This window comes from uncultured Bradyrhizobium sp., assembly GCF_936928535.1.
GTDB lineage: Bacteria > Pseudomonadota > Alphaproteobacteria > Rhizobiales > Xanthobacteraceae > Bradyrhizobium.
On record NZ_CAKZHY010000095.1, the window covers coordinates 114,041 to 225,183 of the forward strand.

The following is a 111,143-nucleotide window of genomic DNA, read 5'->3' on the forward strand; positions in this document are numbered from 1 at the left end:
GATGATTTCCGCCTATGTGATTTGCGGCGGGCTGACGGCCTTCGCCGCGATCCTGTTCGCGATGTACACCCGCTCGATCTCGCCGGCCGTGCACGGCTCGTTCTACGAGCTCTATGCCATCGCCGCGGCCGTGCTCGGCGGCTGCTCCTTGCGCGGCGGCGAAGGCTCGATCGTCGGCGTCGTGCTCGGCACCGTGCTGCTGCAGGTGCTGCAGAACCTGGTCAACCTGCTGGGAATCCCGAGTTCGCTGAATTTCGCGGTGATGGGCGCAGTGATCCTGATCGGCGTGCTCGCCGACCAGTATCTCGTCCAGCGCCGGCTACGCGTGAGCGCAGCCAAGGGCCGGACGCAGACCAGCCTCGCTGCTGCCCCGCTCGAGGGGTGAAGGCGGGCGTCAGAAGCCGCACTCCGCATAGCCCTTCCGCGCCAGGCGGAAGTGCGAGCCGTCGCCGACGAAATCAACGTCGAGACACTGGTTTCCCCGACGAAACGCGCCCAGCCCCTCGCAATGCAGATATTCGAGGTTGATACGCCATCGCTTCTCCGACGGCAGATAGGTCGCGAAATCGTGTTGGGCCCGCGCGGGGCCCCTGCATATCCCGGCAATATATTGCCGGACTTCGCTCGGAAGGACGCCGATGTGCTCTGAATTCAAGGGATCGTCATGACCAAGGCCTCCAGATCGCGCGTCGGCTGGAAGCGCCGCACAAACCGTCAAGCTCAATCCCAGCAGGAATGCTCTGATCCACATTGTCTCTGCCTTGTCGTGCTCGGGTAACGCCGCACTATGGCGCCGGAGAGTTTACGGGCAGCTCGCCACATGTTGCCTTGCGGCTGATCAAGGCGCGCGCACGTTGAGACGGGATATCGGTCCGCGCCTTGAGCAAAAACCGAAACAACCCCATGCATAGTAGCCGCAGGCAAGGAGATCAGAATTAATTTCCGAAAAACAGAACATTGTTGGACCCGTCGGGCAAAACAAACGCATAATGACATCATCCGAACTTTGAGCCCAGTCCCTCCAGGCCGACAAAGCCAAGCTAGGTTGTGCGCTCACTAAGCAGCTTGCCGACTGATGTTCGCTCAACCCCTTACAGCCGCGGACGTCTCGCGAGGTCGCTTGCGGGCCACGAACAGACCTGGGCCTATTCCCAGAAAGCCCTCAATTAATGGCCAGTAAATACCAAGCGGGCGAACGATCGAAGACAGCGGGAATTTAACAATCAATACCCGCTATGGTTGACGGCTAAAAGCAGATTGTAGCCATCGAAATGGAAGCGTCGGTGTTTTCATTCTTTGTAAGGACACTTCTTGCGAGCCCCGTCACTTACATGGGTTTCATCGTGGCTATCGTGGTTCCGCTAGCGCTTGAATGGAAGCCTAACAAGTTCCTGTGGCTGCTTGCGCTGCTTCTGAACTTCCCTTCCCTGCAAGTTCTCTATCTAGCAAGCGCTCATTATGGAAGCTGGGTGGACGGAAACCTCGACCACCGAGTCGATGCGCCACCTATGGCGGTCGTTGATACCCTTTTGATCTTCCTCTGGGGTACCGGCGGGGCCGGTTTCGGATCGGTGCTTTGGCTAATAGTACCGAAACGAATTTTTGGATCTGCTATCCAAGAAGCGAGGGCCATTTTCTCACGCAGCTTTTGGAAGGCGAGGCAACCGGATTGATCGTCCGGTTCGGGTCCGAAGAACTCAGGTTGAACAAATCTGGTCTGCTCTGCCACGATGAGCTGACCTCCGTCAGACGCGCTGCAACTTCGCAGATGGGCCCACAAGCTGACAGCCCTATGCTTCTTTGCCGGGAACCGCGGACCTTAGGCTGGGTAGCTCGCTAACGCTCCGGCCACATCCATTGCCGCACACCAGCCAAATACAATTGCCGGACCCAGCATTGTACCAGGCCCCGGATAGGTCCCGCGAAAAATTGAAACGGCATCGTTGCCTGCCGCATAGAGCCCGCTCAACACCTCGCCGTCACTCCGAAGCACACGTCCACGCACATCGGTCCGCAATCCGGCGCTGCTTGCGAGGTCGGATGGCCAGACCGCAACGGCATAGAAGGGGCCCCGTCCGATGCTGCGCAGACACGGGTTCGGCTTGTTCGCCGGATCGCCATTAAAGCGATTGAGGACGCTTGCGCCTCGGCCGAACTCTTCGTCGACGCCGGTCTCTGCGTAACGATTGTAGCGCTCGATCGTGGCATGAAGCTCGCCCGGCTCGCTGCTGATCTTTCGCGCCAACTCCTCGACTGAATCGGCGACGATCAAGTAGCCGGCGTCGCAAAATCTTTTAAGGTTACGTGTGCCGGGGTGGATGAGACCGAGCCCATATTCGGCGATGAAGCGTCGATCGCAAACGAGAAACGATGGCACCCTGGAGGCCTTGCCATTCGCGTGAAGCATGGCTGCAACGAAGTCGTGGTAGGAGTCGGCCTCGTTGACGAAACGGCGGCCGGAGCGGTCGACAGCAAGGAGCCCCGGCTTCGCCCGGTCAAGGATGATGTGCGGGAAGACGGAGACATATCCGTCGGGCTGCCGCATGACCGAACTCGGCATCCACAGCGCAGAGCTCTCCAGATCAAAGACGATCTCGCCACCAGCACCTTCGGCGGCGGAAAGTCCATCTCCGGAATTGGATTCAGGCGCCAGCGAGAAGCGCCGCGCCGAGGGCGGAAGCAGTCGTTCGCGAAGTTCAGCACTCCAGCCGATGCCGCCAGTCGCCAGTACGATACCTTTGCGGGCACGTATAGAGAGCGTGCGACCAGGAACGTTGATGATCAGGCCGATCACCCGCCCATCTTCGACGACCAGTTGTCGGAGGGCAGCTTCAAATCGCACATCGACGCCTGCTCGGCGCACATCGTAAAACAGTCGGGCGGCCAGCGCGTTGCCCATGACGAGGCGGGTTCCGCGCTGGAAGCGAAGGCGGTCGAGCCCGTGTCGCGCCAGCATACCGAAAGCGTGTATCAAATTCTTCCATGACCGAAACGGGTGCAGTAGCGGATCGATGTCGCCTTTTCCGATCATCATACCGCCTAGCACCATGAATTCGCGACGCGGCGGCCTCAGCCGGTCGAAGTCGGCGCCGAGCTTGCGGCCGTCGAAAGGTACTGTGGCGAGAACCCGTCCACCGGTGGCGGCACCCGGAAGCGCCTTGTAGTCAGGGTGGATAGGGGGCGCGGTGAATCGAACGCTTGACCGCGCTTCAAGGTCGTCCAGCACCAGAGGGCCCATCCGGAGATATGCATCCAAACGCGCATCGCTAACATGGTCGCCGAGCATCGCGCCTAGATAGGTTCTCGCGGCTTCGACGGTGTCCGGCCTGCCCGCGCTCCTGCTTTGGCTGCTACCGGGAATCCAGACGCTACCTGCCGAAAAGGCGGTGGTGCCACCCACCTTGTCCGTTTTTTCACAGAGTACAACCTTGAGGCCTTCGAGCGCGCCAACGAGAGCCGCGGTCATGCCTGCGGCACCCGCTCCTACCACAAGAAGGTCGGTCTCGACGTCCCACGATTGTTCGCGATGCCCCTGCGAAGCCCAGACCTTGGGAGCGCGCACCTGCGCGCTCGTATCGCCGACGTTACCGGGCACCCCGGTCGCGCCAGCGACGATCTTCACTCCACGTCCTCCGCTGTCAGGAGATAAGCGAGATCATATATGCCATCCTCATGCGAAGTGACGGTCAAAGCTGTGTGGAGCAGTTTTTGTACGTCGGAAACCACTCGGGTCAGTTCACGACGGCCGACGCCGTCGACCAGAACGACTGCGTCGAAGACGTCCTCGCCGGTCGAGGCACGGAGTTCGCTCTCGCGTGTCTTGATCCGTGTCGTCTGCGGTGCGGCCACGCCGAGATGGGCGCCGCAGACGCCGTCGAGAAGAGCTATACGATGCGCCAGACGGTCGGCAGTCGCCTCGAAACCGGCCAGAGCATCCTTACCCATAGCAAGCCTGATCGTGGCCATTGCGCCCCCCATCCCGCGTCCCGCGCTCGCAGAGAGAATGCAGGCCGAACGCGCAAAGTTGCGAAAGGTGGGTTGGACGCGATTGCTCCAATGCGTTGGGTTGTTGAGGCGTGCCCGGTAGTCGTCGGAGCTCAGCACTTCGAGCGTACGCGTCTCGTAAAGCGTGAACCAGCGCTGGTGGGCCAAATTCCAGTCGACGCCACGCCGACCGGCGAGAAAGCCCGGGACGCCGAGCCGCTCGGGCATATGCTGGCGCGTATGCCAGTCGCTGTATTCCGCCTCGCCGCTGGCCTCGATATCGTGCCAGATCGCCATGAAAGCTCTGCCTTTGAGCGGCATCGCGATTCCTCCTGAAAACTAGCCCTGCAAAACCGCCGCTCCGGACGGCGGGTTAACCCAGCATCTCCATCATCGCTGCGACCGCGATGCGATAGCCGTTTGCTCCCAGGCCGGCGATCACGGAGGTCGCGACCTTCGAAACCAGCGAATTGTGATAGAGGCTCTCGCGCCGATGGATGTTGGAGATGTGCAATTCGATGATTGGGCCAGAAAACATCTTCAGCGCGTCCATCAGAGCGATCGAGGTGAAGGACCAGCCGGCCGGGTTGATAATGATGCCAGCGCCTCCATCGTCGGTCGCCTCGTGAATCCAATCAATCATCTGGCTTTCGGCGTTGGTTTGGTGGAACGCGAGCGGACGATCGCCGGCTTCCTTGCGACACATCGCCTCGATTCCAGCGAGCGTGGTGCGTCCGTAAATCTCAGGCTCGCGTTTGCCGAGCCGGTTCAGGTTCGGCCCGTTGAGAACGTAGATCGCATTCTGCATGATTTTCAGCCTTTGTAGCCAAACAGCCGCGGCAACCAAAGCACGGCATCGGGGATGGTCGCGATGATGACGAGTATGATCAGAGACATGATGATGAACGGCGCCGCTTCCCGCACGATGCGCGCGAGCGGCTGCTTGGTCATGTTGGCCAGCACGAATAGCAACAGCCCATAAGGCGGCGTCAAGAGGCCGATCATGATGTTGACGACGACCACCACGCCGAAATGCACCAGATCGATACCGAGGGCTTTTGCCGTGGGGATGAAAATGGGCACGATGATCAGGAGGATCGTCGTGCCCTCGAGCAGGCAGCCGAGGACCAGCAACACGACGTTCACAGCCAGCATGAATACCGGCGGGCTCATGGCATGGCCCTGCATGAGGCGCGCCAGAGAGGCTGGAACATTCTCGATCGTGACGACGTAGTTGAAGATCATCGCTCCTGCGATCAGCATGCCGATCGAGGCCGTGGCCTTGCTGCTGGTCAGGAGGGTCTCGTAGAGCTGCCTCCAGCTCACGGCGCGGTAAAGCACGGTCGAGGCGAATAGCGCGTAGAAGGCGGCCACTGCTGCACCTTCCGTCGGCGTCATCACGCCGCCGTAGATACCGAACAGCAGGATCACCGGCAGCATCAGCGCCGGGAAAGCCCGCAATGTGATCCGTGGAACCTCTTTCAGCGGAATCGCCGGCTCAACCGGATAATTGCGCCGACGCGCGATGATCGAGTTCATCACCATGAAGGCGATGCCGAGCATGACGCCCGGCACGAAGCCGCCGAGGAACAGGTAACCAATGGAGGTGTCGGAAACGAGGGCATAAACCACCATCGGGATCGAGGGCGGAATAATGGGGCCGATGATGGCGGCGGAGGCGGTGATCGCCGCCGCATAGGCCACCGGGTAGCGGTTCTCTTTGGTCATCATGCCGATGATGATCCGGCCGATGCCGACCGCGTCGGCAATCGCCGAACCGGACATGCCGGCGAAGATCATGTTGGATACGACATTGACGTGGCCGAGGCCGCCGCGGAAGCGGCCGACCAGCACCAGACAGAACCGCAGCAGCCGGTCGGTCAGGCTACCGATGTTCATCAGGTCGGCAGCGAGGATGAACAGCGGGATCGCAAGCAGGACGTAGCTGTTGAAAAGGCCGTTGAGGATCTGCTCGGCGGCCGTGCCGAGGTCGAGACCCTTGAGCAGCAGATAGAATACCGACGAGACGATCATCGCGTGACCGATCGGCAGACCGAGAGCGCCGAGCAGCACGATGCCGATGATGCAGAGGGCGAAGGGGGAGATAATCATTCTCAGTCCCCGAGCTCCGCCGGGTTGGTCGCGGGCGACGCATCGCCCCGAAAGGCGCGCCACATCAGCCAGAGGTAGCGCACGATACAAGCGACCGCAAAGATGATGAAGACCGAATACATCCAGTTGAGCGGCACGCGCAGATAGGCCGAATGCTCGACCTTCATGAAGCTGACGTAGCTGTAGGCCGCCGGCAGTGAGATGGCGTACATCAAAACCAGCGCAAGGCCGGTGATGACGGTGAAGATCCGTCGCATGCGCTCCGAAATTTGCGAGTAGATGATGTCGAAGCGGATCTCCTCCGTCTCCTTGACCGTGAATGCCGCTCCCCACAGGACCGTCCACAGCCAGGTGGTGATGATGAGTTCCTCCGACCACCCGAGTGGATCATTGAGGACGTAGCGGAAGACGATCTGCAGGATAAACGTGCCAAACATCACCGCCAGCAAGGCCACGGCAACGTTCTCTGCGCGATGCCTGAGCCAGTGCGCGACGGCGATGAGACGGGGATGCATTGGCGCTCTTTCGGGGGTGCGTATCCGGAGCAAGCAAGCGCTACGGCAGACGACCGCCGCAAGAGGCGTCGGTCGTCCGTGTAAAGGGCTTGCCTTACGTGATTGCGTTGATGGCCTCGAGCGCACCCGTCGGCCAATCCTTGCCGTACTTGTCGATGTACTTCTTCTGGGCATAAGTCCGGAAGGCGGCCACGTCCGGCGCGTAGACCTTCTTGCCCTCCTTCTTGAAGTATTCAAGCGTCTCGACCTCCTGGGAGTCGAAGCGCTTGATGTTCTCCGCCGACATCTTATCCGCGGCCGCCTGGAATTCAGCTTGCTGCGCTGGGCTCAGGGCATCCCAGATCTTGGAGCGGATGACCATTACGTCATAGGCGATGACATGCTTTGTCAGGACGAACTGCGTCGTCACCTCGTCGAACTTCATGAGCTTCGAGGCGACGACCGGATTGTCCTGCCCATCGACGGTGCCCGTCTGAAGTGCCGTGTAGAGCTCGGCATAGGCGACCGGCGTCGGGTTGGCGCCGAGCGACTCGCCGAGAAACTGCCAGAACTCCCCTGGCGGCATCCGCAGCTTGATGCCGGCCATGTCGGCTGGCGTCTTGATTTCCTTCGTCGGCTTCAAATTGACACTGCGCGAGCCGAAATAGACCGGCGTGATGACCTGGATGCCAAGCTGATCCTTGGCCATCTTGATGAAGGTTCTCCCGATATCGCTCTTGAACGTTTTCGCCATGTGGTCGGCATCGCGAAAAAGGAACGCCGAAGTGAGCAACGACCAGGCCGGGATCTGCTTGGAGATGTCGGCGGGCGCGAGGTTGCACAGATCGAGATTGCCCCGCTGGAGCGCGACCAATTCGGCGCCCTGCTTGAACAGGGTGTTGCCCCAATACGGCTCGAACTCGAACTGGTCTTTGATCGCCGCGGCGAATTCCTTGTAGGCCTGGGCTCGCAGGTCGGTTTCGGTGAAGGCGGCGCTGAACCGCAGCTTTGTGGCGGCACGGACGGTTGTCGGGACGATGGCCGCCGCGGCGAGCATGGAGGCGCCGGCAGCCAGAACGCGACGGCGCGAATAGGGTGCTCTCATTCGTATTCCTCCCAGGACGTTCTTGTACTTTCTGTGAGCCAATTATCCCTCTTGCGATCGGCGGTTCAATGGTCAAAAATATAATCGTCATATGAAGCGGAGATCATCAGTTGATCATGCGCGGCGACCAACATCGGACGCTCGTCGAAACGGCTGGCGAAAGGGCTTACCGCCGGATCCGGGACGACATCATCGCCGGGACTCTCGAGCCTTCGCAAAGGCTCAAGCTCGACGCGCTGAAGGAGACCTACGGCGTCAGTGTCAGCACGCTACGCGAGCTCCTCAACCGACTGACTTCGGAAGGACTGATTGTTGCCGAAGGCGCGCGCGGCTTCGAGGTGGCGCCCATCTCGGTTCAGAACTTCAAGGAGGTTGCGAACCTGCGTCAGCTCTTGGAGAGCCATGCGTTGGAGGCATCGTTTGCAGGCGGCGATATGGATTGGGAAGGACGGGTTGTAGCGGCGCATCACAAGCTTTCCGTGGTGGAGGCACGCCTGCTCGCGGGCAACCGCACGGGTGCCGACGTCTGGAAGCGCTACGATTTCGAATTCCATCATGCGCTGCTATCGGCCTGCGGCTCGAAGGTGCTGCTCGATACGCATTCGGCCGTTTTCGATAAATATCTGCGTTACCTGATTATCGCCGTCGTCTTTCGCGGTGAGGTCACCGCGCGCGAGCATCGCGCGTTACTCGAATGCGCCCTCAAGCGCGACGTCCGGACCGCCAAAGACGTGCTCGTCCGGCACATCCAGGAGTGCGTCGCGTTCACATTGGCTAAAGGCCAGATAGCCCGGAACGCTACTGGCCGAACTACGATGAGAGGCAAAAGGTCAGCCCTCGCGGTCGACTGAGTTTGAGCCGGAGCCAGCGCCAATTCCGTCTGCAGGCATCATGCAATTGAAGGGGCTCGACATTGAATCTCGTTCCCCCCGCTGGTTGCACCTCAGGTAGCTGATGATCGTCCTAGTGTGAGCTTGGATCATCTGAACGTCTCGCGGCAACGAGGCGTCGACGCTGAGCGGTTCAATCCGTTTCTAACAATAACTTACGACAATTCTACTTCAAACTAGAAACATACAGGGCGATACAGATGGTGCGCCCAGCACTAGGAACAAGCCGCAAAGTCTGCAACGAGTAAGAACGACTAGGCTGCCGTGGGTCAGACTCGACAAAACTCAGAGTGACCAGAATGCGTCCGCTTTCGGGCACCGGCCATTCCGTCGGCAGCGGCTCATTGAGCCTGACTGCCCAGCCATGATTCAAATCCCTCACGAAGGGACCAAATCATCCGCGACGAACTCTCCGACGAGAAACATCGCGCTCGCAATCGAGTTGAGCGGTTCTTCAACAGGATCAAGCAATGTCGTCAGGTAGCGTCGCTCTACGACAAACTTGCCGTCAATGACCTTGCCTTCGTCCAACTCACATCGATCTAGCTATGGGGGCTCGGCGCTCACAAGCCTACGTCCTAGAACGTCACCCGGGCACCCGCGTAGAAAGCCCTTGGCCTTGCCGGGCTCAGCGAGCGCGGATCGGTAAAGGGATTTCCGCCGTTGGTGAAGTTCGGCAGAGCGCCGGTGTCGAAGAACTGCCCGTAGGTCGCGTACCTGTTGTCGAAGACGTTGTCGACCTTGCCGTAGAGCTGGACGTTCTTGGTGACCTGGTAGGAGGTGTGCAGGTTGAAGACGGTGTAGGACGGCAGCTTCGAATATTGGTTGGATTCATCGCCGACCAGATATTGGCTGGAGACGAACAGCGCATTGCCGCCGACCTTCCACTCATCGGTCACGGCATAGTCGACACCGACCTTGACGCGATGACGCGGGATCGCGGGGATCTGGTCGCCCGGCAAGACCTGGATGTTGCCCTCGGCATCGGCGAATGGACTGTTGGAGCCGAGCGTCAACGGGTCGAGGAAGCGGGCATCGATGAAGGTGTAGCTCGCCTGGAATTGAAGCGTTGGCGACTTGATGTTGACCTCGGCCTCGAGCCCCTGCCGCCGCGTCCTGCCGACATTGGTGAAATAGCCAAAGCCGGTCCTGTCAGGAACGGGGACGGCCAGGATGTCGTCATAGTTGGTGGCGCGGAAGCCGCCGAGCTTCCAGCCGAGCGTGCCGATGCTCAGCTCCCTGCTGCCGCGCAGCCCCGCTTCCACCGTCTTGGACACGACCTGCTTCAACGGCGGATCGGAGACCAGAAACGCCGCGATGAGACAGGGATTGTTCGGATCGGCGCAGCCGAGCTCGAGCGGCGTCGGCACGCGGTTGGCCTCGGAATAGCCGGCATAGGCGGTCAGCTCCGACGTGATCTTGTAGGTGCCGCCGATCACGGGATTGAACCTTGTGTAGGTGTAGTCGCCGTTGAGCGCGGCGCCGAGCTGGTCCTCCAGCGAGATGCGCGCCACATTGAAGCGGCCGCCGCCCGTGATCGCGAAGGCGTCCGTCACATTGAACGTATCCGTCGCATACAGGCCGTTATATTGATTGACCGTCCGCAGCGAGACGGGACCGGCAAGCCCGGTCGCGACCGTGCCTGATGGTCCCAGGAAGACGCCGCTGCCACTCACGACATAGTTCTCTCCGATCGACCCGATCTCGCCGAGGGCATCGTACCGTGTGGTGCTGGCGTCATAGCTCGTGCCCATCACGAAGCGGTTCTCGTGCCCGAACAATTGATCGGTGTTGGTGGCCTGCCCCGAAACGCCGAAGCTGGTCGAGCGGATCGTGCTGCGGTCGATCTCGCCGAGGATCGTGCCTGGCGCGAAGGGATTGCCGAGCTGCGTGCCGTCGAGACCATTTGCAGGCGTTGCACCGTCGCCGAAGCACAGCAGCGTCGCGTCCGCCGTGCACTCAACGACATTGGTGGGATTGCCGTCGACGATCTTCTGCTCGTACCGACGCAGATGCGCGGAGCCCTCGAGCGTCCAGGTCGGCGTCGCATCCGCCTTGGCAGTCAGGTTGAGATAGCCGACGCGGTTGGAGGTCGTTTGTGGGGTCGTGTAGGTCGCGCCCCAATAATTATTGAGCAGCTCGGCCGGCACGGTGGCGTTAGCGCCAAAATCGTTCTTGGCCACGCCCATATTGACGTGGAATTCGCTGTCGCCGGCCTTGTAGCCGACGTCGCTGTAGAAGCGCCGCACGTCCGATTGCGAGAAGTTGCGAAAACCGTTGTCGTGCAGGCCTTCGAGCGCGGCGTAGACGGCGTAGTTCTGGTCGACCTGCTTGCCCCATTGTGTCGAGCCCTGGATGCGGCCGAACGAGCCGCCCATGACGTCAACCTCGGTACCCTGATAGCTGAAGCCATCCTTCATTTGCAGATTGATCGCGCCCCCGAGCGCGTTGAGGCCGAAGGCGGGATTGTTGGTCACCAGCGTCGCCGACCGGATCGCCGCGGTCGGAATCAGGTCCCAGTTGACGGCGTCCGAAAACGCTTCGTTGATGCGCAGGCCGTTCTGGTACACGGCGAGGCCCTGCGGCGCGCCTGTAACGGGCGAGGCGATAAAGCCGCGAAACTCGACATTGGGCTGGAACGGGTTGCCGGTGACCTCGCTGATGCTGACGCCCGCGATGTTGTCGCGCAGCGCATCGGTGATGTTGAGCGAGCCGGTGCGTCTGATCTGGTTGGCGTCGACGGCGTTGATCGCCGAGGGAACCTTGTCGACCTCGAGACCTCGGCCGGTGCCGGGCGCTGTCGGATAGACGTAGATCCTGCCACTGCTCCTCGGCTTCCCGGCGTTGGCAGCGGTCCGCGCGACGGGGCGCGACGGCGCGCGACGCGCAGTCGGCTGCGGCGCCACCACTTCGACCGCGGGCAGATTCTGGACGTTCGTCTCCTCGTCTTGCGCGGCGCGCGCGGCGTTCGCGAATGCCATGCCGAACAGCAGCCCGGTCGACACCGAGGCCATCAGCAAATTTCGCGCGTGCCCCGGCTTGCCCATTCCCTCGCCCCAACAGTCACCACCGGCTGTTTTCGTTTTCGCCTGATGGTCGGGACGAGTGTAATCGGCGGCAGCTCACGCACTAGCCACAAAAGGTCGGGCAATATCCGCACCCATTTTCCCGACCAAATCGGGAATTATTCCCGATCGGGACATTTCCCGCTTGAAGCGGGCGCGATCAGGCCGCCGTCGTTGGAACCAGCGCCTCGACGGTGACGCCGCTCTCGCCGGACGCGACGTTGAGCGTGCCGCCGAGTGCCAGAATGCGCTCGCGCATACCGACAAGGCCGAAGCCGAGCTTCTGGCCAGGCTCCATGCCGCGACCGTTGTCGCTGACCCGCACACGCGCACAGAAACGACCATCGCGACCGGGCTGCTCCGCGGGCTCGATCACGACATTGATCGCAGTCGCGCCGGCATGGCGGAACGCGTTGGTGAGGGCCTCCTGCACGACGCGATAGATGGTGAGATCCGCGGTCTCACCCGTAATGCCGAGCGCGGGCGAGATCGTGGTCTCGATGGTGACATCGGGGTGCGATTCCCGCCACAGCCGCGACAGCGATTCCAGGGCCTTGCCAAGGCCAAGCTCGGCAAGGCCCACGGGGCGCAACCGCTCCAGCACGCGGCGGGTGAACTGCTGCAGCGCGTTGATCTGCTCCAGCAGCGCGCCGCCGTGCTTTCGCACGGCGTCCGCGCTCGGTGCGCGCCCGTCGGCGAGCTTTGCGAGCGCGCTGGCATGCGCGCGCAGCGAGAACAGATAGGGCCCGAACTCGTCATGCAGCTCGCGCGCGATCTCCTTGCGCTCGACGTCCTGGAGCGACACCGCGCGCTCGGCAAGGCGACGCTTGTCCTCGACCGCCTCGCCGAGCGTCGCCCCCAGATGATTGAGCCTGGTGCAGATCGCAGCGAGCTCCGGCGCGCCGCCGGGCGCAACGCGCGCATCATAATGCCCGCTCTCGAGCTCACCCATCGTCTGTGCCAGCGATTCCAGCGGCGCAAGCGCCCGGCCGACGACCGTCATCATCACCAGGAAGAGCACCAATGCGATCACTGATCCGACCTCGAGCTGTGTCACGATGGCGTCCCAGATCTCGGCGATCTCGTCGTTGGGATGCGAGGTGATCACCAGCGAGCCGGGCTTGCCATGAACCGAGACCGGCACGCTGACGGCGGTCTGCTCGGGATGAACCAGGCTGACGAACCAGGCCGGCGGGCCGGGCGTATCGTCATCCGCATCAGAACGCGGGGGTGTCAGCGGGTTACCTCCGGCATCGCGAAGCGCGATGCTGACATGGCGCAGGCGGTTCAGGTCGTGCGCGATCTGGTTCAGCCTGGCATCGGGATCCGGCGCCTCGTTGAGATCGGCAACGATCATCTCGATGAACTCGCGTGCCAGCCGGATCACGCTCTGGTCCTCGGCCTGAACGCGCGGACCCGCCTCCGCGACCTGGCGGGCGATGTTGACCGCGAGCCCGAGCGCAAGCAGCAGCGCCAGCAGGAGGTTGATGCGCCCGCGCAAGGAAAGATTTTGCCACATTGCTTTCGCCCGTGCCCCGCCAAAGGGTCGCCCGCGCCTGTCCGGTAGCGTTGACAGGGGCAAAGCGCCCGATATCTAATCGGAAGCGTACAGCAATCCCGGCCGGGTTGCATGACCGGACAGCTTTCCTCGTTTGGCACCATGCGGCGCGAACATAAAGGCCGGCGCTGTCACGGGGAACGCCTATGCGCATTCTGATCGTCGACGATCATCCCATTGTCGCCTCCGGCTGCCGCGCCGTGCTGGCCGACGAGGGCGAGATCGAGATTCTGGAAGCCGCCGACGCCGAAGACGGCGAGAGCATCTTCATCGTCGAGCGCCCCGACCTCTGCGTCATCGACATCAATCTCCCGACCGTCTCCGGCTTCGAGCTCGCGCGCCGCATCCTCGAGCGCGCGCCAGAAGCCCGCATCATCATGTTCAGCATGAACGACGACCCGGCCTTCGCTGCCCGTGCCATCGAATGCGGCGCCAAGGGCTATGTCTCCAAGACCGGCGACCCCGATGACCTCGTGGAAGCAATCCGCACCGTCGGCAGCGGCGGCACCTACCTTCCGAGCGCGATCGCGCGCAGCATCGCCTTTGCAGGACCGACGCTGGCGCAGAGCCCGCTGTCGAAGCTGAACGCGCGCGAGATGGAGATCCTGCGGCTGCTCAGCGCCGGAAAAAGCCTGTCGGAGATCGCCTGGCTGGTGCAATCGTCCTACAAGACGGTCGCCAACACCTCCTCGATCATGCGCCAGAAGCTTGGGGTGAAGACCTCGGTCGAGCTGGTGCGGCTGGCGATCGACAGCGGCGTGGCGTAGAAGCGCGCCACAAATTTCGGTCACACATCCATAGCATTCTCGATGTGGCGCGATGCCACGGAGCACCCAGGCATGACGATCCAGACTGTCTCGACGAACAGATCCTATGGCGGCGTGCAGGGCGTGTACCGCCATGCGAGCCAGGCGACCGGAACCGACATGGTGTTCTCGGTCTATGTTCCGCCGCATGCCGAGGGCGCCACGCTTCCCGTGGTCTGGTATCTCTCCGGCCTCACCTGCACCCATGCCAACGTCACTGAGAAGGGCGAATTCCGCAGAGCCTGCGCCGAGCTCGGCCTGATCTTCGTCGCGCCCGACACCTCGCCGCGCGGGCCCGACGTGCCCGGCGACGCCAACAATGCCTATGATTTCGGCCTCGGCGCCGGCTTCTATGTCGACGCCACGCAAGAGCCGTTCGCACGCAATTACCGCATGTGGAGCTACGTCACCGACGAGCTGCCCAAGGTCGTGGCGGGAAATTTTCCCGTCGATGCCAAGCGGCAATCGATCATGGGCCATTCCATGGGCGGCCACGGTGCGCTGACGGTGGCGCTGCGCAACCCGCATCGTTACCGCGCCGCCAGCGCCTTTGCCCCGATCGTGGCACCGTCTCAGGTGCCGTGGGGCACCAAGGCGCTGACTGGCTATCTCGGGCCGAACAAGGAGGCCTGGCGCAACCATGATACCGTGGCGCTGATCGAGGATGGCGCGAAATATTCCGGCTTCCTGGTCGATGTCGGCGAGGCCGATAATTTCCTGAAAGAACAGCTCAAGCCCGAGCTGCTCCAGGCCGCCTGCACCAAGGCGGGCATCCCGCTGACGCTGCGGCGCCAGCCGGGCTATGACCACAGCTATTATTTCATTTCGACCTTCATGAGCGACCATCTGCACTGGCATGCGGAGAGGTTGAAGGGGTGACAAAGCTTCCCCCGCGACTGCAGTATCGTAGGGTGGGCAAAGCGAAGCGTGCCCACGATTTCCCTCGAATCATTGATTGATCGTGGGCACGGCGCAAGTGCGCGTTTGCCCACCCTACAATTCCCGACTCGCGGAGAGAAATATCTCACGGCTTGCCGTAATTCGGCGCCAGCAAGCGGTTGCGGATCAGATAGCTCATCGTGCGTGACCAGGATTCATCGGTATTGCCGCGCATATCGGCGCTTGCCGCGGTGATCATGTGGCCGGTCTTCACGTCGCGCAGATAGATGTTGAGATTGATGATCAGGTTCGAGACCTTCTGCACCATGCCTGTAATCTCGAGGTCGGCGCCCAATTGTCCGGCAAGCTTGAGATCGCAGCCGCCGCAGGCCTGCAGATTGCTGTGATGGGCGGCATCCCTGACCGGCGCGATATCGAGCACCTGGAACTTACCTGAGTCAGTCAGTTCCTTGCGCAGCTGGTCGCTGATCAACGTAAGCCGCGCCTCTTCCGGCTTGGAGCCATAGAACTCGCCAGGCAAGCTGGTGTCGATCAGCTCGAAATCGAAGATGGCAAGCTTCGGCGGATCGGCGGCTGCCTGCGACCCCGTCAGCAGCAAAGCCGCGAAACATATCAGCGCTCGCATGATCGTGATTCCGCCTGTGGTGTCGCGACGACCAAATGCGGGGTTGCAAGCCCTGCCAAATCGGTCATGCTTGAAGAGAAACAATTCTCCACCTGCGGTCAAGCCGGGGAGAACGTTGCGGAGGAAGCATGATCCGATGGTTGCTGGGCCCGATCGGCCTGTGTCTGGCAGCGGCGCAAGCGCTCGCGGCCGACCCTGTTACGATCGGCGTCGGCTATCTCGGCGTCGCCGGCACCAGAGCGACACTATCGCTGGTCGAGCAGCCGGCCGAGAATGAAGGTGTCGCCGGCGCGAAGCTTGCGATCGAGGACAACAACACCACGGGCAAATTCCTCGGCCAGCGCTTCACGCTGGAGGAGCACCGCATCAGGGAAGGCGAGGATCCGGTCCAGGCCGCGAGCGCGCTCGCCGAGAAGAACGGTTTCATCGTCGCCGACCTCCCGGCCGATGCGCTTCTAAAAGTGGCCGATGCCTTGCGCGACCGCGGCACGCTGCTGTTCAACGCCGGTGCCATCGACGAGCGGCTGCGCGAGGCCGATTGCCGCGCCAATGTGATCCACACCGCACCGACGCGCTCGATGCTGGCGGATGCGCTCGGCCAGTATCTGGTGTGGAAGAAATGGTCGCGCTGGCTGCTGGTGGTCGGCTCCCATGACGAGGACAAGCTCTATGCCGACGCGCTCCGCCGCGCCGCGACGCGGTTCGGCGCCAAGATCGTGCAGGAGCGCACCTTCGAAGACAAGGGCGGGGCACGCCGCACCGATAGCGGCGTCACGCTGATCCAGCGGCAGATGCCGGTGTTCACGCAACAGGCGCCCGCTTATGATGTGCTGGTCGCCGCCGACGAAAGCGAAGTGTTCGCCGCCTATCTGCCCTATCGCACCTGGGATCCTCGCCCTGTCGCCGGCTCGGCGGGCCTCGTGCCGCGCAGCTGGGACGCTGCCCAGGACCAGTGGGGCGCGACACAGATGCAGAACCGCTTCATGAAGCTGAACGCGCGCCGCATGTCCGCGCTTGACATGCAGGCCTGGACGGCGGTGCGCATGATCGGTGAAGCCACCTCGCGGACCAATTCCGGCGACGTTAAGAAAGTCACCGACTTCATCAAGGGACCGAATTTCGAGATCGCCGCCTTCAAGGGCACGAGGCTGACCTTGCGCGACTGGAATCTCCAGCTGCGGCAGCCGATCCTGCTGGTCGACGGCCGCATGGTGGTGTCGGTGTCGCCGCAGGAAGGATTTCTGCACCAGGTCTCCGAGCTCGACACGCTCGGCTACGATCGCCCGGAGAGCAAATGCAAGCTGAAATGAGGACATTGATGTTGCGTGCCGGGCTTCTCGCCGGACTAATGCTGGCGGCAACGCCCGCGCATGCGTTCGTCGCCTATGTCTCGAACGAGAAGAGCAACACGGTCTCGGTGATCGACACCGACAGCTGGACCGTGACCAAGACCATCAAGGTCGGCCAACGCCCGCGCGGCATCGAGTTCACCCGCGATGGCAAATTCGTGATGGTCGCGGTCGGTGACGACGACACCATCCAGGTGATCGACGCCAAGGCTCAAGCGATCGTCGACACCCTTCCCTCCGGCCCCGACCCCGAATTGTTCACGCAGGATGCCGCCGGCAAGACGCTCTATGTCGCGAATGAGAACGACAACACGGTGACCGTGATCGATCTGGAGAAGCGCGCCCGCCTCGGCGACATCCAGGTCGGTGTCGAGCCCGAAGGCATGACCATCAGCCCTGATGGCAAGACCCTGATCAATACCTCCGAGACGACCAACATGGCGCATTTCATCGACACGTCGTCGCGCCAGATCGTCGCCAACGTCCTGGTCGATCCGCGGCCGCGCTTTGCCGAGTTCAAACATGACTCGTCCGAATTGTGGGTCTCCTCCGAGATCGGTGGCACGGTGTCGGTCATCGATCCCGGCAAGCATGAGGTGATCGGCAAGGTTACATTCGAGATTCCCGGCTTGAGGAAAGAGGCGATCCAGCCGGTCGGCATCGGCATGACCAAGGACGACAAGACCGCCTTCGTCGCGCTCGGCCCCGCCAACCGCATCGCGGTGGTCGACACCGCCACGCGCAAGGTGACGAAATATCTGCTGGTGGGACAGCGTGTCTGGCACATGGCGTTCACGCCTGACGAAAAATACCTGCTCACCACCAATGGCGTCTCCAACGATGTCTCCGTCATCGACGTTGCCGCGCAGAAGGTGATCAAGACCATTCAGGTGGGCGAACTGCCCTGGGGCATCACGATCGCGCCATGACCAGCCCCGCCCCCATCGCCGAACCACTGGAGATGCCGAAGCCTGATCCGGCAACGGTGCCGGCGCTGTCGATCGACGGCGTCAGCCATGCCTACGGCCCGCGCCGGGCGCTGATCGACGTCTCGTTCAACGTACAGCCGGCAAGCTTCACCGCCCTGCTCGGCCTCAACGGCGCCGGCAAGAGCACGCTGTTCTCGCTGATCACGCGCCTGTTCGGCATCCAGACTGGCCGCGTCGGCATTTTCGGCCATGACGTCAGCAGGAGTCCCGGCGAGGCGCTGCGCCTGCTCGGCGTGGTGTTCCAGCCGCGCACGCTCGATCTCGATTTGTCACTGACGCAGAACCTGCTCTATCACGCGGCCCTGCACGGCATCACCAGGCGCGAGGCCGCCGCGCGCAGCGCCGAGTTGCTCGCACGCATTGGTCTTTCGGATCGTGCCGGCAGCAAGGTGCGCGATCTCTCCGGCGGGCAGATGCGGCGACTGGAGATCGCCCGTGCGCTGCTGCACCGGCCGCGGCTGCTCTTGCTGGACGAGCCGACCGTCGGCCTTGACGTCAAGGCACGCGCCGACATCATCAGCCATGTCCGCCAGCTCGTGACCGAGCAAGGCATCGGCGTGCTCTGGGCCACGCATCTGTTCGACGAGATCATGCCCAATGACGATCTCGTGGTGCTGCATCAGGGCAAGGTGCTGGCGCAGGGCCCAATGGGCCGCGTCATCGCCGAGGCCGGCGCGCAGGACGTCAACACCGCCTTCATGCGCCTGACCGGCGCGCAAATCATGCCCGGAGGTGGCGCATGAGCAGCATCACCACGCGCGAGGTGCCGCGCGGCTTCTCGTTCCAGGAGTACATGACCTGCCTGACCGGCATCGTCTGGCGTGAGGGCCTGCGCTTCCTGCATCAGCGCGAGCGTTTCGTCTCGGCGCTGGTGCGGCCCTTGGTGTGGCTGTTCATCTTCGCGGCCGGCTTCCGCCAGGTGCTCGGCATCTCCATCATCCCGCCTTACGAGACCTACATCCTCTACGAGGTCTTCATCGCGCCGGGACTGGTGGCGATGATCCAGCTGTTCAACGGCATGCAGTCCTCGCTCTCCATGGTCTACGACCGCGAGATGGGCAATATGCGCACGCTGCTGGTGAGCCCGTTGCCGCGCGGCTTCCTGCTGTTCTGCAAGCTGCTCGCCGGCACCGCGGTGTCGCTGCTGCAGGTCTATGCATTCCTCATCATCGCCTGGTTCTGGGACATCACGCCGCCGCCGATCGGCTACCTCACCGTGCTGCCGGCGCTGATTTTGTCAGGGCTGATGCTGGGTTCGCTCGGCATGCTGATCTCCTCCGGCATCAAGCAGCTCGAGAATTTTGCCGGCGTGATGAACTTCGTCATCTTCCCGATGTTCTTCGCTTCCTCCGCTCTGTACCCGCTCTGGCGGGTGCAGGAGGGCAGCCCCTATCTCTACTATGTCTGTCAGGCCAATCCGTTCACCCATGCGGTCGAGCTGATCCGCTTCGCACTGTATGGGCAGATCAACTGGATCTCCCTCGCCGTGGTCGGAGCCTGCACAATCGTCTTCATGGTCGGCGCGATTTTCGCCTATGATCCCTCGCGCGGGCTGGCACGGCGCGGGCCGGCGGGAGGCGAAGGATGACGGTTCGGACACTCGCTATAGCGGCTCTTGCGTTCGCGGTCTCCGCCACCGCCGCGCGCGCCGCCGATCCGCGCTATCCCAACTGGCCGTGTGCGCAGGCCAAGGTTCCCGAGATTTCGCTGGCCGCGGTCTGGGCCGGCCCGGAGCTCGGCGACGCCGAGACCAAGTGGAAGGACGACAGCAAGATCACTGCGCTGGTCGGAAAGCTCGCGGCGCGCAAGACGCCGCTGGACGAGGCCGAGAAATCCGTGAAGGATTTCCTGGCCGGCTCCGCCGCCGACAAGAGCACCAACGCAAAGCTGCTGTTCGCAGGCCTGTTCGACACGCTGAACGCCCAGCGCTCCCAGGTCATGAGCGGGCTGGAACGCGTCAGCCATAAGCAGCGCGAGGCCGCCGACAAGATCCGCGAGGAAACCATCCAGCTCCAGGCGCTCCAGGACTCCACGCCGCGGGACGACACCAAGGTCGATACCATGAGCAACCAGCTGATCTGGGAGACCCGCATTTTCGAGGACCGCCGGAAGGTGGTGCGCTTCGTCTGCGAGGTTCCGACCACGATCGACCAGCGCCTGTTCGCGCTCGGGCGCGTCATCCAGCAGGAAATGGAATAGCGTCAGCCCTGCTGACGGCTTTCATAAAAGTTCCCGCGATATCAAGGCCATCGTTAATGTTTGCCGCGCTATCTGCCGGAACCAAATCGATCTAGGATGGCTTGTCCCTGAATCGTAAACGCCGGGAGGGCACGATGGGAACAGCAAAATTCATCCTCGCGAGCGCTGCAGCCATCACCATGCTCGCATCAAGCGCCTTTGCTGACGACATGACCGGAATGGTCACCAGCATCAACAGGCTCAACAACACGATCTCAATTCAGCAGATGCAGAAGGGCACGGTCGGCGGCAGTGCGGGCGGCGCCGGCGCGCTCCAGCAGTACAAGGCCAAGGACACCGCGATGCTGGATGCCGTCCACGCCGGCGACAGGGTCACGTACACCGCGACCGATACGGATGGCTCGAGCACGCTGACGAAGCTGCAGAAGCAGTAAGGCGGGATTTTCGCCGCAGTCCGGATGGTCGATGTAGGCCATTCTGCTTGCAGATCGTCATTGCGAGGAGCTCGCGACAAAATTGCGTAGCAATTTTGCGCTGATGCGACGAAGCAATCCAGGCTCCCTTCGCGGAGAGATTCTGGATTGCTTCGCTGCGCTCGCAATGACGTGGAGAGAGCTACTGCTCGGGCCGCGGCTCCGGCTGCGCCTCCTCCGTGGGTAGCTTCGCTTGCTCCCATCCGTCGGTCCCCTCGGGGTACCAGGCGACGTTGGTATAGCCGTAAGCCAGCGCGCGCTTGGCGGCGTTCCAGGACATCCAGCAATCGGCGAGGCAATAGATGACGAGCAGCGCGGCCTTGTCGCCGTGCGAGGCCTGCCTGAGCCCGCGTTGCAAATAATCATCCATTGAAGGCGGCAGCGCGCCGTAGCCGGTGTCGGGCAACCAGAGGCTGCCGGGAATGTTTTTCCGCGGCGTATCGCGCCAAACGGTGCCCGCGGGGAGGTTCTTCGGCTTCGGCGCGCGCGGAAGCACGTCGATGAAAGCACCGCTCTTCGACCGCCAGATCGTCTCGGCCTCCGCCGTCGAGAGCACGCGCGCGCCTTCCAGCGTCGCCGGCACCGGCGCGCGGTAATTGTCGGTGCGATAGCCCTCCGGCTCGAACGGCTCCTGCTGCCGCGCCTGATCTTGCTGCGCCGACACTTGCTGCGCCGACACTTGCACCGCCAGCATGGCGGCGACCAGCGCAGCGGCAACAGGCCATCTCATGGCGCCTTCTTGGCCGCCTCCGTGCCGAGCGGCCGATCGTTCTCGTCCAGCAGGGGCACGCCGAAGTCGATCAGGATCTTGTTGATCTCGCCCTGGTTCTCCTGGATCAGCTTGTTCAGCTGGCGCTTCCAGTTCTGGTCCGCGGCGCGCACGCCCATGCCGATGCGATAGACCAGTTTTGGCCCGGTGGTTTCCTTCACCAGCGGAGTCACGTGCAGCGAGCCGGCTTTCTTGGCGTAGTATCCCGCCATCGGCCCCCACAACACGCCCGCATCGATTTTCCCCGAGGTGAGGTCGTCGATCATCGCCTGCGCCGAATTGTCGTAGCGCGTGTCGATCATCAGCGGATAGGGCTTGGCGTCGCTCATCAGGCCTGCGATCGCCATGTTGGTCGCCGGCGGCGTGCCGGCGACGATCCCGACATGCTTGCCCTTCAGCTTCGGATCCTCGAGCGTGTCGACATCCTCGAGCCCGCTGCCTGATTTGGCGACCAGAGCATAGGTCGTGCGGTAATAGGGATTGGTGCCCTGCACGATATCGTCGCCTTGCGGAAAGCCCATGATGACGTCGCAGCGATGCGCACCCAGCGTCATGCGCACGAAGCCTGTCGCTTGCGGGAAGAACACATAGTCGAGCTTCTTCTGGAGCTTGTCGGCGAACAGCTCGGCGAGCTTGTTCTCGATGCCCTCGCCCTTCTCGTTGGAGAACGGCATGTTGCGCGGATCGGCGCAAACGCGCAGCACCTTGGGGTCGACCAGCTCGAACGAGAGATCGCCACCGTCATTAGTCTGCGCGCGGGCGACGCCGCCGATCGCACAAGATGCCGCCATCACGCACAGTAAAAACAACCAGCGACGATGTCGTCCGGCCTCCATCGCGCTTCCTCCTCATTTCATTCGAATGCTATCCATGCAACGCAGGACGCATCCTATTTGCCAAACTTGGCGCTGGCTTGTTGTGCTGCAGTGCAATGCGGTCAATCCCGAACTGAGGCGGAACAGTGTCGCATCTCACGTCAAAGATCGTAGCCTTGTCCCTGCTGGCAGCGGCGACGCTAGCACGCACTGGGGCGGCCGAATTGCCTGTGAGCGAAGTCGCGAGCGGAATCTTCGTGCACTCCGGGGCTATCGCCCTGATGACCCGCGAGAACGCGGGCGACATCGCCAATGTCGGCTTCATCATCGGCGAGGATGCGGTGGCCGTAATCGATACCGGCGGCAGCCTTCGCGAAGGCGAGGCGCTGCTGGCCGCGGTGCGCGCCCACACCAACAAGCCGATCCGCTACGTCATCAACACCCACGGCCATCCCGACCATGTCTTCGGCAACGCAGCCTTTGTGGCTGATGGAACCAGCTTCGTCGGCCACAGCAAGCTGCCACAGGCGCTGGCGACGCGCGGGCCGTACTATCTCGACAATTTTCGGCGCATCATGGGTGGCGAATTGATCGATCCCGTGAAGATCGTGCCGCCCACGGTGCTCGTGAAGGACACGATGACGCTCGACCTGGGGTCGCGCAAGCTGACCTTGCGAGCATGGCCGGCCGCGCACAGCGACAACGATCTGACCGTGTTCGACGGGACCACGAAGACGCTGTTCGCGGGCGATCTGGTGTTTCTCCGCCACATTCCGGTGATGGATGGCAGCATCCGCGGCTGGCTCGGCCTGCTGAACGAGCTGGAGGCCGTTCCCGCCGTCCGCGTCGTTCCCGGTCACGGCCCTGTGAGCGATTGGCCTGCCGCTTTGGCCGATGAACAGCGTTACCTCTCGACGCTGCTGTCGGACGTCCGTACCTCCAACAAGAAGGGCGAGCAGATCCGGACCGCGGCCGACAAGGCCGCCGCGACCGAGCGATCGCGTTGGGAACTGTTTGACGATTACAACGCTCGCAACGCAACCGCAGCATTTTCTGAAATTGAATGGGAGTAGCAGGCGCGCTACCCTTGTCTCGATAACTGCGTCGTCCGCAGAGGACCTTGATCATGATGGGATGCATACGCCGCCTGCCCCTGGTCGCCGCATTGCTCGGCATCGCCCTCGCCGCGCCTGCGAGCGCCGAAGAGGCTTACGATCCCTGGCCCGGCCTGGTGCAGGACATCTTCAGCAACCGTCCGATGAATGATGGCGCCGACGTCATCGCCATCGAGATGCCCTATCGCGCCGAGGATGCGGCGATCGTGCCGGTGACGCTGCGGAGCAAGCTCTCGCCCGCAGATAGCCGCCGCATCCGATCGATCACGCTGGTGATCGATCGCAATCCGGCACCGATGGCCGCGAAATTCGATCTCGGGCCGGATGCCAATGTCAGCGAAATCTCCACGCGCGTACGCGTCAACAATTACACTGACGTGCATGCGGTCGCCGAGCTCAGCGACGGCCAGCTCTACGTCTCCAAGACCTATGTGAAGGCGTCAGGCGGCTGCTCGGCACCAGCTGGGAAGAACGCCGAGGAGGCGCAGAACCACCTCGGCCAGATGCGCTACCGGCAATTCGCGCGCGAGGACGCGCCGGCGAGCCGCATCCGCGAGGCCCAGATCATGATCGGCCATCCCAACAATTCCGGCCTGCAGATGGATCAGGTGACCCAGCTCTATATTCCCGCCTTCTTCATCAATCAGCTGAAGCTGACGCAGGACGGCAGCCCGGTGCTGTCGATGGAAGGCGGCATCTCGATCTCGGAAGATCCCAATCTGCGCTTCACTTACGTCTCCAATGGCGCGAAGCGATTCCGCGCGGAAGCCAAAGACACGGACGGGCATGTGTTCCGGAACGAGTGGGACGTGGAGAAGTCGGGGACGTAAATCTCTCTCGCCGTCATTCCGGGGCGCGCACAGCGCGAACCCGGAATCTCGAGATTCCGGGTTCGGTCCTGCGGGCCGCCCCGGAATGACGGTGCCAAATCAAAAACACCTCACCTCGGCCTCGGCCTGCGCCCGGCGCAAATCATTCACGGCCGCATTCGCCTGCTCGGAGGTCCGGAACTGGGTGCCGAGATTGCCGCGAACCTGGGACATGCTGAGCGCGGTTTCCGCAGTGACATAGCGCTCGTAGGGAACGATCGAGGCGACCACGTCGATCGAGCAGGAGCATTGCTCGATGGCCTGCCGCGTCTCGCCATTGGCTTTCATGCAGCCATAGACATATTCCGCGCGTGCCGACGTCGGATAATCGTTGGCCTCTTCGCCCCTGGCCACGCACACGGTTGCCCCGAGCACGACCACAGCAGCGACAACAGGTCGTAGCCGTCCCGCAAAACTCATGAGCATCCTCCCGCTGGTTGCGAGGGAAGCTATGCTATGCGTATTGTCCTGAAAAGCACTCTCTAGAGGAAATGGCTCACAAGGTGATGAGAGTTTTGGCACGAATCATAGTGCCGGCGATGATGCTGGTGCTGGGCACGCCGGCCCACGCCGCCGACACCATCCGCCTTGCGGTGCAGAAGACCGGAACGTTCTCCTGGGAACTGGCAACGATCCGCGAGGCCGGTCTCGACAAGGAGGCCGATCTGTCGCTGGAGGTCACCGAGCTTGCCAGCCCCGAGGCCGGCAAGATCGCGCTGCGCGCCGGCAATGCCGACATCATGCTGTCGGATTGGCTCTGGGTGTCGCGCGAGCGCGCGCTCGGCGCCAAGCTGACCTTCTATCCCTATTCCAGCGCACTCGGCGCGGTGATGGTGCCGGCATCCTCACCAATCAAGACGCTCGCCGATCTGAAGGGCCACAAGCTCGGCGTCGGCGGCGGCCCGATCGACAAGAGCTGGCTGCTGCTGCAGGCGCGCATGAAGCAGGACGGCATCGACCTCAAGTCGGATGCGACCATCGTCTATGGCGCGCCGCCTCTGATCGCCGCCAAGGCGCTCGATGGCGAGATGGATGCGAGCCTGAATTTCTGGAATTTCTGCGCCCAGCTCGAGGCCAAGGGTTTCAGGCGCCTTGCCGGCATCGAGGAGATCTTGCCGAAACTCGGCGCCAAGGGCGCGGTCTCCGCCGTCGGTTATGTCTTCGATGAGGGCTGGGCCGCGAGCCATCGCGACGCTGTGACGCGGTTCATCGCCATGACCCGCAAGGCCAAGCAGCTGCTGGTCACCTCGGATGCAGCCTGGGACAAGATCGCCCCGCTCACCGGCACGACCGATCCGGCCATGCTCAGGACATACCGCGATCGCTATCGCGACGGCATTCCGCGCCGGAGCATCAATGACGAGGAGGCGGATGCGCGCGTGCTCTATCGCGTGCTGGCCGAGATCGGCGGCCACGATCTGGTGGGACCGGCGGCGGAGATCGATCCCGGCACCTTCTATCACGCCGTGCTCGGAGACTGAGGTGCTGCGCCTTCTGTCGATCGCCCTGTTGCTTGCGATCTGGTGGATCGCCGCGCTGTTCGTCGGCGGTGCGAAACTGCCCGCCCCGCCTGTCGTCTTCCACGTCATCCTCACGGAAGCCGCGAGCGGCGCGCTGTTCCTGCATCTCGGCGCCACGCTCGCGCGCGTCGCGCTCGCTTTCGTGCTGGCGATGTCGCTCGGCAGCGCCATCGGCTATTTGATGGGACGGGTGAAGCTCGCCGACCGGCTCGGCGATCCCTGGCTGATCCTGCTGCTCAATCTGCCGGCGCTGGTGGTGATCGTGCTGGCCTATATCTGGGCCGGGCTCACCGAGGCCGCGGCGATCGCAGCGATCGCCATCAACAAGCTGCCGACCGCGGTCGTCACCTTGCGCGAAGGCACGCGTGCTCTCGACCGTTCACTCGACGAGATGGCGGCGGTCTTTGCGATGCCGCGCTGGCGCGCATTCCGCCATGTCGTGCTGCCGCAGCTTGCACCCTATATCGCGGCCTCGGCCCGCTCCGGCCTGTCGCTGGTGTGGAAGATCGTGCTGGTCGCCGAGCTGCTGGGACGGCCGAACGGCGTCGGTTTCGAGATCGGCGTCGCCTTCCAGCTATTCGACACGCCGCGCCTGCTCGCCTATTCCCTGACTTTCGCCGCGGTCGTGCTCGTGATCGAGACGGCGCTGGTGCAGCCGTTCGAGGCCCGCGCAACGCGGTGGCGGCCCCGTGCGGCTTGAGGTCGAGATCACAGGCAAGACCTACCGGAGCGCTGCGGGCGGACCGCACGAGGTGCTGGCTCCGCTGAAATTCGCGCTGCAGTCCGGCGAAGTCGGCGTGCTGATCGGCCCCTCCGGCTGCGGCAAGAGCACGATGCTGCGCATCATCCTCGGGCTCGACCGCGAGTTCGAGGGCCATGTCGCGCGCCCACCGGAGGCGCGGATCGGCATGGTGTTCCAGGAGCCGCGGCTGTTACCGTGGCGATCGGTCGAGCAGAATGTGCGGCTTGCTGCGCCTGAAATTACCGATGCCAAGCTTTCGGAGCTATTCAGGATCCTCGAGCTGGAAGCGCACCGCAACCACTTTCCCGGCGAATTGTCGCTGGGCCTCGCCCGCCGCGTCGCGCTCGCCCGCGCCTTCGCAGTCGAACCCGATCTGCTGGTGCTCGACGAGCCCCTCGCCTCCCTCGACGATGCGCTCGCCGGCCGCCTGCGCGACGAGATCGCGACGCTGGTGGCAAGCCGTGCCGTGATGACGCTGCTCGTCACCCATAGTCTCGACGACGCCATCCGCCTCGGCGACCGCCTGTTCTTCCTGTCGTCGCGCCCCGCACGCATCGTGCAGGAGGTGCCGATCTCGATGCCGCGCGCAGAGCGCAGCGAGGTCGAGCTCGCCAGGATCAGGGCGGAGCTTGCGGCCTTGCTGCTTGAATCGAAATGAGAACTCGTGGTCAACTGCGTCGTCAGAGATTGTCCTGGGGAGGTCACCATGCGCCGTCAGCTGATTGCAATCGGCATCCTGTTGGTTGCAATGCCGGGCATGGCGCTCGCGCAGACCAAGGGCAAGGGCATCCGGCTCTGGAATTTGACCAGCGAGACGATCTCCGGCTTCCAGCTCGCCCCATCAGGAAAGACCGATTGGGGCCCGAACCAGTGCCTGAACGACAAGGACAAGGAGGTCGACCACGACGAACGGCTGCGCATCACCGGCGTCGAGCCCGGCCGTTATGATGCCAAGGTCAGCTATCCCAATTCACGCCAATGCATCGTCCGCGACATCGAGATCAAGGCCGACGCTGTGTTCTCGATCGCCGACAAGGATCTGAAGGACTGCACGAAGTAACGCGCCTCACGCCTTGTCGTGCGTGTGCGGATATTCACAGCGCCAGCGCACCGCCTGCCATTTCGGGTGATCACCGATCCATTGCGCGATATAGGGCGGTGCGGCCATCGAGCATTGCGCCGGCGAGCCGCCAAAGTTGAACACCAGATGCTGCTCCTCGCAGGTCGCAGGCGAGAGCACCGCACACACAGTCACCACCAGGTCGATCGGATTCATGCCGGGATCCTCGCGCGGAAGCGATTGAGACTAGCACAAAGGGCTACGATTCCCGCAGCTGGAAGTTTCAAACGAGCGTGAGAAACGAACGGGGAACCGCTCAACTAGAAGTTAATCCCGAACACGATCCGCGCCTGGTGGCGCTCGAAATTGACGAGGTCGAGGTTGGCCCCCGATCCGGCCGGACGGCCCCAGGCCTGCATGCTCCAGCTCAGGGTCAGCCGCGATTGCTCGGAGATCTGGAAATAGGCTGTCGGTCCGACGAACAGGGCCTGGCCTGAGAACTCGCCAAGGCCAATGCCTTCATATTGGCGGAAGTAGCGCAGCTCGCCGCCGAGCAGGATATCCGGACGCACACGCACCATGCCGGCGAAGGCGGCGCCGATGGTCGAGCTCTTCTCCGACAGTCCTGAGACCTCGAAGCGCGCCCATTCCGGCTGGTAGATCAGATTGAGCGCGCCGATCACGAAGTTCGGAATCAGCTCGCGATCGAAGGCGAGCGTGAAATCGGTGCCGTACATCCGCCCCTTGGCGCCGCTGACCTCGTCGATGCGATCGCCGTGGGTCTCGGCCGCGACTGTGAAGCCGAACGGCGCGGTCTCGCGGTCCAGCAGGCGGTAGCGCAAATCGAGCGAGAGGCCCTGGAAATTGAACTGGCGACGATCATCGATATCGGGGACGCCGGTGATGTCGTGCAGCGTCGCGGTGCCGCCGACTTCGACGCGAAAATTCGGCAGCGGGACGACTTCAATCTCGACCTGTTGGCTGAGCGCGCGGTAGGTGCCGCTGCCTTTGCCGAAACGCCCGGTGGTCTCGGTCTGCAATTCGCGCTCGCCGGGATTGCCGACGTCGCTGCCGATCATGAAGCCGAAAATGTGCTCGGTGTCGAAGCCCTCTTCGGCGCCTGCGCTTGATGGCGCGAGCGCGACCATGCACGCAACCGCAGTCCAGAATGTGGAGCCCCCAAAGCGCATGCAGAACACTACCACGGCTCCGAGGGCATCTGCCATCGAAGCCGTGGCGGGTCGTCAGTCTTACTTGCGCGCAGCGCAGGCGTACATGTTGATTTCCATGCCGACCGGCACTTCCACGATCTTCGGAGCTTTCCAGGCCATTCGGGGTCTCCCCAACTCTTGAGCGCGACATCGCGCCGGGCAAAACCTAGGGCTGCCTCAAGCACAGCGCAAGTCTGGAATCGGACTGCGGACACAGCGAAGTATCGCGTAACACACGCAAATTTCGCTCTCGGGCAAACCGCCTTCGCTCCCAGTCAAGCGCGGCCGGCCTCAGTGCAACAATCGCAGCAATGCGCGCCCTGCACGCGAATTCAGCTCTTTGGCGTCGAGCGTGCCGTCCTTGTCGGGATTTGCCGCGTTGAAACGCTGCTCCACAACGGCGAGATATTCATCGAGCGTCAGCGTACCATCATGATCGGGGTCCGCGGCGGCGAGTTCTTTCGCCGATAACCGTCCGCGCAATTCGCGTACATCGAGCGTACCGTCATGGTCCGGATCGAGCTTGGCGAACAGCGCGGCTGCGGCCTTCTTCACCTCGGCCAGGTCGAGCGTTCCATCGTTGTCGGTGTCGAACATCTTGAGCGCGCTGCCGGAGGCCGACCAGGCCGGGCCGGACACCACGGCAAATGTGAGCGCAAGCGCAACTGAGCGACGCGATATCATTTTGACCTCCCTGATCATGAGCCCCGATTCGCCGGGGATCGCGACAGCATAAGTCCGCAAGCCGGCCTCGGTTCAACTCGAATTGCCATGGTCACCCCGACGAAACCGGGGCACCGCCAAGAATTTTCTTGCGACACCAATCTTCGCGCCACGGAAATTGATGCAGCGCATTCGCGCAAGACGCGCAGGAAACGCCGGGAATTACCGCATCAAGCCTGGCATCTGGCGTCCAAGCTATCAGCAGCGCGCTTTCGACTTTCGTATTGACGGTTTTTGCTTTCCGACCGAGTGTTGCAATCGCAGCGTCAAAAGGCGCGCATATTTGGAGGAACGGATGAAACGTTTTGCGATGGCCGCGAGCCTCGTCATCTCCGCATGCTCGGTTGCGAGCGCACAGACGACCGATCAATTGGTCAAAGGCGCAACCGATACGTCGAACGTTCTCAACTACGGGATGGGCTACAATCTTCAGCGCTTCTCGACGCTGAACCAGATCAATAAAGACACCGTCAAGAATCTCGTCCCGGTCTGGAATTACTCCCTCAACGACGATCGCAGCGAGGAATCGCAGCCGCTGGTCTACCAGGGCGTGATCTATGTGACCTCTCACAATGCGACCATGGCGGTGGACGCCAAGACCGGCAAGCAGATCTGGAAATCCAAGATCGAATATCCGGCGGAGACCCCGCGCATCGTCTGCTGCGGCATCATCAACCGCGGCGGCGCCCTGTTCGACGGCAAGCTGTTCCGCACCACGCTGGATGCCAACGTCATTGCGATCGACATCAAGGACGGCAAGGAGCTGTGGCGGCAGAAGGCGGCCGACATCAAGGAAGGCTACTCGATGACGGTCGCCCCGCTGGTTGCTGACGGCGTCGTCATCACCGGCATCTCCGGTGCAGAATTCGGCACCCGCGGCTTCATCGACGGCTGGGATCCGGCAACGGGCAAGCACCTCTGGCGCACCCATTCCGTCCCCTCGCCGGACGAGCCCGGCGGCGACACCTGGAAGGGCGACACCTGGAAGCTCGGTGGCGGCTCGACCTGGATCACGGGGTCCTATGATCCCGAGCTGAACACGGTCTATTGGGGCATCGGCAATCCCGGCCCGTTCAACGCAGCCGTGCGTCCCGGCGACAATCTCTACACCTGCTCCGTGCTGGCGATGGATCCCAAGACCGGCAAGATCAAGTGGCACTACCAGTTCTCGCCGAACAACCCGTTCGACTATGACTCGGTGGCCGAGATGGTCCTCGCCGACATGAATGTCGAGGGCAAGCCGACCAAGGTGCTGATGGATGCCAACCGCAACGGCTTCTTCTACGTGCTCGACCGCACCAACGGAAAGGTGCTCGCCGCCAATCCTTACGTGAAGGTGAATTGGGCAACCGGCGTCGACCTGAAGACGGGCAAGCCGATCGAGACCGACGTCGTCAAGGACGCCCGCGACGGCAAGAAGGTCACCGTCTATCCGTCGATCCTCGGCGGCAAGAACTGGGAGCCGATGTCGTTCAATCCGCAGACGGGCCTTGCCTACGCCAACACGCTCGCCTTCGGCGGCAAGTACAAGTCGGAGCCTGTCACCTTCAAGCAGGGTGAATGGTATCTCGGCATGGACCTGACCGATCCCTGGGAATGGGGTGACGGCGCGCGCGGCCATCTGAAGGCGATCGATCCGATGACCGGCAAGGCGAAGTGGGAGGCGGCCAGCGACATCCCGCGCTTCTCCGGCGTGCTGTCGACCGCGGGCGGCGTCGTCTTCACGGGCGCGCTGACCGGCGAGTTCGAGGCCTTCGACGCCGACAGCGGCAAGAAGCTCTGGCAGTTCCAGACCGGCTCCGGCATCGAGGGACAACCGGTGACCTGGCAGCAGGACGGCGTGCAGTATGTCGCCGTCACATCCGGCTACGGCGGCGTCTACTCGCTGTTCTCCGGCGACGAACGTCTGGCCAAGGTGCCGCCCGGCGGATCGCTGTGGGTCTTTGCGGTGAAGCAGTAACGGCAAGACACGTTGAGGCACATATCTCACAAGACGGTGGCGATTCTCGCCACCGTCGCGGTGCTGACGGTCGCGCTTGCGGCGACCGTTCGTGCTGCGGACGATTCGAACGGCAATCCGCTGCAGGCGCAGATCGACCACGGCAAATCGACCTATGCCGAAAAATGCTCGCACTGCCACGGCCCCAATCTGATGAACTCCGGCACCATCACACCGGACCTGCGCGCCTTCCCTGATGACAGGACGCGTTTCGTCACCACCGTGAAGAACGGCAAGAACAACAAGATGCCGCCCTGGGGCGATATTCTGAGCGACGACGACATCGGCAACCTCTGGGCCTTCATCTCGAGCCGGAGGAAGCCATGAGGCACCGGCTTGCGGCGCTTGCGCTCCTGACGATGCTCGCTGCCATGGCGCCGGCGGCCTGGACGTCAGCTTGGGCAGCCGATCCCCTCGCCATCTGTCTCGACGAAGACCGCCCGCCGCTCTCGGCGCATCGCAAGGGCAAGCCGGACTCCGGCTTCGACGTACTGCTTGCGCAAGCGATCGCGGGTCGGATGGGGCGACCGCTGAAAATCCAATGGTTCGAGAGCAAGCTGGATGAGGATTCCAGTCCGCAGCTCGAGGCCAATGCGCTGCTGTCCGACGGACGCTGCTCACTGGTCGGCGGCTATGCGCTGACGACGGATTCGCTCGTCAAGCCCGGCATGAAGACGGCGCGCCTGCCGGATTTTTCCGGCGCCACGCGTGAGGACCACCGCCGCCGGGTCGAGCTCGGCGTGCTGGCGCCGAGCCAACCTTACGTCTATTCGCCGATGACCGTCGTGCTCGGTCCGAAGGCGCGCGAGCGCAAGATCGGCGACATCGGCGATCTCGCCGGGCTTCGCCTCGCGATCGAAAGCGGCTCTCTCGGCGATGCCATCCTGATGACCTTCGACAAGGGACGGCTGATCGACAGCATCACCCACCTCGTCCCCGGCCGCGACGACCTGCTGGGCGCGCTCAATCGTGGCGATTATGACGCGACCCTGATCGACCTTGCCCGTTACGACGCCCATCGCGCCGCGCATCCCGATACGGCCATCAGCGCCTCCGGCTATTATTATCCGATCGGCGCCAATCGCGGCTATGTCGGACTTGGCAGCGATCCTGCCTTGATCGAGGGCGTCAACAAGGCGCTGGCGGAGCTTGCCGCCGAAGGCCGGATCGCCGAATTCGGCAAGCAGGCCGGCCTGACCTATCTGCCGCCGCGCGAGCCCGCGATCCTCGGCGATGTCTGGACGAAGATCATTCAGCGGTGATCGTCATTCCGGGGCGCCCGTAGGGCGAACCCGGAATCCATCTTGCCACGAAGCACGCGGCCCGATGGATTCCGGGCCTGCGTGCTTCGCACGCATCCCGGAATGACGGAGGCGGCGGTTGCCGGCGAATGCAGCTGCTCCGACTCGCCTAGCTGCGGTGTGAACCGTATGATCAGGGCATCTCATCCGCCCCTTGGTGCCCCGTGAATTCCCCCACCGGCTCACCCTCGCCCAGCCTGCGCGACGTCCTTTCCCGCGAGGTCAAGACCCGCGAGCTGCTGCGCGCGCTGATCGTCGTCGGCTCGTTCGTAACGGCCTATTTCATCTCGGGCGAGACGGCGCTGCTGAATTTGGGACTGATCGCGGTATCGCTGCTCATTCCGGCACTGCGACTGGGCCTTCCGCCGAAAGCGATCGCCTGGCACTATCTTGCGATCCTCGTGACGTTCGCCGCACTCTTCCTTGCGGCCCCCGTCAAACCGCTGTTCGTGGTGCTGACGGCGCTGGCCGGCTTCCTTGCGGTCGCGGGGACGCGCTATGGCGAGCATTTCCGCACACTGGGAAACTGGGTCTTTATCCCGGCCGTCTACCTCGCCTGCGAGGTGCGCGAAGGCGTGAGCGCGACGGAGGCGCTGCGACATGCGGGTATCATCATCGGCTCCTCCCCGGTTGCGCTGGCGCTGGTCTGCGCCATTCAGATCTACGATCAGCGGCAGCGGGGTCATGCTGCAATATCGTTCGGGCCACCAGCAAGCGAGTGGCTCCTGCCCGCATCGGCCACTGCCTTGGCCGTCTTCGCGGCAGCGGCACTGGTCGAGATCCTGGATCTGGCCCAGGGACAGTGGGTGATGTGGTCCGCGGCGAGCGTCGTGGTCGGCGACCTCTCCGCCTCCTCCGACAAGCTCAAGCAACGTGCCATCGGCGCATTCGTCGGCGTACCCTTGGGCTTTCTTGCCGGCCTTGCATTGACGCAAAGCCGCGTCGGCTATGCACTTGCGGTCCTCGCGGCCACGCTGACGCTGATCTCCTTCGCCCGCTATATCGTCGGCTTCGGCCTGCGCTGCTTCTTCATCGCGCTGGCCGCATCCTTTGCCGGCGGCGCCAGCGGCATCGCGGAGGAGCGCGTCGCCAATGTGGTCATTGGCGGCGTATTCGGGCTCGTCGCGGTGGCCCTGACCGACATCGTCTGGCAGCGCCTGGTCCGCCCCTCGCGTCCGACCAAAGCCTAATGCCGGGAATGCATTTGGCGGCTATGATTTGCATCGATCGCGGAAGACCCGTCTCGGACATGAAAGGCTGCTCGCATGAGACCTGATGCCGTCGCCGTGGGCGCCCTGGTCATCCTGCTTTTTCCGATGGGCTATTTCCTGCTGGCATCGCCGGCATTCCTGCTGGTGAAGCTCGACATTCCGCCGGTCACGCAGCTGCTGCGCGGGATGTTCAACATCCAGTTCAGAATGATGAGCGTTGCCGGATTTATTGGGACGGCGGCCTTCCTCCCGGCGCAACCGCTGTTCGCGGTCGGCATCGGCCTGATGACGGCCTTCGCGATCTGGGGACGCCCACGTTTCATGCAGCAGATGGATGACCAGCTCAGCGCCAGAGACGCGGGCGATACGGATGCAGTGCGCCAGCTACGACGGCTGCACTGGAGCGGCATGCTGTGCAACGCAGCCCTGATCGCCGCTGTTGTCGCCAGTATTCCCTACGTGGCCATGTCGACGTAGGGATCGGGCGCCCTCAGGTTTCGTCCGCCGCGACGGCGCCCTGCTGTGCCTTGTGGATCGAGGACGGCACCACGCCGAAATACTTCCGGAACACGCGGCTGAAATGCGATGAGCTGGAGAAACCCCAGGAGAATGCGACGTCCGTGATGGTCTTGCCACCGTGGGCTTCGAGCTCCTGACGGCAGTTCTGCAGGCGCGCCTGCCAGATGTAGTCACTCACCGTGGTGCCGCGCTCGGAGAACAGCATGTGCAGATAACGCTTGGAGCAGCCGAGCTCGGCGGAAATCTGGTCGATGCATAGATCCGGATCGCGCAGATGTTCGCGGATGAAGAATTGGGCACGCACATACATCGCTTCGGGTCCGACCCGATCGAACATCGTGTCGGCTTCGCGCAGCGGCAGCAGCAAGAGGTCGATCAGCGAATCGGCAACGCCGACCGCGCTGTTGGCCGACAGCTTCGCCGCCTCGTCGAACGTGGCATGGACAAAGTCATGGGCGATCCGCCCCGTGCCCGTCTTCGCCGTCAGCTTGCAGGCCGGCATGCGCTGTGACGGGAAGCCGCGATCACGCAACAGCGCCTTCGGGACGATCACCACGTCGTGGCGTGTGAAGGCGGGACTGACGATCAGATGCGGACAGGAGACGTCATAGGCGATGATGTCGCCCGGGTTCAGCTCGATGTGGCGGCCTTCCTGTTCGAAGTAGGACACGCCGTAGGTCTGGAAGTGGATCTTGATGTACGGGTGTTCATTGGCCTTGGCGCGCGCGAGCGTGTGCGCGATCCGATGCTGGCTAACCTCGATCTGACAGAGCTTCAGCCGCGAGACCGTGGTGTAGTCGATGCGCCCTTCGAGCGAGGATGCCTCCAGGGGATCAACGTCGAAGTGACCACACAGACTCGTCAGTCCGTCGACCCAGCTCTGGATCTGTCGCTTGGGCGTCAGTCCCGTCGTCGAGAGCGTGTGAATTGTGTCGGACATTAATCCAGCCACTGGTGGTACCCGGAGATTCGACGCGAATCGCGGCCAGCGCCTGCTGGAGCCCTCAGCCATGATTGCGTGACGTTTACCTCAAATTTGGGCGGTCTTTTGAACGAGCGCCATCGTTCCGTTGCCACCCTTGACAGTTAATCCTCCGCCTTAGTTGCACCGCCGTCAAGGGGAACCTGAGCGTTGAGCATGGCGCCGCGCCGCAGGGAAGCCGCTGAATTCGCTACCGCAAAATCAAAAACTTTGCGTTCGTGCGCTGTCGAGCAAAGCGGGTTCACTCTTGGGCAAGTTTCCCGTTGACGAAGTCGTTAGGGATTGCGGCAGGAACAAAAAGAACGGGCCGCTCCTGCACGTGGACCCGTAGCTCTCATCAGGAGGAGGAAACAGCACAGCATCGTTTCTGGTCCCCAACGTGACCGCCCTGCACGAGCAGACGCCGGACGTGAAGCCCGGTGATTAAGCAATGCTTCGGAAACAATAAACGAGACCAACGGAGGAATGACTATGCGCAAGGTGCTACTGGCGACCTTTCTTGGCTCCGCGGCGGCTCTCGCCGTCGGGACCGCGTCGGCCAATGACGAGCTGAACAAAATGTCGCAGAACCCGAAAGACTGGGTGATGCCGACCGGCGACTACGCCAACAACCGCTACTCCAAGCTCAATCAGATCAACGCACAAAATGTCGGCAAGCTCCAGGTTGCCTGGACCTTCTCGACCGGCGTGCTGCGCGGCCACGAAGGCGGCCCGCTGATCATCGGCAACATGATGTACGTCCATACGCCGTTCCCGAACAAGGTCTACGCCATTGACCTTTCAAACGAGAACAAGATCGTCTGGAAGTACGAGCCGAAGCAGGATCCGAACGTCATCCCGGTGATGTGCTGCGATACCGTCAACCGCGGTCTCGCTTTCGGCGACGGCAAGATCTTCCTGCATCAGGCCGACACCACCCTCGTCGCACTCGACGCCAAGACCGGTCAGGTCGCATGGACCGCGAAGAACGGCGATCCGAGCAAGGGCGAGACCGGCACCTCGGCACCGATGGTCGTCAAGGACAAGGTGCTGATCGGCATCTCCGGCGGTGAGTTCGGCGTGCAGGCTCACATGACTGCCTACGACATCAAGACCGGCAAGGTCGCCTGGCGCGGCTATTCCGAAGGTCCCGACGATCAGATCCTGGTCGACGACAAGACCACCGCACTCGGCAAGCCGATCGGCAAGGATTCCAGCCTGAAGACCTGGCAAGGCGATCAGTGGAAGATCGGCGGCGGCGCCACCTGGGGCTGGATCTCCTACGATCCCGAGCTGAACCTGATCTACTACGGATCGGGCAACCCCTCGACCTGGAATCCGAAGCAGCGTCCCGGCGACAACAAATGGTCGATGACGATTTGGGCGCGTAACCCGGATACCGGCGTTGCCAAGTGGGTCTATCAGATGACGCCCCATGACGAATGGGACTATGACGGCGTCAACGAGATGATCCTCTCGGATCAATCGGTCAACGGCCAGGCCCGCAAGCTGCTGACGCATTTCGATCGTAACGGCCTCGGCTATACGCTCGATCGCACCACCGGTGAGCTTCTGGTCGCCGAGAAATACGATCCGAAGGTGAACTGGACCTCCGGCGTCGACATGGACAAGAACTCGCCGACCTATGGTCGTCCGAAGGTGCTCGACGCAGCTTCGACCGACAAGGCGGGCGAAGACCACAACGTGAAGGGCATCTGCCCGGCCGCGCTCGGCACCAAGGACGAGCAGCCGGCAGCCTACTCGCCGGACACGCAGCTGTTCTACGTTCCGACCAACCACGTCTGCATGGACTACGAACCGTTCAAGGTGAGCTATACCGCGGGCCAGCCCTATGTGGGTGCGACGCTCTCGATGTATCCGCCGCAGGGCGATACCAACATGGGTAACTTCATCGCCTGGGACGGCAAGACCGGCAAGATCGTGTGGTCGAACAAGGAGCAGTTCTCGGTCTGGTCGGGTGCGCTCGCCACCGCCGGCGGCGTGGTGTTCTACGGCACGCTCGAAGGCTACCTGAAGGCGGTCGATGCCAAGACCGGCAAGGAGCTCTACAAGTTCAAGACTCCGTCCGGCATCATCGGCAACGTCACGACCTATGAGAACGGCGGCAAACAGTATGTCGCAGTGCTCTCCGGCGTCGGCGGCTGGGCCGGTATCGGACTGGCAGCAGGTCTGACTGATCCGACCGCCGGTCTCGGCGCTGTCGGTGGCTACGCGGCTCTCAGCAACTACACGGCACTCGGCGGTACGCTGACCGTGTTCTCGCTGCCCAACTAGCCTCTGTTCAGTCTCGCTCCGGCGCGTGGATCAGCTCCACGCGCCGGCTCGTCTCCACCTGATGCCTTCGAGGAACATCTCTTGCGTAAAATCTGCTCTGTCATTGCTGCGATGATCTTCGTTGCGTCCGGGGGAATTGCTGTTGCGGACGGATCGGGCGATCCGACTGCCGTCAAACAGAATGAAACCGGCGAATGGCTCGATAAGGACGGCAATCCGACCTACAAGATCAACGGCGACAGCGTCGACTGGTACACCTACTCCGGATACCGCCGCTATCACTCGGATTGCCATGTCTGCCACGGACCGGATGGCATGGGCTCGACCTATGCGCCCGCACTGAAGGATTCGCTCAAGACGATGAGCTATGCCGACTTTCTCGGCATCGTCGCCTCCGGCCGCAAGAACATCTCGACCGCTTCAGAGAACGTGATGCCGGCCTTCGGCGATAATCCGAACGTCGCCTGCTACATGGACGATCTCTACGTCTACCTGCGCGCCCGCTCCAACGACGCTTGGGGCCGTGCCCGTCCGGGCAAGCACGAGGACAAGAACGACGCCTATACCAAGAATGAAGACTCGTGCATGGGCAAGAAGTGAACGTTTGCAGCCGGCCTGAGACTTACGTCTTGGCATCCTGCGAGAATTTGAGGAGTTACCGATGAAGACACGTGCCGCCGTGGCTTTCGAAGCCAAGAAGCCGCTGGAGATCGTCGAAGTCGATCTGGAAGGGCCGAAGGCCGGCGAAGTCCTGGTCGAGATCAAGGCGACGGGCATCTGCCACACCGACGCCTATACGCTCGACGGTTTCGACAGCGAAGGGATCTTCCCGTCGATCCTGGGCCACGAGGGCGCAGGTATCGTGCGCGAGATTGGCGCAGGCGTCAGCTCGGTGAAGCCGGGCGATCACGTCATTCCGCTCTACACGCCGGAATGCCGGCAGTGCAAAAGCTGCCTGAGCCAGAAGACCAATCTCTGCACCGCGATCCGCGCGACGCAAGGCAAGGGCGTGATGCCCGACGGCACCAGCCGCTTCTCCTACAAGGGCAAGCCGATTTACCACTATATGGGCTGCTCGACCTTCTCGAACTTCACGGTGCTGCCGGAGATCGCGGTGGCGAAGATCCGCGAGGATGCCCCCTTCGACAAGAGCTGCTACATCGGCTGCGGCGTCACCACCGGCGTCGGCGCCGTCGTCAACACCGCGAAGGTCACTCCCGGCTCCAACGTCGTCGTGTTTGGCCTTGGCGGTATCGGGCTGAACGTGATCCAGGGCGCCAAGATGGCTGGTGCCGACAAGATCATCGGTGTCGACATCAACGACTCCAAGGAGGAATGGGGCCGCCGGTTCGGCATGACCGACTTCGTCAACCCCAAGAAGATCACCGGCGACATCGTCCCGCATCTCGTCACCCTGACCGACGGCGGTGCCGATTACACCTTCGACTGTACCGGCAACACCACAGTGATGCGTCAGGCGCTGGAAGCCTGCCATCGCGGCTGGGGCACCTCGATCATCATTGGCGTTGCCGAAGCCGGCAAGGAGATCGCCACCCGTCCGTTCCAGCTCGTCACCGGCCGCAATTGGCGCGGCACCGCCTTCGGCGGCGCCCGCGGCCGCACCGACGTGCCGAAGATCGTCGACTGGTACATGAACGGAAAGATCCAGATCGATCCGATGATCACCCACACGCTCAAGCTCGAAGACATCAACAAGGGCTTCGAGCTGATGCATGAGGGCAAATCGATTCGTTCAGTCGTCGTGTTCTAGCTCAAGCGTCACACCCAAGGAGGATCGGCCATGACTGTTGCACTCCATCCATCGATCGATAACGGCCTCAAACAAGGTACCGGGCACTTTGCCGGCGGCACGCTCGCCTGCAAATGCAAGGACCATCAAGTCAAGGTCGGCATCAAGGGCGACGTGGCGCACAACCACGCCTGCGGCTGCACCAAGTGCTGGAAGCCGCAGGGAGCGACCTTCTCGGTCGTCGCCGTGGTGCCGCGCCAGAACGTTACCGTGCTCGAGAACGGCGACAAGCTCCAGATCGTCGACGCCTCTGCGGTGATCCAGCGGCACGCCTGCAAGGCCTGCGGCACCCACATGTACGGCCGCATCGAGAACAAGAACCATCCGTTCTATGGTCTCGATTTCATCCATCCCGAGCTGTTCCAGGAGCAGGGCTCGCAGGCGCCGCAATTCGCCGCCTTCGTGTCCTCTGTCATCGAATCCGGCGTGAAGCCCGAGCAGATGGCCGGCATCCGATCGCGGCTGAAGGAAATCGGCCTCGAGCCCTATGACTGCCTGTCACCGGCCCTCATGGATGCGATCGCGACCCACGTCGCGAAAGCCAAGGCTGCCTAACAAAGGCTGCCTAACAAAGGCCGCCTGACGAGGCTGCCGCACAAGGCCGCTTGACGATGCCCCGTCCGCTCGCTGGTTCGCCAGCGAGCTGGATGGCTGCGGCTCTCGAATAATCGCGGCCATCTTGCCGCCTTTGCACTTTGCGCATGCGAGCGCGTTCCGCTCCCTCAGTCCTGGTCTTTGAATGACTGCGCAGTGCGCCCGCTTCCGCCGTGAAGTCAGCGCGCCCTGCGATTCTCCCTCCCTCGACTGAGGACGACTGCTTCGTCCGCCCAGTCCCTCTGGCGGACGAAGCTTTTTTCCCTGCGCCTTCGATTTTGTGATCGACCGTCGCGCGACGCCTTGCCGCGCCCTGCTTTTGACAAACCCCCGATGCAATCTTTTCACGTCGAGAACAGCTGACTAAGAACACTTGGCTGTGAACACCGATCCGAGGCGATTCCTGCTACGGTCGCGTCGTCACGATGCCGCGCGAGTTCAATCAAATAAGAACAAAACGGGAGGTATCGAACACATCCGGACATCACGAGTCGCATTCCAGCTTCCTGCCGGGACCTGCCCGTGTGGGACGACGCGCCGGAATGCGATCACACGACGCGACGGACATTGCGCCGACGGAAATCGGCAATGTTGAAATCAACAAGCTTATGAAGAGCGAGGGACGATCATGATCAAGGTGAAGATCAACGGCCAGGAACAGAGCTGGGACGGCGACCCGGATCTCCCGCTACTCTGGTTCCTGCGCGACGAAGCCGGGCTGACCGGCACCAAATTCGGCTGCGGCCAGGCTCTGTGCGGTGCCTGCACCGTCATCGTCGACAAGGAGGCGGTGCGCTCCTGCATCACCTCGATCAACGATGTCGCGGGGCGCGAAATCACCACGATCGAGGGGCTGCATCCGGACGGAGATCATCCCGTCCAGAAGGCCTGGCGCCAGGTTAACGTTCCCCAATGCGGCTTCTGCCAAGCCGGCCAGATCATGCAGGCTGCTGCACTGCTGATGGACAATCCCAAGCCGTCACACGACCAGATCCGCGAGGCGATGTCCGGCAACATCTGCCGCTGCGGCTGCTATCAGCGCATCGAGAACGCCGTCCATCTCGCATCGACGGGAGTGTGACATGAATTTCATCGACAATCCCCGAAAGCTTCGTGGCTTCGAAAAGCACGTCAAGGTCGAGAGGGTCTCGCGTCGCAGCATCCTGAAGGGGCTCGGCGTCACCGGCGGCTTCGTGCTCGCCGCACCCGTGATGTCGCGCCCGGCCTTCGCCTATGAGACCGGCGCCGGCAAGATGCCGCACGGCGTCGTGGTCGATCCGCGCGTCTTCGTTGCAGTTGCGCCTGACGGCACCGTCACCATTGTCGCGCATCGCTCCGAGATGGGCACCGGCGTGCGAACCAGCCTCCCGCTGATCGTGGCCGAGGAGATGGAGGCCGACTGGTCCAAGGTCAAGGTGCAGCAGGCTCATGGCGACGAGGTCAAGTACGGCAATCAGGACACCGACGGTTCGCGCAGCACGCGGCACTATCTGATCCCGATGCGCCAGATTGGCGCCTCCGCTCGCACCATGCTGGAGCAGGCCGCGGCCAAGCGCTGGAACGTGCCGGCGACTGCAGTGAAGGCGGTCAATCACGAGGTCGTCCACAGCGCCAGCGGACGCAAGCTCGGCTTTGGCGAGCTCGCTGCCGACGCCGCCAAGGAATCGGTGCCCAGCATCGAAGGCCTCAAGCTGAAAGACCCGAAAGACTTCCGCTATCTCGGCAAAGGCCAGGTCAGCATCGTCGATCTCCACGACATCACCACCGGCAAGGCCCGCTACGGCGCAGACGTGCGCCTCCCGGGCATGAAATATGCCGTGATCGCGCGTCCGCCTGTGACCGGCGGCAAGGTCACCTCGTTCGATCCCGAGGCGGCGCTGAAAGTGCCCGGCGTCGAGAAGGTGATGAAGGTTCAGGGATGGCCGTGGCCGTCGAAGTTCCAGCCGCTCGGCGGCGTCGCGGTGATCGCGCGCAACACGGGCGCTGCGATCAAAGGCCGCGACGCGCTCAAGCTGGTCTGGGACGACGGCGCCAACGGCAAATACGACTCGGTCGCCTACCGCAAGGAGCTCGAAGAAGCCTCGCGCAAGCCGGGCCTGGTCGTGCGTCAGGAGGGCGACGCGGACGCTGTGCTGAAGACCGCCGCCAAGGTCGTCGTCGGCGAATATTACCTGCCCCACCTCGCCCATGTCAGCATGGAGCCGCCGGTGGCGGTCGCCGACGTCAAGGGCGACAAGGCGGAGATCTGGGCGCCGGTGCAGAGTCCCGGTGGCACCCGTGAGGACGTTGCCAAGACACTCGGCATTCCCGAGGGCAATGTCACCGTCAACGTGACGCTGCTCGGCGGCGGTTTCGGCCGCAAGTCGAAATGCGACTTTGCGCTCGAGGCCGCGCTGCTGTCGAAAGAGCTCGGCGTACCGGTGAAGGTGCAATGGACCCGTGAGGACGACATCCACCACGACTTCCTGCACACCGTCTCGGTGGAACGGATCGAGGCTGGCCTCGACAAGGACGGCAAGGTGGTCGCCTGGCGCCACCGCAGCGTGGCGCCGACCATCGCTTCGACCTTCGCGGCCGGTGCCAACCACGCGGCGGCGTTCGAGCTCGGCATGGGTCTCGTCGACATGCCGTTCGAGATCGCCAACATCTCCTGCGAGAACCCTGAGGCCGCGGCGTTCACCCGCATCGGCTGGTTCCGCTCGGTCTCGAACATCCCGCGCGCCTTCGCGGTGCAGTCGATGGTCGGCGAGATCGCGAATGCGACCGGGCGCGACCAGAAGGAGACGCTCCTTGCGTTGATTGGGAGTCCGCGCATCGTCAAGCCCAACGTGAAGGACCTCTGGAACTACGGCGAGCCCTATGACAGCTATCCGATCGACACCGCGCGCCTGCGCAAGGTGGTCGAGCTGGTCGCCGACAAGGGCGAATGGGGGCGGACGGTGCCAAAGGGCCACGGCCTCGGCATCGCCGTGCACCGCAGCTTCGTCAGCTATATCGCCACCATCGTCGAGGTCGCCGTGGACGAAAAGGGCAAGCTGACGGTGCCGCGGGTGGATACTGCGATCGACTGCGGCACCTATGTCAATCCAGAACGCATCGCCTCGCAGATCGAGGGCGCCGCGATCATGGGCCTGAGCCTCGCCAAATATGGCGAGATCAGCTTCAAGGACGGCAAAGTGGAGCAGAAGAATTTTGACGGCTTCCAGGTCGTCAGGATCGACGAAGCTCCCCTGGTGACGAACGTCCATATCGTGCCGCCCGCATCAGACACGCCGCCGAGCGGCGTCGGCGAGCCCGGCGTGCCTCCGTTCGCACCGGCGCTGATGAACGCGATCTTCGCCGCTACCGGCAAGCGCATCCGCGCGCTTCCGATCGGGAAGCAATTGGAGGCGTAGCGGGAACATCCGGCGGCCTCGCGCCGTTTCCATCGATCTGACAGGAGCAGATCGATGACCAACATTCCAAGGGCGCTCGCAGTCTCGCTACTGTCGAGCGCCTTTCTTTTGACCACTGCAACCGCATTCGCTCAGAGCACCACGACCACGCCGCCGACCACGGCGACGCGTCCCACAGCGCCGGACCAGAGCTCGCTCCCCAACGCCACCGCCCCGCCTGCCACAACCACCCAGACCACCGGGCAGAGCAGCACCGATCCGAAGGTTCGGGAGATGAATCAGAAGGAGAAAGACAAGGTCGATCGGCAGGGGAAGTAGGCTCGGCGTACTCGCACGATAGCTCCCGCCGTCATGGCCGGGCTTGATGAATTCGTGGCGACACGCAAAATGCGGCGGACGTTACCGTCCGCCGCATTTGCCCCCTGTCGCTCCGCGTCTCTCGATCCGCCTGCGGAGCTTATTTCTTCAGCGCGAACACCCAGATCACGCCGCCTTGCGGCACGTTGGACTCGATGCCGATATTGTTGGTCGCAAGCGCGTCCTGGATACGCTGCGCGTCGACGCCCCAGCCCGACTGGATCGCGACGTACTGCGTCCCGTCGATTTCATAGGACATCGGCATGCCCATGATGCCGGAGTTGGTCTTCTGCTCCCAGAGCAGCTCGCCGGTCTTGGCGTTGAAGGCGCGGAAGTTGCGGTCGTTGGTGCCGCCGGCGAAGACGAGATCGCCTGCGGTTGCCGTCACCGATCCGAACATCTGCGACTTCGGGAAGTTGTGCTGCCACATCTTCTTGCCGGTCGCCGGATCCCAGGCCTGGAGTTCGCCGAAATGATCGGCGCCCGGCTTGGCCTTCAGGCCGATATCCTCCGGCTTGGTGCCGAGCCAGAGCTCGCCGGGCTTGAGCGGGATTTTCTCGCCGGTGAACCCGCCGCAGAAATTCTCGTTGGCAGGGACATAGACGAGGCCGGTCCTCTGGCTGTAGGCCGCCGACGGCCAGTCCTTGCCGCCCCACAATGACGGACAGAACTCGACGCGCTTGCCCACCGCAGGCTTGTGATCGGGATCGACGATCGGCTTGCCGTTCTCGTCGATGCCCTTCCAGACGTCGGTCGAGACGAACGGCCAGCCGGCGACGTAGTTGATCTTGGTCGGCGTGCGTTCGAGCACCCAGAAGATCGCATCGCGACCGGGATGGACCAGGCTCTTGATGTTGCGGCCGTCGCGCTGGAGGTCGATCAGCATCGGCGCGTCGACCTCGTCCCAGTCCCAGGAATCGTTCTGGTGATACTGGTGATAGGTCTTGATCTTGCCGTTGCCGGGATCGAGCGCGAGCACCGACGAGGTGTAAAGGTTGTCGCCGGGATGCATCTCGCCGGGCCACGGCGCGGCGTTGCCGACGCCCCAATAGATCGTCTTGGTATCCTTGTCATAGGTCCCGGTCATCCAGGCCGAGCCGCCGCCGTTCTTCCAGTCGTCGCCCTGCCAGGTGTCATGACCGGGCTCGCCCTCGCCGGGAATGGTGAAGGTCCGCCACAGCTCCTTGCCGTCCTTGGCATCGAAGGCCGCGACATAGCCGCGCACGCCGAACTCGCCACCGGAACCGCCGACGATGACCTTGCCGTCGACGATCAGCGGCATCAGGGTCATGTACTGACCCTTCTTGTAATCCTGCACCTTGGTGTCCCACGCCACCTTGCCGGTCTTGGCGTCGAGTGCGACGACGTGATCGTCGGTTGTGGCGAGATAGAGCTTGTCCTCCCACAGGCCGACGCCGCGGCTGGTCGGATGCAGCTGGAACAGATCGTCGGGGAGTTGCCGCTTGTAGCGCCAATATTCGTCGCCGGTCTTCGCATTCAGCGCGATCACCTGCCCCATCGGCGTTGCCACGAACATCACACCGTTGTTGACGATCGGCGGCGCCTCGTGGCCTTCGACGACGCCGGTGGCGAATGTCCAGACTGGCGTGAGATCCTTCACATTCGAGGTGTTGATCTGGTCGAGCGGGCTATAGCCCTGCCCGTCATAGGTGCGGCGGTAGAGCATCCAGTTGCCGGGTTCCGGATTCTCCAGGCGCTGCTGGGTGACAGGCGCGTAATTCTCGATCGGGCCGGCGATTGCGGCGGTCGAAGCGACACACGTAAAGGCGACGAAGCCGGACAGCAGTAATTGCTTTCTGGTCATGGACGTTTCCCCTTTTCATCCGATTGAATTCTTGTTGTGAATTCTTGTCGTTCGTCCCGAAATCCGCCCCTCGGCGGATGCGGCCTCTCGTGACGCGGGCATATCCCGCCATCCATCATCCCGGCTGCGCGCCACCTACCTTTCCGATGAAGCCACCCGCAACGCTGAGCGAGCCGTCAGCGAGCGCCAGCGGCAGCGCGGCGAGCCGCCGCGGCGCCGGGCCGAACACCACCTGCGCGCCTTCACGCGGGTCGTATTCGGAGTTGTGGCACATGCATTTGAACACATCCTTCTCGCCGACATCGCTCTTGACCCAGGCGGTGACAGGACAGCCTGCATGAGCACAGATTGCCGAATAAGCGAGGATGCCGTCGACGGCTCTGGCTTTGGTTTGCTCGTCGAGTTCGGCGGGATCGAGCTTGATGATCAGGAGTTCGTTGAGCCGCGAGGCGCTGCGGACCACCGAGCTCTTGGGATCCTGCGGCCAGGCATGAACCGGCGGTCCGCCGAGCCTCAGGTCAGCTGCCTTGATCAGCTTTCCTTCGCTGTCGCCTTCGGAGAAGACAAGGAGGTCGCCCTTTTGCGGCCGCTCGTCGGAGCCGGGTGCGTCCTCGCCCGCACGCGCAACCGCGGAACAGCCGAGACAGGCAGTGGTGGCGAGCGCTCCGAGCAGCAGCGCTCGCCGCGTTTGCTCGGCGCAGGCGCATGTCTCAGCTTCGCGCGAGGATGACGATGCGATGTTGGATGATGCATTCGACATGCATGCTAGCAGGCGCTGGAACTCTGCCGAAATGAAGGCGAAGAGTTGGCGCCGCAGTGCATCAATATGGCTTTACTCGCTTTGATTGAACACGATTGCACGCATTCAAAAGCGTTTTTGCCATTTCAACGTCATGCCGCGCGATCGGCATGATGATTTTGCAGATCAGGTCGATGCTGCAGGAATTGGTGCGGCGCGTTGCTTGCAGCACGCCATGCAACCGTGAAGCGATTCAACTGCACGTTCTAAAGGCAGCTTTGCACGTTCAGGACCGCAGCACGTGTCTCGGCGATGCGATGCGGCCGGCGATGGTGGCGGACGCCATCTCGAAACTGTCGGCGATGCGACGCGCCCTGTCGATGAAGAGGCTAGCCGCCGGCGGCGGGCAGACCTCGCGCGCGGTCCGTTCGAACAGGTCGAGCCAGCGGTCGAAATGATCGCCGGAGAGGCTGAGCGGCATATGCGCCCGCATCGGCGAGCCGTGGTAGCGGCCGCTCATCAGCACGACAGAGGACCAGAAGTCTTTCAGCTTGGCGAGGTGCTCGTCCCAATTCTGCACGATCCCGAACACCGGCCCCAGCAACGCATCCTCACGCACACGTCCGTAGAAGCGGGTGACCAGTTCCCCGATCATTTCCTCGGTGATCCCGGTGCGCTCGATCGCGTCCTGGGTCAGCAGGTTCCGCCGCGCGGCCGCCGCTTCGCGCTCGGCCTTCAGTCGATCCGACATGTCGCTTGTTTTCCGTCTTCGTTGTTCCCGCGAGCCGCCCGTTCGACATTGTCGAACCAATTGCGCCGACGTCTTTGTCGTAGCGCAAATTGCGGGATTGAGCGGCGGGCGTTTCGAGCCCGCCGCCCGCGCCGAGATCAGGCGCCGTAGCTGTAAAAGCCCTGCCCGGTCTTGCGGCCGAGATGGCCGGCGTCGACCATTTCCTTGAGCAAGGGGGCCGGACGGTACTTAGGATCATTGAAGCCCTTATAAAAGACCTCCATCACCGACAGCATGGTGTCGAGCCCGACGAGGTCGGCGAGCGCCAGCGGCCCGATCGGGTGGTTGCAGCCGAGCTTCATGCCGGCGTCGATTTCTTCCGCGGTCGCGATGCCCTCCTGGAGCGCGAAGATCGCCTCGTTGATCATCGGGCACAGGATGCGGTTGACGGCGAAGCCGGGGCTGTTCTTGGCGGTGATTGCCACCTTGCCGACGCGCTGGGCGAAATCGAGCGCCTTGGCGTGGGTATCGTCGGAGGTCTGCAGGCCGCGGATGAGTTCCAGCAGCTGCATGACCGGAACAGGGTTGAAGAAGTGCATGCCGATGAAACGGTCAGGGCGATCGGTCGCCGCCGCAAGCTTGGTGATCGAGATCGACGAGGTGTTGGTTGCAACCAGCGTGCGCGGCGACAGCGTGGCGCAGAGGTCCTTCAGGATCTTGACCTTCAGCTCCTCGTTCTCGGTCGCAGCCTCGATGACGAGATCGCAATCCGACAGCTTGGCGCGATCGGTGGTGCCGGTGATGCGCTTCAGCGCCGCCTCGCGGTCATCAGCCGAGATCTTCTCCTTCTTGACCAGGCGCTCGAGGCTGCCGCCGACGGTCGAGATGCCGCGGTTCACCGCTGCATCGGAGATGTCGACCATCACGACCGACAGCCCGGCCGCGGCGCAGATCTGGGCGATGCCGTTGCCCATGGTCCCTGCTCCGATGATGCCAACGGTATTGATCATGGAATGACGTCCTTCTCGTTGAGCGGGCCCCGCCTGAGCAGGCGTGCCCGGTTTTAACCCGAATTTCGAGCCGCGGGCCGCACGAGTGCTGCACCGCATCCAGGCTCTTCCTTAACGCATCCGTGGCGAGAATAAAGCCGCCTTTCCGCTGGCAAAGGGCATGATTTGGCGGTCTCGCGGCCCGATCGGCCCGAGTTTTGCGGCTCGACTCGCGCCCCGCAATTGCCGAGGGGCTCTTAGAACTTCAGGGTGGTCCGGAGCCCGAAGACCGCGGCATTTTTGAGCGCTCTGCCGGCGAAAGGACTGGACGGGAGGGGAGCGCCTCCGCCGGGATGAACGATGTATTGAAAGTTCGGCTGGACCGTCCAGCCGTCCCTAACCTGATACTGGTAAACAGCCGTGAGCAGCCCCTCGAAGTTTCGTACCGGCCAGTCTGGAGCAATCAACGCCCGATAATCCGCATCGAGCGCCTGCGTACGCTTCGACACATGGGCATAGCCAGCGGCGATCCCGAACTTGTCGTCGGGGCGGCGATCGTCGAGACCGATGAACTCGATGCCGCTGTCGGCGTAGAGGTCGATCAGGTTGCGATCGGCCGGTGCGCCGGAAACGCGGGCAAAGACACCGATGCCGCGGTCGTCGCTGTGAGGCATGCGATAGATCTTCTGCTCGATGACAGCCCAACCGCCGATATCGCCGGAGAGCAGCAGCGGCGCGCCGCTGCTCGCGGGCGAGGCGAGCGATACCCCGTTGGACGCGAATCGCTGGTCGGCAAAAGAGCCGAGGTGACGCCAGCCGCCGAGCTTGATCTGCCCGGCCGGATTGGGATCGCCCTTCGTGTTATTCCAGGCGTACTGAATCTGGCCGAGCAGAAGCGGCGGATCGTTGACGCGGAAGTTCACGCCGTAACGGTTGCGCTCCTGGGGATCACCGGGCCCGGGCCCGGCTTGGTCGCCATCAAAGAGCCCGCCGAGTACGGAGAGCTGGTCTGTGACGTTGACGAGAAGCCTCACGCCCATCGCGGCCAGCGGCGGCGACGGGCCGCCGCTCGGCAGGTCGAGCGAGGTGATCGCCGGCCAGCCCATCGAGGCGTTGGTGAAGATGTCGGTGTATTTGGTGTTGAAGAACTCGCTGTCGGCCGCGAGCTGGCCGAGCTTCAGCGAGACTTTCTTCTCGCCCCACTGCTTTTCGAAATAGGCCTCGTACAGGCGGGTCGAAGGCAACGCCTCGATCCCGCTCACGACCAAGAAATTCTGCAGATTGTCGCGCGACAGGCCGTTGCCGTGAATCTGGAACATGTTGGCATGGAAGGTGAGCTTGTCGAGGCCCACCAGCTTTTCCAGGTCGACGTCGACAGCGAGGTTGAGGCGGCCCTCATAGATCGTTCCCTGCTTGACGCCGCCGGACGTGTTGCCAAGCACCTCGCCGATATAGGTCGCAGCGAACTTCACCCCGTATTTCTGGAGCGGGTTCGGCAACAGGCCGAGCGTCTTCTCCTCGACGGTGCTCTCGCCCGTATCGGGGTCAGCCGGCTTGTCGTCGTCCGTCTTCTTGTCTTCCTGCGCCGCGGCCTGGACCCCGGCCAGCAGATATCCACCTGCCAGCAGCGCCAACAGAAACCGCAACGCCCCGCCTGATGCTACCTGCCCCCCACTCATCGTCAGCGAGTGGGACACGTCCAAGATGCGGTTTCAAGGGCAACTTGTTCGTGGAACCACGATTCATGATAATGCTGCAACGACCGAGGCAAACAAATGTTAGGTAAGCAACGCACTCATGGACGCGATCATCTACCACAATCCCGAATGCGGCACGTCGCGCACCACGCTTGCCACGATCCGCAATGCCGGGATCGAGCCCCACGTGATCGAATGTCTGAAGACGCCGCCGTCACGGGCGCTGTTGCGGCAGCTCATCGCCCGCATGGAGATTTCCGTGCGCGAGGCCATTCGCGAGAAAGCGGCGCCCTATGCCGAACTCGGGCTCGCCAACCCTGATCTGACTGACGACCAGCTGCTCGATGCGATGATGGCGCATCCAATCCTGATCAACCGGCCGATCGTGGTGACGCCGAAAGGCGGGAGGCCTTGCCGTCCCTCCGAGCTGGTGCTGGATCTCCTTCCCACGCCGCAACATCCAGGATGAACGATTTCGCGCGATCCATCGTTGCCGCATTCACGCTGATTGGCGAAGCCGATCCCGAGCTTCTCGGTATCGTCGCGCTGTCCGTCCGCGTCAGCCTGACGGCGAGCATCGTCGCGCTGCTGATCGGCGCTCCCTTTGGGGCTTTGCTCGCCATTAGCCGCTTCCGCGGACGGCAAGTCATCATCGTGCTGACCAATGCGCTGCTTGGGCTGCCGCCAGTCGTGGTCGGGCTTGCGCTTTATCTTCTGCTGTCGCGCTCCGGCCCCCTCGGCGCGGCCGGCCTGTTGTTTACGCCGACGGCCATGGTCATTGCACAGACGCTGCTCGCGACCCCGATCGTGGTCGCGCTGGTGCACCGGCCGGCGAGCCTGTTGTGGGCCGAATATGGCGACCTCGCGCGGATCGACGGCCTCTCGACGCTGCGCAGCATCGGCCTGTTGTTCGCGCTGGGGCGGACCTCGCTGCTGACGGCCTTCCTCGCCGCGTTCGGGCGTGCGATCGCCGAGGTCGGGGCCATCATCATCGTCGGCGGCAACATCAGCGGTTTTACCCGCACGATGACGACGGCGATCGCGCTCGAGACCAGCAAAGGCGACCTGCCGCTCGCGCTCGGGCTTGGACTGATCCTGCTCGCGCTCAGCGTCGCGGTCTCGACCGTCGCCTTCCTGCTAGTGGGACGCGTTGGGGAAAAATAGCTGCTCGCCGCCGACCTTGTAGCCGGCGATCGCATCCTGCCCCTTCTGAGAGATCAGCCAGTCGATGAAGGCCTGCCCGTCCTTCGCCTTCACGTCGGGATGCTTGTCCGGATTGACCAGCATGACGCCGTATTGGTTGAACAGCCGCTTGTCGCCCTCGGTCAGGATCGCAAGCTCGCCCCGGTTCTTGAACGACAGCCAGGTGCCGCGGTCTGACAGCAAATACGCATTCGACGAGGATGCCATGTTCAGCGCGGGGCCCATGCCCTGGCCGATCTCGCGATACCAGCTGCCCTTGCCGGCAGTGGGATCGACGCCGGCCTCCTTCCACAATCTCAGCTCGGCGGAATGCGTGCCGGACTTGTCGCCGCGCGAGATGAACGGCGCTTTTGCCGCTGCGATCTTGCGCAGCGCGTCGGCGACGTCCCTGTCGCCGGCGATCTTTGCGGGATCGCTCTTCGGACCGACGATGATGAAATCATTGTACATCACGTCGAAGCGCTTCACGCCCTGCCCTTCCGACATGAACTTGTCTTCGGCCGGCCTGTCATGGACGAACACCACGTCGGCATCGCCGCGCCGCCCGATATCGAGCGCCTGGCCGGTGCCGACCGCAACGACCTTCAGCGCGATGCCCGCGGCCTTCGAGAACAGTGGCAGCAGATAGCCGAACAGGCCGGACTGCTCCGTCGACGTCGTCGAGGCCACGGTGATGCTGCGGTCCTGCGCCATTGCGCATGTCGACCAAATCAGGACCGCTGCGATGGCGGCAAGCTTCTTCATGGCGGCGTCCTCACTCCAAAGTGCTTCAAAATAGGCGGGAAGGAAGGCGCGGGAAAGCCCTATGCGATGGCCCTGTGGACGAGGTCACATTGGACAATCCGACCGCCGAGGCGGTGCCTTGTCGCATGCGGGCTCCCGAAACTGCCTAAAGAGCGCTTCACGCCCGCTTCACCTCTGTTGAACCCCGCGTGAACCGCCCCGCGAACGTGTAATGGCGCGGAATATCGCACGTTCCAGCCGATCTCTGGGATGGAAACATTTGGAGCATCCCATGACAAAGACGAACATCATTGCGGCCTTGCGGATCATGTTGTCGCTTGCGATCGCCGGTCCGGCGCAGGCCTGGCCCGGACCGTCCTCAAGTGTCGCTTGCGCATGGGACGGCGAGCCCGGCGACTGCGAAGCACTCACCCTGGCGCTCGTCCGCAAGCATGCGCCGGCGCATCAGCACGGCCGCGAACTGGAGCACGCTGTCATGCCGTTTGCGTCGTCGCATCAGCCCGATCACGACGAGGAACCGCTTGCATCGATGCATTTCGAATGAACGCCGTGGCGTGGGGGCTGTGCAGATGTTCTGCAATTGGTCCCGCCTCAATTGACAGGGGCGTGACAGAAGGGGCAGTTTTTCACATTGCTGGCGAATCAGCTGAAGCCCACGGCCCTGAGTACCTCTTGGACAACTCCCAGTGCTTTCGAGACTGATATCGTTGCTGAGCCGCATTCCTGCGGTGAAATGGGCGTTCAACCGGCTTCGGCCCATGCCGCGCAGCGGCAGCATCGATGCGGCGCAGATCGCCGTTGATGAGCAGCCCGCTGTCGTCGCGATCGCCGAGATGGCTCCGACCGCCGAAACAATCGCCGACGAGATTTCATCCCCGGAGACGTTGACTGAAGTCGCGCCCGCCGTCGTCGAAGAGATTGCAGTTCCTTCGGTTGAGGTCGCGAGCGAACCGGTTGATGCGCTTGCACTGATCAGCAGCGATGCTCCGGCGCCCCCCTCAACGCTTGTAGAGCCCGACAACGTAGAAGAGGCTCCGGTCACGTCCGTCGAAACCGAAGCAATCGATGCTGCCGAGGTCATCAGTGGCCTCCCCGCAGAATTGCCGGCGAACGCCGAACCCGCAGTCGCGGAGGGAACCCCGGTCTGTTCTGCCGAAGTCGAAGCGATCGAACCTCCTGAGCCCGTCATCAGCAGCGATCCATCATCGGAAGACGATGCGGAGGTTGCGCCTGCTGTTGCAGAGCAGGCCCCTGTCTCACCGATCGAGGTGGAGTCCGTTCCGGTCAAGGCCTCCGAGCCTGTCATTGAAGACGGACCCGCATCCGTCGCTTCGGTAGAGATCGAAGCGGTCGCCCTCGACGAAACGCCCGCTGTCGTGGCCGACACCGACTTCGCGGCGCCTGCCGTCGCCGAGGTCAGGATCGAGAGCGCGCCGGCGCCGAGCGTCGTGACGGAGATCGAGCCGGTCGTCGCAAGCGATCCCGCACCCGTCGTGGCCGAAATCGCTGAGGACGCGATCGTCGACGCAGCTGTCGTCGCCGCACAGGTTGAGGCTCCTGCGGCGGCCGCACCGAAGAAGTCTCGTCCAAAGGTCGTCGAGCCCGCCGACCGCGCCGCGTTGATCCGGCAACGTTGGGCCGAGACCGGGATCAGGATGTGGAATCCGCGGCTGCACGGCACCGGGGATGCGACGCTCAACATCCAGGGTCGCATCGGGCTGCTGCCGCCCGAGCCCGGCGAGACCATGCCGCGTTACGACAAGCTGGAATTCAAGATGCTCGGCGGACAGATCGTGTGCGAGGGCGTCATCGTCGAGGCGCCCGCGCACGCCGGTCAGCGCAGCTTTACCCGGCTCGCCGAGCCGCGCGGCGCCGATCGCAGCCGTGAGCCGGCCCGGGAACGCCAAGCCGCCCTCGCCTGATCCTTTTCCTCTGCGACGATCATCATCCTCATGCTAGGTTGACGCTGGTTAGGGGAGATCGCATGTCCGCGAGATTGTCGAGCGTGGTCCTAATCGTCGCGTTCTGTGTTTCCCAAGGCGCGCTTGCTGCATCCCACAAGCGGCTGCGCCACGTGCATTCCGCGGAGCCTGCCACCGATCCGGTGGCCCCTTACAAGGCCGTCAGACTCTCCTCTTCGCGTGGCCAGACGATCCTCGACACGCCCGGCCAGACCACCGTGCTGACGCGGCAGGTGCTCGACGACATGAACGCGAGGAGCTTGCGCGACGCCATGCGCTCGACAGCCGGCGTGACCATCGGGCGCTGAGCATCGCGCGCCATGCTCAAATCGGACAGCAACCATTATTCCTCGTATGAAGTAGAATTTTTCGAACGCCGGGCGGTTGCTGCCGCAGCGCGCAGCATCTAGCGTGCGGCTGGTCGATCCGCGCAACGCCGCGGTCGCAACGACAACAACATCAGGGAGGACAATCCATGAGAAAGCTCGCGGCCACGCTGTGCGCGCTGGCGCTCTTCGCGCCTGCCGCACAGGCGCAGACCATCAAGGATTTTCTGGCGCAGGTCATGGTGAAATGGACCGCGCCGTTCGAGCCGTTCCAACTGATCGACAACATCTACTATGTCGGCACCGACGGCATTGCCGTCTACGTCATCAAGACGTCGCAAGGCCTGATCCTGATGGACACCGCGATGCCGCAGTCGACAGGCATGATCAAGGACAACATCGCCAAGCTCGGCTTCAAGGTCGCTGACATCAAATACATCCTCAATAGTCACGCCCATCTCGATCACACCGGGGGCTTTGCCGAGATCAAGCAGGAGAGCGGGGCGCAACTGGTCGCCGGCGAGCGCGACAAGCCGTTGCTCGAAGGCGGCTATTATCCGGGCGACGAGAAGAACGCGGACCTGACCTTTCCGCCGGCCAAGGTCGATCGCGCGGTGAAGGAAGGCGACAAGGTCACGCTCGGCGACACCACGCTGACGGCGCACGCGACACCCGGCCACTCCCCGGGCTGCACCAGCTGGGAGATGACGGTGAAGGACGGCGGCCAGGACCGCCAGGTGCTGTTCTTTTGTAGCGGCACCGTGGCGCTGAACCGGCTGGTGGGACAACCGACCTATCCTGGCATCGTCGACGATTATCGCTCAACCTTCGCCAAGGCCAAGGCGATGAAGGTCGACGTGCTGCTCGGGCCGCATCCGGAAGTCTATGGCATGCAGAACAAGCGCGCGCAGCAGATCAAGAGCGAGACGCCGAACCCCTTCGTCAAGCCGGGCGAGCTTGTCACCTACGTCACGGGCCTGTCGGAGGATTTCGACAAGGCGCTCGCCAAGCAGACGGCTGCGCTGCAGGCCGCGAAGTAGGGCGGTTGGTTCACCTCTCCCTAACGGGAGAGGTGACTCGAACCCGGTACAGCAGCCGCGGCGATACGCCGCTCTCGCACCCATGGTTATCGGAACGTAGCGGCGATCGTTTCCAACGATCTGCCGCGCGAAACGGTGCCCACGTCCACCGCACATCCTTAACAGTCTCTCACCGATACACGCGGGCTGCCAATTCGACCGCGGCGCACAACCGTAACTAGGGTTCCGGAAGGGAACCAATCTAACGCGCTCTTTACCCCCGCCATGCAAGATCGCCTTCGTTTTTGAAGGTATTTGGGGCGCGTCTTGCTATGCCTGCCGTCAATTTGAGAGCCTACTTCGCCGCCGCGATGCAGCTGTTTCGGGTGTCCGACGATCCGGACCTGACGCGCGCGCAGTTCGACGCCTTCTCCAAGCAGATCCCGCTGCTCTACTTCATTCTGATCAGCAACACGATCGCGGTGGCCTATACCTACGTCAACGTCGCGCCGGACTGGTTGACGATGATCGTCCCGAGCGTGCTGACGCTGCTCGCGGCACTTCGCACGTTCTGGTGGCTGCGCCAACGTCATCTCGTGCGCAGCGATGCCGACATCCTGCGCAACCTGCGCGCCACGAACTGGTTGACGCTGCCCACGGCCGCCGGCTTCACCGCCTGGTCGTTCGCGCTCTACCCTTACGGCGATCCCTTCGCCAAGAGCCAGGTCGCGTTCTACATGGCCGTGACCGTGATCGGCTGCATCTTCTCGCTGATGCATCTGCGCTCGGCTGCGCTGATCGTGACGCTGATCGTCGACGTGCCCTATGTGTTGTTCTTCTGGGCGACCGGTGAACCGACGCTGAAGGCGATCGCGGTCAACAACCTCCTGGTCTCCGGCGCGATGGTCACGGTGCTGTTCATCTATTACCGCGACTTCGCCGATCTCGTCGCGAACCGAAAATCGCTGCTGGTGCAGCAGGCAGCGACGCAGGCGCTGTCGGACGAGAACTTCCGTCTCGCCAATCTGGATTCTCTCACCGAGCTGCCGAACCGCCGCCGCTTCTTTGCCGAACTGTCGAGCGCCTTCAACGACGCCGAGCGCAGGCATGTGAGCGTCGCGGTCGGCATCATCGACCTCGACGGCTTCAAGCCGATCAACGACAATTACGGCCATTCGGTTGGCGACCGCGTCCTGATCGAGGCCGGCCGTCGCATCCGCGAAGTCTGCCAGGGGTTTGGTCCGCAGCGGGTGGAGTTCGCGCGCCTCGGCGGCGATGAGTTCGGTCTCGTGGTCTGCGGCGACCCCGAGGACGCCGACCTCGAGCGGCTTGGCGAACGCATCTGCGAGCAGGTCAAGTTGCCCTACCAGCTCGACACCGCCCACACCGGCCTGTCATGTTCGATCGGCTTTGCGCTATACCCACGCTCGGCGTCGACGGCGGAAGCGCTGTACGAATGTGCCGACTATTCGCTCTACCACGCCAAGCGTCATCTGCGCGGCCGCACCGTGATCTTCTCGAGTGAGCACGAGGCCGAGATCCGCAGTCGCGGCGTCATCGAGACCCTGCTGCGCACGGCCGATTTCGGCACCGAGATGGACCTGATGTTCCAGCCGATCGTCGATGCCATGAGCGAGCATACCGCAGGCTTCGAGGCGCTGGCACGCTGGCAAAGCCCCCGCCTCGGCCGGGTCTCGCCGGCCGACTTCATCCCTGCCGCCGAGCGCATCGGCCTGATCCGCCCCCTGACGCAGGCGCTGCTGGTGCGCGCGCTCGCGACCGCCAGGAATTGGCCGGACCACACCCGCCTGTCGTTCAATCTCTCAGCCCACGACATCTGCTCGCCTGACGGCATCCTGCCGCTGATCGCCATCATCGAAAACAGCGGCGTGCCGCCGCGCCGGCTCGACTTCGAGATCACCGAGACCGCCGTCACCTTCGACTTCGTGCGTGCACAGCAGTCGATCGCGGCGCTGAAAGCCATGGGCTGCGGTATTTCGCTGGACGATTTCGGCACCGGCTATTCGTCGCTCAGCCACGTGCATCGTCTGCCCCTGGACAAGCTCAAGATCGACCGCAGCTTCGTCGCCGACATCAACGACAATCCGGTCAGCCACAAGATCATCAAGTCGCTCACGGGCCTGTGCGACGACATGGAGATCGCCTGCGTGGTCGAGGGTGTCGAGACCCGCGCCCAGCTCGACAGCCTGCGCCGCCTCGGCTGCGATTTCGTGCAGGGCTATTACTTCGCAAAACCCATGCCGGGCCCGGCGATCGAGGACTACCTCGCCAAGGAGCGCGAGCGCCTTGACCACGGCGCAGCCAAGGTCGTGGCCTGAGCCGGACTAGCCGCCCGGCTATCTCGAGAGGCTCGGCAGATCGAGCCCCTTGTCACGGGCGCAGTCGATCGCGATGTCGTAGCCCGCGTCCGCATGGCGCATGACGCCACTGGCCGGATCATTCCAGAGCACGCGCTCGATGCGCCTGGCGGCTTCCGGCGTGCCGTCGGCAACGATCACCATGCCAGCGTGCTGCGAATAGCCGATGCCGACGCCGCCACCATGATGCAGCGAGACCCAGGTCGCGCCGCTGGCGCAATTGAGCAGCGCGTTGAGCAGTGGCCAGTCGGACACGGCATCCGAGCCGTCCTTCATCGCCTCGGTCTCGCGGTTGGGGCTCGCCACCGAGCCGCTGTCGAGATGATCGCGGCCGATCACCACAGGCGCCTTCAGCTCGCCACGCGCCACCATCTCATTGAACGCAAGGCCAAGGCGATGACGATCGCCAAGCCCGACCCAGCAGATCCGCGCCGGCAAGCCCTGGAACTTGATGCGCGCCTTCGCCATGTCGAGCCAGTTGTGCAAATGCTTGTCGTCGGGCATCAGCTCCTTGACCTTGGCGTCTGTCTTGAAGATGTCTTCAGGGTCGCCTGACAACGCAGCCCAGCGGAACGGCCCGACGCCGCGGCAGAACAGCGGCCGGATGTAGGCGGGCACGAAGCCGGGGAAATCGAAAGCGTTCTTCAGGCCCATGTCCTGCGCCATCTGTCGGATATTGTTGCCATAGTCTAGCGTCGGAATGCCCTGCGCATGGAAATCCAGCATGGCCTGGACGTGCTCGACCATCGAGGTCTTGGAGGCGCGCTCCACCGCCTTCGGGTCCGAGGCGCGCTTGGCCTCCCAATCGGCCAGCGTCCAGCCCTTTGGCAAATAGCCGTTGATCGGATCATGCGCGCTGGTCTGGTCGGTGACGATATCAGGCTTGACGCCGCGTCGGACCAGCTCCGGGAAAATCTCGGCGGCATTGCCGAGCAGGCCGACTGAAACTGCCTTCTTCGTTGTGGCGGCGTCCGCCATGAGCGCAAGGGCTTCGTCGAGCGTGGCCGCCTGCCGATCGAGATAGCCGGTGCGCAGGCGCATCTCGATGCGGCTCGGCTGGCATTCGACCGCGAGCATCGAGGCGCCGGCCATCGTCGCGGCCAGCGGCTGCGCACCGCCCATGCCGCCGAGGCCGGCAGTGAGAATCCATTTTCCTGCGAGGCTTCCCCCGTAGTGCCGACGGCCGACCTCGACGAAGGTCTCGTAAGTGCCCTGCACGATGCCCTGGCTGCCAATGTAGATCCAGGAGCCTGCGGTCATCTGGCCGTACATCATCAGCCCCTGGCGATCGAGCTCGTTGAAATGATCGAGTGTAGCCCAGTGCGGCACGATGTTGGAGTTCGCGATCAGCACGCGCGGGGCATCGGCATGAGTGCGGAAGATGCCGACCGGCTTGCCGGATTGCACCAGCAAGGTCTGGTCGCTCTCGAGCTTACGCAACGCGTTCGTGATCCGATCAAAACTCTCCCAGTCGCGCGCGGCGCGACCGATGCCGCCATAGACCACGAGCTCGCTCGGACGCTCGGCGACATCAGGATCGAGATTGTTCATCAGCATGCGCAACGGTGCTTCCGTCAGCCAGCTTTTGGCGCTGATCTCGCTGCCACGGGGCGCGCGGATGGTGCGGTCATTGTCCAGTCGGTGGTTCATGCGGAACACCCTTAGTCAGCCTTGTTCAGTCAAGTCTTGTTCAATCAAGTCTTGTTCAATTAAGTCTTGGAAACGGATCAGATGAGAGCGTCGTGAGCGCGGCAGCCGGCAGTGCATCGGCATCGATCAGCGTCGCTGCCTTGGCAAGATCGCCGGCCATGTAGCGGTCGGCCCCAAGGGCGGGCACCTGCTCGCGCAGTTTGTCGATGACTGCGATGAGCGGCGCGCTGGTCGTGTGCGGTGCGCGCAGCGTGATGCCTTGGGCAGCGGCCAGAAGCTCGATACCGAGAATGGACGCGAGATTGTCGGCCATGTCGGACAGTCGTCGTGCGGCATGCGCGGCCATGGAGACATGGTCTTCCTGGTTGGCGCTGGTCGGCGTCGAATCGATCGAGCAGGCCGCGGCGCGCTGCTTGTTCTCGGCATAGAGCGCGGCCGCAGTCACCTCGGCGATCATGAAGCCTGAATTGATGCCGGGATCGGGCGTGAGGAATGGCGGCAGGCCAAAGTTGAGCGCGGGATCGACCAGCGTCGCGATCCGCCGCTCGCTGATCGCGCCGATCTCCGACAAGGCCAGGGCAATCGTATCGGCAGCAAAGGCCACCGGCTCGGCATGGAAATTACCGCCGGAGATGATCTCGCCGGTCTCGACCAGCACCAGCGGATTGTCTGTGACCGCATTGGCCTCGATGATCAAGGTGCGCGCGGCCTGAATGATCACGTCGAGCGCGGCGCCAGCGACCTGCGGCTGGCAGCGCAGGCAATAGGGATCCTGCACGCGCTCGTCGCCTTCGAGATGCGACAGGCGGATATCGCTGCCGTCGAGCAGCGCGGTCAGCGTTGCGGCCGCAGCGACTTGCCCGGGAAGACCGCGCAGGGCCTGGATCTCGGGACGGAACGGCGCGGTCGAGGCCATGGCGGCATCGACCGACAGGGCACCAGTGACCAACGCCGCACGGGCGAGACGAAATGCACGCAGCACGCCTGCGATGGCATAGGCCGTCGAGAACTGCGTGCCGTTGATCAGCGCGAGCCCCTCCTTGGGACCGAGCGTCAGTGGCGCGAGCCCGGCAGCGGCGAGCGCCTCCCGGCCCGATACAACCCTGCCGTCGACGATCGCCTGCCCCTCGCCGATCATCACAGCGGTCATATGCGCGAGCGGCGCGAGATCGCCTGAGGCACCGACGGAGCCTTGCTGTGGCACCATTGGGTACACGCCTCGCGCCAGCATGGCTTGCAGCTGCTCGATCAGCTCGCGGCGCACGCCGGAGGCGCCCCGTCCGAGCGAGATGATTTTCAGCGCCATCATCAGCCGCACGATCGGCTCGGGCGTCGCCGGACCGACGCCGCAGCAATGCGAGACGATGAGGTTGCGTTGGAGCAGCGCAGTCTGGTCCGGCGGGATGCGTTTCGAAGCCAGCTTCCCGAAGCCGGTATTGATACCGTAAACGGGCGCGGCGCCGAGCGCCGCCTTCGCAACGATCTCCGCAGCCGCCTCAACGCGCGGCCAGACCGATTGATCGAGCACGACAGCAGAACCCGCAAGCACGCGCCCAAGATCGTCAAAGCTCACCAGTCCAGGCTTGACGACGATCGCTGTGCCCTGCTCGGTCACTGCCCCCTCCAGACACGGCGATGCAGCGGATTGAATCCGATGCGATAGACCAGCTCCGCGGGGCGCTCGATGTCCCAGATTGCGAGGTCGCACCATTTGCCGGCCTCTAAAGTGCCGGTCTCGTCGAGCACGCCGAGCGCCCGCGCGCCTTCGCGGGTGATACCTGTGAGGCATTCGGCAACAGTCATCCGGAACAGCGTCGCGCCAATGTTCATGGCGAGCAGCAGCGAAGTCAGGGGCGAGCTGCCGGGATTGCAGTCGGTCGCGAGCGCCATGGCAACGCCGTGCTTGCGGAACAGCTCGATCGGCGGCTTTTGCGTTTCCCTGATGAAGTAGAACGCGCCCGGCAGCAGCACGGCCACCGTGCCAGCTCTTGCCATCGCGGCCGCGCCGGCCTCGTCGGTATGCTCGAGATGATCGGCCGAAAGCGCGGAGAATTGGGCGGCGAGCGCAGCGCCGCCGAGGTTCGACAGCTGGTCGGCGTGAAGCTTGACCCGTAGCCCGAGCGCCGTCGCCGCCGTGAACACCCGTGCTGTCTGCTCGGCCGAGAACGCGATGCCCTCCATGAAGGCGTCGACGGCATCGGCCAATCCAGCCTCTGCGACGGCCGGCAGCATCTCCCTGCAGACGAGATCGATGTAGCGATCCTTGTCGCCACCGGCTTCCACCGGCAGTGCATGCGCGCCGAGGAAGGAGGTTCGGATCGCAACCTTCCGCACACGGCCAAGGCTGCGGGCGGCAGAAAGCTGGCGTATCTCGGTCCCGGTATCGAGACCATAGCCGGACTTGATCTCGACCGTGGTGGCGCCCTCGCCGATCAAAGCATCTAGCCGCGGCAACGCGCTTGCGATCAGTTCCGCCTCACTCTCTTTGCGCGTCGCGGCCACGGTGGAAACGATGCCGCCGCCGGCGCGCGCGATCTCCTCATAGCTCGCGCCCTTCAGGCGCAGCTCGAATTCGTGCGCGCGGTTGCCGCCATAGACGAGATGGGTGTGGCAATCGACGAGGCCGGGCGTGATCCAGCGCCCCTCGCAATCGATCCACTGGATCGCGTCGACATCGCCGGGAAACTCTGCCGCTGCGCCGGCATAAATGATGTGGCCGCCGCGCGTGGCAATCAAACCGCGCTCGATCTCGCCGAGATCGGGACGGTCGGCCCGCATGGTCGCGAGCCGGGCGTTATGCCAGATCCGGTCGAAGCGCTCTGCCATGCCACTGTCCCTTCGCGAAGTCCCTGCGCCCTGGGATGCTTGACTTATATGTCTAGACATATAATCGTAAGCTGGTTCTGTCCAGCCGGCGTGCAATCAATCATGACCCGACTGCATTTCGCCTCCGCGCTCCTGCCCTCGGGCTGGGCCAATGACGTGCAGGTGGTGATCACCGCTGGCGCGATCGCGGCGGCGACGCCTGATGTGACACCTGCTGCCGGCGATGAGCGCCACGCCATTGCGCTTCCGGGGCTTGCGAGCCTGCACAGCCACGCCTTCCAGCGCGGCATGGCCGGACTTGCCGAGCTGCGCGGCGACACAGCCGACACGTTCTGGACCTGGCGCGAGACGATGTATCGCTTCGCGCTGGCGATGACACCCGACGATGTCGCCGCCGTCGCCACGTTGCTTTATGTCGAGATGCTGGAGCAGGGCTTTACCCGCGTCGGCGAATTCCATTATCTGCATCACGACCGCGACGGCGCGCACTACGCTGATCCCGCCGAGATGGCCTCGCGCATCGCGCAGGCTGCCGAGGCCTCAGGCATCGGCCTGACGTTGCTGCCGAGTTTTTATGCGCGCGGCTCGTTCGGCGGCGCGGCGCCGCATGGTGGTCAGCGCCGCTTCATCAATTCGGTCGATCAGTTCGCCAAGCTGATGGCGGCCTCGTACAAGGCGATCGCAGACTTGCCAGGCGCCAATATCGGCATCGCGCCGCATAGTCTGCGCGCGGTGGCGCCGGACGAGCTCGCGGCGATCATTCCGCTCGCCAATGGCGGGCCGGTGCACATTCATGCCGCCGAGCAGATGAAGGAAGTCGAGGATTGCCTGGCCTGGTCGGGACAGCGGCCAGTGCAATGGCTGCTGGAGCACGCGCCAGTCGACCAACGCTGGTGCCTCATTCATGCGACGCACATGACGGACCAGGAAATCAACGCATTCGCCAGGACCGGCGCGGTCGCAGGCCTCTGCCCTGTGACCGAAGCAAGCCTCGGCGACGGCATCTTTCCCGCGCGCGAATTTATCGACGCCGGCGGTTCGTTCGGCATCGGCACCGACTCCAACGTGCTGATCGGTGTCGCGGATGAGTTGCGCCAGCTCGAATATGGCCAACGGCTCAAGCATCGCGCGCGCAACGTGCTCTCTGGTGGCGCCGGCCGTTCCACCGGCCGTACGCTGTTCGACAATACCCTTGCGGGCGGCGCACGGGCACTGGCGCAACCGACAGTCGGCCTTACCCCGGGCGCGCGGGCCGACATCGTCACGCTCGACGCCGCGCATCCATCGCTGGCCGGACGGGCGCGCGACGCGGTGATCGACGGCTGGATCTTTGCCGCCGGTGGCGGCGCGATCGATTGCGTCTGGGCCGGCGGCAACAAGGTCGTCGAAGGTGGCCGACACAGGCTGCGCCAATCCGCCCGTGAGCGCTTCAACATTGCGATGCGGAGGCTTGTCGCATGAGCCTCGCGACCGATGCGTCCGACAAGCCGACGCTCTACAAGCGCATCCGCGCCGATATCGAAAAGCGCATCCTGACCGGCGAATGGCCGCCCGGACATCGCATTCCGTTCGAGCACGAGCTGGTCGCGCGCTATGGTTGCTCGCGCATGACGGTGAACAAGGCGCTGTCCGAACTCGCTCAGGCCGATCTGATCGAGCGGCGCCGGCGCGCCGGCTCCTTCGTGCGCCGGCCGCAACATCAATCGGCCGTGCTCAAGATCGCGGACATCCGCGCCGAGATCACCGCGCTGGGCCGCGGCTACGGCTATGAGCTGATCAGCCGCAAGCTGCGCGCGGCGACCGCAGCCGACCGCGAACGGCTCGGCGTCAAGAAAGCCGGCAAGGTGGTCGCGATCTCCTGCCGCCACAGCGCCGACAAGGTGCCATTCGCCGTCGAGGACAGGCTGATCGATCTGTCATCCGTGCCATCTGCGGCATCAGCGGATTTCTCGCGCGAGCCGCCCGGCTCGTGGCTGCTTCATCATGTCCCATGGACGGAGGCCGAGCATACGATCAGCGCGATCGTTGCGGATGATCGCACGGCGGAGGCGCTCGACATCGCGGTCGGCGCGCCCTGTCTCGTGATCGACCGCTATACCTGGCGCAGCGCGCGCACAATCACCGCGGTGCGCCTGCTCTATCCCGGTGACTCTCACCGCCTTGTCGCGCGATTCAAGGGAGGATGAGAGAACAATGTCGGCGCAAATCGTGCAGCGCTTTCCCCAACGGTCCGCAGGGGCCGACAGAGATCAACAGGACGTCAAACCATCTGGGCAAGAGGACGACAATCATGCGTAGTTCGACAGTACTTGCGACCATCATTGCAATCGCGGCCGCCACGCCCGCGCTCACCGACGACGTCAAGGTCGGCGTCGGCATCTCCGGATGGACCGGCTTTGCGCCGCTGACGCTGGCGAAGGAAGCCGGGATCTTCAAGAAGCACGGTCTCGACGTCACCATCAAGAAGATCCCGCAGAAGGACCGCCACCTCGCCATTGCCTCCGGCGACGTACAGTGCGCGGCAACGACGGTCGAGACCTGGATCTCCTGGAACGCCAACGGCGTTGCGACCAAGCAGATCTTCCAGCTCGACAAGAGTTTTGGCGCCGACGGCATGGCCGTGCGCAACAACGTCACGTCGATCAAGGAATTGAAGGGCAAGACCGTCGCGGCGTCCGCGCCCGGCACCTCGCCCTATTTCGCGCTGGCCTGGATGCTGAAGAAGAACGGGCTCACGGTGAAGGATGTCACCGTCGTCAACCTCGAGCCGGCCGCCGCCGCGCAGGCCTTCGTCTCCGGCCAGAACGATGCCGCGATGACCTATGAGCCTTATCTGTCGACCGTGCGCGCCGCACCCGACAAGGGCAAGATCATCGCGACCACGCTGGACTATCCGATCGTGATGGACACGTTCGGCTGCACGCCGAAGTTCCTCAGCGAGAACCCGAAGGCGGCGCAGGCGCTGGCCGACAGCTATTTCGAATCGCTCGACATGATCGCCAAGGACCAGGCCAAGTCCTATGAGATCATGGGTGCCGACGTGAAGCAGACCGGCGAGCAGTTCGGCAACTCGGCAAAATATCTGCGCTGGCAGGACAAGGCCGCGAACCAGAAGTTCTTCGCGGGCGACTTCCTCGCCTTCAACAAGGACGCCACCGAGCTGCTGCTCGAGATGGGCATCATCAAGTCGGCGCCGAAGGTCGAAGACCTCTTCGACGCCAGCTTCATCAAGTAAGCTCCGACAAGCTGCCGGTCCCTCCGCACGGCGGGACCGGCGCATGATCGACTACACTCGGATCAACTATCGATGCGTCCTCTGGATTCCGTGACATCGAAGCAGCGCGTGGCCTATGGCCTCGCCTTCTTCGTGCTGTTCGTCGCCCTCTGGTCCTGGGCGACCTTCGGCGGCCATGTGTCAAAGACCTTTCTCGCCAATCCGTTGACCATGGTGCAGGAAGGCTATGACCTCCTGACCAAGCAGGGTTTTGTCTACGACATCGGCATGACGATCTGGCGCGTCGTCGGCGGCTTTGCGCTCGCCGCAATCATCGCCGTGCCGCTCGGCGTGCTGATGGGCGCCTACAAGCCGATCGAAGCTTTTCTCGAGCCGTTCGTCTCCTTTGCACGCTATCTCCCGGCCTCCGCCTTCATTCCGCTGCTGATCCTGTGGGCCGGCATCGGCGAGTTGCAGAAGCTGCTCGTCATCTTCATCGGCTCGGTGTTCCAGGTCATCCTGATGGTCGCGGTGACCGTCGGCGCCACGCGGCGCGATCTGGTGGAAGCCGCCTATACGTTAGGTGCCAGCGACCGTGGCATCATCCGCCGCGTGCTGCTGCCCTCCTCCGCGCCCGAGATCGCGGAGATCCTGCGGCTGGTGCTGGGCTGGGCCTGGACCTATGTCATCGTCGCCGAGTTGATCGGCTCCTCCTCGGGCATCGGCCACATGATCACCGACAGCCAGGCGCTGCTCAGCACCGGTCAGATTATCTTCGGCATCATCGTGATCGGCCTGATCGGCCTGCTCTCGGACTTCATGTTCAAGGCCTTCAACGCCTGGCTGTTTCCATGGAGGCTCGCATGACGATCCTCAAGATCGAGCAGGTCTCGCGCACCTTCCCGGCGCGCCACGGCAACGCGCCGACAAGGGCGCTGGAGCCGACCGACCTTGTGATCGGCAACAACGACTTCGTGACCATCCTCGGCCCCTCCGGCTGCGGCAAGTCCACGCTGCTGCGCATCGTCGCCGGCCTCGACCGGCCGACCGGCGGGCGCGTCACGCTCGATGGGCGCGAGGTCACCGGCCCGGGCGCCGATCGCGGCATGGTGTTCCAGTCCTACACGTTGTTTCCCTGGCTCACCGTGCGCGAGAACATCGCCTTTGGTCTTCGCGAGCGCGGCGTGCCGGAGGCGGAGCGCAACAAGGTCGCGGACGGCTTCATCCGCCAGGTTGGGCTTGCCGGCTTCGAGAACCATTGGCCGAAGCAGCTTTCCGGCGGCATGCAGCAGCGTACAGCGATCGCGCGTGCGCTCGCTAACGATCCAAAGATCCTGCTGCTCGACGAGCCCTTCGGCGCGCTGGACAATCAGACCCGCGCGCTGATGCAGGAGATGCTGCTCGGCATTTGGGAGCGTGACCAGAAGACGGTGCTGTTCGTCACCCACGACATCGAGGAAGCGATCTTCCTCGGCAGCCGCGTCATCGTCATGAGCGCGCGTCCCGGCCGCATCAAGGCCGAGATCACCGTGGACCTGCCGCATCCGCGCTCCTACAAGATCAAGACCACGCGGGAATTCGTCCAGCTGAAGGAACGGCTGGTCGAGGAAATCCGCACCGAGGCGCTGAAGGTTGCCGAACATGCCTGATACCCATCCCCGCGCCAATGGCGAGCGCGTCCTGGCCGACCTCAATGCGCTCCGTGCGCTGGGCACCTACAAGACCGGCGTGCACAAGCCGACGTTCTCCGAACCGCACAAGCAATCGCTGGACTGGCTGGTGCGGAAGCTACCCGAGGCCGGGCTCGCCGGCGCGATCGACGGTATCGGCAACATCCTTGGCACCAGCGCGAAATCCGGACCGAAGCTGCTCGCCGGATCGCACCTCGAAAGCCAGAATTACGCCGGCTGGCTCGATGGCCCGCTCGGCGTCGTCTATGCGCTCGAAGCCGCGCGCGTGCTCAATGGCGATGCTTCCGTGAAGGGCGCGGTCGAAGTCGCCGCGTGGGTTGACGAGGAGGGGCACTTCGGCAGCTTCCTCGGTTCGCGCTCTTATGTCGGTCAGGTCACCGAGGCCGAGATCGACGCCGCGCGCGACCGCACCAACGGACGCAGCATGCGCGACGCGCTTCTCGACATGGGGCTCGCCGGGCGTCCGCGTGTTGCGGCCGAGCCGGGCCGACACGTCGGCTATCTCGAGGCGCATATTGAGCAAGGCGACACGCTCGAAAGCAGCAACCTTGCGATCGGCGTCGTGACCTCCATCGTCGGCATCTGGCAATACCGCGTCATTTTCACCGGCGAGCAAAACCACGCCGGCACTACGCGCATGGCGGTGCGCAAGGATGCGGGGCTGGCGCTGGCAAAGTTCTGCGTGGCCATCGACGAGCGTTTCCCGGCCGCATGCGGGCCTCGCACGGTCTGGACCACGGGCCGCATCACGCTCGATCCGGGCGCGCCGAGCATCATTCCCGGCGGCGCCGAGATGCTGTTCCAGATCCGCGACGACGATCCTTCTGTGATCGCGCCGTTGGAAGAGTTGCTGCGGACCATGGCGGACGAGGTCAGCGCCAAGGGTCCCTGCACCGTCGCCGTGGAGAAGATCCGCACCGGCGCGCCTGCGATGATGAACACCGAGTTCCAGGACGCTATCGAGGCCGCAAGCAAGGCGCTTGCCGGCGGACGATCGCTGCGGATGCCGAGCGGCGCCGGCCATGATGCGCAGATGCTGGCAACCATCATGCCGGCGGGCATGCTGTTCGTCCCGTCGATCGGCGGCATCAGCCACCACTGGACCGAGAACACGGCGGACGCGGACATCATCACCGGCGCCGAGGTCTTCGTCGACGCCTGCCGGCGGATTCTCGCTGGCTAGAACGACGTTCCACCCGCTGACACGCGGACGCTCATCCTTGATCCACCACGCACTCCGCACCATCGATGACGTATGCGGCGTGCCGAAAATCCCTGATGGTCGCCAGCTTGTCGGCCGACCAGTTCAGCAGCACGAAATATTTCGGCCGCCCGTTCAGCTCGCTTGGATCGAACACCAGAATCGCGGGACGTCCATCGACCTGCCCGGTCACCAGATGCCAGTTGTTGATCTTTGAATAATTGCCGAAGTAAGTCGACACCGCGGCCTTGCCTTTCAGCCTGGTGCGGTTGACGAGCTCGAGCCTGACGTCGTCGGCGATCATGGCGCGGATCGCGTCGAAGTCGCGCGCATTGAAATGGCCGACATAGGCGTTGAGCCGCGCCCGATCGGTTTCCGACAGGCCCGGCTGCGGTGCGTCGTCCGGCTCCGCAGCGAGCTCACGCAGCTGCGTGCGCCCGCGATTAAGCGCGGCCTTCACCGCCGGCAGGCTGAAATCCATGATGTCGCAGACCTCGGCAAGCGAGCAGCCGAGCACGTCCATCAGGATCACGCTCGACCGCTGCGCCACCGGCAGCCGCATGAAGGTACGCAGACTGGTCGCAGCGATCTGGCGGCTTTCCACGTCATCGAGCTGCCCGGCGATCATGTCCACCTCCTCAGCCGAATGCAGCGCCTCCTGCCGGTTACGGCGACGCAGGAAATCCAGCGCGGTGTTGTGCGCGATGCGGAACAGCCAGCCTTGCGGATTGACGACGGGCGAGGCTGACTGCAGCGCAGCCATCGCCTTGATGAGCGCATCCTGCAACACGTCCTCACCGTCGATGACCGAGCCAACCATGCGGGCGCAGTAGCGATGCAACTGCGGCCGCATCCGCGCCAACAGGGCCTCGATGTCGACGGCAGCCGCCGGATCTGTCGCCATTGCTCCTCCGCCTCGCCTGGTCAGGACCCGTCCAGCATACGGTAATTGCCGACGATCCTCACGTCACGAACCACCGGCGGCTCCGCGCAGCGATCCCGGATGCCGTCCTGGAACACCTGAAACGCCCTAAGCTTCGGGATCGGGCTCGAGCCGTCCTCCGCCGCGCCCTCGACCAAATGGATGAAGGTGTCGTCCTCCAGCCGCAGCGTCAGATAGCGCACGCCATCGGGCGCCGCCGCCTTCAATTCCGCAAATACGGCCGCAACCAGCTCGGCGTTCCGATCGGCCAGCTCCGGCTTGACCCTGTATCTGATCAGCGTTCTTCTCATTACGCGCTCCTCAGCTTGTGTTGCGACCCAGTTGCTCATCACGCGCCATCGTCGACTTTAGCATGAGCTTCCCGGATGTCCGGGGTCCCGATTTGCCGGATCAAGCTCGCGTCAATGGCCGCGTCACCCCAAAAGACGCTTTCCAGCCGCCAAAGGATTCGGTCCGCAAAAGATTATTTCCGGACGCACCCTTTGCCCCATCGACCTCGTCTAGCCCGCAGAACGCGCCGCGACAGGGCGGCGCGACGCAGGGAGAGAGGGCGATGCAGACCCCGACCAATCGCGCCGAGAAGAACTGGGTCCTTGGCGTCACCGCGCTGGCATCCTTCATGATGGCGCTCGACGCCATGATCATTACGACCGCATTCGCCTCTATCCGTACCGAATTCGGCAGTCCGGTCGAAACGCTGCAATGGACCGTCAACGCCTTCAACCTGATCTTCGCCGTCCTGCTCCTGACCGGCGCCGCGCTCGGCGATCGCTTCGGCCGCCGCCGCATGTTCGCGACCGGGATCGCGCTGTTCGTCGTTGCATCGGCGGCCTGTGCGCTGGCAGGCAGCGCCTCCGCGCTGATCGCTGCCCGCGCGCTGCAAGGCGCCGGCGCCGCGCTCGTGATGCCGCTGGCGATGGCGATCCTGAGCGGCACGTTCGGCCGGGAGGAGCGCGCCCGCGCGCTCGGCATCTTCAGCAGCATCACCGGCTGCGCGCTGATCATCGGCCCGGCCATCGGCGGCTTCATCACCGAACATTTTGGCTGGCGCTGGGTATTCTGGATCAACCTGCCGATCGGCTTGATCGCAATCGCGCTGGTGCTGGCACGGTTGCGCGAAAGCTTCGGGCCTTCTGCCGCACTGGACATCCCCGGACTGTCGCTCGTCGCTCTCGCGGCACTCGCGCTAGTCTGGAGCCTGTTGCGCGGCAATGCCGTCGGGTGGGCGAGGCCGAGATCATGGGCACGCTGATGTCAGGCCTGGTGTTCACGGCCGGCTTCGTGCTTTGGGAATTGCGCGCCGTCGCGCCGATGGTGCCGATGCGGCTGTTTGCGTCGCGTGCCCTCGCCGCCGGCATGTCGGCGAGCGTGCTGTTCTACGCTGCGATGTATGGCGTCCTGTTCCTGCTGCCACAGTTCCTGCAGACGACGCTGGGCTTCGATGCCTTCGGCGCCGGACTTCGCCTGCTGCCCTGGACTGCGACGCTGTTCGTCACCGCACCCATAGCCGGCGCGGTCGTCAACAGGCTCGGCGAGCGGCCGCTGGTGGTGATGGGATTGCTGATGCAGGCGATCGGCCTTGGCTGGATCGCGGAGATTGCGAGTCCTGCGTTGGCCTATTCCGCTCTGGTGGCGCCGCTCGTGCTGGCGGGCGTCGGCGTCTCGATGGCGATGCCGGCCGCGCAAAACGCCATCCTAGGCTCGGTCGCGATCGCCGAAATGGGCAAGGCGTCCGGCGTCTTCAACATGGGCCGCTTCCTCGGCGGCATGTTCGGCATCGCCGCACTGGTGGCCAGCTTCTCGGCCCACGGCGGGGCCTACTCGGCCGCGCATTTCGACGGTGGATTTGCCGCGGCGATGCGCCTTGCGGCAACGCTGTCGCTGGCAGGCGCGATCGCGGGATTCTTCCTGCCGGCACGGCGACGGGCCGCCGTCGCAGCCGCGCCGCAAGATGCGTGACGCGCGCAACGCCGGAGGTTCGCTGTCAGGGCTTACCGCTGACGCGCTTTTCAAGCTGCAACGTCCGCTCGACCAAGTCATCCAATTCAAACGATTGGGAGTCGAGAAACGCGACGGACCCGTTGTTGGGGTCAGCAGCCAGACGGTGGGTCTGGCTCAAATGATGTTTGAGCCAGGTCCTTTGCTCTTGCTGCAATTGCGCCCGCGTCATGTCCGCGGAGCTGTGCATCAGGGCCTGATAGGCGGCATTCAGCCTCGCGTCCCACTTATCGATCTCGGCTTTGCCGCAATCCAGCATTTTAGAGGAAACGCCGTCGGCTTGAGCCACGCACGCATCGAACTCCGCACTCTGCTGCGCGCTTGCAGAAAATGTGACGAGATAGAGGGCGGCTGCCAAAACGGGAGCTGACTTCCAGAACATCCTAGCGGTCTCACTCGTCGATCCGACGAAACCTAGCCCGCGCGTTATGGCTATTTCGCGACGACTTTAAAGGCAAGGGCACTGGGCACCGAGCGCCCAGGCAGGCTATTGTAGATCGATCACTCTTCCAGCACACGGTGGGGATGAAACGTCGATCGGATGGGGATCGTCGGGACTGACCGCGACGCCGACTGGATGATCGGGTCAGTCCAGCTTGATCCAGACCCCCTTCGTGTTCAGGTACTCGTCGAGCTGTTCGGTACCGCCCTCACGGCCATATCCGCTCATCTTGTAGCCGCCGAAGGGCAATGCAGGATCGATGGCGTGGTAGGTGTTCACCCAGACCGAGCCCGCGCGCAGGCTGCGCGAGACGATGTGGGCCTTGCTCACGTCGCGGGTAAAGACACCCGCCGCAAGCCCGTATGGCGTCGCGTTGGCCCGCTCCACGGCTTCATCGAGCGTATCGAACGGCAGCGCGGAGATGACTGGACCAAAGATTTCGTCACGGGCGATCTGCATATTGTCGGAGACACCGGCGAACACGGTCGGTTCGACGAAATTGCCCTTGGCGAGACTTCCTTCTCTCAACCGCCGGCCACCGGTCACGACCTTCGCGCCCTCGTCACGTCCGCTTCGCAGGAAGCCTTCGACCTTGTCGAGTTGCCGCGCGGAAACAAGGGGGCCAATCTCCGTCGTAGGATCAGCGCCATCACCGATCTTCAGGCCCGAGGCGAATTTCGCCAGCCGCTCGACTAACTCGTCATGGATCTTCCGCTCGACGAACAAGCGTGACCCGGCGATGCAGATCTGGCCCGAATTCGCGAATGCCGCCATCGCTGCAATCGGAACAGCCTTGTCGAGGTCGGCGTCGGCGCAGACGATGACCGGCGACTTTCCACCAAGCTCGAGAGACACCCGCTTGAGGTTGCCGGCAGAAGCACGGATGATGGCCTGCCCGGTCGCCGTGGATCCCGTGAAGACGATCTTGTCTACGCCGGGATGTTCGGCCAAAGGCGCACCAGCCTCGGGACCGGTTCCGGTGACGACGTTGACGACGCCCGGTGGCACGCCCGCCTCGTTCATCAAATCTGCGATCAGGAGCGGCGTCAGCGGCGCCTCTTCGGAGGGCTTGAGCACGATCGTGCAGCCGGTCGCCAGCGCAGGTCCGATCTTCCAGACCGACGCAGCCGTGGGCGCGTTCCAGGGAATGATCGCGCCGACGACGCCGACGGGCTCCTTCCGCGTGAACGAGACGATGTCGCCCGGGAGCGAATTATCGATCGTCTGGCCGTGAATCGCGGTCGCCATGCCGGCGTAATATCTGAGCATGCCGAGCACGCGCAGCTTGTTCGCCCGCGTCCTCACGATCGGCATGCCCATGTCCGCCGTGTCGGACTGGCTGATCTCCTCCCAGTGCTTCTCAACCAGATCGGCGATGCGCAGGAGCAGAACTTGCCGCTCGAACGGCTTGAAGCGGCTCCAAGGTCCCACGAAGGCCCGACGCGCGGCGGTCACGGCGATGTCGATGTCGCCGGAATCGCCACACGGGACACGCCCGATCACCTCACCCGTTGCCGGGTTGCGCGTCTCGAAGACTTGCCCCGAGCGGGCCTCAACCCACGCGCCATCGACGAACATCTTGCGAGTCCGGCCGTCCAGGGGAAATCGGATATCGATCTTTGTCATTCGCTCAGTCTTTCCTGTCTCAACACGCATTCCGGGTCTAGGCTGCTGGCATCGTCTTTCGAAAGAGCCGCGCCAAGTCGGAAATATAGGCTTGACCATGGCCGCTCTCGACCACGGCCGCAATGGCAGAGCCGACCCCCTTGGCGACGAGGGGCCAGAATCTTGATTTAGCGCAACGTGAATATCGATCGCCGGGGTCACCGTGCCTTTCTTGCCGAGGGTGGGGATGACGATATGTATGCGATGGTCCTATCCGCACGCGGCGGGCCGCTAGTGCTCCAACAACGACCGGACCCCACACCTGGTCCGGGCGAAGTCCGCGTCAAGGTCGGTGCCTGTGGTGTTTGCCGTACCGATCTGCACGTCGTCGACGGTGACCTTCCCGATGTTCCCTATCCAATTGTTCCAGGCCATGAGGTCGTCGGCCGTGTCGACGCAGTGGGAGACGGCGTTACGGATCTGGTGCCGGGAATGCGCGTCGGCGTTCCCTGGCTCGGATACACCTGCGGTGAGTGCTTCTACTGCCGCGCAGATAAGGAAAACCTCTGCGACCACCCCAAATTCACCGGCTACACGCGCGATGGCGGCTTCGCGAGTCACCTGGTCGCCAATGCCCGATATTGCTTTCCGCTCGGCGAGCAGGGTGATGATGCTGCCATCGCGCCGCTGCTCTGTGCTGGCCTGATCGGCTGGCGATCTCTGGTGATGGCCGGCGAAGGGAAAACGTTGGGCATTTACGGCTTCGGAGCGGCCGGTCATATCATCGCGCAAGTCGCCCGAGCCCAAGGCCGATCGATTTACGCGTTCACCCGCAGCGGTGATCGAGACGCACAGCACCTGGCCCTCTCGCTTGGCGCGGCTTGGGCCGGCGCGTCCGAAGATGAGCCGCCGTCCGAATTGGACGCAGCCATCATATTTGCACCGATCGGCGCGCTGGTGCCGCTTGCCTTGCGCGCCGTGAGAAAGGGTGGCCGCGTCGTTTGCGCCGGCATTCACATGTCAGATATTCCAACGTTTCCCTATAATATCCTTTGGGGCGAGCGGCAGGTCATATCGGTCGCAAATCTCACACGCCAAGACGGCATCGATTTCCTCTTCACGGCGGCGAAGGCTGACATCCACACACACACGACGATATTCCCGCTCACCGAGGCCAACGAAGCGCTCGCCTGCTTACGAGACGGCAAGCTCCTTGGTGCCGCGGTGTTGTGTCCATAAGCGCGACGACTGCGGTTCACATAGATGGCCAGGATCATTCAGGCCTGGACGGCGATCAGATACTTTGTTGGTAAACCTGCTCGCGGTGGACTTCCCGACCGCTTTCGTCGATGACGACGATCCGCAGATCCGGATTACCCGCGGGCCTTTCCAAGCGCACCTTTTCTGCCAGTCGCTTGCTGTGTGCAATCGCAGCGCCGTCACTCGCCAATTCCACGCCCACCTCGTCCCGCTTGGGAACGCCGTCCTTCATGTCGAAGTAATAGGTGCGCATCGGCGCGATCCAGGTCTCGGTTCGATCTATTAACAGGGAAAGAAAAAGCCGCCGAGACTTGGGGGGCGCCTCGGCGGCGACTTGGGGGACGTAGCCGTGGGGCTGGCTACGTGAAGAACAATCTAGGCCGGCTTGCATGGTCCCTGCTTGATCAGGATCAAATCCGGATCGACTACGATTGGCTCCTGGAATCGCTCGCCAACCTGCCCATTGCGGCATTCACCAGATGCTCCCCGCGGTCTGAGAACAACGGGCGCACCTTGTCGCGCGAGGTCGCGCCGCTGCCCGCCTTAAAGAACAGCCGGACCGTGCTCATGCGGCGACCGGCTGGTTTCTTTCGGCACTCTTTGCAAGCAGCGGAGAAAATTGCTCTGCAGTCACCGTTTCATTTGCAATCAGGAGCTCAACACCGGCGTCAAGGTCGGCGCGCCGCCTCTGCAGAATATCCCGGGCACGGCTGTCACCCTCCTCGATCAGGTTCCGCACCGCGAGGTCGATCTCGCGACCGGTGGCTTCGGCGGCGGTGACCACCGCATCCTGGGCCGCGAGGAATGCTTGAGGCTTGGGCGCATAGGTGCGCTGCCCGACCACCTCATCCATGCCGTATTTGGTGACCATCTCGATAGCGACTTCGGTCGCGCGCTGAAGATCATCGGCGGCCCCTGTCGAAATCGCGCCGTCGAAAATCAAGCGCTCCGACGCCCGCCCACCCATCAGCACGGCAATGCGATTCTTCAGCTCCTCAATCGTCAGCAAGAACCTGTCTTCGGTCGGGCGCTGAATGGTGTACCCGAGCGCGCCGATCCCGCGCGGAATGATCGAAACCTTCTGCACCGGATCGACGCCGGGCAGACTCGCGGCCACCAGGGCATGCCCCATTTCGTGATAGGCCACCCTGCGCCGCTCGTCCTTGCCGAGGACCCTGCTCTTCTTCTCGACCCCGGCAACAATCCGCTCGATCGCGCTGACGAAATCGGCGAACGAGACTTCCTCTCCGCCCCGGCGGGTTGCGGCGATGGCAGCCTCGTTAATGAGATTGGCAAGATCGGCCCCGGTAAAGCCGGTCGTAAGGCCGGCCACCTTGTCGAGATCGACCCCCGCCCCCATCCGAATCTTGCGGACATGCACCTTGAGGATGGCCGTGCGCCCGATCTTGTCCGGCCGGTCGACGAGGACTTGTCGGTCGAACCGTCCCGCTCGCAGCAGTGCAGGATCCAGAATTTCCGGGCGGTTGGTGGCCGCCAGTAGAATGACGCCGGCGCTCGGGTCAAAGCCGTCGAGCTCCGAAAGCAGCTGATTGAGAGTCTGCTCCTTCTCGTCATGGCTCGCGAAGGACACCGGCCCGCGGCTGCGGCCGAGCGCATCGAGCTCGTCTACGAAAATGATGCAAGGAGAAGCTTTGCGGGCCTGTTCGAAGAGGTCTCGGACGCGGGCCGCGCCCACCCCGACGAACATTTCGACGAATTCGGAGCCCGAAATCGAGAAGAATGGAACGCCGGCCTCTCCGGCTACGGCGCGCGCCAGCAGGGTCTTTCCCGTTCCCGGCGGCCCAACCAGCAATATCCCCTTGGGCACATGCGCTCCCAGCCGGCCATAACTGGCGGGATCTCTCAGAAACGAAACCACTTCCTGAAGTTCGAATTTGGCCTCGTCGACACCGGCGACATCGGCGAAAGTGACCTTGATGTCCTTCTCGACATAGACCTTGGCACGGGACTTCCCGATCGCCATCAGCCCGCCGAAGCCCTGGCGGCCGCCCATGCTGCGCCCCGCCCAGTACCAGATCATGAAGAAGATGGCGACCGGGAAGATCCAGGACAACAAGCCTTGAAGGAGACCGCTTCCCGGAACGCCAGTTACGCTGACGCCTCTTGCCGCCAACTTCTCGGCCAAGGCCATATCAACTCGCGCCGTCACGAATGCCGATTTCCCGCCGGGAAGCGGCTCTTTCAGTTTTCCCTGAATCGTATCGGGACCAACCGAAACTTCGGTGATCTTGTCCTGGGCGAGCAACTGCTCGAACTGACTGTAGGGGATGGATTCGATGGAGTTGTAAGTCGTAGCAATGAATTGCAGGACGACGAGCAGCATGCTTCCCGCGAAGATGACGGCCATCGTTATCGTCTGCTTTCGCGAGATCTGATTGGAATCCAAGTCCGCCTCCCGTCCGGGTCAACTTCTTGAAATGCTAGTTTGGCCAAAGGAAGTGAACTTGATTCAGGTCAACGCAAAGCTGGCTTGGACAGGTCCAGATTGCGGGCCGATGCGCGAACTCGTCTCCACCCAGCAGTAGCGTCTCGCAGCGACACACCTCGAGGAATCGAAATGGCACACAAACAAGTCCTGTTCCATTCAGCCGCTCGCGAGAAGGTCCTGCGCGGTGCATCTCTGCTTGCTGACGCAGTTCGCGTGACGCTCGGCCCGAAATCGAAGTCCGTCCTGATTCAGAAGGCCTGGGGTGCACCCATCGTCTGCAACGACGGCGTGACCATTGCCAAGGAATTTGACTTGAAGGACGCCGAAGAGAACCTCGGAGCTCAGGTGCTGCGTCAGGCCGCCGAAAAGACCGGCGATGTCGTCGGCGACGGCACAAGCACGTCCACTATCCTTGCACATGCCATCCTGGCCGACGGAGTTCGCAACGTTGTCGCCGGCGCGAGCGCGATCGATCTCAAACGCGGCCTGGATCGCGGAACGCAGGCCGCCATCGCTGCGTTGCACGCCATGGCAAAGCCTGTCAAATCCAGGGCGGAGAAGGCACAAGTCGCCACCATTTCCGCCCACAACGACCCGTCGATCGGCGAGCTCGTCGCGGACGCGATCGAAAAGGTCGGCGGCGACGGGGTGATATCGGTCGAGGAATCCAAGACGACCGAAACCCTTCTCGACGTCGTCGAGGGCATGAAATTCGATCGCGGCTTTCTTTCACCTTATTTCGTCACCGACGCCGATCGGATGGAATCGGTCTTGCAGGATCCTTACGTCCTGCTCTGCGATCACAAGATCGGCGCTTTGCGTGATCTGGTCCCGCTGCTCGAGCAGGTCGCCAAAAGCGGCCGATCGCTTCTGATCATCGCCGAGGACATCGAGGGCGAAGCGCTAGCCACCCTTATCGTCAATCAGTTGCGGGGTGTGCTCAAGGCTTGCGCCGTCAAGGCCCCCGGGTTTGGCGACCGGCGCAAAGCCATGCTCGAGGATATCGCGATCCTGACAGGCGCCCAAGTGATCTCGGAAGAAATCGGCCTGAAATTGGAGAGCGCTACCCTTCAGCAGCTCGGCCGTGCCGCACGCGTGGTCGCCGACAAGGAGAATACGACGTTGATCGGCAGCGGCGGCGATCGTACCCGCATCGACGGCCGACTGGCCCAGATCCGGGTCGAGATCGACAAGGCGACCAGCGACTATGATCGCGAAAAGCTCGAAGAGCGCCTCGCCAAGCTGTCGGGCGGCGTGGCTGTGATCCGCGTGGGTGCGCCGACCGAGGCCGAGATGAAGGCAAAGAAGGAAGCTTTGGACGACGCAATCAGTTCGACCAAAGCGGCGGTCGCCGAAGGTATCGTGCCGGGCGGAGGGCTGGCTCTCCTCCGCGCAATCGCAGCCGTGGCCAAGGAAGAAGCTGCCTGCGAGGGCGACGAGCGGACTGGCGTTCAGATTCTGAGACGCGCGCTCGAAGCTCCTGCCCGCCAGATTGCCGAGAATTCAGCTGCCGACGGCGGCGTGGTGGTGGCCCGGATGCTCGATAGTCAAGGCAGCTTTGGCTTCGATGCCGCCCGCAAGGTCTATGTCGACCTCGTCGAAGCCGGCATCGTTGATCCGGTCAAGGTGGTACGAACAGCGCTTGAAAATGCAGTTTCCGTCGCAAGCGTGCTCCTTTTAACCGAGGCGACGATGACGGAAATACCGGAGTCGAAACGCGAACGGCTGCCCGAGCAGGAGATGGCATTGCCCTAACGGCCTGGTCAGGCAGTGCCGCCGATCTCCCTCCCTGCGCCGTCGCTAAATGGACGACCACAAGTCATGGGGTTCGCGCCACGCGGTGCGGTGCAACTCCAGCAGCGTCCTCATGATTGCGGTCTGCCGAGGATGAATCTCAACGACCCAATCGCCGGCTTGAGCGAAATCAACTTTCCAATCCGAACCCATGGCTACTCTTTTCGGCGACCGAGATGGTCAAACCTCGAAGGAGAAATCATCATGGTAACCGAAACCAAATTGCCCGTTACGAAAACCTCGACTGCGCCCGCTGTCCCGGGCGAGACTTGGCGTCCATTTCAGGCGCTGAGAAACGAAATCGATCAAATCTTCGACGATTTCGGCAACGGCTTCTGGAATCGACCGTTCCGCTCGCTCGCACGGCTCGAGCGCGACATCTCGAAGTCACTTGCTGCGCCCGCCGTCGACATCGCCGAAGGCGACAAGGCGTATGAAATCACGGCCGAACTTCCGGGCCTCGACGAGAAGAACATCGATATCAAGCTCGTCAATGGCGGTCTTACGATCAAGGGCGAGAAGCGCGAGGAGACGGAGGAAAAGAAGAAGGACTACTACGTTTCCGAGCGCCGCTATGGAACGTTCGAGCGCTATTTCACTTTGCCGGAGGGCGTCAACGCCGACAAGATCGAGGCGACCTTCAAGAACGGCGTACTCAAGGTCGTGCTTCCGAAAACCGAAGAAGCCCAAAAGCCCGCCAAGACGATCAACGTGAAAGCGGCTTGACAGCCTGCCAGGGCGAGGCCGCCTCGCGGCCTCGCCGAACTTTGCAATCCCCGTGAGATTGAGGGCGCATCATGCACGCAATTCATGTGATGACCAGAGACGTTGTCGCCGTAACGCCTCATACGACGATCGAAGAAGCGGCCAGGATCATGCTCCAGATGCATATCAGCGGCCTGCCTGTCATCGACGATGCCGGCAACCTCGTCGGCGTCGTCTCGCAAAGCGACTTCCTTCGTCGCAGCGAGATTGGCACCGGTCGCAAGCACGCAGCCTGGCTGAAATTCTTCATGGGGCCCGGACGGGCTGCGGCCGAATTCGTTCACGAGAGCGGCCGAAAGGTGGAGGACGTCATGACGCGGCAGGTCGTCTGCGCTCAGGAAGAGACCTCATTGGCCGACCTTGTCGATCTGATGGAGAAGCACGACATCAAACGCATCCCGGTGATGCGGGGCAAGGCGGCGATCGGAATCGTGACGAGGAGCAACTTGCTGCAAGCCATGGCAAGTCTCGCACACGAAATCCCGGATCCGACCGCCGATGACCAGCATATTTGTGACCGCATCACGCGAGCGATCAATAAAGCCGACTGGCGCCCGATCGGTTTCAGAGCGGACGTCCGCAATGGCGTCGTCCATCTGCACGGCCTCATCACGACCGAGGAGGCCCGGCGAGCATCTATTATCGAGGCCGAAAACACCAGCGGTGTCAGGGAAGTCCATGACCACCTCGGCCTCGTTGACTCTTACTCTGGTTATTACCTGGAATCGCCCGAGGACTTGAAAGCCGCGAGCTGAAACGCGCCGAGGGCAAAAAAAGACGTCTTAAGCCTCTGTATATTGGCCTGTCAGCTCCGATGATCGTTAGGTTGGCCTCTCGTCATCCGTCACCGGCGAGGTGATGACTAGAAATACGAGGTCGACCAGCCCAGAGTTCGAAATCGCGTGCTCGACGCCGGGCGGCAGGAAGATCACGTCATGCTTGCGCACGATATGGTTCTTGCCGGCGATTTCCATTAGCCCTTCACCGTCGAGCACGTGATAGACCTGCTCCTGTACCTTGTGGTGATGCCGCGCGACATAGGCCATCGGCTGGTACATCGAGATGCGGTAGTCGATGCAGCGCGAGCCTGCGGTCTCCGGCATCACCAGCGGCTTCGACAGCGCGCCACCGAAATGGTTGGGGAATTCGCGCCAGGGCACTTCGGCGATGTTGCGGATGAAAGCGCCGCCTGTCTCCTCGATCATATCGATGCTCCCTAGTTCACCAGCGCGCCACCGTCGACATAGACGATCGAGCCCGTCGCGAACCCATTCGCCATGAAGCTCAGGATCTGCCGCGCGATGTCTTCGGCGGCGCCGACGCGGCCGACCGGCAGAGCGGCCGCCGTCTTGGCCAGCATCTCCTTGCGCGCCGCCTCCGGCATCGCTGCCCGAATCGGCGTATCGATCACGCCCGGCGACACCGCATTGACGCGCACCGGCGCCAGCTCGAGCGCCAGCGCACGGGCCAGCGACTCCAGCGCGCCATTGGCCGCGCTGATGATCGCCGAGTTGGGCCGGGGCCGGACGCTGAGGAAGCCGGTGACCAGCGTCAGCGAGCCGCCGGGCCGGATCCCGGCTTCGCGCGCGACGCGCCAAGCGCCCCAGAATTTTCCTTCCATCGTGGCCCGCACGTCCTCCATCGCGACTGTCTTGAACGGCCCGGTGCGCAGCTGCGCGGCAGTCAGCACGACGTGATCGACAGGGCCCGTGCGCTTGAACAACTCGGCCACGCTCTGATCGCTGGTGACGTCGGTTGCAATTGCCATCACCTTCAGTCGTTCCGCAATGGGATCGAGCTTCGCCGCGCTGCGCGAAGCGATCACGACATCAGCACCTTGGCTCTTCGCAAGCTCCGCGGCGGCAAGGCCAATGCCTGAGGAGCCGCCGATCACGACGACCTTCTTGCCTGCGAACGTCATTCCCGTCTCCCTCATATTTTCAATGATTCAGTCTGCGAGGCGCGATCAGCCCGGCTGAAAGCGGGCCCCGATGCCGGCCTTGCTCTGGCCGAGGCCCGGCAATTCCCAGACACCGGCGCCGGCCGGATTGACGTCGGCGGCGATGTCGACGTCGATCAGATAAGGCTTGTTGGCGGCGATACCCTTGCGGATGGCCTCACCGATGTCGCCAGCACGATCGACCCGTACGCCTTCGACGCCGCAGGAGCGCGCCATCGCGGCAAAATCCGGATTGTAGCGTTCACCCGTCTCCGGATGCTTGAAGTCGGTCGCAAGTTCGCGCCCGCCGAGATAGCCGCGTTGAAGTCCGCGGATCGAGGCATAGGCGTAATTGTTCCAGACCACCCAGACCACGGGCAGATTGTACTCGACCGCGGTGCCCAGCACGTTGGCGTGCATGAAGAAGGCGCCGTCGCCGCAGACCGAAACGCAAGGACGATCGGGCGCTGCGAATTTCGCGCCCATCACACCGGCGACGCCAAAGCCCATCGGACCAAAGCCCATCGAACCGATCAACGAATCCGGTCGCTTCGGCTTGCAGAAGCCGAGCAACCAATTGTGGTGCACGCCGATGTCGGAAACGAGGATGGCATCCTCAGGCAGCGCCTTGTCGATCTCCGCTGCTGCACGCTGCGGATTGATCGGCGTGGTGTCGTCGGAGAAGCCGGGCGCAACGAACTTGTCCCACTCCTTGCGATAGCCATCGATCTGCGCCAACCATTTCTTGCGAGCGTCGGCTTTCTTGAAGAGATGGTCGCGACGGTCGAGCTCGGCGTGCACCTGCCGCAGGAAGGTGCGGACATCGGCCATCAGCCCGAGCGCAACAGGATAGTTGCGGCCGATCTCTTCGGGATCGATGTCGACGTGAATCAGGCGCGTCGGCGGGATCGTGAACGAATAGCCCGGAATCCACGAGCTCGAGGTGCGGTCGTCGAAGCGGACGCCGAGCGCGAGCAGCACATCGGCCTGACGCGCGGCATGATTGGCCTGGTAGTGCCCGGCACGTGCAACGAGGCCGAGGGCCAGCGGATGATTGACGTCGAGCGCGCCGAGACCGCTTGCCGAAGCTGCCACCGGAATCTGCAGCCGCTCGGCAAGCTTGCGCAGCTCTTCCGCTGCGCCGCCATAGCGCACGCCCTGCCCGACCAGCATCACCGGCCGCTCAGCGGCAAGCAGCATATCGACCGCCTTCTCGACACCTTCCGGATCGGCGCCGCAGCGGCTGGAGATGTTGGCGCTCCACTCGATTGCCTTGGGCGCTTCTTCGGCCGCCGATTCCATGAAGACGTCGAAGGGCACGTCGACCACGACGGGCCCCGGCCGTCCCGTCACCATGGTCTTCCAGGCCTGGCGCACGGCGAGCGGCACCATCTCGCCGCGCGTCGGCTGGAACACCTTCTTGCACATCGTACGCACCGTGGACGGGAAGTCGGCCTGGTAGTGCCGGTACATCTCCTGGAACGCACCGCGGTTGAACTGGCTGGTCGGCACATTGCCGGTGATCGCCATGAACGGCACGGAGTCGAGGTAGGCATTGGCGAGTGAGATCGGGAGGTTCGCCGAGCCCGGTCCGCAGGATGTGAAGGTCGCGGTCGGTCGGCCGGAGACCCGGTAATAGACGTCGGCCATGAAGCCGGCGACGCTCTCGTGATGCACGGAGATGGTCTTGATGTCGGAAGAGCGCTCGTAGAGCGCGTCAATGAACTGAATGTTGCCGTGGCCGCAGAGCCCGAAAACCTGCGGCACCTTCTCCTGGATCAGATAGTCGACAATGACCTGGGCGCCATTGAGCATGTTTTTCGACATCAACCGGTCTCCCTCGCGGCCCGTCGACTTCTTCTGTACCGATGCGGAGAACGCGGCCGGTCATCACAGGGCCGCGGGCAGCCTATTTCTCATAATGCTGTACGTCAATTTATATTGTGATAGGCTCATGCCCTGAGGAAATGCGATGCTCCGCGCCAACGGCTACGGCGGTTGCGTGCTACGGTCGCAGGGACGGAGCCAAGGCGATTCACCCAAGGGAGCCCAATTCTTGAAATCGCGAACCAAGCCAACGACCGGCGAGAAGCCTGCAAGCCCGCGCAAGGCCGCGATTGCCAAACTGGTCCCCGCTCCCAAGGCCGATGGCGACGACGAGGCCGACGACAAGCAGCGCGCCGGCGGCGTGCAGTCGCTCGGGCGCGCTTTCTCGATCCTCGAAGAGGTCGCCCGGCATCGCGAAGGCATCGGACTTGCCGAGCTGAGCAAGCTGGTCGGCCTGCACAACTCCACAACGTTTCACCTCGCCAAGACGCTGGTCTCGCTGGGCTACCTCCGCCAGGAAAAGGACAACAAGCGCTATCGCATCGGCCGTCCTCTATTTGCGCTGGCGGCGAGCGCGCTCGACGAAATCGAGATGGTCAATGTCGCAACGCCGGTGCTGGAGGAGCTGTCGCGCGAGACCGGCGAAAGCGGCCATTTTGCCGTACGAATGGGCGATGCGGTGGTCGTCATCGCCCGTACCAGCGGCCCCGGCGCGTTCCAGTTGACCGATCGTGTCGGCGTGGTGCGACCTGCCCATTGCACCGCCCTCGGCAAGATCATCCTGGCGTCCCTCCGCCCCGAGCAGCTCAAGCGCTTCATCGATCGCGTCGAACTGAAACCGTCGACGCCGAAATCCATCAGCGATGTCGGCGCGCTGATGCGCGAGATCGCGGAAGTGCAGCGCACCGGCATTGCCTTTGACGACGGCGAGTTCAATCCCGAAGTGCGCTGCGTCGCCGTACCTGTGACCGATTTCACCGGGCAGGTGATTGGCGCGCTCGGCATTTCCGGCCCGATCTGGCGCCTCTCGAACCAGGCCCTGCACGCCGGTGCGCAGATCGTGAGGGTCGCCGCCGACCGCCTGTCGGTGGAGTTCGGCGCCAAGGACCGGGCGCACAAGGCGCTTACGCAAAAAGTCTAGCCGCTTCCTAGGCGGCGATTTTGCTGGTTGACACCGGCGATGGCGCTCGCAATTATCCTCCAGCATTAGAAAAAGCTCTCTCACAATACCGGATACCCGGTTTTGAAGGGAGGCAGGCAATGCACCCGGGAGGAGACAGAGATGATCCGCTACCCACGCCGGACGGTGTTACGGGCGGGCGCAGCCTTTGCTGGCGCCGCTGCGCTCGGGTTTCCCGCGATCGTAAGGGCGCAGGCCGAGAAGATCCGGATCGGCCACCTGACGCCGCTCACCGGCTTTCTTGGCGTGATCGGCGGCTACGCCCAATTAGGGGTGAGGCTCGCGGCCGAAGAGATCAACGCCTCCGGCGGCATCCTGGGAAAGCAGATCGACCTCCTCTCGGAAGACTCGATCAATCCGGCGACAGCCGCGACCAAGGCACAGCGCATGCTGGAGCAGGACGGCGCGGCGGTACTGCTCGGTGAGATCTCCTCGGCCTCTGCGCTCACCATCATGCAGGTGGCCGAACGAAACAAGAAAGTATTCTTCTCGACCGGCGCCCGATCGGACGCGCTGCGCGGCAAGAGCTGCAACAAATACTCATTCCACTGCGACATCCCGAACACGGTGATGGTGAACGCAGTCGGCACCGCGCTGTCGCAGCAGGGCATGGTGAAGGGCAAGAAGTTCTTCACGCTGACGGCCGACTACATTTTCGGTCATGACCTCCTGAAGGCCGCGAAAGTGTTCTTCGGCGCACATGATGCGAACCTGATCGGCGATGAGCTGATCGCGACTGATGTCACCGACTTCAGTCCATATCTTCTGAAGGTCCGGCAGGCAAAGCCGGACGTGGTCTGCTGCAACCTCGCCGGCAATCAGGTGACCAATCTCGTCAAGCAATATGCCGAATTCGGCTTCCCCTACCCGCTGGTGGGTTTCAACCTCAATACCGGCGATGCCTGGGCCGCGGGCGCAGGCAATCTCAGCGGCATCTGGCCGACGGTCTGGTATCACACGCTCGACAATCCGACATCAAAGGCCTTCGTCACAGCCTTCACCAAGAAATACGGCAAGCCGCCGGAGAACCATGCCTGGATCGACTACGTCACACTGAAGCTGCTGGCGGAGGCGATCAACTCGACGAAATCGACCGACAGCGGCGAACTTATCGCTTATTTCGAGAAGCAGGCGCAGTTCGACATCGGCAAGGCGCGCAAGGCGTATTTCCGCTCCTGGGATCACCAGCTGGTGCAGGAGGCCTATCCGTTCACGGTCAAGCCGAAGGACCAGATGAAGGACCAGTGGGACATGCTGGTGCTGGGTGACGCGGTGCCGGCGGCGAACGATCCGCTGGAGACGATCTACCCGGCCAAAGAGCAGAATCCCTGCGAGATGAAGGCCTGACGCGCGCCCTCGCGGCAAGGACGCAACATGCAGTTCGAGTTCTTGCTGGAACAGGTGGTCAATGGCCTCGTGCTCGGGGGCTATTACCTGCTCATCGCGCTCGGGCTGTCGCTGATCTTCTCGGTCGGCGGGATCGTCAATTTGGCGCATGGCGCGTTCTACGCGCTCGGCGCCTATATCTGCGTCGAACTGACCAGCCGCCTCGGCTTCGGCACCGCCGTGGCGATCTCGCCGCTGGCGGTCGCCCTGCTTGGCATCCTGTTCGAGCGTTTCATCCTGCGCCGCTTCTACACCGCCGATCCGATCCTCAGCCTGCTCGTGACCTTCGGGCTTGCGATGGTCGCCGAGCAGGCGATCCGCATGATCTGGGGCGCGGCACCCGTCTCGACCGAGATCCCGCAGAGCTTTCGCGGCTCGGTCATCGTCGGCGACTTCCTGTTCTCGCGCTACCGCCTGCTGATCCTTGGCGTGGTCGCCGCGATACTGCTCGGCGTCTGGCTGCTGCTGCACAAGACTTCATTCGGGCGCGTGGTACGCGCCGGCATCGAGCGGCCGGACATGGTCGCGGCGCTCGGCATTCGCCTGCAACCCTACATGACCGCGATCGTCATGCTCGGCGTCGGTCTTGCCGCGCTCGGAGGCGCCTTCTTCGCGCCGATCACCACGGTACACCCCGCCATGGGCGCCGAGATCATGACCATCGCTTTTGTCGTCGTCGTGATCGGTGGGCTCGGCAGTTTCTGGGGCGTGGTGATCGCCGCCCTTCTCGTCGGCGTCGTGCGTGGCATCGCCATCCATTTCGAGCCTGCGGCGGGCGAGGCCTCGGTCTACATCCTGATGTTCCTGGTGCTGCTGGTGCGGCCGCGCGGCCTGCTCGGCGAACGCATCGAGAAGTTCGAATGAAGAACGCCTCGACAATCGAGCGCCTGCGGCCGCTGCTGATCGCGGTCATCGCGGTGATCACACTGCCCTTCCTGCTGCGTGCGCTCGGCCTGTCGCTCAACACCGGCACCTGGATGCTCGGCCTTGCCATCGCCGCAATGGGGCTCAACCTCTGCATCGGCTATACCGGCCTCGTCTCGTTCGGCCACAGCACCTGGTTCGGGGTTGGGGCCTATGCTGCCGGTTTGATCCAGTTGCATGTCTTCCCCGGCCAGATCTGGCTGCCGCTGTTGGGGGCGATGGTCGTCGTCGCGATCGCATCTACGGTGACGGGCGTGCTGATCCTGCGTCGGCGCGGTGTCTATTTCTCGCTGCTGACGCTGGCGCTCGCAGCCCTCGTCTACACCACCGCTTTTCGCTGGACGAGCCTCACCGGCGGCGAGGATGGACTTGGCGGGCTGAAGCGCGGCGGCATCGGTCCCGCCGGCTTCGACGGAGCACTCAATTATTACATCGCAGTCGCGGTCATCGGGCTCGCAACGCTCTACATGCTGATGCGCTTGGTGCGCTCGCCGTTCGGGCATGTGCTGGTCGCGATCCGCGAGAACCAGCTGCGTGCGAGCTTTCAGGGCTATCCGGTCGAGCGCTACAAGCTCGCGGTGTTCGTGATCTCGGCTGTCGTCACGGGCGTTGCCGGCGCGCTGATGGCGTTCCTGAACTATCTGGTCTCGGCCGAAGCGGTCTCGGTGCCGTTCGCGGGCGAGCTGTTGGCGATGGTCGTGATCGGCGGCATGCGCAGCCTGCTCGGCCCCGCGCTCGGCGCGTTGTTCTTCATCCTGTTCCGCGAGCTGTTCTCGATCTGGACGTCGGACTGGCTGTTCTGGTTCGGCCTCACCTTCGTGGCCTTCGTGATGTATTCGCCCGGCGGTCTCGTCGGCATCGGCGCGCTGGTCATGCGCCGCTTCCGTCCGCCCGCGGAAGAGGCAGCGGCGATGAGCCGGCGCAAGATCTATGACGGCCTGCCGCTGCCAGACTTCCTGTTGCCGGAGGCCCGACAAGGCACCCTGCTCGAGGTTAGCGGCGTCTCGCGAAAGTTCGGCGGCATCCGTGCGGTGGAGAATGCAAGTCTCAAAGTCGCCGCCGGCGAGATCCACGCCCTGATCGGCCCTAACGGTGCTGGCAAGACCACGCTGTTCAATCTGGTCTCCGGCCTCTACGCGCCCGATAAGGGCACGATCCGCCTGCAGGGACGCGACATCGCCGGCGTGCCCGCGAGTCTGATCTGCCACCAGGGACTGGCGCGCTCGTTCCAGATCACCAATTTGTTTCGCGGGCTCTCGATCTACGAGAACCTGCGCTTGTCGCTGCAGGCGCGGCGCCCGATGCGCTTCAACATCTGGAACGACATCGACGCCTACAAGGACATCCACGCCGAGACCGCAGCACTGGTCAAGTTCCTCGGCCTCGAAGGCATCGAGGAGATCGAGGGAGGTGAGCTCTCCTATGGCGGGCAGCGGCTGGTCGATCTCGGCATCGCGCTCGGCTCGAAGCCGCAGGTGCTACTGCTCGACGAGCCGCTCGCGGGCCTAGCCGCGGCCGAGCGCGAGCGGGTATCGAACCTCGTCAAGAACATCGCAACCAACATTCCCGTGCTGATCGTCGAGCACGACATTGATCGCGTGCTCGGCTTCTCGCAGGTCGTCACCGTAATGAACCAGGGCGAGGTCCTGATGTCCGACTGCCCCAAGGCGGTGCGGGCCGACGTTCGCGTCCAGGAAATCTACACCGGCAAGGGCATCCCCGCGGTCGAACACCGGCGCAGCATCGAGGACGCCGGCACGCGCGAGACCGTGCTGCGCCTCGGCGGCGTCAACACGTTCTACGGCAAGAGCCACATCCTCAACGACGCCACGCTCGACGTGCACGAGGGCGAGATCGTCGCACTCCTCGGCCGCAACGGCGCCGGCAAGTCGACGCTGCTCAAGACCATCGCCGGAATCGTGCCCGCGGCCTCAGGCACCATCGCGTATCGCGGCAGCGACATCGCACGACTTCCAGCCCACGACATCGCTCGCCGCGGCGTCGGCTATGTCCCGCAGGGCCGCGGGCTGTTTGCCGGGATGACCGTACGCGAAAACCTCGCGCTCGGCCGCCTCGCGCGCAAGACCGACGGCAGCGACGGTGTGGTCTGGGACGAGGAGCGGATCCTGCACTATTTCCCGCGCCTGAAGGAACGCATGAACATCGCGGCCGATTATCTCTCCGGCGGCGAGCAACAGATGGTCGCAGTCGCCCGCGCGATGTCCGGCAATGTACGCTTGCTGCTGCTCGACGAGCCGTTCGAGGGCCTCGCGCCGGCTGTGACGCTGGAGCTGTTTGGAGTGTTCGACCAGCTCCGCAAGCACATGTCGATCGTCATCGTCGAGCATAATCTCGATCTCGTGCTGGCGCTCGCCGACCGGGTCTTCGCACTGGAGCGCGGCGCCGTATTCCACCAGGGACCGGCCGCCCCACTGCTGAACGATCTCGGCTATCGCAAGCAGATTCTCTGGCTGTAGGACGACAAAAACTCACGACTACGTGCACGTCATCACGAAGCGTCACTCCGGTGAACGCGCCGTTGGGCAACCTCGATACGCCGGCGTTGACGCCCGTGCTTTTCCGGTCTCAAAGCGGCACGAGACCTCCGGTTTCCGCTGCACGCTTGACTGCGCCAATCACTTCGAGGGTTTTGAGCCCTTCGCGCGCGCTCACCACAGGCGCGGCCGTACCACGGATAACCGCGCAGAAATTGGCGATCTGCAGGCCAAGCGGGTCTTCTTTCTCGTAGCTGAGCCGCTCGCGCCCAATCGGCGCCCACCAGCTTGCCTTGCTCGGGTGATGCCATAGATCGAGTTGCGGAATAGCCAGCGATGCCATCGTGCCGCCAATCTGGTAACACGTCTCCTGCGTATGACTGTACGCCGGATTCTCACCAGCCGTGAATTCCCAACTCCAAGGCGACTGGATAGTGTCGGAGACATTGACCGTTCCCAGCGCGCCGGAGGCGAAGTGCAGGATGATCACCGCTGTCTCTTCAACCGCATTTCCACGCAGCCGATTGGATTGGGCAGCCTGTACCGCCACGATATCCCCACACAGGTACCGCAGCAGGTCGACATCGTGGATGAGATTCAGGAAAACGGGCCCGGCCCCTTTTTCGCGACGCCACGCCACATCGAAATAGTCGCCCGGCTTGATCAGCCAGAACATGCCATGTACCGACACGATCTGGCCGAGCCGGCCGTTGTCGATCTCCGCCTTGGCGCGCTGGATCATCGGGTTGTGGCGGCGATGATGGCCGGTAAGCAGGGGCACGCCCGCCCGCTCGGAGGCTTCGACCAACGCCCGTGCAGCGACGACGTCATCCGCTAACGGCTTCTCGATCAGCGCGGGGATGCGAGCTGCGATGCAATTCATGCCGTTGGCCACGTGCATCTGATTGGGGGTGGCGACGATCACCCCCTCCGGCCGATTTTCGGAGAGCATGTCTTGAAAAGACGGAAACCAGTCCGCGTTCAGCGAAGCCGCCAAGTCTCGTGCCGCGGGCGCGGGATCGACGATCGACGACAGCATCGCCTCCGGCCGCGCGAGAACGTGCTCAATGTGTCGCTTGCCGATGAGACCTGCTCCCATCACCGACAGCCGGACCGGTGAGCTCATACGATGCTATCCCTTGTTCTCATCAATCAGCTTGGCCACACGACGCAAGCCGAGCAGATAGCCCTGGGTGCCGAAGCCTGCGATGACCCCATCGGCTCGTTTTGAAACAAACGAATGATGACGGAATTCCTCACGCTTGTGCACGTTGGAAATGTGCACCTCGATCACCGTTCCCTCAAACGTGTTCAGAGCATCAAGAATGGCGACGGACGTATGGGTGAATGCGGCGGGATTCATCACGATACCGGCGGCCGTCTCACGCGCCTCGTGGATCCAGTCGATCAGCTCGTATTCCCTGTTGGACTGATGAAAGCGAATCTCCAGGCCAAGCTCTTTGGCGAGGGCTCGACAGTCCCGCTCCACATCCGCAAGCGTCTCGTGGCCATAGATATGGGGCTGACGCTTGCCGAGCAAATTGAGATTTGGCCCGTTCAGGACGTAGACAAGGCGACTCATGGAAGCACTCCGTTCAGTGATGGGCAAGGATCTCACCCAGGAACTGCCTGGTGCGAGCATGTTGTGGATTGCGGAAGAAAGCCTCGGGCGCCCCTTCTTCGATGATCTGGCCTTCGGCCATGAAGATGACGCGATCAGCCACCTGGCGGGCAAAGCCCATCTCGTGGGTGACGCAAATCATGGTCATGCCGTCGTTGGCTAGGCCTATCATCGTGTCTAGCACCTCCTTGACCATTTCGGGATCGAGCGCCGAGGTCGGTTCGTCAAACAGCATAACTTTGGGTTGCATGCAAAGCGCTCGTGCGATCGCGACGCGCTGTTGCTGGCCGCCCGAGAGCTGAGCTGGATACTTCTCGGCCTGGTCACCGATACGCACACGCTCGAGATATCTTCGCGCGGTCGCTTCTGCCTCGATCTTGCCGATGCGGCGCGCACGAATGGGTGCGAGCATGCAATTCTGCAACACCGTCATATGCGGGAAAAGATTGAAGCTCTGAAAAACCATGCCGACGTCCTGGCGTACGACATCGATGGCCTTGATACTATCATCCAGCCGATGACCATTCACCACGATACTGCCCTGCTGGATCGCCTCGAGGCGGTTGATGCAGCGGATCAGCGTCGACTTGCCCGAACCCGACGGACCACACAGCACGATCTTCTCGCCCTTGCGTACGGTGAGATTGACATCACGAATTGCTTGGTACCCGCCGTACCATTTCTGCACGCCCTGCATTTCAATCAGGATCTGGTCCTGCATGGATTTGGCTCCGCTATCGGAGGGCGGCCAACGCGAATGGTGCGTTGGCCGCTCGCGTTGGCTATTGAACAGTGAACGGAACGCCGGGGACCGAGTCCGGGAAGATCGGCACGGGCGCTTTCATCCATTTGGCGTAGAAGCTGGCCAGTTTCCCGTTCGACTTGATCTCGTCGATGAACTTGTTGGCGGTCTCGTTCCACTCCTTGTCTCCGAGGCGCGTGCAGGCGCCATTGTACAGAGCTGTGAAGTGCAGCTTGGGCTCGAAGCCGGCCTCGGGCTTTGCGGCGTTCAGACGCTGCGGGTAGAAGCTGTTTGCGCCGACGGCTTGCACTTGGCCGGAGAGCAGTGCCTGGATCGTCGCCGCATCATCGTCAAACCGGCGGATTTCGGTGCCCGCGGGAGCGCTATTGGTCACCTGGGTGTCCTGCGTGGAGGACCTCGGAACGCCGATGACGTACTTGCCCATATCGGCATTGCTGTTGATCGGGGTCGCCTGGGCCGCGACAAGCGTGATCTCGTTGGCGACATACGGCTTGGAATACTGCACCGCCTTCGCGCGCTCCGGCAGCATGGCCATGGTTGCGAACAGAATGTCGACGCGGCCGGTCGTCAGCGCCGGGATGCGATTGGCCACCGCCAGCGGCACGAATTCCGCCTTCACGCCGAGATATTCAGCGAAGGCGCGCCCCATGTCGGCGTCGATACCATCCTGTTTTCCCGAGCTATCGACATAGCCCCAGGGAGGATTGTCGCCCTGAATGCCGATAACAACGACGCCCTTCTTCTTGACGTCTTCCAGGGTGCCGGCCTGTGATTTGCCTGCGATGGCGATAGCCGCCAATGCCAGCAGCGCGATGCCGAGCTGGCGGCGGTTGGGTGAAAGCAACATGAGTATCTCCTCCTGGTGATGGCTGTTTGTGATTGAGTAGGTGCGCCATTCCTACCTTTGGCTGGCCAACGCGAGCCTGGCCTCCATCCGACTGCCCCACCACGACAGTGGCCAGCAGAGGATGAAATACATCGCGCCGACCACGCCGAAGACGAGCAACGGCTGGAAGGTCTGGTTCGATACGATCTGACCGGCGCGGGCGAGTTCGATGAAGCCGACGATGGCCGCGAGCGACGTGCCCTTGATGAGCTGCACGAGATAGCCGATCGTCGCCGGCAGCGAGATACGGATTGCCTGGGGCAGCACGATGTCGCGCATGCGGGACGAATAATGCAGTCCAAGCGCCATCGCCGCCTCGGTCTGACCGCGCGGCACGGCCTGTATCGCGCCGCGCCAGATCTCACCAAGGAAGGCGGAGGCATTCACGGTGAAGCCGATCGCCACCGCGACGAAGGCGTCGAGCTTCAACCCGGTGAGCGCCAATCCGTAGTACACGACGAAAAGCTGCAGCAGCAGCGGAGTGCCTTGGAATATCCCGATGTAGATGCGGGTGATCCATTCCACGCCCTTGTGACCACAGGTACGCAGCAAGGCGACGGCGAGCCCAGCCGTGCAGCCGCCTGCGAATGCGACCAGCGTCAGCAGCACGGTCCATTGCAGCCCGCGCAACAGGAACCCAAACTCAGGAAGGCCAAAATGCGGTGTCATGACCTGCCCTCCTCAGCGTGTCGGATATGAGAAGAAGCGGTGAGAGATCACAGCAAAGCCCAGCATCAGCAGCCAGGAGATCGCGAGATAGAGGAAGGTGACGGAAAAATAGACCTCGAAGCTGCGGAAGGTGTCGCTCTCGATGCGCTGTGCAACCGACGTCAGTTCGTAGGCGGACACAGCCGAGCAGATCGACGAGGTCAGCGTCAGCATGATGAACTGACCCGTGAGCGACGGGTAGATCGCGCGTAGCGCGGGCTTGAGCACGATGAAGCGGAACACCTGCCCCTTGTGCAGTCCGAGCGCGTAGCCCGCCTCCACCTGCCCTTTATGAATTGACTGCACCCCGCCGCGGATGATTTCGATGGCGTAGGCGCCGCCATTGACACCGAGTGCGATAATGGCGGTAGCGGTTGGATTGAGCTTCAACCCGATGAGCGGCAGGGCGAAGAACAGAAAGAAAATCTGCACCAGGAAAGGTGTATTGCGGACGATCTCGACGAAGCCGATCACGATGGCCCGCAACCAGACCGCTTTCGAATCGCGTGCCGCGACGCCGACGACACCGATCACCATCGCGAGCGTCATTCCGGCAAGCGCCAAGCCCAACGTGCCCACACAGCCCCACAGCAGGGCTGGCATCGCGTGCCAAACCACAGAGAAATCGAGCGTGTAGCCCATCTTGCGTTCCTCTCGGGCGTTGTGCGTGCCGCTCGCCCATCGGCCTGACGTCACCCTCCCAAGGATGCGAAGGTGGTGAAGAAGATGTCTGGATCGGGTGCAATGCCGGTGAACAGGCGGAATGCTTCGGTGCCCTGGAAGATCGCCATGCCGCCGCCATCGACGGTGCGGCAGCCGAGGGCACGTGCCGCCCGAAGCAGTGCGGTGTCCAGTGGGAAGTAGACGATCTCGGCGACCCACAGATCGCGACGCAGCAGACCTGTCGGCAGCGGCGTTCCCGGATATTTGTCCATGCCGATCGGCGTCGCGTTGACGATTCCGTCGGCGGCAGCGACGTCCGCAGCGACATTCTGGCCGACCCGCAAGCGTCCTTCCGCAAATCGGGGGGACAAGCTATCCACCAGACTCTGCGCCTTGGCCAAGTCGACGTCGACAATGGTTAGTTCCTGCACGCCAAGCTTCATGAGTGCGAACGCGACCGCGGCGCCTGCGCCGCCCGCGCCGAATTGAACGACCCGACCGAGTGGTGCACCTTGCATGTTGCGGCGAAAGTTCTCGGCAAAACCGAACCAATCCGTGTTGTGGCCGGTCATTCGACCGTTCCTGATGACCACAGTATTTACGGCGCCGAGCGCCTCGGCGTCGGGCGAAAGCTCGTCCAGGAGCGGAAGGATCGCCTGCTTGCAGGGATGGGTTACGTTCAGCCCGTCAAAGCCCATCCGCTTTGCCGCCGTCAGCAATTCCGGCAGCGCTTCGGCACCAAGTTTCAATTCGGTCAGATCAATCTTCCTGTAGAGATAGCGGATGCCGGCGGCGTCAGCAGCCGCTTCGTGCATCGGCGGAGTGCGGGACGCGGCGATGCCGCTACCAATCAGGCCGACGAGAAAGCTGGACTTCTGGTGCATGCTCGGCATCGCCCGTCAGCTCAAAGGGACCGTCAGCTCGGCGATGAGCTGAGCCGTGCTCGGTCGAAGGCCGCGCCACCAGGCAAAAGCTTCTGCCGCCTGCTCGACCAGCATGCCGACGCCATCGGCCAGCTTGGCTACGCCTTCGCCGCGGGCCGCTTGCAGAAAGGGAGTTAGTCCCTTGCCGTAGGCAAGTTCATAGGCAAGCTCCGCACCGCGGAAGACATTGCCTGGAAGTGGCGGCATTTCACCGCGCAGGCTGGCCGACGTCGCGTTGACCACGACGTCATAGCCCTCGGCAAGATCGGCCAGTTCAGCATAGCCGCTGACGATCAGGGGACCACAGCCGGCGAACTCTTCGGCCAGGGCCACCGCTTTCGACAGCGTCCGGTTGACGAGAACGAGTTCAGACGGCTCCTGGCGCAGGAACGGCAGCAGCGCGCCACGCGCTGCGCCCCCAGCGCCGAGCATCAGGACGCGCCGACCGGCCATCTTGACGCCGAGGTTGACCGTGATGTCCCGCACCAGGCCGATCCCGTCGAAGTTTTCGCCAATGATCCGATCGCCGACGAACTTCAGACAGTTTACGGCGCCAGCTCGTTCGGCGCTCTCTGAAAGCTCGTTTGCATAGTCGAAGGCATCGAGCTTGAACGGCGCGGTGATGTTCAGCCCCTTGGCGCCATCAGTCCGGAATTGGTCAACCCGTTCGCCGAAGCCATTGAGAGGGCCCTCGATCGCTTCATAGACCAGGTCCTGCCCCGTCATGTTCGCGAAAGTCCCGTGGATGAGAGGTGATTTGCTGAAGCCGATCGGGTTGCCAATCACCGCATAGCGATCGCTCATGGCTCACTCCTGCACAGCAGCTTCGTTGTAGAGCACGCCATCGCGCACCATCGCTTCGACGACCTCGGCCGACAGTCCGAGCGAGGCGGCAATACGTCGGTTGTCCTGGCCGAGCAGTGGCGCCGGCGTGCGCACCGTGGTGTCGCAGTCGGAGAAGCGGAACGGCAGGTTCGGCAGCGTCACCTTGCCGAGCACGGGATGCTCCTGCTCGACCAGCATGCCACGCGCGTGGATCTGCGGATCCTTCACGACCTCTTCGATGGTCTGCACGGGAGCGGAGGGAACACCTGCTTGCTCGAGTGCCGCAAGACAGGCATCCCGAGTTGGCTGCGACAGCGTCCAGGCGCGTACGATCTCCATGGCTTCGGCATAATGGGCGTTCCGCGCAGCAGGCGTGGCGAAGCGCTCGTCGGATGCCAACGCGGCTCCCCCGATCAGGCTCGCCAATCGCCGCCACGCATCATCGACTTGCGCGGCGATGACAAGATTCCCGTCCTTGGCCGGAAAGACCCCGTAGACGGTCGAGTCCGGCTGCCCGCTGCCCGTCTGCTTCGGCAGGTCGCTCCCCTCGGAGAGGAAGTAACGCTGAACCGCATAGTCGTGCATCGAGACCATGCAATCGTACAGCGCCAGATCGATGTGCTGGCCGCGCCCAGACGATGCGCGGCCGACCAGCGCTGCATTGATGGCGGCCACCCCGTGAATGCCGGTGTACATGTCCGCCAGGGGCATCCGCAGCAGCGGCGGCGCTTCGCCGGGAGAGCCCAGCTGCGCCAGGGCGCCCGACATCGCCTCTGCGATCAGGCCGAAGCCCGGACGGTCGGCATAAGGGCCGGTATGGCCATAGGCGGAGACGGAGCAGTAGATCAGTTTGGGATTCCGCGCCGACAGCGCCTTGTAACCCAGCCCGAGGCGCTCGAGCGCGCCGGGGCGGTAGTTTTCGATGAAGACGTCGGCCCTGTCGACCAGCTTCAGCATCATGTCGAGACCGCGCCTGTCGCGCAGGTCGATACACAGGCCCTGCTTACCCATGTTCTGCTGCAGGAAGTAGCCGGATTGTCCGTCCTTGAAATAGCCATGGGCGCGGCCCGCATCGCCTTCCCTGGGACGCTCCACCTTGATGACTTCCGCGCCCATCGCGGCGAGGCAACGGCCCATGAACGGGCCTGCGAGAAAATGGCTGTAGTCGATGACGCGAATGCCTTTGAGCGGCAGATCTTGTGCGCTCATGCCCGCTCTCCTGCGACACCGGTCTTTGGGCGCATCGGAATCATCAGCCGATGCTCGCCGAGCTGCACCACTTCGCCGCGCTGATTGATCAACTCGGAGGGCAGCACCACGATGCCCCAACCTTCCCGCTTGGTGGCGCGCATCGAACCGACGCGGAACTTCACATGCACGGTATCGCCGAGCTTGATCGGCAGCTTGAAATCCCACGTCCAGCCCAGCGACATTCCCGGCAGGAAGCGGTAATCGGCGCGGGTCTTCAGACCGTCGGCCAACGACAGACCAAACAGCCCGTGCGCGACGCGCGTGCCGAATGGTGTGGTCTTGGCGTATTCCTCGTCGACGTGAACCGGTGTGAAATCACCCGTGAGTTCGGCATAGGAATTCACCATCGCTTCGGTGACCGTCACGGAAGGCGTGACGCATTCGTCACCGACCTTGGCATCGTCCCAGTAGCGCTCATCGCTCATCTTGCGTGTTCCTCAGGCCCGTGGATTGATCGCCAGGACCGCTTCCACGGCACCTGCGCTGGCTTGCAGGATTTCGACGTTGAGCCCGCCGGGCAGCGCGAGCCAGTTCGGCCCCGCGGGCAGCGCCTCGGCGCCCCAGGCGGCGGCACGGGCGAGCACGCCGTCGTAATCGTCGACCATGATGCCGAGATGGGCGAGACGCCCCTCAGGTCCGACAAAGTCAGGATCTTCGATGAGCTGCACGCTTCCGAGCACCCATACCTGGCGCGGTCGCGCGCCATCGGCGGGTTGCTCGTCGCGAACGGCAAGACCAAGCACTTCGCGAAAGAAGTCGACGTGACGGTCAACGTCCGGCACACGGATCGCGACGTGTTCGACATAAGCGCGGGGCAATGACATCGTCTCAGGTCTTTCCCGGATATTCGCTGCGGGCGTATTCAAGCCCTTTGACCAATGCGACGAGGGTCGAGTTGACGGGGGTAGGGACGTTGAGCTTGGCGCCCCAGCGCACGACGGAGCCGTGAATGTAATCGACCTCGGTCAGATTGCCGGACTGCAGGCTCTGCAACATCGACGTCTTGAACTCGGGCGGCAATCCGTCAGACGCCATCGTCCAGGCACGCCGCGGATCCGCAATCGAGATCTTGACGCCGGCAGCCCGTGCAACCGCGATGCTCTCCGAGATTGCGGCCAGCGCACACTCCTCCAGGATCGGTAGGGAATAGAGGCCACCATACGTCAGCCCGGTAACCGCGGTGATTCCTCCTCCGGCGACGTTGATGAACAGCTTGTCCCAGATCGTGCCCAGGATGTTATCGCTGAGCTGCGTGAGAATGCCGGCACGATTGAAGGTCTCTGAAATTCGCCGTGCGCGTTCCGTCAAGCGTCCATCGAGCTCACCGATGATGGTTTCCTTGCCGATGACCCCGGAGCGAACATGACCAGGGCCGAGCAGCACGCCGCCAACATAGGTTTTGCCCGCCATGACTTGATCACGACCAACTTCCTCGGAAAGGATGTCCTCGTGACCAAGACCGTTTTGAAGCGACATCACAACGGTCTGCGGTCCGATGATCGGCGCTGCTGCGCGGATGGCATCCCGCGTGTCGTAGGATTTGACGAGGACAATGACGAGGTCCGCAACCATTCCGACCTCCGTCGCGGAGGTGCAGGCAGAGACCTTCACAACGGTCTCGGCCTCCCCTTCGAGCATCCGTAGACCACGAGCGTTGATCGCGTCGACATGAGCCTGAAACGGATCGATCAACCAAACCTCGGCACCACCGCGCGCCAGCGTGCCGCCGATGGTTGAGCCCAAGGCCCCCGCTCCGATAAAGCAGATCCTCATCCGAACGTTTCTCCCGCGCCATTTTTGGCGTCGGAAGCGTGGTAGCAGTTCGCCTAATATTTGGATATGCTATGATCCCTATACTCATTATTGCGATTGGCAATGAAGCGCCAGGATTACGCCGAGACCAACCTGCTCGACCCGCGCCTGCTCCGGCTCTTTGACGCATTGTTCTCGACGGGCAGCGTCACCAAAGCAGCCGCGAAGCTCGGTCAAAGTCAGCCGACCATTTCGATTTGGCTGGCGCGCCTGCGAAAGGAACTGGACGATCCGCTCTTCATCCGGTCGGCAGAGGGAATGCTGCCGACGCCGCGCGCCGAGGCCCTCATCGGCACGGCGAGGCAGGCGTTGGAGATGCTGCGTCGCCTGGCGGAGCTTCGCACCGACTTTGATCCGACGACCGCAAAGCGCCGTTTTGCCATTTGCATGACAGATGGAAGCCACGTCACGCTGCTTCCGTCCATTCTGGGCCACGTCCGTCGCGTGGCCCCTGGCGTTCGTATCGAGGCCATGCAGATCGGCGCCGATACCCCGCGAATGCTGCAGTCAGGCGAAGCCGATCTGGCACTCGGCTACATCTCGGACCTCGACGCCGGGCACTTCCAGCAGGCACTGTTTCCGCAGGATTGGGTCTGCTTGGCGAACGCAAATCACGCCCGGATACGCGACCGCATCACTACAAGGGATTTTAGGCGTGAGGCGCACGTCGTCATTCGCTCCGGCACCGGACATCAATTGCTCGCGGACGCTCTCAACGAGCAGCGAATGGTCATTGATGTTGCGCTCGAGCTGCCGGGCTTCTTGGGGTTACCCGCAATCGTCGGGACAACTGACCTGATCGCCACCCTTCCTCGGCACATCGGCGAAACGCTGGCTCACTACTATGGGCTGCGCGTGCTCGACAGCCCACTGGCAATCGCGGGGTTCACGGTGAAGCAATATTGGCACGCCCGTTTCCATCACGACCCCGCCAGCCAATGGTTGCGTGGTCTCTGCGCAGAGCTTTTTCAACAGCAGGAAGTGCGGGGTCTACATCGTTCCAGTCGGCCAAAGAAGCGACGGCCACGCCATTTGCAGTCGTAATGGAGACGAGCAAGAGGATCTACGCGCCGTACCGAAGGGGCGAAGATGTCGAAACAAAGCAGAAGTCGCGCAGAATTCTGGCCGCGAGGCCATGAATCGAAAAACGTCGCACGAGACCGATTTTGTTCTCGGCGACTTCGCCGCGAATGGCTTGGAAACCAAGGGCTTTAAATGGTGGGCGCACCAGGGCTCGAACCTGGGACCCGCTGATTAAGAGTCAGCCCTGGACTGATAAAAATCAATGACTTGCTGGTCGCACCACTGGGCTTATCCGACCGAATACGGGCATTGGTCGCACGATCATCGTACTTCGCTGCACAGCCTGTTACTCCGAACTATCCGTCCGACCGAAAGTACGTGATCCGAGATCCGTCGCATCGCACCCCTGTCCTCCGAAGGTAAAGGTCACACGTTCGAATCGTGTCGGGTGCGCCAGTTTCCCTTACTTTACAGTGCGATACATGCACTTGCGGTGAGCTCGAGGCCGGCGCCTCGTTCGAGTGAGTAAGCAATACGCTGAAACTCGCAGAGTGCCGATTGGCCTTTATGTCACGACTGAGGTTCCGTTAGGCCGATACAACGAGTCTCAGCCTCAAGCATGCGCGGGGAAGCTGAGCGCTGGATCTCAATGTCCATATGCGTGCGAGCATGCTCTGCCCGATGCTGGCAAGGTTGCATAGCTAACATCACAATGTATAACAGCGCTCGGGTGCTCGCCGCATTGAGCGGCGACAGGTAAAGCGATGGTCGGGCCGCCACGCGGAAAGCGTGTGCCCTATGAACGACCGCCCTTCGTTCGACGAACTGCCGAAAGCCCAGCGGCTAGCGGAACAGGCCTTCGGCACCCTTCATCGGTTCCTGCACGTCGAAGCTGTCAGCGGCGCCGTGCTTCTTGCTGCTGCCACCGCTGCCCTGATTTGGGCTAACTCTCCCTTCGCCCATAGCTATCACGCCTTCTGGAACCTGCCGCTTACGATGGGCTTCGGGGAATACGTCTTTTCCCGATCGGTGCATTTCTGGGTCAACGACGCGCTGATGACCGTCTTCTTCCTCGTTGTGGGCATGGAAATTCGGCGCGAGATTCATGAGGGCGCCCTCAGCAAGCTCGACCAAGCCGTTCTGCCGTTGATCGCTGCGATGGGCGGCGTTATCGTTCCTGCGCTCATCTATCTCAGCCTCAACAGCGATCCGGCTCGAGGGCAGGGCTGGGCCGTGCCGACCGCGACCGACATCGCATTTGCCGTCGGGGTCCTTGCGCTGCTCGGACGCAAGATCCCGGCCAATGTGCGAGTCTTCCTGCTTGCTCTGGCGATTATCGACGACATCATTGCGGTTCTGATCATCGCCTTTTTCTACACCGCCGGTCTTCAGCTTGGCGGCTTCGTTATCGCCTCGATCGGCGTTCTCGCGGCCTTGGGGTTTCAGCGGATCGGGATCGGTTCTGCACCCCTTTACGTGCTGCCCGGTTCTTTGGTTTGGATTGGGTTCATGGTGGCGGGGATCCATCCGACCCTTGCGGGTGTCGTGCTCGGGTTGATAACTCCGGCGCGCGCCATACCGATGCGGGAGCCGCCACTGGAGATGGTCTCGCGCGTGCTCACGCAGTTGCGAAGCAGCGATGCGGTGAAGACAGGGGATCCGCACCGGTTGGAGCAACCGCTGCGAGATCTTCGTGTCGCGCATCGCGAGATATTGCCTCCGGTGTCGCGGGTACAGATGGCGATGCACCCGTGGGTGGCTTACGGCATCATGCCGATCTTCGCGTTGGCCAATGCAGGCGTCAGCTTGACAAGCACTGATCTCTCCGTTGCAGGCGGGCTGGTCATGTTAGGCGCCGCGCTTGCGCTGGTCGCGGGGAAACCTCTTGGCGTGGTCGGAGCGACCTGGGTTGCGGTACGGCTGGGCTGGTGTCGCCTTGCTCCCGGAGTTTCGTGGGGTGGCGTCTGCCTGGTCGGCCTTCTGGCCGGGATCGGTTTTACCATGTCGATCTTCATCACGATGCTCGCCTTCTCCGATCAGGAATTACTGAGGGCGGCGAAGTTGGGCGTGCTCCTTGGTTCGCTTGTCGCTGCCTCGCTGGGCCTTGGCTGGGGCGTCGTCTACGTTCGTCGCCAGTGAAGGCGGCTCACATGGCTTTCAAAGCTCCGCACGCATCCTTCGTATCATTCGCCCTTGAGATTCTCCCTTCCGGGATTTCCCAAGTGATGATCATCGAAACTGGCTTGCACCTGAATCCGAAGCATCCCTCCTACAATCAATCGGCCGTAGAAACTCTCATCTCGGCCGCGCAGGACTATGTTAGCGCCAATGTAGACGGCCCTGCCTTTATTCGGTTGGTTTCGACCCAGAACGGCGAAATCTGACGTCTGGTCGGCGACGGCAAAACGTCCTTTTGCGACTTCGCCCGATATTCGCCTTTTCGCCGCTGGTGGAGGTGGGCGCATATCGGAGTTTGTTGGCGTCGCGTGAGGAAGCGCGCATGATCACCGATCGTCGATCTTTATGAGATTCCTATATTTTCGGTAGCCTTCCGCTATCGATTTTAAATATCCGCGCACCACTTTTTCTTGAATACACCTGTCTGACCAAGGCTCGAGTGGCATGGGAGCCGAAAAACGTGACCGATTTCGAGTCGAATATACAATCGAACAGCGCCCGGCCGACCGACACCGATCTGCTGGCATCGGCGTGGATGCGCTACCTCGCTTCAATCGTGATGACGGCAATTGCGACGGCTGTGGCGATCATCGTAGACCGTCAGGTGCTTATACCGAACCTGTCCCTGGTATTCGTCGTACCGGTAATTATCGCCGGCGTTTGGCTCGGCTTGGGCCCTTCGCTGTGTTCCGCGGTCGTAGGGGCCACAGCCTACAATTTCTTTCTCACGGAACCCCGCTATTCGCTGACTGTCGATGATCCGTCAAATATCTGGGCAATCGGGCTGTTGTTCCTGGTCGGCCTCATAACGAGTGGTGTTGCATTTACTTCTGCCCGAAGAGCGGTCGAAGCGGCAAGATCACAAAGACAGTTGGCTCTGTTGCAGAGCTACAGCCGCGATGTCTTGACGGCCGACAACGTAGACACGATCCTCTCGATCACGTGTAAGGCTCTGGCAACGATCTTTCACGCTCCCGCGGTTGTGATGATGATCAGGCAAGGTAGCGTGGTTTCCATCATACGAACAGGTGTGCTCGCCCCCCACAAGGAAGAATTGGAAGCGGCGCTCTTGTGCCTTGAGGATGGATCTGTCGTACGTAGCGGCGTCTATCCGAACCTGACCTCGCGATTTGACTACTGGCCAGTGCAGAGGGGCCAACGTCAAAGCGCAGTTATTGGTGTCGCGTTCGATAGGGATGAACGTCCCTTGAGGCCGGATGCACCAGTTGAGATCGTGGCGAGTGTTTTGGCACTGGCGCTCGATCGTCTGCAAGGTTGGGACGAGGATATCCCACGTTAGACGGGTATTGCCTGCTTCGTCACGAAGTCGATCACGTGACACTCATTCAAGAATGTCGAACTCTGATCGAAGGTCTTCGTCACGTTGATCCCACTCTAGGCATCCAGCACCTCTTCTACGCTCTCGAATATATCTTCCGCGGTTCCTTCAATTGCACCATCCGCCCAAGCCTGGAAAGCCCTGGCGTAAACCAGCTTTTCCGCGTTCGGATTAGCTGCTGACGTTGGCTCATCCGCGCTCTCGCTCAAGACGAGAGCTCTGGCTTCGATCGCTATCGCGGTAATGGCCGCTACGCGACCTTCGTGCTCGTCCAAAACATTTCTAATAGCACTCATACGGCCGCTCCTTTCCGCCCGCCTCGAAACATCTAACAGGATGCTAAAGGTCGCTGTCGCATTCCATACCATGCTGAGGACATGCTGCCGCCGAGCCCTCTTAGAGGGGACTGCACCATCTCTCACATTAGGCAGGCTCGCAGGCTTCACATAACTGGCAATCGTGGCTGGATCAGGTATCGTATCTTTCTTTGGGCTGCTCTCTTTTGCACATGAGACAGAGCGAGCGCACGACCTGCTTTCCATTGATTGCCAACCGCTCATGTACATGCGGCGTTTTAAGCGTGCAGAATACGCAATGGCTTTGTGGAACCTGCAGCACGGATTGATTTGATTCGTTCATAAGCCCCTCCCCCAATCCGCAATATTCCTTACTGGTTCGGCATGGAGCAATCGCTAAAGCGAACCGAAGCCCCCAGTGGGTACGGCATCGTACAGGGTTTGTGGCTAGCATTCCCGCATGCGGCCGCAGCACCGCCAGCTATCCACCCTTACCTGGCGCATTCTTGCGGGCGATCGCAATCGCAATCAGGCCGAACATGACGAGACGCGGCAGGTAATAGATGGGCTCGGCCGTATCGGAGACCCGAACCGCACTCAACACAAGACGCGCTAGCGCATCGATCGCGAATGCCGCCGCAAACAACAAAAAGAGAGAATCCCGCGTACGGCGCCAGAACTTAGCGAAGAACCCAGCAACCGCAAGCGATGCCATCACTGCGGCGCCAGCCAGAATGTCCGCGACGTGCTCCATCTCTAGTCCTCCCAGATCAGGCCGTACAGAAGAACCAGCGTCGACAGCAGCGCGATGCTCGTCCTGAGGATCGAGAGGTCGGTCGCAGGGAACACCAGCTTGTCCATCCAGAGCGCCACATTGTTCAACACAAGCCCGGCAAAGCAGATCGAACTCCATAACAACAGGCGGGAGCCCGTTGCGCGATATGCGCGAATGAGTAGCCACGCACACAAAGCGCTGGTGATCGCACAGAGACTGTAGATCGCCGCGGCCATGGACGACTTAGTCCTTCCGAAACTTGAAGGCGTCCGAGAACGCCCGGATGCCGCGCGGCTTCGAATGGATGAGATTGGTGATGGTAATCAGCTGGCGCGCGTAGGCTTTCGCCAGAGCGTCCACCGTTGCTCCGTCGTTAGATGTCGGAGCGTAGTGATAAAGCTGATTCTGCCGCCTCAAGAAGCCGGCGCTGGCAAGTCCGGCGAGAGCAGCGCCCATTTCGGCGGGTGGTGCGTACAGGCGTTTTGCAACGGCGATCGCGTCCCATTCCTCGGCCGGCCGCTCGCGCAAGAACAGAAGGGCTTCCAGCTGAGCCACCGTATCGATATGCCGCAGAATCAAGTCGCGGACCTCCTCGGATAGCAGCTCTTCGGACATCGACGATCTCGGACGGCAGGTGCGGCAGAGTGGTGATGCCAAGCATAAAATTCAGAGCAGCACCGAAGCAGCCGGCTCTACATCCCACGTCTCGACGAATCCAACAATGCCTGCAAGGCCAACGACCCCGACCCATCGCCGACACGATTGTACGCTAGCGTACTGACGCGTTCCAGAAAAGGCGACCGTAGTACAGCAATTGTGGCTGCCTCTCCCGCATTCTTCATACTTTAGTTGGTCGTGAGGAACTTCGAGATTTAAGGTCCGGATGCGACAACATGCAGCGTCGGGGCAAAACTTGTGTCTCCATGAAACTGCCAATACGCTCGGATAGAGCTCGAGGACGTTGATACCCATGCACGACAACCGAAAGAACGGACGGTGGTAGAGGTTCGGAACAAGCTGCTTCGCCTGATTCCGGCTGAGGAGCTCGCCAGCATTGTCGGCGTTTGCGAGCGCATTCAGCTCCGCCGCCATCAGGTCCTCCATCATTACAGGCTGCCGATGGAGTACGTCTATTTCGTCGAAAGCGGACTCGTCTCCGTGGCCGCTCGCGTCGATCACGACAAATTCGTCGAGGTCTGGCTGATTGGGTCGGAAGGCTTGGTTGGCGCGCCAGTCCTGCTTGCAGCCAAGTCTGTGCCTCTGCACCGCAGGACCGTTCAGGTGGACGGGGAGGCGCTGCGAATCAAAACCAGCGACTTCTCCAAGATTCTCGAGGATCTCCCGCATTTGCGCTCAGTCGTAGAGCGATATCTCGCTGCAGTCCTCGTACAGACCTCGCAGTCAGGAGCTTGCAATTCCTATCACGATCTCAGACAGAGACTTGTCCGCTGGCTGCTCGTCGCTCGCAGCTCGCTAGGCACGGATAACATGCCGCTCACGCACGTGATGTTGGCGGAACTGTTGGGGGTGCGGCGCGCCAGCGTGACGCAGTGCCTTGAAGTCCTGCAGAAGGAAGGAACACTTTCGACCAGACGAGGCTGCATAACAGTTGAAGACGCCGTCGGACTGTCGAAGCTTAGCTGCGACTGTTTCAGCTTGATCGAATACGAGTATCACCGACATCTGCTTTTAGCCGAACATGCCTCGCATCGGGACACGGATGCCACAATCACGTCTACATCTGCCCCGATCCTTCCGAGAGCGAGCGCGCGCGCGCCGCGCCGAACTTCTGGTTAAACTCCCCGACAAGCTCGGAATCTCTGCTTCACCACCAATAACAACGATCACAAGATCGTCGAGAAGCGCCGCAGTTGATCGGCGCCCGACTCCTGCGAGGCGACAATGCAATCACGCCGTCGGACAAACCTGAACGTTCTCGTACCGTGCTTCATCACCTTGGCCATCATGTGCGGCCTGGTGGCCTACTCGCCGGAATTGTATCGAGCGTTCTGCGGCGCAACCGGTTACGGAGGAACAACGCAAAGAGCCTACAGCGATCCCGCAACCACGTCACAGAAAACTGTGACGGTTACCTTCGATAGCAACGTATCGCCCGGCCTGCCGTGGCGGTTCGAGCCGGAACAGCGCTCCGTGACCGTTCACCTCGGCGAACAGAAGCTCGTGTTCTTCAGCGCCGAGAACCTGAGCGATCAGGCAACGGTGGGACACGCGACCTTCAATGTCACACCACCAACGAGCGGCATCTACTTCAACAAGATTCAGTGCTTCTGCTTCAACGAGGAGCGTCTCGATCCACATCAGAAGGTCGATATGCCCGTCGTATTCTATGTCGATCCGGCCTTTTCGAAAGACTCTGACATGGATCACGTTGATACGATCACACTAAGCTACACGTTCGGCCGCTCGGCAAGTCCGTCGCAAGCAAAGGACCTCGCACGCTTTCTTGCCGATGCTGCACCGGACACGATCCACGGCCGCGAGCTCTTCGCCCAGCGGTGTACAGCGTGCCACGCGTTGGATCGCAACAAGATCGGACCGATGCTCGGAGGGGTGGTCGGACGCACCGCCGGCTCGGTTGCCGGCTACAATTATTCAGGAGCGCTGCGGAGCGCTGGCCTTATCTGGTCGGCGGACAAACTCGACGAATGGCTGGCCGATCCCAAGAAGGCGGTGCCTGGAGCGCGCATGCCGGTTCGCGTGCTCGATGCTCCCTCTCGTCACGATATTATCGCCTACCTGCAGAAGGTCGGCGTATCCGACCAGGCAAATGGGAAGACACGAACAGCCGAACCGGAGTACTAGGGAGGGGCCGACATGATCCCTATGATGCATCATGCTGAAATCCCTTCGAACCGGATTTCCTGACGATGGCTCATCAAGTAAGCGTCGGACATGGCGGACTCATAGGTGGCTATACCCGCCTTATGCAGCGCATCGGTGCTGACCGGCTGTTCGGTAGTCCTGCCGCGCGATACGTTATTCTTGCGCTTGCCGCCATTGCTCTCGTAATTGCCGCGCTTACGCTTCTCGCATCGGTCATGGTCGAGGACTGGTCGCAGCGCGACATCGACCTTCGTTCGCGCCTTGTCTTTCGATCGATCCGAGACCAGGTGGCGACGTCGATGACGGCTAGACACGAGATCGATATCGTTCCCGTGTTCGAGCGAATTACCGAGGATGAACGCATTCTGGGGCTTGGCTTCTGCACCGAGCAGGGGCAATTGCGCTACGCAACCAAGGCGTTTCCGAAGGCGGTCACCTGTGAGAGCGTCAAGCGGGACAAGTCTGGCGCCTTCGCGACTGTTACGGCTTCCGGACAACGAATCCACATCAGCTCTTTTCCAGTCTCGGAGGGCTCTGCGACGGGCCATCTCCTGGTGCTGCATGATCTGGCGTTCATCGAGAGGCGCACAAGCGAGGCGCGACTCTATACCGTGCTCGCGCTCGTCGGGGTAACGATAGGCTTGGGCCTTCTAGGGACAGCAATCGTACTGGCACTGATGCGTGCCTGGAGCCGTTCGATCCGCGGCGCACTCGTCGAGGTGCAACAGGGTGGCGCTACCGGGGCGCCGCAACGAAGCAACTTTCCTCTCAATCGCGAGGTCCACGCCGCGCTTTCCGAGTTGCGCATGGAGCGGCGCTTTGCGAACGGCATTCACATCGAGTGGTCGCCCAAGACGCTGCACCGCGTGCTGGTCGAAGAGCTACCGCGAGCTCAAGTCATTGTCGTTTCCAATCGCGAACCCTACATCCATAACCATTCCGACAACGGCATCGCCTTGCAGATCCCGGCGAGCGGCCTGGTCGCCGCGCTGGAGCCGGTGATGCGAGCCTGTGGAGGCACATGGATAGCGCATGGCTCGGGTTCAGCCGATCGAGACACCGTCGATGCTACTGACAGAGTGCGCGTGCCTCCTGCAGATCCTGCTTATTTGCTCCGTAGGGTATGGCTCTCGGAACAGGAGCAAAACGGATATTACTACGGCCTCGCCAACGAGGGGCTCTGGCCCCTCTGCCATATCGCATTCGTCCGCCCGATTTTTCGAGAGGAGGATTGGGCGCAATACCGCAGAGTAAACGAGCGCTTTGCTGATGTGGTCGTTCAAGAGGCGAGTTGCGATGATCCCGTCGTACTTGTGCAGGACTACCACTTCGCGCTACTGCCCAGGATGATCCGCGACCGATTGCCTAAAGCGACGATCATCACGTTTTGGCATATCCCCTGGCCGAACGCCGAAACCTTCGGAATCTGTCCCTGGCGCCGGGAGATCATCGACGGCTTGCTGGGAAGCAGCATTCTCGGCTTCCACACGCAATTCCATTGCAACAATTTCATCGAGGCGGCGGATCGGTTCATGGAGAGCCGCATCGACCGGGAGCGTGCATCCATCACATTCGGCGGTCAGGAAACGCTGATCAGGCCCTATCCGATCTCAATAGAGTGGCCACCGGCGGCGCTTGCCGAACAAGCTCCGGTACGCGAATGCCGTGATGCGGTCCGACGGCGATTCGATCTGCCGTCCGACATGCGGATTGCTGTCGGTATTGAGCGCTTCGACTATACCAAGGGCATCCTGGATCGCATTCGCGCGGTTGATGACCTCCTGACGCGACATCCTGAATGGGTCGGACGTTTCGTTTTCATTCAAGCGGCCGCACCGACGCGCAGCAAGCTAGGCCCCTACAGCGCCTTACAGGCGGAGGCCGAGCAACTCGTCGCGAAGGTCAATGCGCGGCACGGCCGCGATGGCTTTGAGACGGTTCGCCTCGTGGTTCGTCATCACGAACCCACCGAGGTCTTCGAACTCTTCAGAGGCTCCGATATGTGCATCGTCTCCAGCCTCCACGACGGTATGAACCTCGTTGCCAAGGAGTTCGTCGCCGCGCGCGACGACGAACAGGGGGTGTTGATCCTGTCAAGCTTCGCCGGTGCCTCGCGCGAACTGTCTGAGGCGCTGATCGTCAACCCTTACGACACACACGGAATGGCGGAGGCGTTCCTGCAAGCGCTGCGCATGTCGGTTGCGGAACAGCGTGACCGCATGCACCTGATGCGTGAAATCGTGCGAGAGCGCAACGTCTATCGATGGGCAGCCCAGATGCTGCTGGATGCAGCCCGCCTCCGACAGCGCCAGCACTTCACATCAGCGAACGCAACTGAAAGCGACCGGATCTCGCCGCTACCCCTAACAGCGTCCGGCGAGCGCAAAACAGCTTAATGCAAGCTTCTGCATCGCCATCGAAATCAAGGACCGCCGCGTTTTGAATGAGCCAGTGGCACCCTCCACGCAGACGATCAGTCCTCGTAGCTGTCGATCACCGCGTCAGCGATAACACGTTTTGTGACGATACCGACGATGTCAACCACGCGGGGACGTGAGGCACCACGGAACACGATTGCCGCGCCCGCGCGGTGGCGCTTCAACCTTGCAAACACCAGGCTCAAAAGGTCCTGGTCCCGGCATATTACCAGCCGCCTTTCGGCAAATGACTCAACCAGAAGCCCGGGATTGGTTTGCGATTCAACCCACAGGCCAGAACGTGGCGGAATGAGGCCGATGATCCGACCGGACCGCTCGACCACAATGGCACGGGCGTCATCGACGTCCTCCGCGGCCATGGCCTCTTTCAGCGTCGTGCCTGCTTTGGCAACAATGAAGCGGCGTTCCATGATGTCCTCGGCCTGCTTCACCAGGTAGAGATTGATATGCCGTTCCTTCGGAATGCGGTGACCGCGGTGACGCAGCTTCACTGTGTAGATCGTCTCGTTGACGAGTGCGCGTCTCACGCCTGCGGCCAGCGCAACCGCGACGATCACCGGAACAATGATCGCATAGTCGCGCGTCATCTCGAACACCATGACGATGGCAGTCATGACACCACCCGTGCCCGCACCGACGATCGCAGCCATCCCGACGATAGCCGCCGAGGATGGCGTCAGTCCTGAATGGGGGAGAATGGAGCTGCTCGCCGCAGCAAAAGCTGCGCCCAATGTGGCGCCAAGGTAGAGCGAAGGTGAGAAGATCCCGCCCGAAGCCCCACAGCCGAGGCTCACAGTCGTGGCAATTAGCTTTAGGATAAACAGCAGCGCAAGCAGCCCTGCGGTCGTCATCTTGTGGTCGAGAATATCTTGGATCACCGAATAGCCGACGCCATCGACGTAAGAATGACCAAAGGCATGAGTGAGAACCACCATCATCAGACCGATGATCGACATGCCGATGATGTTCTGGATGTACTCGTTGCCGGACAGCTTCGGAAAGCCGTCCTCCATGAAAACGAGCAGGCGAATAAATGCCCACGCGGCCGCGCCACAAAGCAGGCCCAGCAAAATGAAGGCTATCGCTTCCTGCACGTTGAATGACGCAACCATGTTGAACTGGATGTCCGGAACCGTAAAGGCCGGGTCCGGACCGATCAATATTCGGCCGATCGTCGTGGCAGCACCCGTGGCCACAACCACGGGAAGAAACGTCCGGTTCGAGACTTCGGGCAGGAGAATTTCGAGGGCGAACAGCACGCCGCCGAGCGGCGTGTTGAATGTTGCGGCAATGCCGGCGCCGGCACCTGCGGAGAGAAGCGTGATCTTTTGCCGGGTCGAGAGCCCGATGAATTGGGCAAAGGCCGACCCGAGCGCCGAACCGATCTGAATGATGGGGCCCTCCCGTCCGACGGCGGCGCCGCTGCCGATCGATACGGCCGAAGCCAACGCCTTGATCAGGGCGACCGTGCCGCGGATATTGCCACGCTTGTAGAATATTGCGTCCATGACCTCGGGCACTCCATGGCCTTTCGCTTCGGGCGCGAAGCGCCTGACGAGAAAAACGACAATGAGGCCGCCGATCACGGGCGAGAGCAGCAAGAGGCTGCCAAAACGGCTCGGCCCCTCGCTGACGTTCGCGTTGTAAACGAAGCTGAGCGCCCCACTGTAAAATAGATTGTGCACGAAGGCGATCAACGCGCGAAAGGCAACGGCGCCGAGCCCGGTCATGACGCCGATCACCAGGGCTAGACCGCAGAGTACGAGCAGGCTGACCCTTCGCT

General features: G+C 62.7%; 111 protein-coding genes, 1 tRNA gene and 1 pseudogene (2 of these 113 running past the window's edge). 59 read left to right on the forward strand and 54 right to left on the reverse strand.

Annotated features, from left to right (window positions below; all coding sequences use genetic code 11):
• A protein-coding gene (locus tag Q0687_RS17975) for an ABC transporter permease (RefSeq protein ID WP_298879172.1) crosses the window boundary here: on the forward strand, nt 1-385 show its end. It extends 629 nt beyond the left edge of the window; only the last 385 of its 1,014 coding nucleotides appear in the window; the start codon falls outside the window, past its left edge; the stop codon is at nt 383-385.
• A gap of 9 nt (nt 386-394) precedes the next feature.
• Here the strand turns inward: Q0687_RS17975 and Q0687_RS17980 are convergent, their stop codons facing one another.
• The 7 genes from Q0687_RS17980 to dctP all read right to left on the reverse strand — a co-directional run bounded on the left by Q0687_RS17980 (nt 395) and on the right by dctP (nt 7,695).
• Nucleotides 395-655 (reverse strand): hypothetical protein, encoded by a 261-nt coding sequence (locus Q0687_RS17980; protein ID WP_298879175.1) that lies wholly within the window; start codon nt 653-655, stop codon nt 395-397.
• Nucleotides 656-1,819: 1,164 nt separating this feature from the next.
• Entirely contained in the window at nt 1,820-3,622 is a 1,803-nt protein-coding gene (locus tag Q0687_RS17985; RefSeq protein ID WP_298879178.1) for an FAD-dependent oxidoreductase, read from the reverse strand.
• Nucleotides 3,619-4,305 (reverse strand): hypothetical protein, encoded by a 687-nt coding sequence (locus tag Q0687_RS17990; protein WP_298879180.1) that lies wholly within the window; start codon nt 4,303-4,305, stop codon nt 3,619-3,621. Before Q0687_RS17990 ends, Q0687_RS17985 begins: the two co-directional genes overlap by 4 nt.
• A gap of 52 nt (nt 4,306-4,357) precedes the next feature.
• Nucleotides 4,358-4,792, reverse strand: a complete 435-nt coding sequence (locus Q0687_RS17995) for a type II 3-dehydroquinate dehydratase (RefSeq protein WP_298879181.1) — start codon at nt 4,790-4,792, stop codon at nt 4,358-4,360.
• 5 nt (nt 4,793-4,797) lie between these two features.
• Nucleotides 4,798-6,096, reverse strand: a complete 1,299-nt coding sequence (locus tag Q0687_RS18000) for a TRAP transporter large permease (protein WP_298879185.1) — start codon at nt 6,094-6,096, stop codon at nt 4,798-4,800.
• 2 nt (nt 6,097-6,098) lie between these two features.
• A complete protein-coding gene (locus tag Q0687_RS18005) occupies nt 6,099-6,611 on the reverse strand; it encodes a TRAP transporter small permease (protein ID WP_298879188.1) in 513 nt (170 codons plus the stop codon).
• Nucleotides 6,612-6,705: 94 nt separating this feature from the next.
• Nucleotides 6,706-7,695, reverse strand: a complete 990-nt coding sequence (gene dctP / locus Q0687_RS18010; protein ID WP_298879190.1) for a TRAP transporter substrate-binding protein DctP — start codon at nt 7,693-7,695, stop codon at nt 6,706-6,708.
• A 116-nt stretch (nt 7,696-7,811) separates the two neighbouring features.
• Between dctP and Q0687_RS18015 the strand changes: the two genes are divergently transcribed.
• The gene (locus Q0687_RS18015) at nt 7,812-8,546 is read left to right on the forward strand and encodes a GntR family transcriptional regulator (protein WP_298879494.1); all 735 of its coding nucleotides are present in this window, start codon (nt 7,812-7,814) and stop codon (nt 8,544-8,546) included.
• A 462-nt stretch (nt 8,547-9,008) separates the two neighbouring features.
• Nucleotides 9,009-9,131 (forward strand): annotated as a pseudogene (locus tag Q0687_RS18020) (transposase); the annotation flags it as partial.
• A gap of 32 nt (nt 9,132-9,163) precedes the next feature.
• Here Q0687_RS18020 and Q0687_RS18025 read toward each other — a convergent pair.
• Both Q0687_RS18025 and Q0687_RS18030 read right to left on the reverse strand, forming a co-directional pair.
• Nucleotides 9,164-11,632 (reverse strand): TonB-dependent receptor, encoded by a 2,469-nt coding sequence (locus tag Q0687_RS18025; protein ID WP_298879193.1) that lies wholly within the window; start codon nt 11,630-11,632, stop codon nt 9,164-9,166.
• 178 nt (nt 11,633-11,810) lie between these two features.
• Nucleotides 11,811-13,169 carry a histidine kinase gene (locus Q0687_RS18030; protein WP_298879195.1) on the reverse strand — a complete coding sequence of 453 codons (1,359 nt, stop codon included), beginning with the start codon at nt 13,167-13,169 and terminating at the stop codon, nt 11,811-11,813.
• Nucleotides 13,170-13,354: 185 nt separating this feature from the next.
• Between Q0687_RS18030 and Q0687_RS18035 the strand changes: the two genes are divergently transcribed.
• Nucleotides 13,355-13,975 carry a response regulator transcription factor gene (locus tag Q0687_RS18035; RefSeq protein ID WP_298879197.1) on the forward strand — a complete coding sequence of 207 codons (621 nt, stop codon included), beginning with the start codon at nt 13,355-13,357 and terminating at the stop codon, nt 13,973-13,975.
• Nucleotides 13,976-14,047: 72 nt separating this feature from the next.
• Nucleotides 14,048-14,893, forward strand: a complete 846-nt coding sequence (gene fghA / locus Q0687_RS18040; protein WP_298879199.1) for an S-formylglutathione hydrolase — start codon at nt 14,048-14,050, stop codon at nt 14,891-14,893.
• A 145-nt stretch (nt 14,894-15,038) separates the two neighbouring features.
• On the opposite strand, the gene Q0687_RS18045 is transcribed toward fghA, so the two are convergent.
• Nucleotides 15,039-15,539 (reverse strand): DUF3280 domain-containing protein, encoded by a 501-nt coding sequence (locus tag Q0687_RS18045; RefSeq protein ID WP_298879201.1) that lies wholly within the window; start codon nt 15,537-15,539, stop codon nt 15,039-15,041.
• 128 nt (nt 15,540-15,667) lie between these two features.
• On the opposite strand from Q0687_RS18045, the gene Q0687_RS18050 reads away from it, so the two are divergent.
• The 6 genes from Q0687_RS18050 (at nt 15,668) to Q0687_RS18075 (ending at nt 20,510) form a co-directional block, all read left to right on the forward strand.
• Nucleotides 15,668-16,849: an ABC transporter substrate-binding protein gene (locus Q0687_RS18050; RefSeq protein ID WP_298879203.1), complete on the forward strand. Its 1,182-nt coding sequence runs from the start codon at nt 15,668-15,670 to the stop codon at nt 16,847-16,849.
• Nucleotides 16,834-17,817 (forward strand): YVTN family beta-propeller repeat protein, encoded by a 984-nt coding sequence (locus tag Q0687_RS18055; protein WP_298879204.1) that lies wholly within the window; start codon nt 16,834-16,836, stop codon nt 17,815-17,817. The genes Q0687_RS18050 and Q0687_RS18055 overlap by 16 nt, the downstream gene beginning before the upstream one ends.
• The gene (locus Q0687_RS18060; protein ID WP_298879206.1) at nt 17,814-18,620 is read left to right on the forward strand and encodes an ABC transporter ATP-binding protein; all 807 of its coding nucleotides are present in this window, start codon (nt 17,814-17,816) and stop codon (nt 18,618-18,620) included. Before Q0687_RS18055 ends, Q0687_RS18060 begins: the two co-directional genes overlap by 4 nt.
• The gene (locus tag Q0687_RS18065) at nt 18,617-19,465 is read left to right on the forward strand and encodes an ABC transporter permease (RefSeq protein ID WP_298879208.1); all 849 of its coding nucleotides are present in this window, start codon (nt 18,617-18,619) and stop codon (nt 19,463-19,465) included. Before Q0687_RS18060 ends, Q0687_RS18065 begins: the two co-directional genes overlap by 4 nt.
• Nucleotides 19,462-20,076 (forward strand): hypothetical protein, encoded by a 615-nt coding sequence (locus tag Q0687_RS18070; protein WP_298879210.1) that lies wholly within the window; start codon nt 19,462-19,464, stop codon nt 20,074-20,076. The genes Q0687_RS18065 and Q0687_RS18070 overlap by 4 nt, the downstream gene beginning before the upstream one ends.
• 134 nt (nt 20,077-20,210) lie before the next feature.
• Nucleotides 20,211-20,510, forward strand: a complete 300-nt coding sequence (locus tag Q0687_RS18075; RefSeq protein WP_298879212.1) for a copper-binding protein — start codon at nt 20,211-20,213, stop codon at nt 20,508-20,510.
• Between the two features lie 181 nt (nt 20,511-20,691).
• Here Q0687_RS18075 and Q0687_RS18080 read toward each other — a convergent pair whose 3' ends face one another.
• Nucleotides 20,692-21,279 carry a PQQ-dependent catabolism-associated CXXCW motif protein gene (locus tag Q0687_RS18080; protein ID WP_298879215.1) on the reverse strand — a complete coding sequence of 196 codons (588 nt, stop codon included), beginning with the start codon at nt 21,277-21,279 and terminating at the stop codon, nt 20,692-20,694.
• Nucleotides 21,276-22,109: a substrate-binding domain-containing protein gene (locus Q0687_RS18085; RefSeq protein WP_298879496.1), complete on the reverse strand. Its 834-nt coding sequence runs from the start codon at nt 22,107-22,109 to the stop codon at nt 21,276-21,278. Before Q0687_RS18085 ends, Q0687_RS18080 begins: the two co-directional genes overlap by 4 nt.
• Nucleotides 22,110-22,300: 191 nt before the next feature.
• Between Q0687_RS18085 and Q0687_RS18090 the strand changes: the two genes are divergently transcribed.
• Both Q0687_RS18090 and Q0687_RS18095 read left to right on the forward strand, forming a co-directional pair.
• Nucleotides 22,301-23,206, forward strand: a complete 906-nt coding sequence (locus Q0687_RS18090) for a quinoprotein relay system zinc metallohydrolase 2 (protein ID WP_298879498.1) — start codon at nt 22,301-22,303, stop codon at nt 23,204-23,206.
• 53 nt (nt 23,207-23,259) lie between these two features.
• Nucleotides 23,260-24,078: a quinoprotein dehydrogenase-associated SoxYZ-like carrier gene (locus Q0687_RS18095; RefSeq protein ID WP_298879218.1), complete on the forward strand. Its 819-nt coding sequence runs from the start codon at nt 23,260-23,262 to the stop codon at nt 24,076-24,078.
• A gap of 99 nt (nt 24,079-24,177) precedes the next feature.
• On the opposite strand, the gene Q0687_RS18100 is transcribed toward Q0687_RS18095, so the two are convergent.
• Complete coding sequence (locus Q0687_RS18100) at nt 24,178-24,537, reverse strand: hypothetical protein (protein WP_298879220.1); 360 nt, start codon at nt 24,535-24,537, stop codon at nt 24,178-24,180.
• An 86-nt stretch (nt 24,538-24,623) separates the two neighbouring features.
• On the opposite strand from Q0687_RS18100, the gene Q0687_RS18105 reads away from it, so the two are divergent.
• From Q0687_RS18105 to Q0687_RS18120, 4 genes are read left to right on the forward strand one after another with little or no spacing between them, the layout of a single operon-like run.
• Nucleotides 24,624-25,598 (forward strand): ABC transporter substrate-binding protein, encoded by a 975-nt coding sequence (locus Q0687_RS18105; protein WP_298879499.1) that lies wholly within the window; start codon nt 24,624-24,626, stop codon nt 25,596-25,598.
• 1 nt (nt 25,599) lies between these two features.
• Complete coding sequence (locus tag Q0687_RS18110) at nt 25,600-26,337, forward strand: ABC transporter permease subunit (RefSeq protein WP_298879223.1); 738 nt, start codon at nt 25,600-25,602, stop codon at nt 26,335-26,337.
• Nucleotides 26,327-27,037: an ATP-binding cassette domain-containing protein gene (locus Q0687_RS18115; RefSeq protein WP_298879226.1), complete on the forward strand. Its 711-nt coding sequence runs from the start codon at nt 26,327-26,329 to the stop codon at nt 27,035-27,037. Before Q0687_RS18110 ends, Q0687_RS18115 begins: the two co-directional genes overlap by 11 nt.
• A 48-nt stretch (nt 27,038-27,085) precedes the next feature.
• On the forward strand, nt 27,086-27,439 hold the full coding sequence (locus tag Q0687_RS18120) for a hypothetical protein (protein WP_298879229.1): 354 nt from the start codon (nt 27,086-27,088) through the stop codon (nt 27,437-27,439).
• Between the two features lie 6 nt (nt 27,440-27,445).
• Here the strand turns inward: Q0687_RS18120 and Q0687_RS18125 are convergent, their stop codons facing one another.
• From Q0687_RS18125 to Q0687_RS18140, 4 genes are all read right to left on the reverse strand, one after another.
• Nucleotides 27,446-27,655: a hypothetical protein gene (locus tag Q0687_RS18125; protein WP_298879230.1), complete on the reverse strand. Its 210-nt coding sequence runs from the start codon at nt 27,653-27,655 to the stop codon at nt 27,446-27,448.
• Between the two features lie 104 nt (nt 27,656-27,759).
• A complete protein-coding gene (locus Q0687_RS18130) occupies nt 27,760-28,665 on the reverse strand; it encodes a hypothetical protein (protein WP_363323956.1) in 906 nt (301 codons plus the stop codon).
• A gap of 24 nt (nt 28,666-28,689) precedes the next feature.
• Complete coding sequence (gene pqqA / locus Q0687_RS18135) at nt 28,690-28,770, reverse strand: pyrroloquinoline quinone precursor peptide PqqA (RefSeq protein ID WP_012029362.1); 81 nt, start codon at nt 28,768-28,770, stop codon at nt 28,690-28,692.
• Nucleotides 28,771-28,941: 171 nt separating this feature from the next.
• Nucleotides 28,942-29,334: an EF-hand domain-containing protein gene (locus Q0687_RS18140; RefSeq protein ID WP_298879236.1), complete on the reverse strand. Its 393-nt coding sequence runs from the start codon at nt 29,332-29,334 to the stop codon at nt 28,942-28,944.
• Between the two features lie 334 nt (nt 29,335-29,668).
• On the opposite strand from Q0687_RS18140, the gene Q0687_RS18145 reads away from it, so the two are divergent.
• From Q0687_RS18145 to Q0687_RS18165, 5 genes are all read left to right on the forward strand, one after another.
• Nucleotides 29,669-31,333: a methanol/ethanol family PQQ-dependent dehydrogenase gene (locus Q0687_RS18145; RefSeq protein ID WP_298879239.1), complete on the forward strand. Its 1,665-nt coding sequence runs from the start codon at nt 29,669-29,671 to the stop codon at nt 31,331-31,333.
• Between the two features lie 12 nt (nt 31,334-31,345).
• Nucleotides 31,346-31,699 carry a cytochrome c gene (locus Q0687_RS18150; protein WP_298879242.1) on the forward strand — a complete coding sequence of 118 codons (354 nt, stop codon included), beginning with the start codon at nt 31,346-31,348 and terminating at the stop codon, nt 31,697-31,699.
• Nucleotides 31,696-32,634: a transporter substrate-binding domain-containing protein gene (locus Q0687_RS18155; protein WP_298879243.1), complete on the forward strand. Its 939-nt coding sequence runs from the start codon at nt 31,696-31,698 to the stop codon at nt 32,632-32,634. Before Q0687_RS18150 ends, Q0687_RS18155 begins: the two co-directional genes overlap by 4 nt.
• Nucleotides 32,635-32,837: 203 nt before the next feature.
• Entirely contained in the window at nt 32,838-33,863 is a 1,026-nt protein-coding gene (locus tag Q0687_RS18160) for an FUSC family protein (protein WP_298879245.1), read from the forward strand.
• Between the two features lie 75 nt (nt 33,864-33,938).
• On the forward strand, nt 33,939-34,361 hold the full coding sequence (locus tag Q0687_RS18165; protein ID WP_298879247.1) for a hypothetical protein: 423 nt from the start codon (nt 33,939-33,941) through the stop codon (nt 34,359-34,361).
• A 13-nt stretch (nt 34,362-34,374) separates the two neighbouring features.
• Here the strand turns inward: Q0687_RS18165 and Q0687_RS18170 are convergent, their stop codons facing one another.
• Nucleotides 34,375-35,343, reverse strand: coding sequence for a helix-turn-helix domain-containing protein (locus Q0687_RS18170; protein WP_298879249.1), 969 nt, complete (start codon nt 35,341-35,343; stop codon nt 34,375-34,377).
• A gap of 513 nt (nt 35,344-35,856) precedes the next feature.
• Between Q0687_RS18170 and xoxF5 the strand changes: the two genes are divergently transcribed.
• The 7 genes from xoxF5 (at nt 35,857) to Q0687_RS18205 (ending at nt 43,776) form a co-directional block, all read left to right on the forward strand.
• Entirely contained in the window at nt 35,857-37,659 is a 1,803-nt protein-coding gene (xoxF5, locus tag Q0687_RS18175) for a lanthanide-dependent methanol dehydrogenase XoxF5 (RefSeq protein ID WP_298879252.1), read from the forward strand.
• Between the two features lie 111 nt (nt 37,660-37,770).
• Complete coding sequence (locus Q0687_RS18180) at nt 37,771-38,259, forward strand: c-type cytochrome, methanol metabolism-related (protein WP_298879502.1); 489 nt, start codon at nt 37,771-37,773, stop codon at nt 38,257-38,259.
• 61 nt (nt 38,260-38,320) lie between these two features.
• The gene (locus Q0687_RS18185; protein ID WP_298879254.1) at nt 38,321-39,430 is read left to right on the forward strand and encodes an S-(hydroxymethyl)glutathione dehydrogenase/class III alcohol dehydrogenase; all 1,110 of its coding nucleotides are present in this window, start codon (nt 38,321-38,323) and stop codon (nt 39,428-39,430) included.
• Nucleotides 39,431-39,460: 30 nt separating this feature from the next.
• On the forward strand, nt 39,461-40,024 hold the full coding sequence (gene gfa, locus Q0687_RS18190) for an S-(hydroxymethyl)glutathione synthase (protein WP_298879256.1): 564 nt from the start codon (nt 39,461-39,463) through the stop codon (nt 40,022-40,024).
• Nucleotides 40,025-40,691: 667 nt separating this feature from the next.
• Complete coding sequence (locus Q0687_RS18195; RefSeq protein WP_234679756.1) at nt 40,692-41,144, forward strand: (2Fe-2S)-binding protein; 453 nt, start codon at nt 40,692-40,694, stop codon at nt 41,142-41,144.
• Between the two features lies 1 nt (nt 41,145).
• The gene (locus Q0687_RS18200; RefSeq protein ID WP_298879266.1) at nt 41,146-43,458 is read left to right on the forward strand and encodes a molybdopterin cofactor-binding domain-containing protein; all 2,313 of its coding nucleotides are present in this window, start codon (nt 41,146-41,148) and stop codon (nt 43,456-43,458) included.
• Between the two features lie 54 nt (nt 43,459-43,512).
• Nucleotides 43,513-43,776: a hypothetical protein gene (locus tag Q0687_RS18205; RefSeq protein ID WP_298879267.1), complete on the forward strand. Its 264-nt coding sequence runs from the start codon at nt 43,513-43,515 to the stop codon at nt 43,774-43,776.
• A 139-nt stretch (nt 43,777-43,915) separates the two neighbouring features.
• On the opposite strand, the gene Q0687_RS18210 is transcribed toward Q0687_RS18205, so the two are convergent.
• The 5 genes from Q0687_RS18210 to Q0687_RS18230 all read right to left on the reverse strand — a co-directional run bounded on the left by Q0687_RS18210 (nt 43,916) and on the right by Q0687_RS18230 (nt 49,777).
• Nucleotides 43,916-45,640 (reverse strand): methanol/ethanol family PQQ-dependent dehydrogenase, encoded by a 1,725-nt coding sequence (locus Q0687_RS18210; protein WP_298879270.1) that lies wholly within the window; start codon nt 45,638-45,640, stop codon nt 43,916-43,918.
• Nucleotides 45,641-45,755: 115 nt separating this feature from the next.
• A complete protein-coding gene (locus Q0687_RS18215; RefSeq protein WP_298879273.1) occupies nt 45,756-46,400 on the reverse strand; it encodes a Rieske 2Fe-2S domain-containing protein in 645 nt (214 codons plus the stop codon).
• A 265-nt stretch (nt 46,401-46,665) separates the two neighbouring features.
• Entirely contained in the window at nt 46,666-47,130 is a 465-nt protein-coding gene (locus Q0687_RS18220; RefSeq protein WP_298879275.1) for a group III truncated hemoglobin, read from the reverse strand.
• Nucleotides 47,131-47,267: 137 nt separating this feature from the next.
• A complete protein-coding gene (locus Q0687_RS18225; protein ID WP_298879276.1) occupies nt 47,268-48,119 on the reverse strand; it encodes a 3-hydroxybutyryl-CoA dehydrogenase in 852 nt (283 codons plus the stop codon).
• Nucleotides 48,120-48,355: 236 nt separating this feature from the next.
• A complete protein-coding gene (locus Q0687_RS18230; RefSeq protein ID WP_298879504.1) occupies nt 48,356-49,777 on the reverse strand; it encodes a carbohydrate porin in 1,422 nt (473 codons plus the stop codon).
• 118 nt (nt 49,778-49,895) lie between these two features.
• Between Q0687_RS18230 and arsC the strand changes: the two genes are divergently transcribed.
• Entirely contained in the window at nt 49,896-50,264 is a 369-nt protein-coding gene (arsC, locus tag Q0687_RS18235) for an arsenate reductase (glutaredoxin) (RefSeq protein WP_298879279.1), read from the forward strand.
• Entirely contained in the window at nt 50,261-50,959 is a 699-nt protein-coding gene (locus tag Q0687_RS18240; RefSeq protein ID WP_298879281.1) for an ABC transporter permease, read from the forward strand. The genes arsC and Q0687_RS18240 overlap by 4 nt, the downstream gene beginning before the upstream one ends.
• Here Q0687_RS18240 and Q0687_RS18245 read toward each other — a convergent pair.
• The gene (locus Q0687_RS18245; protein WP_298879284.1) at nt 50,933-51,742 is read right to left on the reverse strand and encodes a substrate-binding domain-containing protein; all 810 of its coding nucleotides are present in this window, start codon (nt 51,740-51,742) and stop codon (nt 50,933-50,935) included. The two genes, Q0687_RS18240 and Q0687_RS18245, sit on opposite strands and share 27 nt — an antisense overlap.
• A 271-nt stretch (nt 51,743-52,013) precedes the next feature.
• On the opposite strand from Q0687_RS18245, the gene Q0687_RS18250 reads away from it, so the two are divergent.
• The 5 genes from Q0687_RS18250 (at nt 52,014) to Q0687_RS18270 (ending at nt 57,387) form a co-directional block, all read left to right on the forward strand.
• On the forward strand, nt 52,014-52,286 hold the full coding sequence (locus tag Q0687_RS18250; protein WP_298879288.1) for a hypothetical protein: 273 nt from the start codon (nt 52,014-52,016) through the stop codon (nt 52,284-52,286).
• A 163-nt stretch (nt 52,287-52,449) separates the two neighbouring features.
• Nucleotides 52,450-53,664, forward strand: coding sequence for a hypothetical protein (locus tag Q0687_RS18255; RefSeq protein ID WP_298879291.1), 1,215 nt, complete (start codon nt 52,450-52,452; stop codon nt 53,662-53,664).
• A gap of 62 nt (nt 53,665-53,726) precedes the next feature.
• A complete protein-coding gene (locus tag Q0687_RS18260) occupies nt 53,727-54,011 on the forward strand; it encodes a TonB-dependent receptor plug domain-containing protein (RefSeq protein ID WP_298879293.1) in 285 nt (94 codons plus the stop codon).
• A gap of 167 nt (nt 54,012-54,178) precedes the next feature.
• On the forward strand, nt 54,179-55,069 hold the full coding sequence (gene blaBJP, locus Q0687_RS18265) for a BJP family subclass B3 metallo-beta-lactamase (RefSeq protein ID WP_298879295.1): 891 nt from the start codon (nt 54,179-54,181) through the stop codon (nt 55,067-55,069).
• Nucleotides 55,070-55,380: 311 nt separating this feature from the next.
• Nucleotides 55,381-57,387: an EAL domain-containing protein gene (locus Q0687_RS18270; RefSeq protein ID WP_298879297.1), complete on the forward strand. Its 2,007-nt coding sequence runs from the start codon at nt 55,381-55,383 to the stop codon at nt 57,385-57,387.
• Nucleotides 57,388-57,405: 18 nt separating this feature from the next.
• Here the strand turns inward: Q0687_RS18270 and hutU are convergent, their stop codons facing one another.
• From hutU to hutI, 3 genes are read right to left on the reverse strand one after another with little or no spacing between them, the layout of a single operon-like run.
• Entirely contained in the window at nt 57,406-59,076 is a 1,671-nt protein-coding gene (gene hutU / locus Q0687_RS18275; protein ID WP_298879299.1) for a urocanate hydratase, read from the reverse strand.
• A 55-nt stretch (nt 59,077-59,131) separates the two neighbouring features.
• On the reverse strand, nt 59,132-60,691 hold the full coding sequence (hutH, locus tag Q0687_RS18280) for a histidine ammonia-lyase (protein ID WP_298879302.1): 1,560 nt from the start codon (nt 60,689-60,691) through the stop codon (nt 59,132-59,134).
• Nucleotides 60,688-61,902 (reverse strand): imidazolonepropionase, encoded by a 1,215-nt coding sequence (gene hutI, locus Q0687_RS18285; protein ID WP_298879305.1) that lies wholly within the window; start codon nt 61,900-61,902, stop codon nt 60,688-60,690. The genes hutH and hutI overlap by 4 nt, the downstream gene beginning before the upstream one ends.
• Before the next feature lie 102 nt (nt 61,903-62,004).
• On the opposite strand from hutI, the gene Q0687_RS18290 reads away from it, so the two are divergent.
• From Q0687_RS18290 to Q0687_RS18315, 6 genes are all read left to right on the forward strand, one after another.
• Nucleotides 62,005-63,363, forward strand: coding sequence for a formimidoylglutamate deiminase (locus Q0687_RS18290; RefSeq protein WP_298879308.1), 1,359 nt, complete (start codon nt 62,005-62,007; stop codon nt 63,361-63,363).
• Complete coding sequence (gene hutC / locus Q0687_RS18295) at nt 63,360-64,088, forward strand: histidine utilization repressor (protein ID WP_298879310.1); 729 nt, start codon at nt 63,360-63,362, stop codon at nt 64,086-64,088. Before Q0687_RS18290 ends, hutC begins: the two co-directional genes overlap by 4 nt.
• Before the next feature lie 104 nt (nt 64,089-64,192).
• A complete protein-coding gene (locus tag Q0687_RS18300) occupies nt 64,193-65,137 on the forward strand; it encodes an ABC transporter substrate-binding protein (RefSeq protein WP_298879313.1) in 945 nt (314 codons plus the stop codon).
• Between the two features lie 72 nt (nt 65,138-65,209).
• The gene (locus Q0687_RS18305) at nt 65,210-65,983 is read left to right on the forward strand and encodes an ABC transporter permease (protein ID WP_298879316.1); all 774 of its coding nucleotides are present in this window, start codon (nt 65,210-65,212) and stop codon (nt 65,981-65,983) included.
• A complete protein-coding gene (locus tag Q0687_RS18310) occupies nt 65,980-66,765 on the forward strand; it encodes an ABC transporter ATP-binding protein (protein ID WP_298879319.1) in 786 nt (261 codons plus the stop codon). The genes Q0687_RS18305 and Q0687_RS18310 overlap by 4 nt, the downstream gene beginning before the upstream one ends.
• Nucleotides 66,758-67,990 (forward strand): Zn-dependent hydrolase, encoded by a 1,233-nt coding sequence (locus Q0687_RS18315; protein WP_298879322.1) that lies wholly within the window; start codon nt 66,758-66,760, stop codon nt 67,988-67,990. The genes Q0687_RS18310 and Q0687_RS18315 overlap by 8 nt, the downstream gene beginning before the upstream one ends.
• A gap of 31 nt (nt 67,991-68,021) precedes the next feature.
• On the opposite strand, the gene Q0687_RS18320 is transcribed toward Q0687_RS18315, so the two are convergent.
• Complete coding sequence (locus Q0687_RS18320; RefSeq protein WP_298879324.1) at nt 68,022-68,912, reverse strand: sigma-70 family RNA polymerase sigma factor; 891 nt, start codon at nt 68,910-68,912, stop codon at nt 68,022-68,024.
• A 20-nt stretch (nt 68,913-68,932) separates the two neighbouring features.
• On the reverse strand, nt 68,933-69,241 hold the full coding sequence (locus tag Q0687_RS18325) for a hypothetical protein (RefSeq protein ID WP_298879327.1): 309 nt from the start codon (nt 69,239-69,241) through the stop codon (nt 68,933-68,935).
• 263 nt (nt 69,242-69,504) lie between these two features.
• On the opposite strand from Q0687_RS18325, the gene Q0687_RS18330 reads away from it, so the two are divergent.
• Together Q0687_RS18330 and Q0687_RS18335 are read left to right on the forward strand one after the other, a co-directional pair.
• Entirely contained in the window at nt 69,505-70,203 is a 699-nt protein-coding gene (locus Q0687_RS18330; protein WP_298879330.1) for an MFS transporter, read from the forward strand.
• Nucleotides 70,191-70,910, forward strand: coding sequence for an MFS transporter (locus tag Q0687_RS18335; RefSeq protein WP_298879333.1), 720 nt, complete (start codon nt 70,191-70,193; stop codon nt 70,908-70,910). Before Q0687_RS18330 ends, Q0687_RS18335 begins: the two co-directional genes overlap by 13 nt.
• A gap of 25 nt (nt 70,911-70,935) precedes the next feature.
• On the opposite strand, the gene Q0687_RS18340 is transcribed toward Q0687_RS18335, so the two are convergent.
• Both Q0687_RS18340 and Q0687_RS18345 read right to left on the reverse strand, forming a co-directional pair.
• A complete protein-coding gene (locus tag Q0687_RS18340; protein WP_298879336.1) occupies nt 70,936-71,331 on the reverse strand; it encodes a lysozyme inhibitor LprI family protein in 396 nt (131 codons plus the stop codon).
• A 204-nt stretch (nt 71,332-71,535) separates the two neighbouring features.
• Complete coding sequence (locus tag Q0687_RS18345) at nt 71,536-73,017, reverse strand: aldehyde dehydrogenase family protein (protein ID WP_298879507.1); 1,482 nt, start codon at nt 73,015-73,017, stop codon at nt 71,536-71,538.
• 234 nt (nt 73,018-73,251) lie between these two features.
• Here Q0687_RS18345 and Q0687_RS18350 point away from each other — a divergent pair, with 234 nt between their 5' ends.
• Nucleotides 73,252-74,235, forward strand: a complete 984-nt coding sequence (locus Q0687_RS18350; protein ID WP_298879338.1) for a zinc-dependent alcohol dehydrogenase family protein — start codon at nt 73,252-73,254, stop codon at nt 74,233-74,235.
• A gap of 55 nt (nt 74,236-74,290) precedes the next feature.
• Here the strand turns inward: Q0687_RS18350 and Q0687_RS18355 are convergent, their stop codons facing one another.
• Both Q0687_RS18355 and ftsH read right to left on the reverse strand, forming a co-directional pair.
• Nucleotides 74,291-74,509 carry a hypothetical protein gene (locus Q0687_RS18355; protein WP_298879340.1) on the reverse strand — a complete coding sequence of 73 codons (219 nt, stop codon included), beginning with the start codon at nt 74,507-74,509 and terminating at the stop codon, nt 74,291-74,293.
• 312 nt (nt 74,510-74,821) lie between these two features.
• A complete protein-coding gene (gene ftsH, locus Q0687_RS18360) occupies nt 74,822-76,663 on the reverse strand; it encodes an ATP-dependent zinc metalloprotease FtsH (RefSeq protein WP_298879341.1) in 1,842 nt (613 codons plus the stop codon).
• 171 nt (nt 76,664-76,834) lie between these two features.
• Here ftsH and groL point away from each other — a divergent pair, with 171 nt between their 5' ends.
• From groL to Q0687_RS18375, 3 genes are all read left to right on the forward strand, one after another.
• Entirely contained in the window at nt 76,835-78,460 is a 1,626-nt protein-coding gene (groL, locus tag Q0687_RS18365; protein WP_298879510.1) for a chaperonin GroEL, read from the forward strand.
• Between the two features lie 243 nt (nt 78,461-78,703).
• Nucleotides 78,704-79,225 carry an Hsp20/alpha crystallin family protein gene (locus tag Q0687_RS18370; RefSeq protein WP_298879512.1) on the forward strand — a complete coding sequence of 174 codons (522 nt, stop codon included), beginning with the start codon at nt 78,704-78,706 and terminating at the stop codon, nt 79,223-79,225.
• Nucleotides 79,226-79,296: 71 nt separating this feature from the next.
• Nucleotides 79,297-80,019: a CBS domain-containing protein gene (locus Q0687_RS18375; protein WP_298879344.1), complete on the forward strand. Its 723-nt coding sequence runs from the start codon at nt 79,297-79,299 to the stop codon at nt 80,017-80,019.
• A gap of 66 nt (nt 80,020-80,085) precedes the next feature.
• Here the strand turns inward: Q0687_RS18375 and Q0687_RS18380 are convergent, their stop codons facing one another.
• Genes Q0687_RS18380 through Q0687_RS18390 form a run of 3 tightly spaced genes read right to left on the reverse strand, consistent with a single transcriptional unit; the run spans nt 80,086 to nt 83,030 of the window.
• The gene (locus tag Q0687_RS18380; RefSeq protein WP_298879347.1) at nt 80,086-80,469 is read right to left on the reverse strand and encodes a cupin domain-containing protein; all 384 of its coding nucleotides are present in this window, start codon (nt 80,467-80,469) and stop codon (nt 80,086-80,088) included.
• Between the two features lie 11 nt (nt 80,470-80,480).
• Complete coding sequence (locus Q0687_RS18385; RefSeq protein WP_363323957.1) at nt 80,481-81,185, reverse strand: SDR family oxidoreductase; 705 nt, start codon at nt 81,183-81,185, stop codon at nt 80,481-80,483.
• Nucleotides 81,186-81,230: 45 nt separating this feature from the next.
• Nucleotides 81,231-83,030 carry a thiamine pyrophosphate-binding protein gene (locus Q0687_RS18390; RefSeq protein WP_298879353.1) on the reverse strand — a complete coding sequence of 600 codons (1,800 nt, stop codon included), beginning with the start codon at nt 83,028-83,030 and terminating at the stop codon, nt 81,231-81,233.
• Between the two features lie 229 nt (nt 83,031-83,259).
• Between Q0687_RS18390 and Q0687_RS18395 the strand changes: the two genes are divergently transcribed.
• The 4 genes from Q0687_RS18395 (at nt 83,260) to Q0687_RS18410 (ending at nt 88,997) form a co-directional block, all read left to right on the forward strand.
• Nucleotides 83,260-84,171: an IclR family transcriptional regulator gene (locus tag Q0687_RS18395; protein WP_298879356.1), complete on the forward strand. Its 912-nt coding sequence runs from the start codon at nt 83,260-83,262 to the stop codon at nt 84,169-84,171.
• Nucleotides 84,172-84,312: 141 nt separating this feature from the next.
• Nucleotides 84,313-85,557: an ABC transporter substrate-binding protein gene (locus tag Q0687_RS18400; protein WP_298879359.1), complete on the forward strand. Its 1,245-nt coding sequence runs from the start codon at nt 84,313-84,315 to the stop codon at nt 85,555-85,557.
• A 27-nt stretch (nt 85,558-85,584) separates the two neighbouring features.
• Nucleotides 85,585-86,460 carry a branched-chain amino acid ABC transporter permease gene (locus Q0687_RS18405; RefSeq protein ID WP_298879361.1) on the forward strand — a complete coding sequence of 292 codons (876 nt, stop codon included), beginning with the start codon at nt 85,585-85,587 and terminating at the stop codon, nt 86,458-86,460.
• Nucleotides 86,457-88,997, forward strand: coding sequence for a branched-chain amino acid ABC transporter ATP-binding protein/permease (locus tag Q0687_RS18410; protein ID WP_298879364.1), 2,541 nt, complete (start codon nt 86,457-86,459; stop codon nt 88,995-88,997). Before Q0687_RS18405 ends, Q0687_RS18410 begins: the two co-directional genes overlap by 4 nt.
• Before the next feature lie 109 nt (nt 88,998-89,106).
• Here the strand turns inward: Q0687_RS18410 and Q0687_RS18415 are convergent, their stop codons facing one another.
• From Q0687_RS18415 to Q0687_RS18470, 12 genes are all read right to left on the reverse strand, one after another.
• Nucleotides 89,107-90,141 carry a Gfo/Idh/MocA family oxidoreductase gene (locus tag Q0687_RS18415; RefSeq protein WP_298879368.1) on the reverse strand — a complete coding sequence of 345 codons (1,035 nt, stop codon included), beginning with the start codon at nt 90,139-90,141 and terminating at the stop codon, nt 89,107-89,109.
• Between the two features lie 6 nt (nt 90,142-90,147).
• Entirely contained in the window at nt 90,148-90,597 is a 450-nt protein-coding gene (gene aroQ, locus Q0687_RS18420) for a type II 3-dehydroquinate dehydratase (protein WP_298879371.1), read from the reverse strand.
• 13 nt (nt 90,598-90,610) lie between these two features.
• Nucleotides 90,611-91,357: an amino acid ABC transporter ATP-binding protein gene (locus tag Q0687_RS18425; RefSeq protein WP_298879374.1), complete on the reverse strand. Its 747-nt coding sequence runs from the start codon at nt 91,355-91,357 to the stop codon at nt 90,611-90,613.
• Between the two features lie 61 nt (nt 91,358-91,418).
• Nucleotides 91,419-92,246, reverse strand: a complete 828-nt coding sequence (locus Q0687_RS18430) for a transporter substrate-binding domain-containing protein (RefSeq protein WP_298879377.1) — start codon at nt 92,244-92,246, stop codon at nt 91,419-91,421.
• Nucleotides 92,247-92,297: 51 nt separating this feature from the next.
• Nucleotides 92,298-92,954: an amino acid ABC transporter permease gene (locus Q0687_RS18435; protein WP_084805020.1), complete on the reverse strand. Its 657-nt coding sequence runs from the start codon at nt 92,952-92,954 to the stop codon at nt 92,298-92,300.
• Between the two features lie 12 nt (nt 92,955-92,966).
• Nucleotides 92,967-93,635, reverse strand: a complete 669-nt coding sequence (locus Q0687_RS18440) for an amino acid ABC transporter permease (protein ID WP_298879385.1) — start codon at nt 93,633-93,635, stop codon at nt 92,967-92,969.
• Between the two features lie 50 nt (nt 93,636-93,685).
• Nucleotides 93,686-94,540 (reverse strand): shikimate dehydrogenase, encoded by an 855-nt coding sequence (locus tag Q0687_RS18445; protein ID WP_298879388.1) that lies wholly within the window; start codon nt 94,538-94,540, stop codon nt 93,686-93,688.
• Between the two features lie 15 nt (nt 94,541-94,555).
• Nucleotides 94,556-95,383 (reverse strand): shikimate dehydrogenase, encoded by an 828-nt coding sequence (gene aroE, locus Q0687_RS18450; RefSeq protein ID WP_298879391.1) that lies wholly within the window; start codon nt 95,381-95,383, stop codon nt 94,556-94,558.
• A 3-nt stretch (nt 95,384-95,386) separates the two neighbouring features.
• Complete coding sequence (locus Q0687_RS18455) at nt 95,387-96,613, reverse strand: CoA transferase (protein ID WP_298879393.1); 1,227 nt, start codon at nt 96,611-96,613, stop codon at nt 95,387-95,389.
• Nucleotides 96,610-97,080, reverse strand: coding sequence for a MaoC/PaaZ C-terminal domain-containing protein (locus Q0687_RS18460; protein ID WP_298879395.1), 471 nt, complete (start codon nt 97,078-97,080; stop codon nt 96,610-96,612). The genes Q0687_RS18455 and Q0687_RS18460 overlap by 4 nt, the downstream gene beginning before the upstream one ends.
• A 12-nt stretch (nt 97,081-97,092) precedes the next feature.
• Nucleotides 97,093-97,479 (reverse strand): VOC family protein, encoded by a 387-nt coding sequence (locus tag Q0687_RS18465; protein ID WP_298879398.1) that lies wholly within the window; start codon nt 97,477-97,479, stop codon nt 97,093-97,095.
• Nucleotides 97,480-97,483: 4 nt separating this feature from the next.
• Complete coding sequence (locus tag Q0687_RS18470) at nt 97,484-98,428, reverse strand: ketopantoate reductase family protein (RefSeq protein WP_298879401.1); 945 nt, start codon at nt 98,426-98,428, stop codon at nt 97,484-97,486.
• A 102-nt stretch (nt 98,429-98,530) separates the two neighbouring features.
• On the opposite strand from Q0687_RS18470, the gene Q0687_RS18475 reads away from it, so the two are divergent.
• Nucleotides 98,531-99,511, forward strand: coding sequence for a LysR family transcriptional regulator (locus Q0687_RS18475; RefSeq protein ID WP_298879403.1), 981 nt, complete (start codon nt 98,531-98,533; stop codon nt 99,509-99,511).
• Between the two features lie 172 nt (nt 99,512-99,683).
• Here the strand turns inward: Q0687_RS18475 and Q0687_RS18480 are convergent.
• Nucleotides 99,684-99,788: transfer RNA gene (locus Q0687_RS18480), tRNA-Ser, on the reverse strand.
• A 500-nt stretch (nt 99,789-100,288) separates the two neighbouring features.
• Between Q0687_RS18480 and nhaA the strand changes: the two genes are divergently transcribed.
• From nhaA to Q0687_RS18495, 3 genes are all read left to right on the forward strand, one after another.
• Complete coding sequence (gene nhaA / locus Q0687_RS18485) at nt 100,289-101,629, forward strand: Na+/H+ antiporter NhaA (RefSeq protein WP_298879405.1); 1,341 nt, start codon at nt 100,289-100,291, stop codon at nt 101,627-101,629.
• Between the two features lie 11 nt (nt 101,630-101,640).
• Nucleotides 101,641-101,874 carry a hypothetical protein gene (locus Q0687_RS18490; RefSeq protein ID WP_298879407.1) on the forward strand — a complete coding sequence of 78 codons (234 nt, stop codon included), beginning with the start codon at nt 101,641-101,643 and terminating at the stop codon, nt 101,872-101,874.
• A 254-nt stretch (nt 101,875-102,128) separates the two neighbouring features.
• The gene (locus Q0687_RS18495; RefSeq protein WP_298879409.1) at nt 102,129-102,968 is read left to right on the forward strand and encodes a DUF4118 domain-containing protein; all 840 of its coding nucleotides are present in this window, start codon (nt 102,129-102,131) and stop codon (nt 102,966-102,968) included.
• A gap of 95 nt (nt 102,969-103,063) precedes the next feature.
• On the opposite strand, the gene Q0687_RS18500 is transcribed toward Q0687_RS18495, so the two are convergent.
• From Q0687_RS18500 to Q0687_RS18515, 4 genes are all read right to left on the reverse strand, one after another.
• Nucleotides 103,064-103,303 carry a hypothetical protein gene (locus tag Q0687_RS18500; protein WP_298879411.1) on the reverse strand — a complete coding sequence of 80 codons (240 nt, stop codon included), beginning with the start codon at nt 103,301-103,303 and terminating at the stop codon, nt 103,064-103,066.
• Nucleotides 103,304-103,784: 481 nt separating this feature from the next.
• Entirely contained in the window at nt 103,785-104,057 is a 273-nt protein-coding gene (locus Q0687_RS18505) for a DUF5985 family protein (protein WP_298879414.1), read from the reverse strand.
• Between the two features lie 2 nt (nt 104,058-104,059).
• Complete coding sequence (locus tag Q0687_RS18510) at nt 104,060-104,314, reverse strand: DUF5985 family protein (RefSeq protein ID WP_298879417.1); 255 nt, start codon at nt 104,312-104,314, stop codon at nt 104,060-104,062.
• A gap of 7 nt (nt 104,315-104,321) precedes the next feature.
• On the reverse strand, nt 104,322-104,693 hold the full coding sequence (locus tag Q0687_RS18515; protein WP_298879419.1) for a hypothetical protein: 372 nt from the start codon (nt 104,691-104,693) through the stop codon (nt 104,322-104,324).
• Between the two features lie 381 nt (nt 104,694-105,074).
• Between Q0687_RS18515 and Q0687_RS18520 the strand changes: the two genes are divergently transcribed.
• The 3 genes from Q0687_RS18520 (at nt 105,075) to Q0687_RS18530 (ending at nt 109,318) form a co-directional block, all read left to right on the forward strand.
• Nucleotides 105,075-105,875 (forward strand): Crp/Fnr family transcriptional regulator, encoded by an 801-nt coding sequence (locus tag Q0687_RS18520; RefSeq protein WP_298879422.1) that lies wholly within the window; start codon nt 105,075-105,077, stop codon nt 105,873-105,875.
• 105 nt (nt 105,876-105,980) lie between these two features.
• Nucleotides 105,981-106,901 (forward strand): cytochrome c oxidase assembly protein, encoded by a 921-nt coding sequence (locus tag Q0687_RS18525; RefSeq protein WP_298879425.1) that lies wholly within the window; start codon nt 105,981-105,983, stop codon nt 106,899-106,901.
• Nucleotides 106,902-106,966: 65 nt separating this feature from the next.
• Nucleotides 106,967-109,318, forward strand: a complete 2,352-nt coding sequence (locus tag Q0687_RS18530) for a trehalose-6-phosphate synthase (RefSeq protein WP_298879427.1) — start codon at nt 106,967-106,969, stop codon at nt 109,316-109,318.
• A 77-nt stretch (nt 109,319-109,395) separates the two neighbouring features.
• Here the strand turns inward: Q0687_RS18530 and Q0687_RS18535 are convergent, their stop codons facing one another.
• On the reverse strand, nt 109,396-111,143 hold the 3' portion of the coding sequence (locus Q0687_RS18535) for a chloride channel protein (RefSeq protein ID WP_298879430.1). The gene runs 70 nt beyond the window's last position; 1,748 of the gene's 1,818 nt are visible here — the last part of the coding sequence; its start codon lies off the right edge, out of view — the gene reads right to left on this strand; the stop codon is at nt 109,396-109,398.

What these genes read in the sequence shown, in the direction of transcription:
- Q0687_RS18220 (WP_298879275.1), bottom strand. Translation starts at nt 47,130, where the DNA reads ATGTCGGATCGACTGAAGGCCGAGCGCGAAGCGGCGGCCGCGCGGCGG.
- Q0687_RS18355 (WP_298879340.1), bottom strand. Translation starts at nt 74,509, where the DNA reads ATGCGCACCTATTACTTCGACATGAAGGACGGCGTTCCCAAGCGGGAC.
- Q0687_RS18055 (WP_298879204.1), top strand. Translation starts at nt 16,834, where the DNA reads ATGCAAGCTGAAATGAGGACATTGATGTTGCGTGCCGGGCTTCTCGCC.
- arsC (WP_298879279.1), top strand. Translation starts at nt 49,896, where the DNA reads ATGGACGCGATCATCTACCACAATCCCGAATGCGGCACGTCGCGCACC.
- Q0687_RS18165 (WP_298879247.1), top strand. Translation starts at nt 33,939, where the DNA reads ATGAGACCTGATGCCGTCGCCGTGGGCGCCCTGGTCATCCTGCTTTTT.
- Q0687_RS18500 (WP_298879411.1), bottom strand. Translation starts at nt 103,303, where the DNA reads ATGAGTGCTATTAGAAATGTTTTGGACGAGCACGAAGGTCGCGTAGCG.
- Q0687_RS18405 (WP_298879361.1), top strand. Translation starts at nt 85,585, where the DNA reads ATGCAGTTCGAGTTCTTGCTGGAACAGGTGGTCAATGGCCTCGTGCTC.
- Q0687_RS18425 (WP_298879374.1), bottom strand. Translation starts at nt 91,357, where the DNA reads ATGCAGGACCAGATCCTGATTGAAATGCAGGGCGTGCAGAAATGGTAC.
- Q0687_RS18015 (WP_298879494.1), top strand. Translation starts at nt 7,812, where the DNA reads ATGCGCGGCGACCAACATCGGACGCTCGTCGAAACGGCTGGCGAAAGG.
- Q0687_RS18400 (WP_298879359.1), top strand. Translation starts at nt 84,313, where the DNA reads ATGATCCGCTACCCACGCCGGACGGTGTTACGGGCGGGCGCAGCCTTT.
- aroE (WP_298879391.1), bottom strand. Translation starts at nt 95,383, where the DNA reads ATGAGCGATCGCTATGCGGTGATTGGCAACCCGATCGGCTTCAGCAAA.
- dctP (WP_298879190.1), bottom strand. Translation starts at nt 7,695, where the DNA reads ATGAGAGCACCCTATTCGCGCCGTCGCGTTCTGGCTGCCGGCGCCTCC.
- Q0687_RS18100 (WP_298879220.1), bottom strand. Translation starts at nt 24,537, where the DNA reads ATGAGTTTTGCGGGACGGCTACGACCTGTTGTCGCTGCTGTGGTCGTG.
- hutC (WP_298879310.1), top strand. Translation starts at nt 63,360, where the DNA reads ATGAGCCTCGCGACCGATGCGTCCGACAAGCCGACGCTCTACAAGCGC.
- Q0687_RS18310 (WP_298879319.1), top strand. Translation starts at nt 65,980, where the DNA reads ATGACGATCCTCAAGATCGAGCAGGTCTCGCGCACCTTCCCGGCGCGC.
- Q0687_RS18415 (WP_298879368.1), bottom strand. Translation starts at nt 90,141, where the DNA reads ATGAGCTCACCGGTCCGGCTGTCGGTGATGGGAGCAGGTCTCATCGGC.
- Q0687_RS18125 (WP_298879230.1), bottom strand. Translation starts at nt 27,655, where the DNA reads ATGAATCCGATCGACCTGGTGGTGACTGTGTGTGCGGTGCTCTCGCCT.
- Q0687_RS18435 (WP_084805020.1), bottom strand. Translation starts at nt 92,954, where the DNA reads ATGACACCGCATTTTGGCCTTCCTGAGTTTGGGTTCCTGTTGCGCGGG.
- groL (WP_298879510.1), top strand. Translation starts at nt 76,835, where the DNA reads ATGGCACACAAACAAGTCCTGTTCCATTCAGCCGCTCGCGAGAAGGTC.
- Q0687_RS18350 (WP_298879338.1), top strand. Translation starts at nt 73,252, where the DNA reads ATGTATGCGATGGTCCTATCCGCACGCGGCGGGCCGCTAGTGCTCCAA.
- Q0687_RS18430 (WP_298879377.1), bottom strand. Translation starts at nt 92,246, where the DNA reads ATGTTGCTTTCACCCAACCGCCGCCAGCTCGGCATCGCGCTGCTGGCA.
- nhaA (WP_298879405.1), top strand. Translation starts at nt 100,289, where the DNA reads ATGAACGACCGCCCTTCGTTCGACGAACTGCCGAAAGCCCAGCGGCTA.
- Q0687_RS18225 (WP_298879276.1), bottom strand. Translation starts at nt 48,119, where the DNA reads ATGATCAATACCGTTGGCATCATCGGAGCAGGGACCATGGGCAACGGC.
- Q0687_RS18465 (WP_298879398.1), bottom strand. Translation starts at nt 97,479, where the DNA reads ATGTCATTGCCCCGCGCTTATGTCGAACACGTCGCGATCCGTGTGCCG.
- Q0687_RS18155 (WP_298879243.1), top strand. Translation starts at nt 31,696, where the DNA reads ATGAGGCACCGGCTTGCGGCGCTTGCGCTCCTGACGATGCTCGCTGCC.
- Q0687_RS18340 (WP_298879336.1), bottom strand. Translation starts at nt 71,331, where the DNA reads ATGTTCTGGAAGTCAGCTCCCGTTTTGGCAGCCGCCCTCTATCTCGTC.
- Q0687_RS18050 (WP_298879203.1), top strand. Translation starts at nt 15,668, where the DNA reads ATGATCCGATGGTTGCTGGGCCCGATCGGCCTGTGTCTGGCAGCGGCG.
- Q0687_RS18210 (WP_298879270.1), bottom strand. Translation starts at nt 45,640, where the DNA reads ATGACCAGAAAGCAATTACTGCTGTCCGGCTTCGTCGCCTTTACGTGT.
- Q0687_RS18095 (WP_298879218.1), top strand. Translation starts at nt 23,260, where the DNA reads ATGATGGGATGCATACGCCGCCTGCCCCTGGTCGCCGCATTGCTCGGC.
- Q0687_RS18240 (WP_298879281.1), top strand. Translation starts at nt 50,261, where the DNA reads ATGAACGATTTCGCGCGATCCATCGTTGCCGCATTCACGCTGATTGGC.
- Q0687_RS18185 (WP_298879254.1), top strand. Translation starts at nt 38,321, where the DNA reads ATGAAGACACGTGCCGCCGTGGCTTTCGAAGCCAAGAAGCCGCTGGAG.
- Q0687_RS17995 (WP_298879181.1), bottom strand. Translation starts at nt 4,792, where the DNA reads ATGCAGAATGCGATCTACGTTCTCAACGGGCCGAACCTGAACCGGCTC.
- Q0687_RS18455 (WP_298879393.1), bottom strand. Translation starts at nt 96,613, where the DNA reads ATGAGCGCACAAGATCTGCCGCTCAAAGGCATTCGCGTCATCGACTAC.
- Q0687_RS18490 (WP_298879407.1), top strand. Translation starts at nt 101,641, where the DNA reads ATGGCTTTCAAAGCTCCGCACGCATCCTTCGTATCATTCGCCCTTGAG.
- Q0687_RS18000 (WP_298879185.1), bottom strand. Translation starts at nt 6,096, where the DNA reads ATGATTATCTCCCCCTTCGCCCTCTGCATCATCGGCATCGTGCTGCTC.
- Q0687_RS18035 (WP_298879197.1), top strand. Translation starts at nt 13,355, where the DNA reads ATGCGCATTCTGATCGTCGACGATCATCCCATTGTCGCCTCCGGCTGC.
- Q0687_RS18025 (WP_298879193.1), bottom strand. Translation starts at nt 11,632, where the DNA reads ATGGGCAAGCCGGGGCACGCGCGAAATTTGCTGATGGCCTCGGTGTCG.
- Q0687_RS18245 (WP_298879284.1), bottom strand. Translation starts at nt 51,742, where the DNA reads ATGAAGAAGCTTGCCGCCATCGCAGCGGTCCTGATTTGGTCGACATGC.
- Q0687_RS18460 (WP_298879395.1), bottom strand. Translation starts at nt 97,080, where the DNA reads ATGAGCGATGAGCGCTACTGGGACGATGCCAAGGTCGGTGACGAATGC.
- Q0687_RS18030 (WP_298879195.1), bottom strand. Translation starts at nt 13,169, where the DNA reads ATGTGGCAAAATCTTTCCTTGCGCGGGCGCATCAACCTCCTGCTGGCG.
- Q0687_RS18145 (WP_298879239.1), top strand. Translation starts at nt 29,669, where the DNA reads ATGAAACGTTTTGCGATGGCCGCGAGCCTCGTCATCTCCGCATGCTCG.
- Q0687_RS18410 (WP_298879364.1), top strand. Translation starts at nt 86,457, where the DNA reads ATGAAGAACGCCTCGACAATCGAGCGCCTGCGGCCGCTGCTGATCGCG.
- Q0687_RS18270 (WP_298879297.1), top strand. Translation starts at nt 55,381, where the DNA reads ATGCCTGCCGTCAATTTGAGAGCCTACTTCGCCGCCGCGATGCAGCTG.
- Q0687_RS18525 (WP_298879425.1), top strand. Translation starts at nt 105,981, where the DNA reads ATGCAATCACGCCGTCGGACAAACCTGAACGTTCTCGTACCGTGCTTC.
- Q0687_RS18370 (WP_298879512.1), top strand. Translation starts at nt 78,704, where the DNA reads ATGGTAACCGAAACCAAATTGCCCGTTACGAAAACCTCGACTGCGCCC.
- Q0687_RS18445 (WP_298879388.1), bottom strand. Translation starts at nt 94,540, where the DNA reads ATGCACCAGAAGTCCAGCTTTCTCGTCGGCCTGATTGGTAGCGGCATC.
- blaBJP (WP_298879295.1), top strand. Translation starts at nt 54,179, where the DNA reads ATGAGAAAGCTCGCGGCCACGCTGTGCGCGCTGGCGCTCTTCGCGCCT.
- Q0687_RS18075 (WP_298879212.1), top strand. Translation starts at nt 20,211, where the DNA reads ATGGGAACAGCAAAATTCATCCTCGCGAGCGCTGCAGCCATCACCATG.
- Q0687_RS18045 (WP_298879201.1), bottom strand. Translation starts at nt 15,539, where the DNA reads ATGCGAGCGCTGATATGTTTCGCGGCTTTGCTGCTGACGGGGTCGCAG.
- Q0687_RS18530 (WP_298879427.1), top strand. Translation starts at nt 106,967, where the DNA reads ATGGCTCATCAAGTAAGCGTCGGACATGGCGGACTCATAGGTGGCTAT.
- Q0687_RS18470 (WP_298879401.1), bottom strand. Translation starts at nt 98,428, where the DNA reads ATGAGGATCTGCTTTATCGGAGCGGGGGCCTTGGGCTCAACCATCGGC.
- Q0687_RS18335 (WP_298879333.1), top strand. Translation starts at nt 70,191, where the DNA reads ATGGGCACGCTGATGTCAGGCCTGGTGTTCACGGCCGGCTTCGTGCTT.
- Q0687_RS18140 (WP_298879236.1), bottom strand. Translation starts at nt 29,334, where the DNA reads ATGATATCGCGTCGCTCAGTTGCGCTTGCGCTCACATTTGCCGTGGTG.
- aroQ (WP_298879371.1), bottom strand. Translation starts at nt 90,597, where the DNA reads ATGAGTCGCCTTGTCTACGTCCTGAACGGGCCAAATCTCAATTTGCTC.
- Q0687_RS18085 (WP_298879496.1), bottom strand. Translation starts at nt 22,109, where the DNA reads ATGGCGGCATCTTGTGCGATCGGCGGCGTCGCCCGCGCGCAGACTAAT.
- gfa (WP_298879256.1), top strand. Translation starts at nt 39,461, where the DNA reads ATGACTGTTGCACTCCATCCATCGATCGATAACGGCCTCAAACAAGGT.
- Q0687_RS18130 (WP_363323956.1), bottom strand. Translation starts at nt 28,665, where the DNA reads ATGGCAGATGCCCTCGGAGCCGTGGTAGTGTTCTGCATGCGCTTTGGG.
- Q0687_RS18345 (WP_298879507.1), bottom strand. Translation starts at nt 73,017, where the DNA reads ATGACAAAGATCGATATCCGATTTCCCCTGGACGGCCGGACTCGCAAG.
- xoxF5 (WP_298879252.1), top strand. Translation starts at nt 35,857, where the DNA reads ATGCGCAAGGTGCTACTGGCGACCTTTCTTGGCTCCGCGGCGGCTCTC.
- Q0687_RS18195 (WP_234679756.1), top strand. Translation starts at nt 40,692, where the DNA reads ATGATCAAGGTGAAGATCAACGGCCAGGAACAGAGCTGGGACGGCGAC.
- Q0687_RS18315 (WP_298879322.1), top strand. Translation starts at nt 66,758, where the DNA reads ATGCCTGATACCCATCCCCGCGCCAATGGCGAGCGCGTCCTGGCCGAC.
- Q0687_RS18475 (WP_298879403.1), top strand. Translation starts at nt 98,531, where the DNA reads ATGAAGCGCCAGGATTACGCCGAGACCAACCTGCTCGACCCGCGCCTG.
- hutI (WP_298879305.1), bottom strand. Translation starts at nt 61,902, where the DNA reads ATGGCAGAGCGCTTCGACCGGATCTGGCATAACGCCCGGCTCGCGACC.
- Q0687_RS18325 (WP_298879327.1), bottom strand. Translation starts at nt 69,241, where the DNA reads ATGAGAAGAACGCTGATCAGATACAGGGTCAAGCCGGAGCTGGCCGAT.
- Q0687_RS18205 (WP_298879267.1), top strand. Translation starts at nt 43,513, where the DNA reads ATGACCAACATTCCAAGGGCGCTCGCAGTCTCGCTACTGTCGAGCGCC.
- Q0687_RS18330 (WP_298879330.1), top strand. Translation starts at nt 69,505, where the DNA reads ATGCAGACCCCGACCAATCGCGCCGAGAAGAACTGGGTCCTTGGCGTC.
- Q0687_RS18385 (WP_363323957.1), bottom strand. Translation starts at nt 81,185, where the DNA reads ATGACGTTCGCAGGCAAGAAGGTCGTCGTGATCGGCGGCTCCTCAGGC.
- Q0687_RS18510 (WP_298879417.1), bottom strand. Translation starts at nt 104,314, where the DNA reads ATGGCCGCGGCGATCTACAGTCTCTGTGCGATCACCAGCGCTTTGTGT.
- Q0687_RS18170 (WP_298879249.1), bottom strand. Translation starts at nt 35,343, where the DNA reads ATGTCCGACACAATTCACACGCTCTCGACGACGGGACTGACGCCCAAG.
- Q0687_RS18005 (WP_298879188.1), bottom strand. Translation starts at nt 6,611, where the DNA reads ATGCATCCCCGTCTCATCGCCGTCGCGCACTGGCTCAGGCATCGCGCA.
- Q0687_RS18215 (WP_298879273.1), bottom strand. Translation starts at nt 46,400, where the DNA reads ATGTCGAATGCATCATCCAACATCGCATCGTCATCCTCGCGCGAAGCT.
- Q0687_RS18120 (WP_298879229.1), top strand. Translation starts at nt 27,086, where the DNA reads ATGCGCCGTCAGCTGATTGCAATCGGCATCCTGTTGGTTGCAATGCCG.
- Q0687_RS18105 (WP_298879499.1), top strand. Translation starts at nt 24,624, where the DNA reads ATGAGAGTTTTGGCACGAATCATAGTGCCGGCGATGATGCTGGTGCTG.
- pqqA (WP_012029362.1), bottom strand. Translation starts at nt 28,770, where the DNA reads ATGGCCTGGAAAGCTCCGAAGATCGTGGAAGTGCCGGTCGGCATGGAA.
- Q0687_RS18375 (WP_298879344.1), top strand. Translation starts at nt 79,297, where the DNA reads ATGCACGCAATTCATGTGATGACCAGAGACGTTGTCGCCGTAACGCCT.
- Q0687_RS18180 (WP_298879502.1), top strand. Translation starts at nt 37,771, where the DNA reads ATGATCTTCGTTGCGTCCGGGGGAATTGCTGTTGCGGACGGATCGGGC.
- Q0687_RS18070 (WP_298879210.1), top strand. Translation starts at nt 19,462, where the DNA reads ATGACGGTTCGGACACTCGCTATAGCGGCTCTTGCGTTCGCGGTCTCC.
- Q0687_RS18260 (WP_298879293.1), top strand. Translation starts at nt 53,727, where the DNA reads ATGTCCGCGAGATTGTCGAGCGTGGTCCTAATCGTCGCGTTCTGTGTT.
- Q0687_RS18515 (WP_298879419.1), bottom strand. Translation starts at nt 104,693, where the DNA reads ATGTCCGAAGAGCTGCTATCCGAGGAGGTCCGCGACTTGATTCTGCGG.
- Q0687_RS18200 (WP_298879266.1), top strand. Translation starts at nt 41,146, where the DNA reads ATGAATTTCATCGACAATCCCCGAAAGCTTCGTGGCTTCGAAAAGCAC.
- Q0687_RS18080 (WP_298879215.1), bottom strand. Translation starts at nt 21,279, where the DNA reads ATGAGATGGCCTGTTGCCGCTGCGCTGGTCGCCGCCATGCTGGCGGTG.
- Q0687_RS18390 (WP_298879353.1), bottom strand. Translation starts at nt 83,030, where the DNA reads ATGTCGAAAAACATGCTCAATGGCGCCCAGGTCATTGTCGACTATCTG.
- Q0687_RS18065 (WP_298879208.1), top strand. Translation starts at nt 18,617, where the DNA reads ATGAGCAGCATCACCACGCGCGAGGTGCCGCGCGGCTTCTCGTTCCAG.
- hutU (WP_298879299.1), bottom strand. Translation starts at nt 59,076, where the DNA reads ATGAACCACCGACTGGACAATGACCGCACCATCCGCGCGCCCCGTGGC.
- Q0687_RS18440 (WP_298879385.1), bottom strand. Translation starts at nt 93,635, where the DNA reads ATGGGCTACACGCTCGATTTCTCTGTGGTTTGGCACGCGATGCCAGCC.
- Q0687_RS17990 (WP_298879180.1), bottom strand. Translation starts at nt 4,305, where the DNA reads ATGCCGCTCAAAGGCAGAGCTTTCATGGCGATCTGGCACGATATCGAG.
- Q0687_RS18380 (WP_298879347.1), bottom strand. Translation starts at nt 80,469, where the DNA reads ATGATCGAGGAGACAGGCGGCGCTTTCATCCGCAACATCGCCGAAGTG.
- Q0687_RS18290 (WP_298879308.1), top strand. Translation starts at nt 62,005, where the DNA reads ATGACCCGACTGCATTTCGCCTCCGCGCTCCTGCCCTCGGGCTGGGCC.
- Q0687_RS18320 (WP_298879324.1), bottom strand. Translation starts at nt 68,912, where the DNA reads ATGGCGACAGATCCGGCGGCTGCCGTCGACATCGAGGCCCTGTTGGCG.
- fghA (WP_298879199.1), top strand. Translation starts at nt 14,048, where the DNA reads ATGACGATCCAGACTGTCTCGACGAACAGATCCTATGGCGGCGTGCAG.
- Q0687_RS18300 (WP_298879313.1), top strand. Translation starts at nt 64,193, where the DNA reads ATGCGTAGTTCGACAGTACTTGCGACCATCATTGCAATCGCGGCCGCC.
- Q0687_RS18505 (WP_298879414.1), bottom strand. Translation starts at nt 104,057, where the DNA reads ATGGAGCACGTCGCGGACATTCTGGCTGGCGCCGCAGTGATGGCATCG.
- Q0687_RS18060 (WP_298879206.1), top strand. Translation starts at nt 17,814, where the DNA reads ATGACCAGCCCCGCCCCCATCGCCGAACCACTGGAGATGCCGAAGCCT.
- Q0687_RS18250 (WP_298879288.1), top strand. Translation starts at nt 52,014, where the DNA reads ATGACAAAGACGAACATCATTGCGGCCTTGCGGATCATGTTGTCGCTT.
- Q0687_RS18230 (WP_298879504.1), bottom strand. Translation starts at nt 49,777, where the DNA reads ATGAGTGGGGGGCAGGTAGCATCAGGCGGGGCGTTGCGGTTTCTGTTG.
- Q0687_RS18305 (WP_298879316.1), top strand. Translation starts at nt 65,210, where the DNA reads ATGCGTCCTCTGGATTCCGTGACATCGAAGCAGCGCGTGGCCTATGGC.